Below are 115,343 nucleotides of genomic sequence, written 5' to 3'. Positions count from 1 at the left end.
GGCTTTTTGCAAAGACAAAGCCGACATATTCGGGCTTCAGCTCATTCACCGCATCGATGTCTTCCAGCCGTGTGAGCCCGCAGATTTTGATTCTGGTCTGTTCTTCCATAACGTTTGACTCCCCGTGCGCTCTGTTTTGTTTTGCGCACTTACGTTACCACTTTAACACATTGAAGAGAGTTTTTCAAGCTCTGCTTTTTTGTTGCTGCTCCGCATCAGCGTTTCGCCGATCAGAACGGCATCGGTTTTATTCTGATACAGTCTTCCGACATCCTCCGGCGTTTTGATGCCGCTCTCGGATACGAAAACAATGTTTTCCGGGACAAGCTCCCGCAGCCGCTCACTGTTGTGGATATCGACCGTGAAATCTTTTAAGTTGCGGTTGTTGACGCCGATGATCCTTGCTCCGGCGCGCATGGCCTGTGCAACCTCCGCCTCATCGTGGGCTTCCACAAGAGCGGAAAGGCCGAGGGAATGCGCTGTTTCCAGATATTCTTTTAAGGTTTCCTCCGGCAGCAGCGCACAGATCAGAAGGACAGCGGTGGCTCCGAGCACCTTTGCCTCGTAGATCATATAGGGATCCACGGTAAAATCTTTCCGCAGAACCGGGATGGATACGGTTTCTGCAATTTTTTTTAAGTAACGCTTGTCGCCTTTGAAGTATTCCGGCTCGGTCAGGCAGGAAATGGCGGAGGCACCGGCCGCTTCATATTCCTTTGCGATCTCCAGATAGGGGAAATCTTCTGCGATGATGCCCTTCGATGGGGAGGCTTTTTTTACCTCGCAGATAAAGGACATGCCCGGCTTTTTCAGCGCCTGTTCAAACGGGAATCCGGTGTCCGGGTTCATCGCCGTTGCCTTTTCTTTCATTTCTGCAAGAGAACACTTCTCTTTTTCTGCAGCGACACGTTTTCTTGTGGCTTCTGCAATCGTTTCCAGTATCATATGTTTATTCCTTTTCTGCCAATTTGTTGGTGAGTGACACAAACTCTTCGAGTTTTTTCTGTGCTTTTCCGCTGTCGATCAGCTCCTCTGCCAGTTTTACAGCATCCTGCATCGGGATTTCTTTTACTGCATGAAGGGCTGCGGCGGCATTCAGGACAACAGCGTCTCTTGCCGGGCCTTTCTTTCCTGCAAGAATTTCTTTCGTAATTTCAGCATTCTCCTGCGGAGTTCCGCCGACCAGTTCTTCTTTGGTGCAGCGGGTCATGCCGAACTCTTCCGGTGTGATGACGTATTCCTCAAACGTTCCGTCCTTGATCTCGCAGACGCTTGTCGGTGCGCTTAAGGAAATTTCATCGAGGCAGTCCTGGCCGTAGACAACCATGCCGCGTTTGACACCAAGATTGGAGAGAACTTCTGCCATCGGGCGGACAAGTGCTTCCTCGTAGACCCCCATCACCTGCATCGTGGCTGCTGCCGGGTTGGTCAGCGGTCCGAGGATGTTGAAAATGGTCCGGATGCCGAGCAGCTTGCGGACCGGTGCCACGTATTTCATGGACATGTGGTATTTCTGTGCGAACAGGAAACAGATTCCAAGTTTTTCCAGAACTTCTTTGTTTTTCTCCGGCTCCAGGTCGATTTTGACGCCGAGCGCTTCGAGACAGTCGGCTGCGCCGGATTTGCTCGATGCGGCGCGGTTTCCGTGTTTTGCAACTGCGACGCCGCCTGCAGAGATCACAAGGGATGCTGTTGTGGAGATGTTGAAGGAATTGGATTTATCTCCGCCGGTTCCGACGATTTCCAGAACATCCTTGTCATGTTCCATGTGAACACCGTGCTTTCTCATGCCGTTGGCACATGCGGTGATCTCTTCGATTGTCTCGCCTTTCATCGTCATGGCAGTTAAAAATGCGCTGATCTGGATCGGATCGGCTTTTCCTCCCATGATTTCATCCATGGCGCCCTCTGCCATCTCGTAGGTTAAGTTCTCTTTATTTACCAGTTTTACAATCGCTTCCCGAATCATATTCTGTTCCTCTCTTTCTTGGCTGTCCTGTGATCTATCTTGTAATTTTTAAGAAGTTTTCTACCATCTGTCTGCCCTGCGGGGTCAGAATGGATTCCGGATGGAACTGGACTCCGTAGATCTTTTTCTCACTGTCCTCGACTGCCATGACCTCGCCGTCTGCAGTTCTTGCCGTTACCTTTAAGGTTTCCGGCAGTGTCGCTTCATCAGCTGCGAGGGAATGATATCTTGCAACCGGAACAGTTTCCGGCAGCCCCTGGAATAATTCCGAGGTAAGATCCAGCGTTGTCTCGGACTGTTTGCCATGCATCAGCTGTTTCGCATAGGTGACGGTCGCGCCGTACGCGGCACAGATTGCCTGATGGCCGAGGCAGACACCGAGGATCGGGATCTCGCCGCCTAATTTTTCTACAATCTCCATGCATCGGCCTGCCTGCTCCGGACGGCCCGGTCCGGGAGATAAAATGATGGATGCCGGTGCCAGTGCGCAGATTTCGTCGATCGTCATCTCGTCGTTCCGGATGACCTTCATGTCCGGATTGATCGAACCGGCGAGCTGATACAGGTTATAGGAAAAACTGTCATAATTATCTACCAGCAGTATCATAAGTTGCTTCCTCCTTCTGCCTCCGCAAGTGCGACCATCACGGCCTTTGCTTTGTTGATGCATTCCTGATGCTCTTTTTCTGGTACGCTGTCGGCTACAATGCCGGCACCGGAGCGGACGAACACTTTTCCGTTTTTCTTAAACGCAAGCCGGATTGCAATGCAGGTGTCCATATTTCCGGTGAAATCCAGATAGCCGATCGCACCGCCGTAAATGCCGCGCTTGTTGTTTTCCAGCTCGTTGATGATCTGACAGGCACGGAGCTTTGGTGCACCGGAGAGGGTTCCGGCCGGGAGAACGGAATCGATGGCATCGACTGCGGTCTTGTCTTTCCGAAGCTGTCCTTTTACAGTGGAACCGATGTGCATGACGTGGGAGTAACGCTCGATTGACATGTATTTTTCTACTTCCACGGTTCCGAAATCACAGATCTTTCCGAGATCGTTTCTTCCCAGATCAACCAGCATGTTGTGCTCGGCACGCTCTTTTTCATCGGCGAGGAGTTCTTTTTCCAGCCGCTGGTCTTCTTCATAGCTCTTTCCTCTCGGCCGCGTTCCGGCAAGCGGGAAGGTCCGGACCTCTCCGTCCTCGACTTTTACGAGAGTTTCCGGGGATGCACCGGCGATCTCGACATCATCACTCGAGAAGTAGAACATGTACGGCGACGGATTCGTCGTGCGGAGAACGCGATACGTATCGAGGAGGCTTCCCTCAAAATCAGCTTCGAGCCGGTTGGAGAGAACGAGCTGGAAGAGGTCTCCCTCGTGGATATAATGTTTGACCTGCTCGACTTTCTCACAGTACGCTTTCTCATCGAAGAGCGGGCGGAACTCGGATTTCAGGTGGCCGGCTTTCGTCTCGGCCGGTTTTCCGAAGCGGATCAGCTCTTCCATTTTTTCGAGTTCCTGTACGGCTTTTTCGTAATTTTCTTCGAGATTTTCGGTTTCGATATTAATCATCAGTACGATTTTCTGACGGTAATTATCATAGGCGATGACCTTATCGAACAGCATCAGGTCGACATCTTTGAAATGTTCCTGATCTTCTGCGTCCAGCTTTAAGATCGGCTCGCTGTACTTGATGTAATCGTAAGAGAAGTATCCGACGAGGCCGCCAGTGAAGGTCGGCAGTGTCGCGATCTTCGGACTTTTATTTTTCTCAATCAGGGTTTTGATGACGGCTCCCGGATGGGCTGTCTTTGCGGTCAGCCGGATCTGTCCGGTCGGAAGCTGTTCTTTGCGGCTTTCTGGAATATCTTCTACTTTTTCCATCTCTGCCGCATCGGCGGTGATTGTCAGGTTTCCGTTGACACAGGTGAGTTCCAGCAACGGATCGTAGCCGAGGAAGGTGTATCTTCCCCACTGTTTTTTATCCTCCACGCTTTCGAGCATGTAGCAGTGGCTGCTGACGCCCTGCAGGACTTTCAGTGTTTCTACTGGTGTACGGATATCCGAATAAATTTCTCTGCTTACCGGGATTTTCCGAAAAGCTCCCGATGCGGCTGCTTTTGAAATTTCTTCTAACGTCATCTGTTTCATCTTGTTATCTCCTCTCCTTGTGTCTGCAAAGGCTGTCATCAACACTGGTCCTCAGAACCAATTTCTGATATACAAAAAACCGCCCCCGGCAAAGAATCACTTTGTTCTTTGCCAAGGGCGGGTATATTTTTATACTCGTGGTGCCACCTTGTTTTGCGATTGCTCACACGCTCTGCAGAATACGATCATATTCCTGGCAACTAACGTATGCCTGCACGTTACAGAATACTCAGACGGTTTCCCGCTTTTCCCTGTACCCTCCGTGGTCCATTTGCTGATCCGCTTTCTGTCCGGCTTCCACCTGCCCGGGCTCTCTGTGAGTGCGCTTCCAACGTTATCTCCACTTCATCGGTTTCAAAGTATTTATTTTTTCTTATGGGCTGTATTATAGTCCCATTCTTTTTTGCTGTCAAGTAATTTTTTCGCTCTTTTTGTTCAAAGTCCGGTATTTTTATGATATTCCCGTGTCCACGCCGCAAGAGCTTCGTCCAGATCGCGCGGGAGCTCGACCTGCATTGCCTCGGTGATCTGGCGGTCCATCTCCCGTTTCGTCTCGGCATCCACTTTCCGCTCGGTGCACATCTGCTCATAGGCGTCCTGTCCTTTGCTCATGTAGACCGCAAACAGCCAGCTCTTTAACGATGCTTTCGTGTGCAGCTCTTCATTTGCTTTCTGAAAGCACGTAAGTGCTTCATTCATCTGGAACAGACTTGCGTAGGCACAGCCCATGTTGTTGTAAATACTTCCGGTGAACTGGCTTCCCATGTTGGTTTCGTTTTCCTCGGTATCTTTCAGCGTTTCCTGGTAAACCTGGATCGCATTGATATATTTTTCGTGGTCGACAAGGTAATCTCCCTTGATTTTTTTCCGCACAATCTCCGGCTGCTCCTCGAACCGTTTCAGGCGCTCATTCATCTCACGGAACTGATCGTGGGAAAGATAATTGATCTCCTTGAAGATCGGCAGGATAAACTCACCGATGTTCTTTTTCTCCTCCAGAAGGACGTAGAGACGCTGGTACAGTCTTCTTAAGTGGAGTTCTTCTTTCATCCACACCAGCAGCTGCTCGTTAATGATGGTCTCGTCCAGCAGATAGATGTTGTGGTACAGATAATAGCACAGTTCCTCGATGGAATAAATATTTGTGCTGATGTTGGAAATATAATACGGATTTTTCGCCCGTTTGACCTGACATAAAATATAACCGCTCATCGTTTACACCTCCCCCATCGTCTCGTGCCAGGTTTTGTGGCTTGCCGGGAACATATCGCCAAAACCCAAATCCTCTGCGGTGATCTGACACGTAACCGGAGAATCATACTCCAGACGCAGCCGGATCCGTGTTGTCTTCGGCGGCCGTTTGGGCAGCCCGTCCAGCTTCATGGTATAGCGGTTTCGTTTTCCGCTTTCCATGGAGCTCACAACAAATTCCAGCTCCTCTGTTCCGTCGAGGATCAGCTCACATTCTTTTTCTGCTTCATACCAGTTCACACCGGCTGCAATCAGCGCATAGTATGCCGGAGAACCATTGATCATCATCTCCATGCCGATGTTGTAGCGCACGAGGTCATTTCCGAGGAAGAGATAGCCCTTTAAGCGGCGCTCCTCCACTTTTTCGCGCGCGGAAAAGCAGGCGCCCTGTGCAAACAGGTTCGTTCCGCCGAAGATTCTTCTCTGGTTTTTCTTTAACTGACGCAGAGAGTTGTCGGCCCAGGCAAGGTCGAACTCCTCGCTCACCAGAAATACGCTGGAATAAATTTCATTCCCCATCGCTTCTCCCATCAGATGGCAGAAATCGCGGTCGCGCTCCATCGGCTCGATCGAAAGTGCGGCTTTTGGCCCCCGTTTTACGGTCACAGTTGCCGGCTTCGTTTTACGGCTGATGGAAAGTTCAGAAAACGATGCTTCCTCATCTTTCAGGAAAAACAGACCGACTTTACGGCTCCAGAGCTCCGGCTTCTGGTTCAGCACATGGCAGTAAAAGCTCTCGTCATGCTCCTGCAGGTAGGCTCTGCCGCGCGGAAGTCCGATTATCTTGTATGCTTCACGCACATTTTCCACAAATGGACGGGTCAGATGGCCCGTGGTGATCATCATCGCCTGGATCTGCTGGTCCGGGCGCTCGATGCCGATCATCTTCAGTGCTTCGCGAAGGAACGTGCCAAGGACTTCTCCCGGCGTGTAATCCCGGTTTTCGATCTGGCAGATGCGGGATCCCATGCAGATCTCGTACAGATTGTCCAGCCAGATGCCGTTTTCCGCGTGAGCAGATTTTTCTGCATCCGGTCCTGTTTTCCACGTTTCCTCATTCCGTTTTTTGGCAATGGCGGTCGGAAATTCCACCGCCTCTTCTCCTTCTTTTACCGGGATGGAGACGGCCGTATGGGTTCCCCTGTCATAGCAGCAGAACTGGGAATATTTCTCTCCAAAATCAAATCCTAAAATTAAATTTTTCTGTTCCATGTCGTATCCTCCTGCTGCTTCTTTTCATCCACAAGTGCAAAACAGTTCCGAACCAGAGCCTCCTGCTGCAGATACTTTTGGAATGCTTCTTCTGCTTTTTCCGAATCTCCTGCCGCGCGCGCTGCTTTCATCTGATTCAGAAGCTGGTACCGCGTCTTTCCTGCTTTTGGTTCGCCGGTCATGGAGACGGTTTTCACCTCTGTTTTTCCCTCGCCCTGACGGTTCGTAAAGGTCAGGTAATACTCCATTTTCTCGCCGTAGAACAGCAGAAACTCTTTCACAAAAATGCCCTGATACATATTGCGCATCGGTTCGCTCTTCCATGTTTCTTCGGCGTTTGTCCGGTAATGAATCGTCACCTTTGCCTCCGCTCTCTGGCGCTCCTCGATGAACATGCGGTCGCCGATCTGGAAGCCTTCGGTCAGGTGCTCCGGCAGATCCTTGTAGAAGGCAAAGCGGAGTCCCTGTTTCGTAAACGCCAGAAGCAGGGTATGCGCCTCTTTTTCTTCCTCCTCAGAAAGCTGCGGCTTCGTGGAAAGATGTTTCAGCATCGCAAAACGGCAGATCTCGTCCAGCTCCCAGCCCTGTTTCCAGGCGCGGTCCAAGTAGTCAAACATCTGATCCGAAAGCGGTTTTCCGTCCATAAAATAGCCGATCGCAAGATACGTCAGGTATGCCAGAATGACATGCTCTTTTCCGCTCTGGCGGATGTAGCTCTCCAGCATTTCCTGCTCCCACTTCGGGTGGCTGCGCACAAAGACGGACCAGGTCAGAATGCGCTCCTCCAGCTTGTCGCTCTCCATCTGAAAGCCGCGGATTTTATCCCATAAACTGCACATATCCTCAATAGAACCGGTGAAATAATCTCTCAGATAGCACAATACAATTTCATCGTAAATGCCCTGTTTTACCACGTAGGATGCCAGATAGAGAAGCTCCTCGTCCTCTGTAAACTCTTTTTCCAGAATCATCGCATGCGCCAGACGGAAGAGACACGACACCGGGATCTTTTCGTAGCCGTACCGATCCGTCAGGGCAAAGGCGCGGCTGTAACAGCCGTAGCGTACCAGAAGCTCGATCGTAGAAATACGGTCCACCTTTGCGTAAGCGCTGTCCTCCAGCTCTGCAACAGCTGCCTCGGTCTCACGCTCATCCGGATGGGCAAGATAGTATTCCAGCAGTTTCTGACGCACTGTTTTCCGGTAAGCACTGGAAAATGCGCTCGTGCGCGCTGCCTGCTGATACCAGGCAAGATTTTCTGCGGTAAGCTGCATCTCCTCTTCCTGCTCCCCGCACAGGTGCAGCAGCAGACCCGGATTTTCAATGGCAAAACCGCCGCAGGCACGGGCAAGCTCTTCATCCGTAAACAATGGCTCTATGCGGCAGGTTTCTGTCACCGCATATCTTCTGCGCTGCTCATCTTCGAGAAGAATCCGCGCTTTTTTGCCGTACAGACGGATATAAGCACCCCGTTCCGTCATCGGATAGGACGTTTCGCCCGCCATCGCCGGATGGCAGACGATCACACGCGTGATTTTCGGATTTTCACACGTTACATGATGGGTAAACAGCACATTTGCGATCGCTTTTGCGCTGTCGGGATCTTCCGGTTTTTTCAGAAAAGTCCGGTACAGTGCGGCGTATTCGCGGTTCATGCGGCCTTTCTGGATCTGTCTTGCCGTGAAAACCTCCATCGCCGGGCGGTAGCTCTGGAATGTATGGCGGTCTTTTTCGCGGTTTTTGATCACGTTGGCGTAGATCAGCGCTTTCTTCTGGCCTGCCAGTGTGTTGCTGTAGGAGAAATACATCCGGATGACCTGCGGAAGGACCTCGTCGAACGACGCATCCATCGTTTCGATATAGTACTCGTACAGGCGCGTGATGCGGATGTTCCGCTCCACGGCTTTTGCATACCACGGGAAATATTCCTTCCGCACCGGGCGGCCCTTCATCACCAGTTTGCAGATGGCTTCGAGCACTTCATCGGATGGAAAACGCTCATAGCCCGCAGTCAGAATCTGATAGACATTCTCATCGAACGTTTTCATCGTCTCTGTAAGATAAGCGGCCCGTTTTAACAGTTCCCCGCTTAAAATGCCTTCTTTCTGCGCAAATTTCAGCACCTGAACGGTGAACGGCGAAATCCGGCGGAGCTGTCCCTCCTGGCGGAGATAGAGCTGTGCCGCATCCAGATACAGAAGCGGGCTCTTGCACCCGCACTCATAGCAAAGTTCCATCGCGTAGAGCTGACGGGTCAGCGACTGCTGCCAGGAATCGTCGGCATCAATGGCAAGCTTTAACAGAAAATAGCTTGCACTCTCCTGCCGCATCAGTGTTCCAAGGCGTGATACCAGCCCGGTATGGCCCACTTCCATTTTCAGCTTCCATGCCAGATACAGGTACGCTCCTTTTTTCTCCGCGGTGTCCAGCAGTTCCTGATGCTCTTTTACGTAAGAAAGCGTTTCTCTTGCTTTTCCGGTTTCCTCATGGCTCTCGTACAGCCATGCTTTTCCCAGCGTCACCCACGCCATGTCTCCGCCGGCTTTTTCGAACTGCTCGATGGCCTCCCAGGTGTCCTGATACCAGGTACGGTAGTCGCGTTTATGGACTGCCAGATCGAGATAGCCGCGCGCGATGGCAGTTATCTGACGGTCGCGCTCCGTATTTTTCCTGCTGGTCACATGTTTTTCGCTGTTTGTCACTTCCAGTTCAAAGCGAAGCTCCTGTTTTCCCTGACGCACCGTAATTCTGCCGTAATGGCGGCCGTTTCCGATTTTCTCCTGATGGATAATGTATTCCACACCGTAGACGCTTCCGATGAAATCTTCTGAAGTGACGACTTTCTTTTCCACTTCCAGAAAGTCTCCCTGCACCTCGATTTCCATGCGGACGTAGCCCCAGGTATTTTTATACAGATACAGTGTTTCCTTGCGCGGCTGGTCCACGGTAAGCACAGTTTTCTCCGGCTGTTCCGCCGAAAGCATCACCGGCTCTTTCTGACCGAGGGCAACCAGAAATTCCTCCAGGTGCTGAAATGTCACCGGCTTGTGGGACAGTCCCTGATAAAGTGCCATCTGCTCCGGTGCCTCTTTCTGAAGAAGACGTGCAAACTCTTTTTTTACAAAGAAGCGGTACGCTGCGCCGAAATCATGGCTTGCCAGATGCACAAAATCTGCCAGGGAATGAATCTCCTGCCCGGAAATGTTCATTGTCTTTCCCGCAATCGAGACGTGTACCCGCACGCAGCGTTCCTCCAGATTGCTGCTGACGGTGATGTTTCCACAGATTTCATCGCCTGCTTTTAATCCGCTGGTATCCACGCCGTACTCAATCGTACTCGCCGTTCCCTGGAACTGATTTTTCGCCAGAACGATTCTCTGATGATCTGTGGTCACAATTCCTTTTACTCTTCTCCCGTCTTCCGCTCCGATATTCAGCTCTCCGCGGAAATTCTGCCCCTCGTCCAGCGTCAGGGCCACCTCCGTCTCGGACAGCAGCAGATGGGGAACCTCATATTCAAATCTGCCGTTCAGCAGTTGTTCCAATCTTCTTCTCAATGTTTTTCACCTTATTTTATCTAAATCGTTTTCGTTCTTTTCCACAACGTCTGATTATACCCCAAGACGCACGGGATTGCAACGGAAAGGGGACGCTCCTTTTAATAGTCGAACAGCGAAAACTGGTTGCTTTCGGGCAGATCTCCGAAGACACCGAGGTCCGCCATAAAGTCGATAATCGTCTTGCTGACCTTGGTGCGGTCGCGGAAATCATCTTTCGAGAGGAATTTTCCGTTTCGTGCCGCAAGGACAACGGCGTCGGCCGCCTTGTCGCCCAGACCCTCGATCGAGTCGAGCGCCGGCATCAGATGTTTGTCATCGTAGACCTGGAAGCGGTGCGCCTGTGCCTTATAGAGGTCCACCGGCACGAAATCGAAGCCGCGGGCGTACATTTCCTGGACAATCTTCATATCCTTGACGGTTGCCTGCTCCTTCTGAGTCAGCGTGTCTTTCCGTTTTTCGTAATCTTTCATATAATATTCCAGCCGGTCGCGTCCCATGCACATGAGCTCGTAGGAAAATGCGGACGCACGAATGGAGAAGTACGCCGCATAGTACGCCAGCGGATAGAAAATTTTATAGTAAGCGATGCGGTACGCCATCATGACGTACGCCGCCGCGTGGGCTTTCGGGAACATGTACTTGATCTTTTTACATGACCAGATGTACCAGTCCGGCACGTCATGTGCCTTCATCTCCTCTTCCCACTCCGGTTTTAAGCCCTTTCCTTTTCGCACACTCTCCATGATCGTAAAGGAAAGCTCACTTTCGAGTCCCTTGTCGATCAGGTAGATCATGATATCGTCCCGGGTACAGATGGCGGTGGAAATCGTCGCCTTGCCCTCCTCGATCAATGTCTGCGCATTGCCGAGCCATACGTCGGTTCCGTGCGACAGACCAGAGATACGGATCAGGTCAGAGAACGACTGCGGCTTCGTGTCCAGAAGCATCTGGATAACGAAATCGGTACCGAACTCCGGCACGCCAAGACATCCAAGCGGGCAGCCGCCGATGTCCTCCGGCTTGATGCCGAGCGCCTCGGTGCTCTTGAACAGCGACATGACCTCCGGGTTATCGAGCGGAATCGTCTGCGCATCAAGGTGCGTGATATCCTCGAGCATACGGATCATGGTCGGATCATCGTGTCCGAGAATGTCGAGCTTTAAGAGGTTGGCATCAATGGAGTGGTAATCGAAATGGGTCGTAATGATGTCGGTTGTCATATCGTTCGCCGGATGCTGCACCGGGGTGAAGGAGTTGATATCCTCACCGAACGGCAGAACGATGATACCGCCCGGGTGCTGGCCGGTGGTACGGCGGATGCCGGTGCATCCTTCCACGATACGGTCGATCTCGCAGTTCCGTTTGTGCTGGCCGCGCTCTTCGTAATAGTTCTTCACGTAACCGAACGCTGTTTTATCCGCCAGCGTACCGATGGTTCCCGCACGGAACGTCTGACCGGCGCCGAAAATAACCTCTGTGTATTTGTGCGCCTTACTCTGGTAATCACCGGAGAAGTTCAGGTCGATATCCGGCTCTTTATTTCCCTTGAATCCAAGGAACGTCTCGAACGGGATATCAAATCCCGCTTTTTTCAGCGGCTTGCCGCAGTTCGGGCAGACGGCGTCCGGCATATCGCATCCGGCGCGGCCGACGTACTCTTTGACGCGCAGCGAATCGAACTCGCTGTAATGGCACGATTCACAGTAGTAATGCGGGCTCAACGGGTTTACCTCCGTGATTCCCGCCATCGTCGCAACGAACGAGGAACCGACGGAACCACGCGATCCTACGAGGTAGCCGTCCTCGTTCGACTTCCACACCAGTTTCTGTGCGATGATGTACATAACGGCGTATCCGTTGGAAATAATGGAGTTCAGCTCTCGCTCGAGGCGCGCGGAAACGATCTCCGGCAGCTCCTCGCCGTAGATTTCATGCGCGCGGTCGTAGCAGATTCTACGCAGTGTCTTGTCGGAATCTTCGATGACCGGCGGGAATTTTCCGGCACGGATCGGGGAGATTTTCTCGACAAGGTCGGAGATTTTGCGCGGATTGGTGATGACGACCTCCTCCGCTTTCTCACTTCCGAGATATGAAAACTCTTCAAGCATCTCCTCGGTGGTGCGCAGGAACAGCGGTGCCTGCTCATCCGCGTCATCAAAACCTTTTCCGGTCATGATGATGCGGCGGTAGATCTCGTCCTGCGGATCCATGAAGTGGACGTCGCACGTTGCCACAACAGGCTTATGGAACTGCTCGCCGAGTTTAACAATGCGCCTGTTGATCTCCTTTAAATCCTCCTCGCTCTCTACGGCAGAAACGTCCTCTTTTTTGATCATGAACGCGTTGTTGCCGATCGGCTGGATTTCCAGATAATCGTAGAAGTCCACGAGACGCGCAATCGCCGCATCCGGTTCACCGCGCAGGATTGCCTGGTAAAGTTCGCCCGCCTCGCAGGCAGATCCGATCATCAGACCGTCCTGGTATTTCAGGTAGACGCTCTTTGGCAGCTTCGGCCGGCGGTTGTAGTATTTCAGGTGGGATTCCGACACGAGGCGGTACAGATTGACACGTCCCGTCTCGTTCTTTGCCAGAATGATCGCATGGTACGATGGAAGCTTGCGCACAGCCTCCTCCGATACTTTTCCCTGCGCATTCAGGTCATCCAGAGTCAGAATATTGCGCTCCTCCAGCATTTTTACGAATTTCACGAAAATTTCCGCCGTACAGCCGGCATCGTCCACCGCACGGTGATGGTTTTCCAACGATACGCCGACCGCCTTCGCAACGGTATCCAGCTTGAAACGGTTCAGGCCCGGCAGCAGGAAACGCGCCATGGCGACGGTGTCCGCCGTTGTAAATTCCCGCTCGATCCCCTGCAGGACGCAGTTGTGCTCGATAAAGCTCATATCAAACGAAGCATTGTGGGCAACCATAACGGCTCCCTCACTGAACTCCAGGAATTTCGGCAGCACCGTTTCGATGTCCGGCGCGTCAAGAACCATGTTGTCGTTGATGCCGGTCAGGTTCTCAATCCGGAACGGGATCGGGACTTTCGGGTTAACGAAAGTGGAAAACTTATCGACAATTGCTCCGTTTTCCACACGGACGGCGCCGATCTCGATGATTTTGTTGACAACCGGGGAAAATCCCGTCGTCTCGATATCAAACACAACGTAGCTTCCGTGGATGTCCTGTCCTTTGCTGTTGACAACGATATCTTTCAAGTCGTCGACGAGATAAGCCTCCATGCCGTAGATGACCTTGAACGGAGCCGAAACTTTTTTCAGCTCATCTTTTGTCGCATCCGGGTGCTCTGCCTGGTATTTTTTCCGGTAAGCGCCGTCGATCGCCTCGATTGCATGGTTTGCCTCCGGGAAGGACTGCACCACGCCGTGGTCAGTGATCGCGATCGCCGGATGGCCCCACTCGTAGGCACGCTGTACCAGACGGGCAGCATCGGTGACACCGTCCATATCGCTCATCTTTGTATGACAGTGCAGCTCCACACGCTTCACCGGACTCGTATCCTGACGGCCGGTACGGAAATCGGTGATCTTCTTGATGCCCCAGACAGACATAACCGTCAGATCGTGGTCAAATGCATCAACCGTCGTTTTTCCTTTTACTTTAATGAACGCGCCTTTTTTGATCGCATCCTTTAATTCCGGCACTTCCGCGTTCTGGACGAAAATCTTGACGCCGATGGTATCCGTAAAGTCGGTGATCGTGAACATGAAAATCGTACGCTCATTCCGGATCTCGCGCATATCCACACTCTGGACTCTTCCTCGGATGACAACATCACCGATCTCATCGCCGATTTTCAGAATCTCCACGCTCTCATCCTCGAAATCTCTTCCGTACAGCACATCCGGATTGGAGGATTTGCGCGGCTGATTGTCCGCATTCCGGCTGAAACTGCCCTTGCCTTTCTTGAAGGAACCGCGTCCGCCGCCGGAAAAACCTTTTCCCCTTCCGCCGTCTGCTGCTTTTTCTTTTTTCGCCTCGCCGCCCTTGGCTGCTGCGGCTGCTTTTGGCTGTTCGCCTGCTGCTTCCGCCTGCTCTTCCATCCGGTTCTGCTCTTTTTCGCCGAGCATCTCACCGTAATGGGTATGCGCCAGAACGTGGCGCACTTCCTCCCGGATGCGGAGCTCGGAATTTCTCATGGCGCGGCTCTCGCCCTCCGGCTTTCTCATCTCGGTTTCCACGATCAGGTCGAAGCCGCACCGCTCACAGAAGATTTTCTCGAGAATGTGGACCAGCTCCTCCTCGCGCTCCTTTGCCACAACGGAATCCACGAGCACCAGGTGCATTTTGTTCGTCTCCGGGAAGGTAATCTCGGCAGTCGAAAACAGATGATTCAGAAAGACACTGTGGTTTTTCAGCTCGAGCAGGATACTCGGACGGTACACCTCCAGAAAGTTTTCCGGCGTATACTGGCGCGACAGATAGAACCGCTCAATAATCTTCACGCGCAGCGGCACGTTGGAAAAGAGCTGCTCCTCGATCTGGCGCTCCAGCTGATAAATATATTTTTTGTGAATCCACTGATGGCTGACCACATAGATCCGCAGCAGATCTTTTTTCTTATTGATCGATACCCGCGAAACCTCCACGGTATCGAGAAGCTCTGCCATGCCCCCTTCGATTCTCAAATCCGGAAATACTTCCTGAAACTGTTTTTCCATTCCTATTCCTGCTTTCTTTTTTACTTGCCCCAGTGATCCAGCTCGTCCTTTAAGACGGACAGCAGCTCGCTCTCCGGTACTTTTTTCACGATTTCACCTTTTTTAATTAAAATGCCGACGCCTTTTCCGCCTGCAACACCAAGATCCGCCTCTTTTGCCTCGCCCGGTCCGTTGACCACGCAGCCCATGACGGCAACCTTGATATCAAGATCGTAGCCCTGCACCAGTGTTTCCACCTGGTTTGCCAGTCCGATCAGGTCAATCTGGGTCCGTCCGCAGGTCGGACACGATACGACCTCAATGCCGCCTTTTCGAAGTCCCAGGGTCTTTAAGATCCGTTTTGCGGATTTGATTTCCTCGAGCGGATCGCCGGTCAGGGAAACACGGATCGTATCTCCGATGCCCTGATATAAAATAATACCGAGCCCCACTGCCGATTTGATGTTGCCGGAATACAGCGTTCCTGCCTCCGTAATGCCGACATGAAGCGGATGATCCGTCTGGTTCGTGATCAGCTCATGCGCTTTTGCACACATCATCACATCAGACGATTTGATACTGATGACGAGATTGTCATAGCCCATCTCCTCAATGATCCGCACTTTGTCGAGCGCGCTCTCCACCAGGCCCTCTGCCGTTACGCCGTTGTATTTTTCCACCAGCTCTTTTTCGAGTGAACCGCTGTTGACGCCGACGCGGATCGGAATCTGGCGTTCTTTTGCTGCATCTACAACCGCCTGGATCCGGTCGCGGCTGCCGATGTTGCCCGGGTTGATGCGGATTTTATCGGCTCCGTTTTCGATCGCGGCGATCGCCAATCGATAGTCAAAATGAATATCTGCTACAAGCGGAATCGAGATCTGCTTTTTGATCTCGGACAGCGCCCTGGCTGCCTCCATGGTCGGGACGGCGCATCGGATAATGTCACATCCGGCTTCCGTGAGCGCCTGGATCTGCTTTACGGTTGCCTCCACATCTTCTGTTTTGGTATTCGTCATGGACTGGATCAGAATCGGATTTCCGCCTCCGATGACCCGGTCGCCGATTTTCACAACTCGTGTATTTGCTCTGCTCATTGTCTTTCCTCCATTTATTTTCTCCGTGATGGCATAAAAATCTTATTTTATTATAAGACAATTTTTTCTCTGGCACAACCGTCTTTTCTCTTGCAATTTTTTCCCAAATTTTCTATAATGCTAGGAGTGATTTTTTTTGATTCAACTGGAAAGGAAGACATACAAACGATGAAAAAGATGATCCTCGTAACCTCGCCGCCGGCGTGCGGAAAGACATACATTTCAAAACAGCTCGCCAAGGAGCTGAAACACGTTGTTTATCTCGACAAGGACACGGTCATTCCGCTGTCGAACCGCGTTTTCAAAGCGGGCGGACAGGAAATCAACCGCAGTTCTGATTTCTTCGAGGAGAATATCCGCGATTATGAATATGAAGTAACGGTCAATTTCGGACTGGAAGCACTCGAGTATGACGATATTGTGCTGATCAACGCACCATTCACACGCGAAGTGCATGATGAGAAGTTCCTGAAAAACTTCTCCAAAAAGCTCGCTGACCATGGGGCAAAGCTTGTTGTGATCTGGGTTGTCACAAAACCGGAGATCTGCCACCAGCGCATGATCGACCGCAACTCCGTGCGCGATACGTGGAAGCTGGAGCACTGGGATGAATATGTGAAAACGATCGACTACTCCATCCCGGAAGCACTGAAGAAAATGAGCAGCTGCCTCGATCTGATGCTGTTCTACAATTCTTCGGATGAAGAATATCAGAAATCCATGGAGATGGTTATCTCCCGTCTCGAAGACGAATAACGACTAAACGAAAAAAGAGAATTTTGCCGGACCTCATTTTTACAGTCTGCAAAATTCTCTTTTTATTTATAGAAACTATTTTCACATCCGATACAAAAGATAATCCGCCGCTGCCGCCCACAGCACCCAGGAAACGCAGAAAACTGCGAACACACTCTTATATCCGAGTACGGCAAAGTGGACGCGCCATTTTTCCTTCTGCGTGAATTTCTCCGGGTTTTTGCCTTTTACCATCAGCATTCCGGCGATCACGAACATGCCGAGGGCCGCGATCAGCAGCAAGCCGTCTTTCGCCGCCTCAAGGGCAGCGCGGAACGTGAATCCCCCAAAGAGGAATCCTCCCAGCAGCAGCACAGCTGCCGCAGCGCCGCCGGAGAGCAGGCCGATTGTAAATGCTCTGCCGAGATCACAGCAGATGTTCTTTATCTTTTCCATGTTTTACAATTCCTTATTTTCTTCTAACGCATCACAGAAATGACATGCCACAAAGTGATTGTTGCCCACGTCTTTTAATTCCGGCATCTGCTGTCGGCAGATGTCTTTTGCGTACTTGCATCTTCCCTGGAATTTGCAGCCCGGCTTCGTGTTGATCGGGCTCGGCACCTCGCCTTCGAGGCGGATTTTTTTGCGGTCGCGCTCTGCCTCTACTTTCGGGTCCGGAATCGGAATCGCGGAGAGCAGTGCCTGTGTGTACGGGTGGCGCGGGTTGGCGTACAGCTCCTCGGATGTCGTCAGCTCGACGAGCGTTCCCAGATACAGAACCGCCACACGGTCGGAAATATGTTTGACCATCGACAGATCATGGGCAACGAAAAGATAGGTCAGTCCCATCTTTTTCTGCAGATCCACAAGAAGATTGACGATCTGTGCCTGGATCGAAACATCGAGTGCGGAGATCGGCTCATCGAGAACGATGAACTCCGGCTGCACGGCAAGCGCACGCGCAATACCGATTCGCTGGCGCTGTCCGCCGGAAAACTCGTGCACAAAACGGTTCGCATGCTCGCGGTTCAGTCCGACCAGTTCCAGATATTTGTAGATCATCTCCTGGCACTCTTTTTTATTCTTCGCCAGATGATGGATATCGATTCCCTCGCCGATGATATCGGCAACTGTCATACGCGGGTCAAGCGATCCATACGGATCCTGAAAGACCATCTGTACCTGTTTTTTGAAGGCAAACCGCTCTTTTCCGTTTAACGCATGGACATCGGTTCCCTTGTAGAGCACCTGTCCGTCGGTCTTGTCATACAGGCCGATGCAGGTACGGCCGCACGTTGTCTTTCCACATCCGGACTCGCCAACCATTCCAAGTGTCTCACCCTTGTAAATTTCGAAGGAGACATCATCCACGGCCTTTAAGGTCGCATGGTTTCCGACCTGAAAATATTTTTTCAGATGGGAAACGGAAAAAAGCACTTCTTTTTCGTTATTTTCCATTACAATTCTCCTCCTTCCAGATTTGGCATTTCTACTTTTGGTGCCATCGGGTGATGGAGCCAGCAGGCAGCTTTATGCTCGCCGCCGAATTCCGTTGCCTCCGGCATCTCTTCCTTACAGATCGGCATACAATAGCTGCACCGCGTGCAGAACGGACATCCGACCGGCGGGTTTAAAAGATCCGGCGGAGTTCCCGGAATTGTCGCGAGTTCCTGCTTGTTTTTCAAATCCAGACGCGGTACGGAACGGATCAACGCCCAGGTATACGGGTGACGCGGACGATAGAAAATATCCTCACACGTTCCGCTTTCCACGATAATACCGGAATACATGACAGCAATCTTCTGTGCGATATTCGCCACAACACCAAGATCATGTGTGATCATGATAACGGACGTCTGGTCTTTCTTCTGCAGATTCTTGATAATATCGAGAATCTGTCCCTGAATTGTCACATCGAGTGCGGTCGTCGGCTCGTCACAGATCAGAATTTTCGGATCACAGGCAAATGCAATCGCGATCATAACACGCTGACGCATACCGCCGGAAAATTCGTGCGGATACTGTCTGACACGTTTTTCCGGCTCCGGGATGCCGACCATGCGCAGCATCTCGACAGCCTCCTTTGCCGCTTCCTGTTTTGTCATGTTTTTATGGCCCATCAGATTTTCCATAATCTGTTTTCCGACACGCATCGTCGGATTTAAGGAAGCCAGCGCATCCTGGAAAATGATTGCACACTCGCCGCCTTTGTAATGCTGCCACTGTTTTTTGTTGTATTTCAGAATATTCTCTCCATGATAGAGAATTTCACTGTTCTCTTTAATCTCACCCTGCGGGGCCTTGATGAGGCCCATGATGGATTTCGCCGTTACAGATTTTCCGCAGCCGGATTCGCCCACAATTGCGAGCGCCTGACCTTTCTCGAGAGAAAACTGTACACCGCGGACTGCCTTTACTTCACCGGCATAGGTGTGATAAGAGACTCTTAAGTTTTTTACTTCCAGAATCGGATTGTTTTGTTCGTTCATATCGTTATCTCCCACTTATTACTGGCGAAGTCTCGGATCCAGGGCATCGCGCAGGCCGTCTCCCAGAAGGTTGAATGCCATAACGATGATACAGAGCACGAGACATGGGAACAGAAGCTGTGACGGATAGAAATCCATGTTCTGCTGTCCCATCGAAATCAGGACACCAAGGCTGATCGATGGTGCCTTGAGGCCGATGCCGAGGAAGCTAAGACCTGCCTCCGTAAAAATAAACATCGGGATTGCCGTCGCCGTATCCAGAATCAGGATACCCAGCATATTCGGTACATAGTGTTTTAAGATGATGCGGAGCGGTTTTGCACCGAGCACCTCCGCCGCGTAAACGTATTCCGTCTCACGGAGCTGTTTGATCATACCGCGCACCTGACGTGCCGTGTTACACCATGCGGTGACACTAAGCGCGACCAGAAGTGCAAACAGGTTATTTCCAAGAATCATCATGATCAGAATCGTAAGAAGCAGAGACGGAATCGAGTTGATAACCTCGATGATCCGCATCAGAACCTCATCGACCCAGCCGCCGAAATGTGCCATCAGCGCGCCATATACCGTTCCGATGATGAGTTTGATTGCCGTTGCAACGATCGCGATGATCAGTGATGCCCGCGCGCCGACCCAGACTCTTGAGAAGAGGTCACGTCCCAGGTTGTCGGTTCCAAACCAGTATTTTGACGATACGCCCTGGTTTTTCTCGGCGATATTCATGGATACATAATCATATCCTTTGATATGCGGTCCGATGATGACCATGACAAGCAGAATGCCGAGCACAACAAGAGATCCCATTGCGATCGGATTTTTGCGGAGCCGTCTCCAGGCGTCCTGCCAGTAGGAAATGGTCGGGCGGTCAATCCGGTTCGCATCTTCCTCGGTGTATCCTATTACTTTAAATTTTTCCGGTGTTAATGCTGCCATAATATCCTCCTTATCTGCTCTTTCCTGTCAGACTGATTCTCGGGTCAACGACCACGTACAGCAGGTCCGTGATAAAGAGAACACCGATGTAAAGTGCTGCGATAATAACCGTCTCTCCCATGATAATGGAAAGATCCTGGTTATTGACCGCCGTCACATAATACTGTCCGATTCCCGGGATGGAAAAGATGCTCTCGATGAAGAAGGAGCCTGTGATACACATGGCAACCGACATCGGAAGCTGTGTGATAACCGGGATAAACGAGTTCCGAAGGATATGGCGGCGGATAATCTGTCCGCGGCTTAAGCCCTTCGATTCAGCAGTCAGCACGTAATCCTGATTGATCACATCGAGCATCGAGGTTTTCAGCAGACGCGCATACGTTGCAATATAAGAAAAGCATCCTGTCAGGGTCGGAAGAATCGTGTATTCCCATCCTCCGAACCACAGATCCTTTCCCGCAGGCCAGCCGATCGTCGGCAGAACCTTCAGGTTACCTGCGAAAATTTTCTGAAGCATCAGACCAAAGATCAGGTTCGGAATGGAAATCAAGAGGACCGACAGGGCGATCACCATATAGTCCCAGAAGCTTCCCCTCCTCATTGCCGCAAGAATTCCAAGCAGCAGACCGATCGTGATACCGACCAGCACCTGCTGGATACCAAGGCGGGCGGATACCGGAAGACGGTCATGAATCAGCTTCTGTACCGTCTGTCCCGCATAGACAACAGATTCCCCGAACTCTCCCTTGCAGATTCCCTTCATTGTGATCACATAGCGCTCCATCATCGGCTTGTCGAGGCCGTAGCGCTTATAGAGGTTTTCCTTTACGGTCGGCGAGAGCTTGCTCGCACGCTCCGTCAGCGGATCTCCCGGAACCGCTTCCAGAAGGAAAAACGTGGCCGTTGCAATCAGAAACAGTGTGATCAGCATTTCTGCAAAACGGCGCAGTAAATATTTTGGCATAAAAATCCTCTCCCTGTCCGGTCTTTTCCGACCGGAATTTTTATTATGATAGCGAAAGAAGAGCCTATTGTTTCATAAGCCCTTCTTCCCTCATTTCTTCTGTTTTGCTGCTTTTTTATTTCTGTACAGATGCTCTGTAAAGCTCCTGGCTTGCGCCGAAGGAGGATGTGTAGAAATCTTTTACCCAGTTCTGATAATAGTAATGTTTATCAGAGTAGTACAGCGGTGCAACACCACAATCCTGTGCAACCAGCAGATCTTCCAGCTTCTGGTAAATCTCAAGGCGTTTTGCGTTGTCGTTCTCTCCGGTCAGAGAATCGATCAGGCTGTCGTACTCGCTGTTGCTATAGAGGCCGTAGGAATCATAAACGCCTGTCTTCATGACGTTCAGGAAATCCAGCGGATCGTTGTAATCGCTGAACCATCCGCCTACAAAGATATCGTAGTTCTTGTTATCGCGCTCGTTTGCAAACATCTGGTAATCGCCAACGGTGTTCAGCTCTACCTTTACGCCCAGATTCTGGGAAATGGACTGCTGCAGGTACTCTCTCTCGAGCTGATTCTCGGTAGCAGAACCCTGGGACAGCAGTGTAATGGTGATGTCTTCCGGTTTGTCGGTGATACCAAGCTCATCAAGGCCTTTCTGGAACAGTGCTTTTAACTTGTCTGCATCTCCTGCATACTGCTCATATTCCTCTTTCATGGTCTCCGACGCCTGCTTGCGGTAGGAAGTTCCGTCGAGCGTGATCGCCGGGGAAACGAAGCCGTAAGCTGCGGTGTATCTTCCGTAAACAGCTGATACCATCTCCTCACGGTTGATGGAGTAGGAAATTGCCTTGCGGATGTTTACGTTTTTCATCAGACCGGATTTTCCGCCCTCAGACTGCTCGTAGCACAGAACCATAGTTCCCGGGTACTCGGTGGTCATGGTCTGCATATTGCCTGCTTCTACTTCTTTGTCATATTTTGCAATGTAATCGCCTGCTGCATCGAAAACGTCCAGCTGTCCGTTATCGAACATGGTTGCTGCTGTTGCGTTCTCTGCTACACAGTACCAGTTTACCTGATTCAGTTTTACGTTGTCCTTATCCCAGTACTGGTCATTCTTCACCCATGTCATGGAGTTATCTTCTACCAGGTTTGTCATGGCAAACGGTCCGTTGTAGACACATTTTGTCCAGTCTTTTCCCCACTGGTCTCCGGCTGCCTCTGCGACATCCTGACGGGTCGGGTAAAGCGGAGTTGCTACCAGCTTGGACTGGAAGGTCGGATCCGCTACCTTTAAGGTAACCTCGAAGGTGTAATCGTCAACTGCTTTGATTCCGATCTCATCGGCAGAACCCTGTCCGTTATAATACTCCTCTGCTCCTACTACGTTGAACAGGAAGAAAGAATAGGAATATCCGTATTCCGGATTTAACAGACGTTTCCAGCCGTACTCATAATCTGCTGCGGTAACCGGCTGTCCGTCGGACCATTTTGCATCCTTTCTCAGATGGAAGGTATAAACCAGTCCGTCATCGGATACGTCCATGGATTCTGCACCGGCATACTCGAAACGGTCTCCGTTTTCATCTGCCACGTCACGCATCAGTCCTTCGTAGCACTCCGCCATCATCCAGCGCCATCCCATATCCTGCACATCGAAATTGTTTCCAAAGGATACCGCGCGAAGATTGATCTGTCCGTCCACTTCACCTGCAGTCTCCGGTGCTGCTGAATCCGCTGCTCCAGTACTGGTTGATGCCGCTGTAGCATTGTCAGCAGTTGCTACCTGTGCCTCTCCGCTGCTTCCGCATCCGGCCAGAAGACCGGCTGCCATGCATCCTGCCAAAAGCAGAGAAACGACTTTGTTTCTTTTTCTCATTGGTGTTCCTCCTTTGTTTTCCGCAGACCTTCCCCGGCAGATCCGGCTGTGTCTGCACACGGGCCATTGTATTTCATATAATTATCCTGAATTTTTTCTCTTGTTCGGACAATAACACAAAATAATACCTTGTTTTTTCACTTTTTCCATGCGATTTTAGCCCAACTTTTATCAGAATATCGGGAAATATCTGTTTTGTCAATCCTTTTCCCGTAAATTTTGCGTTTTCTGTTTTTTGTGTCACGGTTACGCAAAAAAGAAAGAGACCTCCGTTACACACAGCAGTCTCTTTTCCTTTTTCCCTTGCTTTTCTCTTTTATTCCGCTTTTGCATCCATCTGCCGCAGGCTGTGGATCAGCTCCTCACAGATCTCCAGCTCGCTCTTTCCGTCCGTCTCGATGATAATGTCGGCTGCGGCCTCATATTTCTCACGGCGCTTGCTCATCAGATCTGCAATAAACGGAACGGTTTTGTTGTTCTCAATCAGTGGTCTGTCGTGGCTGTCTTTGACACGGTCTAAAATCGTCTCCGGCTTTGCAGTCAGAAGAACAACGCGGCCGTTCTTTTTCATCTCTACAACGTTGCACTCACGCATCGGAGTTCCGCCGCCGCACGAAATGACAACGTTTGTTCTCGACTGCATTTCAATCAGAAGATTCGTCTCGCAGTCACGGAAATACTGTTCGCCGTAAGTCTCAAAAATATCGGAGATGCTCATACCGGCACGCTCTGCGATGATCTGATCCATCTCGATGATATCCATCGCAAACACGGTTTTGAGATAATCGGAAATGGTGCTCTTTCCGGCTCCCATGAAGCCAATCAGTACAATATTATAATTGAACAGCTTTCTTGCCTGAATCTTTTTACTGTTTCTTGTGATGCTCTCGAAAACATCCGCCACTTCGTTTTTATGGCGTTTTTCCTGCATCCGGCGTTCCAGCCATTCCTTCTGTTTTGCTTCCTGCTCCGGCTGGAGAATCGGCACGTTATTTGCTTCTTTATATACCATAATGTCCTCGACAATACGGTTTCTCATCAGCAGCGCATCCAGAATAATCTCATCGCACTGTCCGAGGCTCTCTCGTAATACTTCCAACTGATTCATGTTTTTATCCTTTCCAGACTTGTGTGTACTTGTTCGCACAGCCCTCTTCCGGTATTTTTGTCGTATTTTTTGACATTTTCTGTTATTATAGCAGTTGTCCTCCGGAATCACAACAAAAATTTGCACAAAGGTGCGAAAAGCCCATGGAATCTTTTCAGAAATCCATGGGTTTTGGTATATTTTTATTTAAGATCGTCTTTCGAATCCGCATGATACCTGTTCTCCCAGGCATCTTCTGTGGATAACTTCTCATCAGAGTTCAGAAAACTCAGCTCTGCCCCCCCCCCGATTTCAGATTCTTTTTCAGCTTTTCAATCTGAATCGAAGTCTGTTTTTCTTCGGATATGGTGTTCAGCTCCTCGCAGATGGCATCTTTGATATCGAGCAGACACTCGAGCATCAGCGGGCTGAAGGTACCGCACTCGCCGTTCAGGATCATCTCGATGGCTTTCTCGTGCGTGTATGCCGATTTGTAGACACGCTCGCTTGTCAGCGCATCGTAAACATCGGCAATCGATACAACCTGGGCTGCAATCGGGATCTCCTCACCTTTTAAGCCGTCCGGGTAACCCTTTCCGTCGTACCGCTCATGATGCCAGCGACAGATCTGGTACGCAATCTGTACCAGCTTCTCGTCCTGATACAGTTCCAGGCTCTTCAGCATGGACGCTCCGATCAGGGTATGTTTCTTCATCTCCTCGAACTCTTCTTTCGTCAGCCTTCCCGGCTTATTTAAAATGTTCTCGTCAATGCCCATCTTTCCGATATCGTGCAGCGCGGATGCCGTTGTGATCATCAGCTGATCGGACCAGCTTAAGTGGTAGCGGTCTGTCTTCTGTACCAGACGCTCGAGGAGCATACTGGTCAGAACGTTGATGTGGTGGACATGAAGTCCGCTCTCGCCATTCCGGAATTCCATGATATGACTCAGGATACTGATCATCATCTGATTGTTTTTCTCTTTTTCGTAAATCTGCTCGGTGACGAGCGTCACGAGACGGCGCTGTTTTGCATATAATTTGATCGTATTGAAGACACGCTGGTAAACAACTTTTGCATCAAACGGACGACTGATATAATCGGATACGCCCTGCTCATACGCACGGCGCACAAATGTGGTGGAATCCTCGCTCGATATCATGATGACCGGAACCTCTTCGATCCAGTGGTTGCGGTTCATGTAGTCAAGCACTCCGAAACCGTCCATGCCCGGCATGACGATATCCAGAAGGATCAGCGCAAGGCCTGTTCCGTATTCTTCCAGCAGACGCAGGCACTCTTCGCCGGTGGAAGCCTCGATGATATCGTATTCATCCTGCAGAATCTCCGAGAGGATGATACGGTTCATCTCGGAATCATCCACGATCAGGATGCGCTGTTTTTCTCTGCGGTTTTCCTGACGGACAACATCGTCCTGACAACCCAGGATCTGGTCTTTCTCGGTGACAACCATGTTTTTCCGTTGTTTTGCAAGATACATCAGCTGGTCGGCACGCATCGCAGCTTCGCCGATCGTCTCATCTCTTGTCAGAACACCTCCTACGCTGACGGAAAGACGCATCTTCGAGTAGCCCGGCACCTGTGCCTCATGGATCTGTGACTGAATCTGTTTTAATTTCTGTACAAAGTTTTCCTCATCCATCTCCGGCAGAACCAGCAGAAATTCGTCTCCTCCTAAGCGGATCAGACGGTCGGTACGTCGGGTGCAGCGCTTGACGGTCTTTACAATGGTGTCAAGCGCCATATCTCCGGCATTGTGGCCGTATGTATCGTTGTATAATTTGAAATCATCGAGATCGATCATGGCTACGCCGCAGCAAAAGCTGGCGTCCCGGATCTGGTCTTCGAAGTAGCGGCGGTTGAATACTCCGGTCAGCGCGTCACGATACAGCTCTTCGCTGTAGCTGTTCAGCTTGCTTACCAGATTCTGGCGTCCTTCGGAGTCCATCAGTGTTTCATCGTCGAGACGGTTGATCATCTCGATCACGCATGGTTCTCCTTCGATCTCCACGTATCTTGCAATGACCTGATACACATTCGACGCAATGCATTCCATTTTTGATTTCTGCGATTTCTCCCGCAGGGCTTTTTCGGAAATACAGTTAAGGCACGGCATCGCTTTGTTCCATACTGCGTAGCATTCACACAGCTTGCCATTCTCTTCATCGATAATAAAATCTCCGATCTCATCCGGACGGAGAACCCGCACATACATGAAAATATTCTTCAGATGTTCCACCAGACGTTCTGCCTGTTTCTGTGTCATCTGAACATCCTTAGAAGGCTCTTTCTTATTTATTTTTTCACATTCCGGCAATTCGGTCTGATTCATCTGTTTCCCTCTCTTCTCCCCGGTACACACAAAACTTCATTACCCCTTTGTGTGCTTCCGCGTTTTGCTACATTTTCCCATTTTAATTACAGTTATACATAATAGTGTAACGATTGTTTCCCGTTTCGTCAAGAAAAAAGTGTACAAAAACCGTCCTGTAATGGAAATTTATTCAAAAAAACCGACCGGTTTTACGCGGTCGGTTTTTTCTTCTTATCATAGAAGACACGGCTGTATAACTGCGGATAGATGTTGCTGCAGGAGAGCGCCGGTCCTTCAATATAGCGGTAATGATCGAAATCGTAAACACCGTAATCCGGCTCGGAGTTATCCAGCCAGAAAGCATTGATGCCGTAATCGTAGTAGTTCTTCTTGCATACGTCCCAGACATATTTTCTTGTCTCCGGATTGAACACGTCGATCTCAACGCAGTCACCCTGGAAATCGTATGTCTACTTTTTCGCGCAGACTATCCCTGTATGTTTTTCATTTTATTAGATTTTTTTGTCTGTTTCTTGAAGTTTTTATCCGATTTCTAACACTATTTTGATCTTTTTACCAAATTTGCGGAATGGGCTTTATTTTTAACTGCACAAATTCCATTTCTTATGATAGAATATTTACGAAAAAATAAAGTATCTGATTCACTATACTTTGATTCACAATAAAATGAGGGAGTAATCCATGATTCAAACGAAAGATTCGAACTTAACCTTCCGCCCGCTGACCATCGACGACGCAGAGCAGTACAATGCACTTCTGCGCTACGCCTTTCAGGTTACAGAGCAGGAGCTTTCCGAAAGCGGATGGAAAGACGATGAAATCAAGCAGTCCAAATTCCCGGTTCTCGTCCGTGCCGATGTGCTCGGCTGTTTCTGCGAGGAGGATCTGGTATCACAGTTCGCGGTTTATCCGCTGGACATGAATATCTACGGTGTCCGCTATCCCGTCGGTTTTGTCACCAGCGTCTGCACCTACCCGGAATACACCGGCCAGGGCATCATGAAAAAGCTGATGATCCGGAGTCTCACGCGCATGCGGGAAAACCACCGTTCCTTTGCGCTTCTCTATCCCTACTCTATTCCGCTCTACCGGAATCTTGGATGGGAAATCATTTCCAATAAGATGACGTACACCATCAAGGACACGCAGGTGCCGCGGAAACTCAAAGCCCCTGGCTATGTGCGCCGCGTGGCATGGGATGACAAGGATTTCAAGGAACTACATACCAAATTTGCTTCGAAGACGCACGGCTGCCTCTACCGCAACAATCTGGCGTGGGAAGAATATTTCCGCTGGGATGAGGATGATACCGTCGTTGCGATCTACTATTCCGCTGATGATGTGCCGTACGGCTACATGGTCTATCTGATCAGCTCCGATATCATGCATATCAAAGAGATGATCTATCTGAACCGCGAAGCGCAGCTGGGACTCTGGGAGTATATTCATGCGCACGATTCCATGATCGATGAGGTCAAAGGAAATAACTACTACAGTGAACCCATCGCGTTCGAGCTTGAGGACAGCGATATCAAAGAAACGATTCGCCCATACTCGATGGGGCGTATCATCGATGTCGTGCAGTTTATGGAACATTACGCCTGCGACCCGGACGAGCCGGATGTGTGTATCCGTTTTGAGATCGAGGATGAGCTGCTTCCGTGGAACAATGACAGCTTCACATTCTTCTTTGAAAAAGGACACTGTGTGCCGACCGACCGCGAGCCGGACCATGTGATGAAAATGACGATCGCATCGCTCACGACACTGCTGCTCGGCTACAAGACGGCTTCCAAGCTGTATGAGATGGCGCGCATCGAAACGACGCCTCAGACTGTGGAATGCCTGGATGACCTGCTCTTCCACCATATTCCATATGTTTCGGACTATATTTAATTTATTTTACGCATTGCAAAAGAGGGACTCCCGTGAAAGGAATCCCTCTTTTTCTATGTAACATTTTTTAGTTTTCTTCCAGTTTGATTTTCTCCTGCAGCACAACGCAGCCTGCCATATCGCCGATGACGTTGACGCATGTGGCACCCATGTCACACAGTGTATTGATACTGATGTAAACGCCCATGACGCCGGCCGGAAGACCTGCCATCGTGGCGAGTGCTGCGAATGATGCGATCGCGCCGCCCGGGATACCCGGTGTTCCGACAGAAAGCAGGACGTTGGCAAGCAGAATGATCACCATCATCGAAATGCTGACGCTGATGCCGCAGGCATTTGCGAAGAACATGATCATAAACGACATCAGGATCGATACCGCATCCATGTTGACGGTGGCACCGAGCGGGATTGCAATACTGCTGATCTGGTTCGAAACGCCGAGTTCTTTCTCGACACAGCGCTTGCTGATTGGGATCGTCGCGGAACTGGAACATGTTCCGAATGCATTCAGGGCTGCCGGCATGATCGCCTTAAAGAACTTGACCGGACTCGTCTTTCCGATGAGTTTTACAGCGCCGCCGTAGACGACGATCGCAAATCCATAGAATGCCACATACAGAATGATGAGCTGGGTTGCCAGGGAAACGATGGTTTTGGTTCCGTTTGCCTCGACAACCGGCACGATCGTACAGAAGACACCGATCGGGGTGAAGTACATAACGGTGCTGATGACTTTTAAGCAGACCTCATTCAGGGAGTCGATCACGTTTAAGAGCGGCTGTCCCTTCTCTCCGACCGCAATCAGCGTAAAGCCGACAACGACAGCGAACACGAGTACCTGGAGCATGTTGCCCTCCGCAAATGCTTTCACCGGGTTGGACGGGATCAGGTTTTTGATCGTGTCGAGGATGCTGGTCATCTCGGTCGCCTGGATATCGGAAGTTGCCATCTCAAAATGGACTCCCTTTCCGAGGCGGATCAGTCTTGGAATGATAATGCCGACTGCACTTGCAATCGCGGTGGTGCACAGGAAGAAAATCATCGAGTAGCCGGTGATCTTACCTGTCGTTTTTGCATTTCCGATGCTGCAGATGCCCATGACAATTGAGCAGAATACCATCGGGAAAATCATCATATTCAAGGCGTTCATGTAGATGCCGCCGATGACGCCGGTTACGGTCAGAATCGGCGTAAAGCGGTCCGCCAGAAGAAGTCCGGTTAAAATACCGAGAAGCAGTCCGGTAAAGATCGCACCTGTAATATGCTTCTGATACCATGCATAAAACTTTTTCATATGTTCTCTCTTCTCTCCTTTTTCACAGAGTAAGAGGCAGGTGTCCCTGTATCTTCTACCTGCCTCTTCGCATACAGCCATCTTATCACACAACCGCGGATAATTCCACCTAAAAATGGATTTATCCGCGGTTTTTCTGGCTTTTTGTCTTTTTTCTCTTTTTTATACGGCTGCTGCCCGGCTGTGGACTTTCTTCCGCATAATCAGATAGCAGATCACCTGCAGGATAATCGTGATGATCCACGATCCCGGATACGAAATGAACAGCACATACAGCGAGCGGTGCTGCGGGAAAATGCCGAAGATCCACACGATTCGCGTTCCGACCGTTCCGATGACGGACAGAATCATCGGCACCGCCGAGCATCCCATACCGCGCAGGGCTCCCGGGAAGAGGTCCATGATGCCGCAGAGGAAATACGGAACCGTCGTGATCGACAGAATTTCCATACCGCAGCGGATAACCTCCGGGTCCCCGGTGTAAATCTGCAGGATTTCCGTACCGAACAGATACGCGCCGCCACCCATCACCAGTGCGATGCCGCTGGAGAGAATCAGGCAGTCGATCAGCACCTTATCCATTCGTTTGTATTTTCCGACACCGTAGTTCTGGCTTGTGAAGCTCATGCACGCCTGGGTGACGGAGTTGACTGAGGTGTATAAAAATCCCAGCACATTGTTGGCCGCCGTGTAGCCTGCCATTGCAATCGAACCGAAGGAATTGACGGATGACTGCAGCAGCACGTTCGAGAAGTTGATAACGGTACTCTGAATACCCGCCGGGATGCCGACCTGGAAAATCGGGATGATGTAATCCTTTTTCAGGCACAGCTTCGAGAACCGGAGCTGATAACTTCCCTCGCTCTTATAGAGGCACCGCAGAACCAGCAAGCAGGAGATCGCCTGCGAAACCACCGTTGCAATCGCCACACCTGCCACGCCGAGACTGAACACAATCACGAGGAACATATTCAGACCAGCGTTGATCACACCCGATACAATCAGGAAATACAGCGGCCGCTTCGTGTCGCCGACGGCACGCAGAATCGCCGCACCGTAGTTGTACAGCATGAAAAACGGCATTCCCATAAAGTAAATTCTCATATACAATGCCGACTGATCAATGACATCCGCCGGTGTATCCATCAGCTCCAGCGCGCCTTTTGCAAAAAATACGCCCACAAACGCCATCACAACGCCGCTGATCAGCGCCAGCATGATCGATGTATGTACCGTTTCCGACATCTCCCGGTCGCGCCCCGCCGCATAATACCGCGCCGCCAGTACATTCGCACCGAGTGAAATTCCCATAAACAGGTTGATGAACACGTTGATGAGTGCCGTTGTCGATCCGACAGCCGCAAGCGCCTGGCTTCCGCTGAACCGTCCGACGACGATGATATCCACCGCGTTGAACATCAGCTGCAGAATGCCGGACACCATCAGCGGCAGCGAAAAGGAAATCAGCTTGTCCATAATCGTGCCGTTGCACATGTCGATTTCATATTTGTTCTTTTTCAAAAATACTCCTCCTTCTTTTGTAGCAGATATGCAGTCTTACACCGCAGACATATACAGAAATGATACCACTTTTTTCCGGTTCTGCACAGAGACTTTCCATAATTTATTGACTTCTGTAAAGTCCACAGGTAAAATAAATACAATTACAGTTTTTCTGTATATAAATCAAGGACAGGAGAAAACCTATGAAAAAAATATGGATTACAGGTGCCGAAGGCCACATCGGTACTGCCCTTCTGGAACTGCTGGAGGGTGTGGAATATCAGCTTCTTCCGACGGATATTCACGAGGTTGATATTACCAAAATCGATGAAGTCACACAGTTTGTTTATGTCAACCGTCCCGACGTTATCATCAACTGCGCCGGTATGACCGACGTTGCCGAGTGTGAAAAAAACCTCGACGAAGCCTATCGTGTCAATGCCATCGGTGTGCGCAACGTAGCGCTTGCCGCCAATGATATCGACGCAAAGGTTATTCAGATCTCAACGGATGATGTTTTCGACAAGGAATCCCGCATCCCGTACAACGAGTTTGATACCGTGCATCCGCGTACGATCTACGGAAAATCAAAAGAGGCCGGAGAGAAAATCCTGACACAGCTTTTGAACCGCTTTGTCATCATCCGAAGCTCCTGGATTTACGGGATCGGCCGCGATTTTGTGGATGAAGTACTCCGCAATGCGGCAAAAGGCGGCACGATGGAGGTTCCAAACAACCAGTATGCGGCTCCAACCAGTGCTTTTGAGCTTGCGCGCGTGATCTGCCACTTTATCGACAGCGAGGAGTATGGTCTGTACCACGTTGTCTGCCCCGGAAGCTGCAGCCGCTATGAGTTTGCAAGAACCATCCTCGAGTATACCGGAAAAACCGGTGACCTTGATCTCTACCCGGTTGTCGCACGCGATGATGTCCGCCCGACCTATTCTGTTCTGGACAACATGATGCTCCGCCTGACCGGTATTCCTGAGCCGCTCGACTGGAAAACGGCACTGAAAGAATATCTCGAAGAAACCGGAGGAATCGAATAATGGTCCGAAACAGAAAAGAAACAACGGAAAAGTCAAAAAAGAAGCCCGGGCTTTCCACCCAGATTTTTATTGCCCTGCTGGCCGGTGCGCTGCTCGGCGTGGTGATTCACTATTGGATCCCGTCCAGCTATATCAAGGACACCGTCATCGTAGAAGGTGTGCTGTATGTCATCGGACAGGGCTTTATCCGCCTGATGCAGATGCTTGTCGTACCGCTTGTCTTCTGCTCCCTCGTCTGCGGAAGTATGTCCATCGGAGACAGCAAAACCCTCGGAAAGGTCGGCGTAAAAACGATCGGCTTTTACCTTGTTACCACAGCACTTGCCGTCTGCATCGCACTTGGAACCGCCCTGCTCATTCACCCGGGTCTCGGACTTAACATGAGTGCGGTTCAGAAAGCCGACCTGTCCTCGACAGCAGCAGATTCCAGCGTCAGCCTGGTGGATACACTGCTCAACATCATCCCGAAGAACCCGATTGGTTCCATGGCAAACGGCGATATGCTTCCCATCATCGTATTCGCCCTGTTTGTCGGTGTAATGCTGGCAAAGCTCGGAAACCGTGCTTCGGTCGTTTCCAACTTTATCAGCCAGTTTAACGATGTCATGATGGAAATGACCATGACGGTCATGAAGGTGGCCCCGGTCGGCGTTTTCTGTCTGATTGCACGTACCTTTGCAACGGTCGGCTTTTCTGCGTTCGCACCGATGCTGAAATACATGGGAAATGTAACACTGGCGCTGGCACTGCAGTGCTTCATCATTTATCAGGTTCTTCTGTTCGTATTCACACGGCTGAATCCGATTAAATTCGTGAAGAAATTCCTTCCGGTTATGGGATTTGCATTTTCCACCGCAACCTCCAACGCGACAATCCCGATGTCGATTGATACCCTGAACAAAAAGATGGGTGTCTCGAAGCAGATTTCTTCGTTCACCATTCCGCTCGGCGCAACCATCAACATGGATGGTACCTCCATTATGCAGGGTGTCGCTGTCATCTTCATCGCAGAGGCATACGGTATTCATCTGACTCCGGCAAACCTCGCAACGGTTGTTGTTACCGCAACACTGGCTTCCATCGGTACCGCCGGTATCCCAAGCGTCGGACTTGTTACCCTGGCTATGGTACTGAATTCCGTCGGACTGCCAACGGAGGGTATCGCTCTTATCATGGGTATCGACCGTATTCTCGATATGCTGCGTACCGCCGTCAACATCACAGGCGATGCTGTCTGCACAACGATTGTCAGCCATCAGGAAAAGGCGCTCAACCGCGAAGTATTCAATCGCGATTAACCGCAAGGAACCGCTTGCGCGCTTACGGTCAAACGCTTACGAAAAGCCTTTTTCAGGCATGCCTACGGCAAGAAAGAATCCTGTAAATGATAAAAACGCGTTCCCGTTTTCGGAAACCTCTGTGGTTTCCGGCGGGAACGCGTTTTTCTTATCTCATTTCTCTGTTACAGTTCAAATGCCTGGCGGATGCTGTCGTAATGCAGGAATTTGCCTTCTGCGGCGTATCCTTTGATTTCGTCCAGCGTAGCAAAACGGTAGCCGTCCGTTTCTTCCTCCTGAAGGTGAAGATCCTCGTCTTTGACATCCATCACGAAGCGATAGACATCGACAAAGTAGTTGTCTCCCTCATCCGGGTTGATACGCCGGTAAGTGAAGAGGTAGCCGCCGTCTGCCTTGCTCACATCGAGTCCGGTTTCCTCTCTGACCTCACGGCGCACGGCCTCCCAGGAGCTCTCTCCTGCCTGTGCCGCGCCGCCGGAAACCTCCCACCAGCCCGGTGCCCAGGCTTTCGTCATGACACGTTTTGTGATAAGGAAGGTTCCGTCCGGTCTTGCGATTACGCCGAGCACCGTCAGGTGAAACTCGTCCGGCTTCATATGCCAGTCATTCCGCTTCATCGTGCGGCCGGTCGGCTGTTTGTTTTCATCATAGATATCCCAGAGTTCCATATCGTGTTTTCTCCTGTCGAACTTCTTCCGAACCCCATCGCGATTTTTCTTCCCTTTCGCATGGTTCTGAATCATTACAGATACTGTTTAATCTCTTCCATCACATTTTCCAGCGGAATCTGTGTTTTCAGAGTCTTATCGCGGGATGCAACCTCGACAACGCCCTGTTTCATATTTTTCGGGCTTACGATGATGCGAAGCGGAATACCGAGCAGGTCGGCATCGGCAAACATTACGCCGGCTCTGACGCTTCTGTCGTCGTAGATCACTTCGATGCCTGCGTTCTGCAGATCCTCGTACAGCTTGTCCGCGTATGCTCTTACTTCCTCGTCATCGACGCGGACCGCACAGAGGTGTACCTGCCACGGAGCGATAGCTTTCGGCCAGATCGGGCCGTACTCATCGTGATGTGCCTCGCAGACCGATGCTGCCAGACGGCCGACACCGATACCGTAGCATCCCATGATCGGGGTCTTGCTCTCGCCGTTTGCATCGACATAGGTCATATTCATGGATTTTGTATATTTGGTTCCAAGCTGGAAAATGTTTCCGACCTCGATACCTCTGGAGATCTTTACGGTCTTTTTGCCGCATTTCGGGCAGATGCCGCCCTCCTGGATTTTTGCAAAATCGTGATACTCGGCATTCGGAACGTCGCGCTCCATGTCGAGTCCTTTGTAATGATGCTCTGCCTCGTTGGCTCCGCAGGAAAGGTTGTTTCTTCCCTCGAGGGATTTATCATAGAGAACAACGGCATCTCCGTTCACCTTCAGGTCCACAGGTCCGATATAGCCTGCGTTCAGTCCGCATTCTTCGGTGATCACGGCTGCGTGAACCTGCTCGCCGAGGAAGTTGACCAGCTTCGTCTCGTTGACTTCGAGATCACCGCGGATGAAAAGGACAACGTATTTATCATCAACATTCTGCTGATAAACAACGGCTTTGCAGGAGTTCTTTGTCTCGTCTCCGAAGAAATTGCAGACGTCTTCAATGGTGTGGACGTTCGGTGTATAAACCTTTTCGAGTGCAGCGGATTCTGCGTCTCTTGCGATATCGGAAATGTTCTCAGCTGCCTCCATGTTGGCTCTGTAATCGCAGGAATCACACAGAACGATGGAATCCTCTCCGACCGGAGTCAGAAGCATGAACTCGTGGGAGATGTTTCCGCCCATCATACCGGAATCGGATTTGACAGATACCACCTCCGGCACGCCGACACGCTCGAAGATGCGCTCGTATGCTGCGTGGCATTTCTCGTAATACTGCTCCAGATCTTCCTGGCTGGTATGGAAGGAGTAAGCATCCTTCATCGTAAACTCACGCACACGGATCAGTCCGGCTCTCGGACGGGCCTCATCACGGAATTTTGTCTGGATCTGATAGATCATAAACGGATATTTGGTGTAGCTCTGTGCATACTCGCGAACGAGATGTACGGCTGCCTCCTCGTGGGTCATGCCGAGTACCATTTTGGCATTGTTGCGGTCGGTGAAACGCAGCAGTTCATCGCCGATGCTATCGTAACGGCCGGACTCATCCCACAGAGAAGCCGGCATGACAACCGGGAACTGCACTTCCTGGCCGTCGATTTTGTCCATCTCCTCTCGCAGGATCTGCTCGATTTTGCGCACAATGCGGCGCAGCGGCAGATAGGAAGAATAGATTCCGTTTGCCATATATTTGATGTATCCGCCTTTTACCATAATAGCATGGCTGTCGATGACACAGTCAGCAGGTCTTTCTTTGAAGCGCTCTCCTACTAATTTTTCAAGTTTCATTTTCTGATTTCCTCCTTATTCTTTGGGTTTTCAACATCTGAAATCTTCCAGACGCGAGAACATTCCAGCCTGTCCGATTTTAAGCTTTTATACAACATTTTACGCATCTAACTCATCACTGAAGTAACGAGTTAGATGCTTCGTTTTCAAACAGAAAAAAGCCCTAAACCGCAAGCTGCAGTTTAGGGCGAATTTTTTTATCCGCGGTACCACCTAAATTCAGGAAAACTCCTGCACTCTGACACAAAGCATTTGTACCCCACGATTTTTGTATTTTGTAATACGTGTGATCTCTGCTCTCTGTACCTTCTCTGTAACGGGAGATCCCGGTGCAGCCTACGAAATAAAGTTTCCCTGATGGATTTTCTTCTCTTCGGTGCACAGCTCCAAGACCGGTTCACGATAGATTCTGCAAAAAGCTTTCACCTGCCGCTTTCTCTCTGAATGCGCTCTGTCGCTACTGTTTCTTTTCGTCGCTTTTTCACTGCACTGATTGTAGCAGAAACCGGAAAAGAATGCAAGCCCGTTCCTTCCGCTTTTTCTGCATAAACGCCCGCACAGGTTACAGGCCTTCCCGATACATTCTGCTGATTGCCGCCTGGGCTTCCTCGGACTGTTTTTTCTCAATCCATGCTTTGCGGTCACTCAAAATAGCCAGCATCTCATCGACAACGTCCTCGGCGCGCGGGCTTGTGACGCGGTAGAGATAGCCGAGCATCCGCGTGGCGGTAAAATCGGTGTTCATCTGGCGGTATGCAATTTCCCGGCAGAAGTCGTCCGGGTAACCGTTGTGTTTTAACGCACGGTACAATTCGTCATTTCTCGTCTCTGGCATTGCCTGTCTCCCTTTTTCCTTTAAACATTTACGTTTCCGCTGTTCAGACCTTCCGTCTTTTCCTCAAGTGGCAGCCAGTCCAGTGCCTTTTTGATCCACTCATCCCAGAAATCCCATTCATGGCCACCCTTGCTCTCATAGTAGACAATGTCCATGCCGCTCTCTTCCATCCGTTTATGGTAGAGACGGTTTACTTCCAGAAGTCCGTCCTCTGTTCCGCACGCCTGGAATACGGTCGGCACATTGACAGACGGATCTTTTTTCCGTGCTTCCTTTAACTGCTCGATAAGAACAGCCGGGTTTTTGTCACTCTTTGCTGCTTCGACCAGATTTCCGAAATAACCTTCTTCATGTGCAAAGCTGTCCGCTCTGCTCTCTTCCGGATTTTCCAGCACATGAAGTGCACCGGACAGGCAGATCACAGCCCCGAAGGTATCGTGATATTTCAGGCCATTTCTGAGTGCGCCAAAACCACCCATGGAAAGGCCTCCGATAAAGGTGTCTTCTCTTTTTCTGGACAGCGGAAACATTTTTCTTGTAATCTCAACCAGTTCTTCTCCGATAAACTGTCCGTGCATGGCACCGATGGACGGCTGATCCACATAAAACGCATTCTCGCCGGCCGGCATGACAACGGCAAGGTTTTTCTCCTCTGCCCATCTTTGGATTCTGGTTCCATGAACCCAGTCTGTCTCATTCCCAAAAATGCCATGCAGCAAATACAGCGTTTTAAACGGTTTTTCCTCGCGCTCCGGCTGCCCAAAGGTAAATTTGTCGACCGGCAGAATAACCTGCAGCGGTACGGTGCGCATTAAAGTTTTTGACATGAAGCTTACCTGAATAAATGCCATAATAAAAATCCCCCTGTGGATATATATTTTTCTTTATTTTACGCCTTATTTCCGCATTTCGTCAACGTGGAGTTTTGCGTTCCTCCGGTTCCGGCTTGCACCCCGAAGCAATTCACGCTATAATCATGTTTATAGCAATCCCAGAAAATAATGCAAAAAATTCAGCACTGCAGAACGTGAATTACTGCGTCACGGATTTTCGTCGTACCCCGGTACGCCTTCAAATCCGTTCCTTGTAATTCGCGCCCTGCAGCACTGTCTTTTTTGCGTTATTTTCTGGTCTTGCTATAGTTTGAATTTTTTCTGTGACAAGATAAGGAGATTTTCTATTATGATAAAGTTGATTGCAACCGATGTCGATGGAACGCTCGTCAAAGACGGCACACTTCTGATCGACCCGGAATATATGACTGTTGTTTCCAGGCTTGTCGACCAGGGCATCCATTTTGTTGTCTGTTCCGGCCGCCAGTTTTCCAGTGAACAGAAGCTTTTCGCTCCGATCAAGGACCGCCTGCTCTACATCTCCGATGGCGGAACTGTCGTGCGCACACCGGAAAAGATTCTGAAAACATATCCGATGGAAACGGCACTCTGGAAATCCATGTGCCGCATGGTACACGACGAACTTCCGTCCTGCGACTGCTTTGCCGCCACCCCGGACTACTGCCTCGCCGAAGATGCCGGAAGCCGCATGTTTCACTGGCTCCGCGACTCCTACGGCTTCGATGTCCGCGAAGTACCGGATCTATCGAAGGTAGAAAACGAGGACATTATCAAATTCACAATCTACCATCCAACCTCCTGTGAAGAGCTTTGCTCCCCAAATTTCATCCCGGCGTGGAATCATCAGGCAAAACTCGCTGTCGCCGGTAAGGAATGGTTGGACTGCAACGCCCGCGGCGTCAGCAAATGGACCGGTCTCTCATTTCTGATGAACTACTTTGGCCTTACCCCAGACGAAGTCTGCTGCTTCGGCGACAACCTGAACGACATCGAGATGCTTCAGAACGCTGGCGAAAGCTACGCCGTCTCCAACGCCCGAGCGGAAGTCATCGCCTCAGCAAAACACACCTGCCCGCCGTACTGGGAGAACGGGGTGCTACAGGTTTTGAAAACGTTTTTGAAGGAAACGACAAACCCGTTTTGATTTAAAAAATCCAGGCATCCTATACGGATGCCTGGATTTTTAATTCTCTGTTTCTTTACAGTACCCCATGCGGCGCAATGCCGATCGCAAATTCGACTGCAATCGCTACCAGGACTACCAGCAGCGAAATGATGAATCCGTGCAGCATCGGCTTTGCGCCGGAGCGGCAGAGGGATTTGAAATCGGTGTTCAGGCCGATGGCCGCAAGGGCGGCCACCATCAGAAATTTGCTGATGGTTTTTAATGCGGCTGCTGTGCCTGCCGGGATAAGACCTAAGGAGGTCAGTGCTGACATGGCGAGAAAACCTAAGATAAACCATGGAAAAATGGATTTGATGCTTACCTTTACGGCGGTTCCTTCTGCTGCCTGCGCCTTCCGTTTCAGATGTACGTTGATGGCGGCGAATGCCAGAACAGCCGGAATGATGGCGAGGGTCCGTGTCAGTTTTACCATGGTTGCGAAATCACCGGCAGCCTCGCTGAATGCGTAACCGGTGGCAACGACGCTTGAGGTATCGTTGACCGCAGTTCCGGCCCAGAGGCCAAACGCGGCATCTGAAAGGCCCATCCAGTGACCGAGGATCGGGAATACGACAATCATGACCGTATCAAATAAAAACGTTGCGGAGAGGCCATAGGCAATGTCCATATCGGTTGCCTCGATGACCGGCGCGATTGCCGCGATCGCGGAACCGCCGCAGATACCCGTGCCGGCGTTGATGAGGCTGCTCGTCTTCCAGTTCAGTCCAAGTGCTTTTCCGATCAGCGCGCCAAGGCCGAAGCACGTTGCCAGGGTAAATACCATAACCGTCAGGGAAAATCTTCCGACCGTCAGCACCGTGCGGATATTCAGGCTCGCACCGAGCAGAATAATCGCAAATTTCAGGATCTTCTTCGATGTAAATTTAATTCCCGGCGCTGTCACGCTGTTCGGCTTGTAAAAGGCATTCACAATCATACCGATAAACATGGCGATGACCGATGCCCCGATAAAGTGCAGTCCGGCGCTCTCCTCCAGGCTTTCCAGGAATTTCGCCGCAGCGGCAATCACCAGCGCAATCGCCGCTCCGGGAATCAGTTTCTTTGCGTTTTTCATAATAATAACTTCCTCCAGATGTATCGTTTTTTCTTTCTCTCTCCCCAAAACATTCCGTATTTTTCATCACGTCTGATGCTGCCACTTCCCGCTTCGATAGCGAAGGACAAAGAAAATGGCACGAACAACCCAGTCCATCGTCATGGCGACCCAGACACCGAAGACGCCGAATCCCATACGCACACCGAGCACATAGCTCATGCCGATTCTGCAGATCCACATGGAAAGAATCGAGAGAATCATGCAAAATGCCACATCATTGGACGCGCGGAGTACATTCGGCAGATTGAAGGCAATTGGCCAGATTATCATACAGCAGATGCCGTGGTAAACGATGATATCTTCCGTCATGGCTGTTGCCTCCGCAGACAGACTGTAAACGTGAAGCACCGCCGGAAGTGCCGCGATGACACCGAGACAGCAGACGATCATCAGGCCATAAATGATGATGTGCAGCTTTTTCGCATAGTATTTTACCTGCTCATAGTCTCCCGCTCCCGCGCACTGTGCGCTTACGGTCAGCACTGCATTTCCGATCGCCATACCGGGCAGTGTCTGGAAGACAGCAATCGTGTTGGACACCGCATTTGCCGCGATCGACGCTGTTCCGAACTGTGTGATCATACTTAAGACCATAATTTTGCCGAGCTGGAACATACTGTTCTCGAGGCCGTTCGGAATGCCGATGCCAAGGATTTTTTTCAGCATATGGAAATCCGGTTTTAATTTCACCGGATAAGAGCACCGCACTGGATACCGCTTATTATGTACGAGAACAAATGCTGCCGCAGCCGCGTACATACGTGAAAGCAGCGTCGGAATCGCAACGCCGTCCACGCCGAATTTCAGCGCATAGACCAGAAGCGCATTTCCCGAAATATTGATCAGGTTCATGACGATGGATATTTTCATCGGCGTTTTCGAATCACCCTGCGCACGGAAAATGGCCGCACAGCCGTTGTAAACCGCCAGAAACGGAATGGAGGCCGCTACGATCATCAGATAAATATTGCAGTTTCTTTCTACCTCTGCCGTAATGTTTCCAAACACAACATGCAGAATAAACGGCTTTAAAAGATAGACCGCCGCCATGATCACAACTGACAGCGCCGTTGTCACCAGCAGAAGCTGGTCAGCTGCCTCACATGCTTTGTGTGGCCGCTTCTTTCCGATATACTGGCCGCACACGACGGCTCCGCCGGTTGCAATCGCGGTGAACATGTTGATCAGCAGAATAAAGATTGTATCAATCAGCGACACACTCGACACCGCCGCCTCGCCGACACTGGATACCATAATTGAATCCGCCATGCCGACTGCGATGGCAAGAAGCTGTTCAATCAGAAGCGGCACAATCAGCCGTTTCAGATCCGCATTGGAGAACAGGTCACCATCCCGTTCCTTCAGATAATTCATCTTTTGTTTCCTCCATTTTCATACCTTCTCTGTTGATGATTTTTCACGCATGTGTATTACACTCATGCTGTTTTTATCTTACCTGCATTTTTACGTAAAAGCAAGAAGAACCGGCATCATTTCTTTACCGGTTCTCCATTGATTGCCTGTACCAGGACTTTGTCAAATCTTGCGTATTTTTTTACTTCTTTCATCAGCGTATCGAGGTCTTTCACAATCTGCTCGCGCTTTCCTGTCGGTCCTATGAAATATTCTCTGCTGCCCATTTCCAGCAGATTTCCTGTCGTTCTTGTCCGTACGCCGAAGGTAAGTCTTCTGCTTCCCCGCTGGTAATAAATCGTATAGGTACGCGGCACGTAGTTGAACAGGGAGCTTTCGATTTGGGAAATCGTGTAAAATTCACCGCTCTCTTTCGCCGCCGCATACCGCCGGTCTTTCAGGCAGTCCATTTCGGCTACGGAAATAAAGCAGATCAGATAGTCCAGAAACGAAAACACAACCAGAATCATTGCTTCCACAATTCGTCCCAGATTTGTTCCATCCAGAATATGAACATAGATGTCACCGTAAAATACCGCAAAGAAAAGAACAATACTTAAAATAATCTTGATCCACGGCCAGAGACGGGATTTAATTTTCCGGTTCACTTTAAAGACATTAATCCATTCAAGCAACTGTTTATCCTCCACCAATGTAATGATGTCTGTATTTATTTTACACTCTTTTCTCCGTAAAAACAACAGGAAAGCAGAACACTTTCTGTTATAGTTCACTGGTATCAACGAACTGTAATTCTAAAACATTTCCTTCTTTCTTTTTCCAAATTTGCGTATAAAAAGGGAAGTGGCTGGTAATTCATAGGATCTTACTGCCATTTCCACTCTTCTCATACTTTATTTACTTTCCGTATACTTGACACCGTATGAAGTGAGGAGATCACAAAATTCGTCGGCACTGAGCGGAATGATTCTGCTGCCCGGTCCGCGAAACTTATCAAATAGCATGATACTGGTAAATGGATGATACGTACACCAGAATAAACTCCCATCTTTCTGTTTCGATATATTGAAGAAAAAATGATCACCGTATCTTTGTATCACAGTGAAATCTTCCCATTCTATCTTTTTTTCATATTCCAAAAAAGATAGCTTTATTCCCCATTCATAAATGTAAATTTGTTTTAGTAAAAATGTCACGGTTCCATAAGCTACTATGCTTAATAGCAACATTATCTCTATTAGTAATATAATATTTGTTTTTAATGAGTTTGATTGAATTTCATCTTTTCCATTTACCCACAAACTCGCCACGTAATAATCACTAATAGCACACACTATCAGATCTACGCCGGTAGCAAATTTTCCCCCTACTACTTTCATACAATTTTCTCCTCGCTATTTCTTTCGACTGTGCAATATTCGCACCACTGGTATCCATGGTATTCATCATATATCATAAGAATAATTTACTCCCTGCTTTCCATCGCTGTCAAACAGTCCGATGACATGTGAAAAATACAGAACTTACTCCGAGATCCAACACCTTGGATTTGGGATCGTAAAAACATAAATTTAACCAAATCAAGCAAGTAGCGAAGCGGATTGCGAATATCCGCTTTGACAATACGGATTTCTGTGTGAAAACTTAAAATTGATTATTTGAGAATCGAAAAAAGCATGTTATACATAGATGGATCAGATTAGAACGTGATAGGGATAGTCTAGTCTGGTGGTTGTTCCTTTTTTGTTCTATCTTTGCAAATCATATTGTTCCACGTTTCCGCCCATGCTAAAATAAAGAAAAATATTCTTTACTGCAACAAACCCTGATTTAGTGCTGCTACTCATACAGCACATTGTCTACTATAATCGAACGAAAAAAGAACGATTTTTAGTGAGTATGTTCATCCTTTTCTTGTCCTTTCCTGTTATCTTAACACGCTCTGTAAAACAAACAAAGTGCGTAAGTCTTGAATTTTTTCTTAACTTACACACTTTATTTTACACCTCCTCGAAAAAAGTTGGAAAATGATTGACACTATCCATGGGGGCTGCCAGAACCCTGCTTTTGCCAGCCATTTTCTTTTCATAGGGATTTCTCCTATTTTTTATTTCGAACATAGAATATGCATCTTTTTTGAGGTGTGATTTTTCTATATCTGAATATTGCTCTGCTCTAATGTGTTATTTCCGCCATCTGTTACCCAGTCTTCCAAAATCACATCACGAATCGCTACGTGTTCTTCACCATTGCAATGTTTATTTTTTCTGAAAACAAAGTTTTTCTTTATTTTATTTTCCGTTACCAATCCATGTCCTCTTGCCATAACCGCTGCAGCGCAGAGCAGGTAACTGAATCCGTCGCAGGAATTTTCCTCACATATTAAATTTTCTATATAATTTCCTTTAGCAACCACCGTTTTATTTTGATGGTTTTCAACAGGTGGAAGCCATGTCTGCGTTGTGTGATGCACTCCCCAATTCCAGTCAAATCTTCTTCCTTCTATCCAAGCCGCATAAAACATAAAGCAATTTTGCACATCTTTTAAATAGTTGCTTTTTATAATAATATTCCTCACATAATTTTCCCGTAATTCCGATGGTGCATCTGCATCAATCATCGAATATCCGGCAGACACTGTAATTCCCCTTTCACATTCTATGATCGTGTTTCCTTTTATTTCCACATTTTCAATACCACTTTTATTGCAGCTTGTTGGTTTATAATTGATGCCTCCGGCTCCTATTCCTATTGCAGTTCTGGTTTCTCCTACATTTTTTCTTCCATGCATCTTGTTATTTATAAACTTTATCTCTCTGAAAAATATCTTTTCTACCTTTCCTGTCATGGGCGACCCTGCAGATGCAGATACTCCTGTCAGTCCAAATTCAATTTCATTATTACACACTATAAAATTCTGACAATAGCAGGACTCATTATTTATATAGTTTGCCTGCGCTGCAATCACCGTGTCATCTGATCCAATCAACTTTGAATTTGTAACGCTTATATCTTCTATTCTGCAATTCTTAAAAACCGGAGTACTGTCAGGATTCGCAGAAAGTCCCGGAACAGACATAATATTGCAGATGGAATGTCCTTTAATGCTGCAATGATCAATCACAACATCCTTCAACAATGTATTTTCAAGATTCTTCTTATCCGAAAATCCTGCTGTAAGTAATACATCCAATGCCACGACACAGTCTGTTCCATCTTCCTTTTTCAAAGGTTCTGTCCAAATTACACAGTCTTTTACAAGAATATTCTGGGTCATGCCGTTTCCTTCACTTGCTCCAATCACAAGTCCGCTAAAAGCATAATCTTTCATTTCGCAATTTTGAACCACAATATTTTTTATCGTCTTTCCTCTGTTATCAATTCGGATAGATATACCTCCCCCGCATATTTTCAAATTACTAATTTTAACATCTGACGATGCAATCAGCAATCCCAAATCCGTCTCATTTTGTATAACAGCACCATTTCCTTCAATTTGCATATTCCTACAAATATAAATAGTTTTCTTTATGAAATAATGTTCATTTTTTTGAAGGGTTACGATACATTTCTTATCATCTGACTGTTTCTCTGCTATTTTTATTACTTGTCCTAAATCTATCATTTTATATTCCTCCTGTCATTCAGTTCTAATCGAATCTGCGGCAAGTTCTCTTCCAGCTTATAAAATTTAAGCATAATAAATTCCACAATGCAAAAAGCTGCAGGAATCCACGATGACAATGCTATAATCATAGCATTAGTTCCCGCTGTCTGAACATCAAGATTACCATTGTATCCAGCCATCCCCATTAGAAAACCACAAAGTCCCACACCAATCGCTGCACCTACTTTACTGCATACACTCTGTGTCGCTGCAACGGCGCCTTCGCTTCTTTTTCCTGTTTTCCATTCTCCATAGTCCATACAGTCTATAACCATTGCCGAAGAGAATGAGAAAAACGTATAAAATCCCACCATACTGATAAAGCTGCTTGCAACTAATAACGGCACGCTATTCAAATCAAACAGTCGTAATATATATCCGAATGCGCCAAATAAACTGCATACTCTCATGACATTCACGGTTCCGAATTTTTTTGACAAAAACGGCATTAAGATTACAATTAATATTACAGATACCATGGATAAAGAAAGAATAGATTGCAGACCAATATTTTTCATAATATAAACGCAATAGTATGTTGATGTATTAATATTTAAATTGCATCCAATGCTACACCAGCAATTAATCAAGGCTACTAATAAAATATATTTGTTTTTTGCCAACACCTGTAACATTTCTTTAAATCCAATTCGTTCATTTTTAACATCACTATTTCTTTTTTCCTTTACCATAAAAAAACGAAGCATTCCCAGAATCATCATAGGAATTCCAAAGGAAAGTGCAATTGTTTTCCATGCTGCTGATGTATTTCCGAGTTTATCCAGCATTTGTGGCAAAATAATTGATGCCACCATTGTACACAATGTTCCAAGCGTACTGGTTATCGAGATCAGTGATACACTCTGTCGTGGATCATCCAGAGCATTTGCCATATAGACGGCTCCACCGCAGTTCATTAAAGTGGCAAATACCGAATTAATTAACGTATACATAATAAACAAATACGCTGCCGAAAGAACCACGCTCATTCTTGGTGCACAATATAACGCTATAATGCTCAACCAATAGCCAATTAGAGAAAAATCATAAGGTCTTCCTTTTCCATACTTCGTATGCGTCCGGTCAATCAAATATCCTGCCATAACATCTGTAAATCCATCAAAAATTTTAGATATCATAATCAGCGTTCCTACTAAAGCCACACTAATTCCCATGTAATCTGATGCATAATAGCTGATATACCCAGTTACAACCCCCGCTACACTAGTGGAAATTCCAAATAAAGGCCAAAATAATTTTAGTTTCCACGAAAGTTTTTCTACCCTCTTCTGTTCCATTTCAATCCTCCATTTTTTCATGCCAGGCCTTGACATATTGTGTTTTTTACGCTTTTATTATATTGTACCTGTTGTAATACACAATGGTTAATATTCTCCAAGTTGTAGAATATCGAACAGATTGTTTCATTGTGTTTAAAAGAAGGATGGGATGCTTTATGGAATCGTATCATGACAGACGAATCGTCAAAACGAAGAAACTTTTATACGAAACTTTGCTTGATCTTTTAGTCACTACGCCGCTGAACCATATTACTGTAAAAAAATTATGTGACAAAGCAGACATTAATCGAAATACCTTTTATTATCATTTTAACTGCATTGATGATCTGTTACTCGAAATCATTAACAACTTCAAGAAACAGGAAGAAGCACTTATGTCACCTGTTTCCGATATGTATCAATATGCCTTAGAACTATGTCTGCTATACAAACAAAATACTCACCTTGTTACTGTTCTTTTAAGTGGAAATGTTAATGTATCTTTTATCTATCATTTTTTAGATTTTAACTATCTTTCTACTTACAGCGTACCATCTGAAGCACGCAAAAATCCAAGTTTGACAGCGTTAATGACCTCGTATATTCAAGTCAGTACCTTTACTATTATTGCCAAATGGTTAGAGCAGCATTGTTCTCCATCTGAAAGTCAGATTGCTCATATTTTATGTCAACTGTGGAACACCCCTGTTTCCTGCTAAATTTCCATCTTCTCATATTTACCTAAGTATTTTGGTGATATGTCCAGAGATTTTTGAAAAAAATATTGCTTTGTTTACCAAAAAAGGCGGAGTGTTTATCGTAACACTCCGCTGAAAACCTAACATGAATTTACATAATTTTATTATTTTTCATTCTGATATGCTATATTTGCAAGTCCGACTCTCCAAGATTCTTATGAATCTTTGCCATGACTTCCGGATCTTCTCATTTATACCGACATTTTCATATTTTTAATCATTTTCAGCACTCTCGATGCACATATCAGCAGATTTTCTCTGGTAATCGGGTATGCATGATCTTTATTTTCCAATGCGCACAGAATATCTTCCACATCTGCACGAAGTTCTGGCATAATCAGATCATTTCCAGCTTTTATGCATCCTGCCGCTGAAGCTGTTCCGTATTTTCCATCTGGTCTTTTCATTGCATCAATTGTGACAAACCAATCCGTCATAACGATTCCTGATGTTGTATCATAAAAGTTGACACCACATTCTCAAGGATTTTGATATAATCATAATCAATACGAGAACAGGAGAAAACATTATGGCACGAAATCAAGGCAATCAGTACCTGACCCCAATCAATTTTTCCTGGACGCATCAGTTTCTGGAAAAATGACAGAAAAAAAGCGGAGAACCGATATCATCTCTTTACCGGTTCTCCGTTCACTGTTTACCCTCTTCCTTATTTTCTCTCTGTAAATTTAATTCCATAATCTTCCAGAACAGAAACAATATCTTCACTTTTCATAAACAATCCGTCAGCTCGATAGAAATCGTTTTCCAGCGATATCATAACAAGCGTAAACGGATGAAAATAATTCGTAATCTGCTCGTTTATCCCCGGATATAAAGAGAAACAAATTTCATGCCATGTACCATTTTCAAACTGAATGATTCGCTTTACTTCAAACTCATCCCACCGAATTGTTTTTGAATATTTTCCAAAATGAAGAACACACTTTTCACGATAAAAATATACTCTCCGAAGATTATAGAATACCACGGTTAATCCGAGACATATCACCCCATAGAGAAAACATACGTAAATGAGTGCTTCATATTTTTCAGGTTTTAACTCAACAAACAAATATACTCCTGTCACATAAAACATAAAGCACATCATACATGCCATTATTTTGGACGGCAGAAAACTCTTTATTTTCATTGCCTGTGATTCCCCTTCTCTTACTTTATTTTTTTCAACTCGATCTGGTATTTTTTGATTACTTCAAAAAGTTCATCTCTTCTGGCGGCAAGCTCTCCCCAATAATCTCCGCCATTATAGTGCTTAACCTCAAAATCACTTACGGCAATAAACCAAAAGGTAAATTGATGAAGTCTTGTCATTATGTCTCCATATTCATTTGCGTAGATTCCAAGCAACAGCGAATCTATCTCTGCATTTTCACTTACGCCAACACTTTTCTGTTCCATTTCTTCCCATTCTACAAATTTTTTATAACATGGGCTGAAAAAAGTACAGCCTTTTTCCTCAACTTGAACCTTTCGAAAAATTGCCATTAATGCTGTTAAAAAAATTTGAATCCCGCAATAAATCAAGATTATATTAATCAAAGATTTCACAGCTTCTTGTTTTTGTGATACATACAAATATATCAAAAACCAAAAACTTATTGCTGATGAAATGCTATAAAATATCCTTATTGCCCTGGATACTTTTATCTCCATTATGTTCTCCCTGTCAATTCATGCGAAAAAGTAAACGGAGAACCAACATCAGCACTTTACCGGTTCTCCGTTTACTGCCTGTACCAGGACTTTGTCAAATCTTGCATATTTTTTTACTTCTTTCATCAGCGCATCAAGGTCTTTCACCATCTGCTCCCGCTTTCCTGTCGGTCCTATGAAATATTCCCTGCCGCCCATTTCCAGCGGATTTCCTGTCGTTCTTGTGCGCACGCCGAAAGTAAGTCTTCTGCTTCCTCTCCGGTAATAAATTGTATAGGTACGCGGCACATAGTTGAACAGGGAACTTTCTATTTCAGAAACCGTATAAAATTCACCGCTCTCTTTCGCCGCCGCATACCGCCTGTCCTTCAGGCAGTCCATTTCGGCTACAGAAATAAAGCAGATCAGATAGTCCAGAAACGAAAACACAACCAGAATCAGTGCTTCCACGATTCGCCCCGTCTTTGTTTTATCCAAAATGTGAACATAGATATCTCCGTAAAATACCTCAAAGAAAAGAACAATACTCAAAATAATCTTAATCCACGGCCAGAGACGGGATTTAATTTTCCGGTTTACTTTAAAAACATTGATCCAGTCAAGCAACTGTTTTTCCTCCAAAGCTGTAATTATACATGTATTATACTACTCTCTTTTCCCCGTAAAAACAACAGAAATCCGATCACTTCCACTCTTCTCATGCTTTATTTTCCTTATACTTGACACCGTATGAAGTGAGGAGGTCACAAAATTCGTCGGCACTGATTGGCATAGTACGGACACAACTAAATTGTAACTTATCAAATATCACAAAGCTAGTAAATGGATGATATGTTGAAAAAAACAGACCACTATCTTTTTGTTTTGATACGTTAAAGAAAAAATGATTTTTATATCTTTGTATAACGGAAAAATCCTCCCATACAATTTTTTTCTTATATCCCAAAAAGGCAAGTTCCATTCCCCACTTATGGATGTAAATACATGTTAAAGCATCTACACTTCCCCATGACACTATCCCACAAATAAACATCATTCCAAATATTACCCAAAGCTTTTGAGGCAAATTATATAATTCACATTGATTTTTTGCATCTTCCCAAAATCTTGTCATAAGATACCCGATGCCTATTAATGTAGCAACTTGTGCAAACATAAAAAACTTACGATATCCTGCTCTCATATTTTCTCTTTAATTCCTTCGATCTTTATTTTCTTTCCGTGTACTGAACACCATATGAAGTGAGCAGTTCACAAAATTCGTCGGCGTTAAGCGGCATGGTATGAACAGAACGATTTCGCGAATTATCGAATATTACAAAACTGGTAAAGGGATGAAACATTGCCCAATACGGACCTGCATCTTTTTGTTTTGACATATTGAAGAAAAAATGATTATGATATCTTCGTATAACAGAAAATTCTTCCCATTCGATTTTTTTCTTATATTTCAAAAATGAGATCTGCATTCCCCATTCATAAATGTAAATACTGGTTAAAGTATTTATAATTCCAGCAGCCGTACCAAAAGTATAAATCATAAACCACAATATCATAAGTGCTTTATCTTGCATGTTATAAGAACTAATTTGACCTTTTCCCTCTTCCCAAAAATTCAGCATAAGGTATCCGCAGCCCATAAATACCAATATACTAAAATATTTATAAAATTTACGATATCCTGCCTTCATATTTGCCACCTACTAATTTAACTTTTTGAACATTTCCGCTTTTACAACATCAAAGTTGTCTGCGCAAAGGAATCTGCACAATTCCAGATCGTAATAGCGGCTGGCGGTGACATAGAGCTTGGTGTCGTCATCGTAGCAGTAAGCACGATAGCGGAATGGATTGAGCTTTCCGATATTTTCTCCGCTGGTATCGGTCAGACCGGTCTGTTTTCCCCATATTTAAAACGAGCATTACCTCTATTAGAAATATAATACTTGTTTTTAATGAATATGCATGGAACTCATCTTTTCCATTTACCCATATACTCACCACATAGTAATTAATAATAACACACAGAATCAAATCTACACCTGTACCAAATTTTCCCCATATTACTTTCATACAATTTTCTCCTCGTTATTTCTTTCGACTGTGCAATATTCGCACCACTTGTATCCATGGTATTTACCAGTTCTCCCCCTGCATCGTAAGAATAGTTTACTCCCTGCTTTCCATCGCTGTCAATCCGTCCGATGACATCGTTTTGCAAAGATGGGATTTTATACTCTTCCCCCGTAAAAACAATATGCTTTATGGCAGTTGATCCATCCCGCTCCCGACAGCAGTCTGCCCCAGCTTTTGTTTCTGATTTCTGTGATCGTATAGCTTCCCTGGTCTTTGATGACTCCCACCACCGGGTATTCTACTCCGGGACCTGTGCGGATGTTGAGCGCCGGGTCTGTTACACGGTAGATGCCGGGATTGTATTCACTTTTCTCACTGCCGTCTTCTGTTTCCCGAATCAGACGCTGGAACCGCTCCCAGTCTCCCCGCTTCTGAATCTGGGACGGGCAGTTTTTGCTGCAGATGTCGTAATGCCGGTAAACTGCATCTGATGGAATCCCCGTCTCGTTCATCAGGTTTTTCACCAGCTCCACCGTATGTAAAAATGCGGTTTCGTAATCATATCCTTTCTGCACGCACATCTCAACCGCGATGCTGTTCCGGTTTCCATATCTGCCGAATAGATTTTTACTTCCATAATTTCTCCCGACATGCCAGCATCCTCTGCTGTGCGGCGCAGCCTGATAAGCGATCTCCCCGTCATCTACATAATAATGCGCCGACATAATCTGAAAATTTCCCTGGTACTGCGCTCTTGCATGCGCGCGGGCATCGGCTCCGGCGGCAAAATTGTCTGTATTGTGTACCACAATACACTGCGGATGATTTTCCGACCATGTATTCTGGTTGCTACAATAGCTTCTGTCAACCCTCATTTACTCTGCTCCTCCTTTCTCAGCACATCAATCCTTGACCGCAGAACCTCAGGGATTTTCACACCCATCAGCCCTGCATTTTCCAGGATGGAAACCGCTTCATTTAAAATAAATCCAATGCAGACGGCATCCCGCAGGTAATTCGTCTGTGTGAGCTGATCCATTTTTTCCGCGACCAGCACAAAGAACAGCATCATCCCTTTTCTGCAAAGCCCTTTCCATCCCGCACGGCTCTCCAACGTTCCGTTTTCAGATTTCGGACTCTTTTTAAAAACAACAGGAAGCAGAACACCTCCTGTGATCCAGTCAATTGCCATGAAGCAGACCAGCGTTTCCAGCGCCGCATCCCAGCCTCCAAACTGCGCCGCAAGGAAGCTGCCTGCTGCGGCAATGATCGTGCGATAAATTGATTTCATTGGCATTTCCTTCTTTCTTTTTCTAAATTTGCATATAAAAAGGGAAGTGGCTGGTAATTCGTGGATCTTACGGCCACTTCCACTCTTTTTGTATGTTATTTACTTTCCGTATACTTGACACCGTATGAAGTGAGGAGTTCACAAAATTCGTCGGCGCTGAGCGGTATGATTCCCCAGCCCGGTCCGCGGAACTTGTCGAATATCATGATACTGGTAAATGGGTGATAGGTACACCAGAACAAACTGTCATCTTTCTGTTTCGATATGTTGAAGAAAAAATGATCATTGTATCTTTGTATCACAGTAAAATCTTCCCATTCTATCTTTTTTTCATAGCCCCAAAAAGATAACATTATTCCCCATTCATAAATATAAATTCGTTTTAGTAGAAATGTCACAGTTCCATAAGCTGCTATGCTTAAAAAGAACATTATTCCTAGAAACACTATGATACTTGTTTTTAATGAATAGGCGTGGAACGCATCTTTTTCATTTACCCACAGGCTCACCCACCAATAACTACTAATAGCACACACAATCAGGTCTACGCCGGTACCAAATTTTCCCCATACTACTTTCATACAATCTTCTCCTCGTTATTTCTTACGCTTTGCCTTTGTACAAAACTATTTTTCTTCGCGCAAAGGCATCTTAAAACTTTTCTATCTAAGCGCTGGAAGTCCTATATTTTGCATTTTTCTGGAAATTGCAGGCTTATTACTCTGCCAGTTCTTCTTTTTCCCCCCAACTTTTTTTGTACTAAAGTTGATGTTGCTGTTTTTCTTAAGTGTTGATCCATTTTTATTTGCCTGTTTCTTGGTTTTCCAAACATTCCATCCAAAACATCGCTTTTTGGATAGCTCAATAATGGAGACTGAAAAAGATCTGTAAAAGCACTCAATGCATCCTCAATAGCGTCATTTTTCACACACACATTATATGTTTTAAGTTCGAACACTGTCATTATAGCATCGTAAACGCCTGCACCCATCGCTCTTGTTATATTTCCCGATTCCTGATACTCTGAATAAAACCCTTTCGCACCATTCGTCACAATTGAAAAAATAATTGCTCCGCCTCCTCCCAAAACACAACCAACTGCACTTTCTATGGCCGCTTCTACAAGTCCTTCTAAAGTTACTTTCTCATTTTCCAGTCCGCACTGTACTGCATATACAAGCATCCCTATGGCTACTTCCCGCACTAACTTCCATGGAGTGGTTGGTTCAAACTTCAGAATCCAAATCCCAAAGCTGCCGTCCTCATCCACCGCATTCACCGGATTGTTGCAACAATACACATACAGATTCTTGCCGTTTATGCTGAACATTTCCGCTTTTACAACATCAAAGTTGTCTGCACAAAGGAATCTGCACAGTTCCGGATCGTAATAGCGGCTGGCGGTGACATAGAGCTTGGTATCGTCATCATAGTAGTAAGCACGATAGCGGAACGGGTTGAGCTTTCCGATATTTTCTCCGCTGATATCGGTCAGACCAGTCTGTTTTCCCCATGCATCGTAAGAATAGTTTACTACCTGTTTTCCATCGCTGTCAATCAGTCCTATGACATCATTCTGGCTGTTGTACAAGTAATAATACTCTTTTTCTCCCTTTTTCAGCATCAGCGGGGATTTATCCGCACCGTAAACAAACTGAACCAGTACATCTCCATACTTCGTTCCCATCAGTTTGTTTCCGCACCAGTAGTTCTTATGGCTGATTCCGTTCAGGTCTTTCCACTGGACTCTGTGTCCTTCGCTGTCGTAATGGTAAACTGCTTTCTTTCCGTTTAAGGTCAGACTCTGCAGCAGGCTTCCTCTGTACCAGGTCAGTGTTCTTCCCTGATAAGCTGTAATGTTGCCGACCGCATCATAGGAAATGCTGCTGCCATTATAGGAAATAAGCTGATCTTTCCATCCTGAAGCACGGTAGGTAAACAGATCTGTCTTTACCGCATTGCCCAGTGTTCCCGTTGTATAGGAATACTCTTTTCTGGACGTCATATTCATTCCGGCATCGTAGGTATACGTAATACTCTTATTTTCCCATGCAGAATCCACACGGGTCAGTTCACTCAAAGCATTATACGTATATTTTACTTTCTGAACACCATTCTCGGAAATCGTAACAATATTTCCCACAGCATCATAAACAAAGGACAGTTTCTTTCCGTTATTGTTGATTTCTTTGAGAAGCAAGGTTGTAATTCCTGCTTTTCTTCCCGTCACAAAAGTGTACCTGTTCTTTCTGCAATGCAGATCGGCATGGAACTCGCAAAAAGACAGCCTGCTGCCTGATGGATTAACTCCATTCTTAAGGCAGTAGGCTGTCTTTTCCGCTATACCCGCTCCACTAATAACTGCTGCATCGGTGTGAGTGTTTCGGTTTTCAGTTCATTTAATTCCCTGATCTTATCTGTCGTCGTATAGAATTTCTTCGCGATATCCCACAGGGTATCCCCCGGCTTGACAAAGTAGCAGGTGATGCCTGGTAGCTTCTGGAGTTCTTCCGGATCTCGGTCTTTTTCTTCGACGTACTGCATTACCATCTCTTTTCTACGGCGGAAGACGAGGGCGTTCAGGTTCAGTACGACTTTGGCTTCGATGTCGCTGCTGTCCGGCATGGTTGTGGAGAGCTGGTCAATGGAGGACTGGAGTTCGTAGCGGCAGTCCGGTCCGATTCCCGGGACTTCGATGGTGTGGCGGAAGGGTATGGCGGTTTCGGCGGCGTAGAATGGCATTTCATCGTCGCTCACGACATAGAGCGCCCTGAGTTCCACCACGCCGGTTACTTCGATGCCGTTTTCTACGATTCTTTCCTCGTCGATCTTGATTTTGCCGTCGCTGTGGCAGATCTGCAGAATTTTATTTTTCGGCACGCGCATCTGCAGTTTGTCGGTCAGGCGGCATTTGGAGGAATTGCGGATCAGAAGGCTCTCCAAAGTCTCCTCCTGCACTTTTGGAATGCATTCTCGGTGCGGATGGTAAACGTCCTGCAGAAGTGATACGGTTTCTTCCTGATACAGACAGATGTCAAGTTCGAGTACGGCCTCCGCCTGCAGGACCCGCTCCTCGCCGTCGGAATCGGGCTGGATTTCGAGTGTGGTCTGGCCGAGTGTGCTTTCGATCCGCGGGATCATCTCGGAGATGCAGCCCTGGCATTCCACTTCTGCCTGGAACGGGAGCGCCTGCTCCACCCACTGCAGCGGGTGATCCTCCTCGCCGTCGCTGTACAGACAGAAGACAAAGAGTTCTCCCTGCGCACTGACCCGCCCCTCCTCAGAGCGGAGATCGAGACCGCGCACTTCCAGATCCTGCCAGAGAATCTCGTGCAATTCCGGCTTGCCGGACGGAATCGTAAGCTCCTTTTTGACACGCAGCACATCTTTTTTCTGCACTGCAAGCTCAACCACGCGGTATTCCTGCCTTTTTACCGCGACGTCGCTCTCCCCGCGGATTTCCATCGGCACGGCAAGGTCGCACAGTTCCTCGATCCACGCGTGCAGCGTGACGATCGCGCGCACGCCCAGCTTCCGCGAGTTGATGAGATGCAGGTTCAGATCTTCCACTTCCCAGGTGATGCAGACCTTGTCGCCCCCTGTCAGACCATCGAGATGGATCGTCTCGTCGATCGGAAGCTCGCCGGAGAGCTGGCAGATCCGGCGCCGTTCGCCGTCGGAGACGTACAGCAGATGAAAGGTGAGGCCGCCGAATACACGCGCTTTTCCTTCCGAAATCTGCACATCCCCGATCGTCACCTCGCCTTTTTTCTGAATCATCCGCCCCACATCGGGCCTTGCGTCCGGCACATTGTAGTCCTCGTCAAACGTAATCTGTGACACCGCTTCGCTTTTTCTGCTGATCTGATGCAGAATCTTTTTTACAAAATCCATAAGGCTCCTCCCACTCTAATCCTCAAATACGACTGAGATTCCCGCCGCCGCTTTCGTTTTCAGCACGACGTAAGGGCAGGAGGCGGCGCCTTTCTGCTCCTCCTTTGCGGCAGGTCCGACGAGTTTTGTCCGCACGAAAACGGCGTTTTCCGATTTCGATACTTCTTCGATCTGTATGGAAAAGCCTCCGCTTTTCTGCTTTCCGTAGCCGCGCAGTATGTAGAGATCGTCCCCGCTCTCGTACGCCATCTGGAACGCGGATTCTTTTTTCTTACGCAAAATCTGATCGATTTCCGGCGGAAAATCGCCCGGCTTTACAATCGCATACGACAGTTCTTTCCGCTCGCCCTCGCTCACATCTGTGATCCGGCACGATGCTAGGAGCATCAGGATCACCGCCGCCAGAAGAACTCTTCCCCGTCTCTTTTTCTTCATCATTCCAAACGCCGCTTCCCGCTCTTTCTATCCATTGTATGACGGGCCACAGTCTTCTATGACGCAAAATCTTTTTCCGAAAAAGACGAAAGTTATTGCAACCCGCCCCATATATGACGTATACTGAAAAGTACGCAATAATTGAATATCACTATTTTTACCAAGAGGAGAAAAAGATTCATGATTCGTTTTATTCTGGTCATTCTGACCGCTTTTCTGTATCTGATTCTGTCGATCCCGGTGCTTCTTGTTCTGCTTCTGATCCGGAAGAAAAAGCCGGAGGTCTGTGACAAGGTAAGCCGCTCCCTGATCCGCTGGATTTTTCGCGTAATTCTGTTTTTTTCCGGCACGAAGATCACCGTAAAAGGTCAGGAAAATATTCCGAAGGACCGGGCTGTTCTATACATCGGCAATCACCGCAGCTATTTCGATATCCTTGTAACCTATACAACGGTTCCGGGTTCCTGCGGATTTGTCGCCAAAAAAGAACTTTCACGCATTCCGCTGTTAAAGAACTGGATGGAACTCATCCACTGCCTGTTTCTCGACCGTTCCGACATCAAGCAGGGTCTGCAGATGATTCTCTCCGGATGTGAGGAGATCAAGAGCGGCACTTCCATCTGTATCTTCCCGGAGGGTACCCGCGGCAAGACGGAGAGCGAGCTGGAGCTCGGCGAGTTCCACAACGGTTCATTCAAGATGGCAACGAAAACCGGCTGCCCGATCATTCCGCTTTCGATTTCCGGATCCAGAGAAATTCTGGAAGCACATTTCCCGAAGATCCGCGGTACCCACGTTACCGTAACGTACGGCAAGCCGATCATTCCGGGCGAGCTTACGAAGGAAGAGAAAAAAGAGATTGGAAATTATACGAAAAACATTCTATTAGAACAATTGAAAGAAAATGCTTGAAAATGCCAGACCCCTGCGATATAATAAATATATAAAAAGAAAGCACCCACTCCAAAGTGGATGCTCTCGAGAAAAGGGTTAAATGTTCTTACGAACACCGCCTATCCCGTTTGCCGACGGGGTAGGCATTTTTATTTTCGCTTATTTCTCTTATCGAGAAAGGTAAGCAACGCAATGATGAAGCCTCCGAAGGAAATCAGTAAAGCTAAGATTCCCAGAAAAACCATAATAATTTCGTATGCTGTCATTTACGCCACCTCCCTTCCTATGTATTCATTAGCTCGGGAGGCTACCACCCTGTCATGGGTACTTTCCAGTTTAAAATTTTATCATAATTTCTGTGCTGTTTCAAGCATCTCCACAATCTTTCCATATTCCATAAAATGCGATGCCTTTACCAGAATCTGATCGCCGTCCTGTAAGAGCTTCGGCAGTTCTGCCATCAGGCTCTCGCGGTCTGCAAAGTGGCGTACCTCAAGCTTCGAATCAGCCTCTTTTGCCGCTTTTGCAAGATGCTCGCAGAGCGGTCCCGCACAGTAGAGGGCGTCAATGCCGCAGGTTCCGGCGTGTGTGCCGACTTCGGCGTGAAGTGCTGCCTCATCGGTTCCAAGCTCGCCCATATCGCCGAGTACAGCCACTTTTCTTCCCTTCGCCTCTTTCAGAACATCGAGAGATGCCTTCATCGAAACCGGGTTTGCGTTGTAGCAGTCATCGACAACGGTGTATTTTCCTGTCTCGATGATGTGGAATCTTCCGCTCACCGACTGCAGTGTCTCGATTCCCTGTTTGATCTGCTCCAGCGTCAGCCCGTACATGCATCCGACTGCGGTTCCGGCCAGCGCATTGTAAACCATATGGCGTCCCGGAATCGGAATCAGTGCAGAAAAGCTCCCATGCGGGGTATGAATCCGGCAGGAAATGCCGCGGAAGCCCTGGCTCTCGATCTCATCGGCATAATATTCGTTTTTTTCATCCAATCCGAAATGAACCGGCTTGATGCCGTGAACCGTTCCAACAGTAGACAGCTTATCATCGTCCCCATTGATGATAATGTGCCCGTTCTCACGCAGATGATCAAAGATCTCGGTTTTTGCCTGTAAAATACCGTCTCGCGTCTTCAGATTTTCCAGATGGCACCAGCCGATATTCGTAATGACTGCGGTCTCCGGGCGTGCGATCTTCGCCAGACGGTGCATCTGGCCGAAATCGTCGATTCCCATCTCGAGAACCGCCATCTCATCTTCCTCACGCAGACGGAAAACAGTGAGCGACAAGCCCAGCTCATTGTTGAAGTTCGCATCCGTTTTCAGCACACGGTATTTCTGCGCCAGCACCGACGCGATCGTCTCTTTCGTACTGGTCTTTCCAACGCTTCCCGTAATGCCGACAACCGGAATATTGAGCTGCTGCATATAGTATTCTGCCATTGCTTTAATGGCCTCCATGGAATCCTTCACGAGGATATACGGGCATGGCGGTGTTTCAAGTTTCTGCTCGGAAATGACAGCAAGTGCGCCCTGGGAAGCCACGTTCGGGATAAATTTATGGCCGTCCACACGCTCACCCGGAATTGCAACGAAGAGGCTTCCCTCTCCCGCTTTCCGGCTGTCCGTCACGATATCCGTGACTTCCGCTGTTTTCTTTTCTTCCGATCCGAAGTAGATTCCGCCGCACACCTCTGTGATGTGCGCAAGTGTCATATTTTTCATGCGTTGTTACCTCTTTTTCTGAGAGAAAGCTGGATCAGCAGCTCGCAGAGTTCCGGATAGGAAATGCCGAGTACCTGTGCCTCCTGCGGCAGAAGGCTGGTCGGGGTCATGCCCGGAAGGGTGTTTGCCTCGAGGCAGTACATTCTTCCGTCCTTGCGCATCATAAAGTCGAGACGGCAGTAGTTTTCGATACCGAGAGCGGCAGCGCCGTCCTCTGCGTGCTTCTGCATTTCTTTCGTCTGCTCCTCCGTCAGTACGGCCGGGCAGGTATCAACAGTAGCTCCGGCTTTGTATTTGTTCGTGTAATCATAGAAGCCTTCGATCGGTGCAATCTCGATGATCGGGTAAGCCTTTCCGTCTACCACGCCAACGGAGAACTCTCTTCCCTCGATATACTCCTCAACGACAACCTCCGGTTCGTAGGAGAAAGCATCCTTCATAGCCTGCCAGTATTCTTCGTTCGTGTGTGCAATATAGACACCGACACTGGAACCGCCGCAGCACGGTTTTACGACAACCGGAAGCTCCAGGCCAAAGCCGGACAAAGGCTCGCTCTCCTGGCCTTTTTTCAGGGTCACGCCGTTCGGGGTCGGCACATGGTGTGCACGGAAGAACTGTTTTGTGATGGATTTGTCCATTGCGAGGGCGCTGCTTAAATAGCCCGTTCCGGTATACGGAATGCCGAGCAGATCGAACGTAGCCTGTACCTTTCCGTCCTCTCCGTTTGCGCCATGCAGGGCAAGGAAAACAACATCCGCTGCCTCGCAGAGTTCCAGTACGTTCGGTCCGAAAAATCTGCGGCGGGATTCGATCATTTCGTTTAATCCTGCATCAAAGCTGTGCATATATTCTGCTGCTTTGTCTATATCGTACGCCTCCTCTGCAAATACATCTTCCAGGTTCCCCTTCACATCGATACCGCAGAAAACGTCTACCAGAACTGCCTGATGGTTTTTCTCGCGGAGTGCCTTGCAGACCATAGTTCCCGATGTAATGGATACCGAACGTTCCGTGCTGGTTCCTCCAGCTAATACTACTATTTTCATCTATCAAAATCTCCTTTATTTGATGTGCTTCTGCTGTGATGCTTAAGCGTTTTTCCTACAGGCTGTTTTTCTGTGTAGGCTGCGGCCCGGTTACATCATCCAGGCTATAGTATACGATAACCGGGTCACCAATTTCAATAGCATTGAACACTTTTTCTGCTTCTGTGTATGGGGTATTCACACATCCGTGGGATCCGTTCGTCAGATAGATGTCCCCGCCGTACTCGGTACGCCAGCTCGCATCGTGGATTCCGACGTCGCCGTTAAACGGAAGCCAGAACATGACATGGCTCGGATAGAGCTTGAAATCACAGTCACTTTTTTTCGCATCCACCGCCCAGACACTGCCTGCCGGAGTGTCATAGCCCGTCGCATGATTGCCCGTTGTGACCGGTGTTTCCGTCACCAGAACGCCATCCTTGTAGCACCACATTTTCTGCTGGGAAATGCACACCTCGACGTATGTATTTCCGATATCATTGGCCGAGCGGTCATTGGCCGTATAGAGGTAAACCGGGTCGAGATTTCCCTGTGTTTCGTCCTCGATCGCCTGCAGAAGTGCCTGCGTCGTCTCCTCCTTGTCGATGCACCAGCCGTAATCGCCGCCCGCATTCAGGTTAATGGTCGCGCCAAGACTCGTTTTGAAGGTATGCGCCAGCCCGAAGGTGTCCGTCTCATACGCCATATGGCGCACAAAAGCTGCCGCTTCGTCCTGCGAAATCGTGTAGGTTCCATCCTCCCCCTGTACGAGCCAGCTCTGTAAGGTCGCCCGGTCTATGGCATAGCTGTTTTCACCGATTGCATACGTGATCCGCGCCGCTGTCAGGTGGTTCAGTTCCGCCATTTTCCCATTCAGTGCTTCATCATCCTGCGTAATGTCCGGTTTCCGGTAAACATCTTTTTCTTCCAGATCCACGCTCGCCGCTCCGGCATCCAGCGCCTCGATGACAGCCTGCTCCGCCTTCTCATAGTCCACCTGCTCGCCCTCTGTTTCCGGCACAATGACGTACGAGGTTCCGTCATCCGTCAGATACGCATCCGTCGGCGCTTCCTGCTGTTCTTCCTGAAACCCTTCCATCGTCTGCAGTTTTTCCTGCACCATTTCTTTGTCATAGACAGAGTCCGCCGCCACCTGGTTTTCTTTCTCTTTCCAATAGAATGCAGGCCATGCAAGAGTATTCTGGGACTCCAGCAGTTTTTCCACCGCGTGGTCGTCCACATACGTGAGGCCGATCTCCGTGCCGCTTAATGTCTCTGTTTTTCCACCGCGCTCGGTAATGCTGAGTGTATAATCCACAATGTGCTTCTGAATTTCCTCTTTGACCTGCTCTGCGGTCAGCCCTGCGCAGTTCAGTCCGTTGATCGCGGTTTTCGGGAAAAAGTGGGATGCATAGTAATGCCCCACGCCCGCGTAACCGCCTGCGGCCGCAAGGAGTATGATTCCTGCGGCAATTCCTATTACTTTCTTTTTCATGTTTTTCCTTTCTGTCCCATAGAAAATTTCTTTTTAACTTTCTGATAGAAAAAAGCCGGAACTCCCACACCAGAGTTCACAAAAACTGTGTCCCCCGGGAGAATCCGGCTTTTGTATTTTTACTTATCTGTTATTTGCTTTCCAGAATCTTATCCACGCTGACCAGTTTGACACTCAGCACGAATACCTGACCTGCGATTTCCAGCTCTTCCGGTGTCGGGAAGGACGGTGCAATACGGATGTTGGAATCCTGCGGATCGTTGTGATATGGATACGTTGCGCCCGCGCCTGTCATGGTAAGACCGGCCTCTTTTGCCTTTGCAACGATCTTCTTTGCGCATCCCTCCATCGCATCGAAGGAGATGAAGTATCCACCGTTCGGTTTTGTCCAGGAAGCGATGCCAAGGCCGCTCAGCTCCTGATCCATTACCTGCAGAATTGCCTCGAATTTCGGTCTTAAGATCTCAGCATGCTTTTTCATCTGATTCATCACGCCGTCCAGGTTCTGGAAGAATTTTACATGGCGCAGCTGATTCAGTTTATCATGACCGATGATCTGGAAGTTCATGTACTCCTGTGCCTCTTTGAGGTTTGCCTCAGAAGAAATGAGAGCTGCAATTCCGGCTCCCGGATAGCTTACTTTCGAAGTGGATACGAACTCATAGACCATATCCGGATTTCCGGCTTTCTCGCACTCCTCGATGATGTTCAGCAGGTGATCCTGTCTGTCATCATACAGGTGATGGATAATGTATGCATTATCCCAGAAAATACGGAAGTCTTTGGCTGCCGGTTTCAGGTTTGCAAATCTTCTGACGGTCTCATCGGAGTAGGTGTAGCCCTGCGGGTTGGAGTATTTCGGTACACACCAGATTCCCTTGATGGCGTCATCTTCTGCAACGAGTTTTTCTACCATGTCCATGTCCGGTCCTTCCGGCGTCATCGGAACATTGATCATCTCAACGCCGAAGTACTCGGTTACACCGAAGTGACGGTCATAGCCCGGTACCGGACAGAGGAATTTTACTTTGTCCAGCTTGTTCCACGGAGTGCAGCCTGCAACGCCCTTCAGGAACGAACGTGCTACGGTATCAAACATAATGGTAAGGCTGGCGTTTCCGTAAACGATGACGTTTTCCGCCGGAACCTCACAGATATCTCCGATCAGTTTTCTTGCTTCCGGAATACCGGTCAGTACACCGTAGTTCCGGCAGTCGGTTCCATCTTCTGCGAAGGTGTCTTCATTTTTCGAGAGAACGGTAAGCATTCCTTCCGTGAGATCTAACTGGGCTGCTGCAGGTTTTCCTCTGGAAATATTCAGATTGAGGCCTTTTGCTTTTACCTCTGCAAATTCCTGCTCCAGTCTGGCTTTCTCGGCAACTAATTCTTCTTTGGTCCATTCGATATACGGTTTCATGAAACGTCCTCCCTTGTACTTTCCTTACCCGTTTTTTCAGGTTTCTTGCTCAACTAAAGACCATTTTACCAGATCATGAGTTTCTGTCAAGGAGAACTTGCATGTTTTATGCACTTTTCGGCATTTTATCCCACTTTTTGCAGTTTTATACTTCATTTCCTGCAATTCAGCCAAATGTTTTTCGTATGACGGACATACGTCCGCTGCCAAAAGATGTTTTAAACGTTGTCAGACTGCCATCTTCCCGATGCACCGCACGGCAGAACAAGGCCGGTCGACTTGACCGGAAGGCCGATTTCCTGTGCTTCTACGTGGCCTTTGTACTGCTTTAATTCCAGGGAAATCATGTACGTCAGGACAGCCGGTGCAAGTCCTGTCGTGTAAGAATTCACAAGGAAGAACAGCGGGTCATCGCTTAAGAGCTGCGTGCAGAGCTTGATGAACGGATGAATCGACTCCTCGATTTTCCAGATCTCGCCCTTTGGTCCTCTTCCGTAGGACGGCGGGTCCATGATGATCGCGTCGTAGTGGTTGCCTCTGCGGATCTCGCGCTCGACAAATTTGGTGCAGTCATCCACAAGCCAGCGGATCGGCTTGTCCGAAAGGCCGGACACGGCAGCGTTCTCTTTTGCCCAGTTGACCATGCCTTTGGATGCATCGACATGTGTGACGCTTGCGCCTGCTGCGGCCGCTGCGAGCGTTGCGCCTCCCGTGTAGGCGAACAGGTTCAGCACTTTAATCGGGCGGTTGGCACGGCGGATCAGATCGCCGAACCAGTCCCAGTTCGTTGCCTGCTCCGGGAAAAGGCCGGTGTGTTTGAAGCTGAACGGTTTCAGGCGGAAGGTCAGGTCTTTATAGTTGATCTCCCACTGCTCCGGCAGATGGAAAAACTCCCATTCTCCGCCGCCCTTGCTGCTTCTGTGATAATGACCGTTTTTCTTTTTCCAGCCCGGATTTTCTTTTTTCGTGTTCCAGATGACCTGCGGGTCTGGTCTTACCAGAAGGTAATCTCCCCACCGCTCCAGTTTTTCTCCGCCGGACGTATCCAGCACTTCATAATCTTTCCATCCATCTGCTATCCACATTTTATTGGTTTCCTTTCTCTTTTATCTCAAAATTTATCGTGTTCTGAATTGTACGTTCCTATGATACCATAAAAGTATTGTTTTTCCAAAACATTTCTTATATCATAGTTCTGGGCATCCGCGCATTTGATCCGGAAATCTGCCCGTGGAAAGGATTTTTCTCATGGAAACCGTACTCTTATATCAGATCAAAGGAACGAAAACAGCTGTGCTTTTAAAGCCGGTTCTCTTAAAGCTCGGTATCCGCGTGCGCATTGTGGAACCGGAACAGTATCTCCAGTCGATCGGATTTCTTGCCGGAAATAAAGCATTTGCAGAATCCCCCGAAGCCTATGACGGCGCCGGATTTGATGAACCAATGATGGTCATGGCCGGCTTTTCCGAGCGGAAACTCGATCTTTTTCTCACCGAAATGCGCCGGAAAAAAGTGCCGCCGATCGCCCTCAAAGCCATCGTCACAACGCAGAACCAGGCGTGGAATTCGCTGCAGCTCTACAGAGAATTAAAAGAAGAACACGAAAAAATGAAATCGTACCGGAAATAACTGGTCTGGTCAAAAAATCCGGAATTGGAACTTTTTCTTCATGCCACCACTCCCTATAATAGGGTGCAATCAAGGAACGAAAGTTCCAGATACCAAAGGAGTGAGTTGTTATGAAAAATGAAAAAGTCTGGAAAATCGCAATGACAGGTGTCTTTGCAGCCCTTTCCTACGTTGTCTTCACCTTCCTGCAGTTCAAAATCTGGCTGCCAGGCGGAGATGCCACCTCGATCCATTTCGGAAACGCTGTCTGTGTGCTCGGTGCGCTAATTCTCGGCGGTGTTTACGGCGGAATCGGCGGTGCGATCGGCATGACCATCGGAGATCTTCTCGATCCGGTCTATGTGGTATACGCACCAAAGACCTTCATCTTAAAATTCTGCATCGGCCTCATCGCAGGACTGATCGCACACAAAATCGGTAAAATCAACGAGCAGACCGATCAGAAACAGATCTTCAAATGGGCACTGCTTGCAGCCATCGGCGGACTTCTGTTCAATGTGATCTTCGATCCGCTCATCGGTTACTTCTACAAACTGGTTCTTCTTGGAAAACCGGCAGCAGAGGTTACCTTAAGCTGGAACGTAGCGGCAACTTCCATCAACGCCGTACTTTCCACCATCGCTTCCGTTGTCATCTACATGGCACTGCGTCCGGCTCTTCAGAAATCCGGACTGTTTAGCCAGGTAAAGGCAGCAGCGAAATAAAAAAACAAATTTCATTTACGCGATATCCAAAAAAGTCACCATGTTCTATTTCGAACCGGTGACTTTTTTCATGCATTTCTTTTTATTTTTCAGCGGTGGCTGCTGCCTCTTCTTCCTCGTGCTTCGGGGTCAGCTTCTCGCTGATGAATCCATTTTCTTTCATCTTCTTTTACTCCTCATCTTTTGTTTTTTCTCCGGCGAACCACGCTTTTTCAATCATTTCCAGTTCCCGTATATCAATACAGTTGGGAATGCTTCCTTCTCTTACTGCCTTCTGGCACTCTTTGAGATCCATCCAGCGGACTGCTTCTACTTCCGACTCCTGTAGATGCAGTTTTTCCGCCTCGACCGGCTTCGTGTAAAGATACACGGCGCTGACCTCATGATCGTGGAACGGTTTTCCGTAAAAAACACCGTGTGATACTTTTTCCAGCAGGCCAAGATCCCTCAGCTCCTCTGCCTCTGCGTGGATGCCGAGCTCCTCGCCGATTTCCCGCAGAGCCCCTTCCAAATACGTATCGCCCGCCGAAAGATGGCCGGCGCTTGAAATATCGTAGCAGCCCGGATTCGAATCTTTCCAGGCACTCCTTTTCTGCAGCAGTACCTCACAGCCGCTCTTCTCATTCGCCCGTGCAATCCAGATATGTGCCGTTCCGTGACACCGTCCCTCACTGTGCGCCACGCCGCGCTCTACGATGGTTCCGGTCGGCGTGCCGTCGCCTGAGCGCTCCTCAAAAAGTTCCATCTGTTTTCCGTTCAGCACCGCTTCTGCGAGCGTGTCGCCCACATACCGCAGCTTCAGGGAGAAAAACGGCTCGTCTTCATTCAGAAGGCGGAAAAAGATTTTGTCTCCCTCCCACAGATTCAGGTGCAGGACGTCCTCTTTTTTCACCCAGGCGAGTTCGCCCTCATCACATGCAGTCGGTTCTCCCGTGAATCCGTCTGCCGTGTAGAGACACATATACTCCATGTACTCCACCGTTTTGCTGTTTTCTGCCTCTGTCACAAAGGTAACGAGACCGCGGAAACGCCAGCTCGTCAGCGTGTAGCCGGTTTCCTCTTTTACTTCACGCAGCAGGCATTCCTCCGGGCTTTCGCCAAGTTCCGCATGGCCGCCGACGCCGATCCACTTGTCCTTGTTGACATCGTTCTTTTTCACCGTGCGGTGCATCATCAGATAGCTGTCATCCTTTTCGATGTAGCACAGCGTTGTCATGCAGCCTCTGCCTCTTTCTTCTGTTTTTTCCTCCATCTTTGACTCCCTCCGTCGTGTGCCGGACTTCTTTCCGCTTCTTTTGTTTTTCAGGAAAAATGTATTTCTGCACACACCTTTTTCTCGTTTTCTATTCTACCATACTTTTTCAGAATTCCAGCAACAAATTTCTATCTTTTTGCAGATCTTTCACGAAAAATGTAACGACCATTCCGCATCTTCTTGACTCTCACACAGTACTGTGTTAAAGTGTCTGTAATTGATGTTTTGTCACCCGTAAACAACGTTTCTTATCATTTCTTACATTTGAGGTTTTCATGATGGAAAAACAGACGATAGTTGTGAAAGTCGGCACCAGCTCCCTGACACTCTCAGACGGAACGATGGATGCTGAAAAAATACGGAACATTACGACCCAGCTTGCCGCGCTGCAGACGGCAGGCCACCATGTGATTCTCGTTTCCTCCGGTGCGATCGCCGCAGGCTTTTCCCGTCTCGGCTTTAAAAAACGGCCGACGAAAATTGCCGATAAACAGGCTGCCGCTGCTGTCGGCCAGGGCCTTCTGATGGAGGAATACACGAAAAATCTGATGGCGTACCAGATTCCGTGCGCGCAGATTCTTTTGAACCGCAGTGACTTTGAGGACCGCCGCCGCTATAAAAACATCTTCGGCTCCCTCTCCGTCCTGCTCGGGCGCGGTGCGATTCCGATCATCAATGAGAACGATACAATCGCGATTGAGGAGCTGAAGGTCGGCGACAACGACACGCTCTCCGCCCAGGTGGCTGCGATGCTGCATGCATCGCTTCTGATTCTGCTGACCGATATCGACGGGCTCTACACTGCCAATCCAAAGAGTGACCCGAATGCGCGCCATATCGACGTGGTAAATGAGATCACGCCGGAGCTCACTGCTGCGGCAGGCGGCGCGGGATCGGGCAACGGAACGGGAGGCATGACAACGAAGCTCTCCGCCGCTTCGCTTGCCACAAGAGCCGGTGTGCCGGTTCTGATCTGCTCCTCGGCGGAGGAAAACAACATTGTGCGTGCGGTGAAAGGAACCGCAAAAGGAACGTACTTTACCGCCAGCGGCCACAACATGAAAACGCGTCTGCAGTGGATGGCGTTCTATGCGCCGAGTGCAGGCAATCTCTACGTCGATGAGGGTGCCGCAGAAGCACTTGCTGTTCAGGCAAAGAGCCTGCTTCCCAAAGGCATCGTGGCGGTCGAAGGCGATTTTAAGAAAGGCGATGTCGTCAGCGTCTTCCGGCGCGGCAGCCATGAATATCTCGGAAAGGGCATTGTCAACTATGACCGGCCGGATCTGCAGAAAATCATGAACGAAAGCACCAGCCACACGGAAGCAATCAACCGCGATAACTGGATCGGCGCGGAATAAATGGTGCCGAATAAAGCATTCTTTTGTTTACGAAAATTCCCCTCCGTGTTATAATATTTGTATTCAGCCGGCTGCAGGTTTTTCTTTCAGCGAGGAAAGGAAGCTGCATCCGGTTTTCCATGTGCTTTTGGTTTTACTTCGAGAGCACAGCAAACACAAAGGAGGGTTTTTACCAATGAAATACGATTTTACATCTCTGATGAACCGCAGCGGCCACGATTCGATCGCTGTCGATCAGATCCCGATTCCGGGTGCGGAAGTCAAAGAGGGCTTCTCCCGCATCCCGATGTGGGTGGCCGACATGAACTTCCCGTCTCTTCCGACCATTCAGGAAGCAATTCACGCGAGAGTCAACGAACCGCATTTTGGCTACTTTAATCTGCCGGATGCATATTTTGACAGCATCATCCGCTGGCAGAAAGAGCGCAACGGTGTGGAAGATCTGCCGCGTGAGGCGATCGGCTATGAGAACGGCGTGCTCGGCTGTGTTGCTTCGGCTGCTGCCGCTTTTACATCCCCGGGCGAATCCATTCTTCTGCATTCCCCGACATACATCGGTTTTACCGGTGTTCTTGAGAACTGCGGACGCAATATCGTTCTCTCCGATCTTGTTCAGGATGAGAACGGCGTATGGCGTATGGACTACGCCGATATGGACCGCAAGTTAAAAGAACATAACATTCATTTCGCGATTTTCTGCTCTCCGCACAACCCGACAGGCCGTGTCTGGGAGCGCGAGGAAATTGAAAAGGCGATGGAAATTTACAAAGCAAATGAATGCGTTGTCATCTCCGATGAGATCTGGTCTGACCTGACACTGCCGGGCTTCAAACATATCCCAACGCAGTCCGTTTCGAAGGATGCACGCGAGCGCACCATCGCACTTTATGCACCGTCCAAGACCTTTAACCTGGCTGGCCTTGTAGGCTCCTACCACATCATCTACAACCGCATGCTGCGCGACCGTGTGGAGAAGGCTTCGTCCCTTTCTCACTACAATTCTCCGAACGTACTCTCTGTTCATGCGCTGATCGGCGCTTACCGTCCGGAGGGATACCAGTGGGTGGATGAACTGCGCGAAGTGCTGAAATCGAATGCGGATTATGCGTACAACTACATTCTCGAGCATTTCAAGGGCGTGAAGCTTTCCAAACCAGAAGGAACGTACATGCTGTACCTCGACTGCGAAGAGTGGTGCAAGGAGCATGATACCGATATGGATACACTGCTGAAAGCCGGTGTTGCTGTCGGCGTGATCTGGCAGGACGGACGGCCGTTCCACAGACCGTATGCGATCCGCCTGAATCTGGCACTGCCGCATGTGCTTGTGAAAGAGGCATTTGACCGTATGGATAAGTATGTATTCAATGCGAAATAATTGTATTTTCTAATTTTATAAGCCAAACATAATGAAAGACCGAAACGGACATTTTCCTCTGCCGTTCCGGTCTTTCGCTGTTTTGTGCATCCTATTTTTTCAGTTTTGCTCCAGCTCCCGCTGTGCCAGCATCTCTTCCACGTTGATGCCGTACTTCTTTAAATTGACGCGGCCGTTTTCCAGCACAATGCCGTCTGCCTCCAGCATATCCGCCTGTTTCCCGGCGCCGCCGAAGACAAATTCCGCGGCCAGTTCGCCTTTGGAGTTTACCACACGGTAGCATGGAATGTGCTCCGGATCTGTGTTTTTATGTAAGGCGTTTCCCACGGCACGCGCCATCTTCGGCTCGCCTGCAAGCGCTGCTATCTGGCCGTATGTCGCCACTTTTCCGCGCGGAATCTGCTTTACCGCCTCATAGATTCTTTTGGTCGGGCTGTCCGTGATGATGTCGTAGCTCTCGGCGATCATGGTACGCACAGCGTCATCGGGTACGGTTCCGTCGAGGAGAATCGTGTTCCAATGTTCTTTGTTCTGATGATATCCCGGGATAACTGACGCGAATGCATCGCGCCAGTAGTCCCGCCATTCCGGGTTTGCTTTTACATTCAGCTGAATGATTCCGTCCTTTTCATAGACCCACAGAAATGCCTTTTTGCTTCCTTTCACGCGGATGAGCTGCCAGTTGTCATCGTGGAACGGTGCTTCCTGATATGTGTCCGGGAAGGAAAGGCCATAGGATAGCGCTTCTTCTCTTGTCTTCATTGCAGACTTCCTTTCTTCCTGTCGCGGGTGTTTTGATGTTTTTTCCGCAAAACACCCGCTTTTTTCTGTATTCGTCCTGCCGCTGCGATTCTGCTTTTTTCTGCGGCATTTTTTTATTATATCATTCCGCCTGCTTCTGCGCAATTTTTCACCTGCTATTTTTTCATCTTCGGCTGGAAAATCCAGCTTGCAAGATACGCGAAAATCAACGCCGCTGATGTTCCGACAGCCCCCGCCTTTAATCCGCCCTGGAACAATCCTAAAAATCCGCTTTCTTTTACGGCATCTTTTACTCCCTGAAACAAAAGATGCCCGAACCCGAGCAGCGGCACCGACGCGCCTGCCCCGGCGTATTCTGCAAATGGATCGTAGAGTCCCAGAAAGCTCAACACCGCGCCCGTGCACACAAGCGTTACCATAATTCTTCCCGGCAGCATTTTCGTGCGGTCGAGCAGAATCTGGCACAGGGCACAAATGAGGCCGCCGACCCAGAAGGCATTGAAATATTCCATGAACGTTCCCATTTTACACATCCTCCTCCCTCTCGATTACAACCGCCTGTGCAATACCAGGCACGCTGCTGCCCTCCTGAAAGCTGACCTTCGACATCAGCGCACCAGTCGGTACAAACAGAATCCTCTTCCACTCTCCGTTTTCCAGCTTCGGCAGCAGATACTCCGCCAGCACCGATGCCGCACAGCCGCAGCCGCTTCCGCCCGCACCGGTGTCCTGTTTTGCCGGATCGAAGATCAGCATGCCGCAGTCACTGTGCTGTTCCGAGATATCGTATCCTTTTTTCTTCAGCAGCTCCAGCAGAATTTCCCGCCCCACAACGCCGAGATCTCCCGTCACAATGCGGTCGTAATCGACCGGTTCCCGGTTGAAATCGACGAGGTTCTGTGCAATCGTATCGCACGCAGCGGGGGCCATGCAGGCGCCCATGTTCTGGTTGTCTTTCAGCCCGTAATCAATGATTTTTCCCGTCGTAGCGCCCGTGATTTTCACTCTGCTCTTCGTTTTTCCAAGCACACACGCGCCGCTTCCCGTCACCGTCCAGCTCGCGGACGGCGGGCGCTGGTTTCCGTAGGCGAGCGGAAAACGGAACTCCTTCTCCGCCGTTCCAAAATGGCTCGATGTCACCGCCAGCACCCGGTCACCGTATCCTCCTGCGACTGCCATCGCGCCAAGCGAAAGCGCCTCTCCCATCGTCGAGCAGGCACCGAACAGGCCGTAGAGCGGGCAGTTCAGATCCACCAGGCCGAACGATGATGCGATTGACTGTGCCAGAAGATCGCCCGCAAAAATCATGCGGATCTGCTCTGGCCTCACATTGGCTTTCTGCATTGCCAGCTTCGCGGTGGCAAGCTGCAGTTCACTCTCGCCCTCCTCCCAGCTCTCCTGCCCGCACATCGGGTCCGAAAGCGTGTGCGAAAAGTATTCGCCCAGCGGTCCATCCTTTTCCTTTTCTCCTACAATCGCCGCGCTGCCCTCGATATAGACGGCTTTAGCAAACGAGATGCTCTGCTTTCCTGTCATCTGTCTCATCGGCAAATTCCTCCGTTTTCTTATTTTGCGTCTTACCATTTCTGACCTTCAGTATTTCCGTTTTTTCCATTCTTACGCATGATTTTCCTGTTTTAGGGAACTCTGTACGCTGTAGCACAAAAATCCTGTTTCAGAAACTTTTAGAGGAATGTTTTTCATGAGTGAAATGCTGTATCTTCAGACGGAGCGTAATATCAAAATCACCAGTCCCGTCGTGACGCTCGGCGATGTGGCGCAGCTTTCCTGTTCAGACGGCGCTGTCCTTGCCCGCAATCAGGTCCGCCGCGTGGCGCATCTTCCCGATGACGGATACGGGCGCTACGTCTGCTCCGCCTCCACCCTCGTCCGCCTCGTCACGGAGGCCGAGGAGCACGTCGATGTCACCCACATCGGCGAGCCGAATTTTATTTTAACGTACGAGGATCCGCGTCAGAAAAACACCTGGATCAGCTGGTGCAAAACGATTCTGGTCGGCATCCTTACGTTTATCGGAACTGCGTTTTCCATTATGACCTTCCACACCGACATCGGCGTCCGCGAGCTGTTTTTGGATGTTTACACCCGTTTTCTCCCGCAGATGACGCCCGGATTTTCGGTGCTGGAAATTTCATATTCCATCGGCATCGGCCTTGGCGTCGTGCTCTATTTCAACCATTTCGGACGGCGGAAATTCACGCAGGACCCGACGCCGCTCGAGGTGGAAATGCGGGTCTACGAGGATGATATCGATACGACCATTATCGAACAGAACGACCGCTCCGGTAAAGGAAAGGAGGCTTTTCATGCGAATCCTGCCAGAGATCCTGCTGATCACAGCCGGTCTTAGCCTTGGCTTTTTCATCGCGAGCGGCCTTGTCGCGCTTGTGATCGGCCTTGGCATCGTGACACGGTACGCCGGCATCACAAAGACAGCAGAGAGCCTGCGTTTTTACGAATGCTGCTGTATGGCCGGGGCGCTGTTCGGCGATCTTTTCTCGCTTGGCACCTTCTCGTTTTCCCTGCCCTCCTGGACGGCCGGTGTGTTCTGGCTTTTTGCGGGCATTTATCTGGGAAGCTGGATCATCGCGCTCGGCGAAGTCGTCAACCTGTTTTCGATCCTCTGCCGCCGGATCGGACTGACGCGCGGACTGCCGTTTGTAATTCTCTGCATGGCGGCAGGGAAAATCGCGGGCTCTCTCTATTATTTTGCAAGTGGATTTCAATAAGAACTGGAGGTAAGATGTGATGCAGAGTTTAAAAAATGAACGGGCAAAAAAAGAATACGAACAGTTTGTCAAAGAGGTGACGCCAAAGCAGAATCTCTTCTGCAATATGGCAAAAGCCTTTATCGTCGGCGGTCTGATCTGTGTCGTGGGGCAGATTCTGCTCCATATCGGCAAAACGCAGTTCTCGCTCAGCAAAGATGACGCCGGCTCCTGGTGCTCGCTGATTCTGATCCTTAGCAGTGTGATTTTAACCGGCCTCAACATCTATCAGAAAATCGTCACCTTTGCCGGCTGCGGTGCGCTCGTCCCGATCACCGGCTTTGCCAACTCGGTTGCAGCTCCTGCGATTGAATATAAAAAAGAAGGACAGGTCTTCGGCATCGGTGCGAAAATTTTCACCATCGCCGGACCTGTCATTCTGTACGGTGTCTTTGCAAGCTGGCTGCTCGGCTTTCTCTATTGGCTGTGGACCGCTGCCGGGAACTGGTTTTAAATCAGTTCCGCAGCGCTTCCGCCTCTTCTTTTGTGCAGCCCTCGCGGCTGTAACGGGCTTTTTCATAGCCGTCGTGCAGCCGTCTCATGCCGTCGCCGGAAAGCTCGTTTCTCTCTTCCAGCTCCGCCGGGGTTTCGGCTCCGGTCGGCTGGTATTTTCCGGCTTTTTTGATCGTTTTTTTATACTTCCGGCGGATACGCATATTCGGGGAGAGATAGCCCTCTTTCTTTTCCCGCCGCCACGGCAGATTTTCCCGTTCGTCGTTTCCCTGATGCAGGAAGAGAACTTCGTCCTCCTCATCCTCTGAGAAGGCTTTTCCCGCATTTTTTACGCTCTGGTAAATCGCCCGCAGAACCGCGGTTCCGACGGCAACCATCACAAGATACATGACCGCCGTAAAAAGATTCTGGATCCACTGCGGCATCGGTTTGTACTCTTTGTCCCCCAGCATATCGGACAGATCGGCCTGCTCCATGCCCTGCGGCGCCTCGGCCTCCGGTGTTTCGATCGTAAGATCGCTTTCCAGCTCTTTCGGCTCATATCCTGCGATCGCCTCCGCAATCGGATCCTTTCCGTAGAGCGCCGATGGGAGCACGAACAGTACCAGAAGGAGTACTGCAATTTTCAGGATCAGTTTTCCCGTCCGCTGCATCGTCTCCACCGGGAGATTGGCGATTTTCTGATGGTCACGGATGAACCCGTGCATGCCGTCGAGGTACTGGCAGAAGAAGCACAGGAATACATCTGCAAAGAAAAACCAGTAGATCAGATGCCAGTAGAACGGCATTTTCATCAGCACACCGATCACATACTGTATCATAAACCAGAGAAAATGAAGGGGCTTTGGCTCATCGAGGAGCGTCGGGATCTCCCACGCTTCCATATCTGCCAGCGGCATTGAGCCGGCCGGCAGTTCCTGCGCTGCTTTCTTTAACTGGCCTTTGCGGATTCTGACATAGCCGCGGATCAGGAAAATCACAGCGGCCATAAGACCCGTCATCACGCCGGAAAGGCTCTCCAGAAATGCAGGAGAAATACCGTTCTCAAACTTGTTTTTTCCATCGTTTGCCGCCGCAGCCGCTTCAATTACCGCTGCCGCCTGCACACTGAACAGGGAACAGAAAAATTTCGCTGCCAGATACGTCACCGCGCAGACCGCAATTCCGCCAAGCAGAAACTGCCAGAGTGCTTTCGTTTTCCGGATCAGAATCCAGCTTGCGGCGGCCGGAATCAGCATCAATAAGGATATGGCGCAGAAATACATCGCCTCCCTTCCCGTCAGCTCCAGAAAACCGGCGGCAAAGCCATAGATGCCGGCGAATAAAAGCCAGACATGAAGCCAGGTCAGCGGGATCTGTACCAGTGTCTTTTTTATTTCCATGGTTTCACCTCCCAGCCGATTGCGGTGTACGCACGGTTCTGCTCCGACGGAACTTCTTCGCCCGGCAGATACGGAATCACCCACAACACCTGGTTCTGCGCACCGGAGAGCAGATGAAGCGCCTCACGGACCTCATCGGTTCTGTTTTTGGATACGACAACGTAGGTGTGGCCGGTGAGCTCTTTTTCCGCCTCTTTGTGCAGAAACTCCGCGCTGCCTGTGAGATTGCCCCCAAGCTGCACGCACGCCAGTTTCCGGTTCAGCTCCGCTGTTTTTCCGGCGCCCGCTGCCAGATGGACACGCAGCTCCTCGCCGGTCTCCTCATCTTTCGCATTGCTCTTCACCCACAGATTCATCTTGTTTTTCACCATCCGCGCCGCAAGCGAAGACGTGATGCGGATGCTCTCCTCGACCTGCGCTTCCTCGCGCAGAATGTTGGCGTCCTCGATATCGAGAAGCACCGTAACTTCCACGCTCGTCGTCGCGTCAAACTGATTGACCATCAGATCTCCCATCCGTGCCGACGATTTCCAGTTGATGCGGTTCATCGGGTCTTCTTTCCGGTAATCGCGGATACCGGAAAATTCAAACGGGTCCTCGTACAGGCGATTCCGTGACAGAACCATGCCCGACACGGCACGGCAGATCATCTGAATCCGTGCAGTATCGACCTGGCGCGGGTAAACGTACATCTGTGTCTGCTGCGGGTAATCGCTGTAAAGACCCTCCCGGAAAAAAAGATCGTACGCTACGGCATGCGCACCGGTGATCTCGTAGAATCCTCGTTTTTTCGCCTGAAACGGCAGTGTTCTCGTGATCTGCTGATGAAACAGGAACGAAAAGACATCGCGTTTGTAGCTCTGGTCGGTGATGCTCGCGTTTGCTTTTGCCTCGCGGTCGAATTCCAGATTGCGGCTCATCGAAATGCCAAGCTCGAGTGCCGGAATCGGCAGCAGTTTGTCGTTTACGATGACCTCTTTTAACGTACTCTCCTCGCCCTCATAGATCGCGGAATCCTGGAAGCTGACCTGGATTTTCAGATTTTTCTGCCAGTTTTTCTGGTACAGCTTTTTCTGCAGAAACCAGGCGAGCGCCATTCCAAATAGTAATAAAAGAAGCATAGTCCGTTACCTTCCTGACCAGTTTTCGGTCGGCAGATCGATGCGGTTTAAAATTTCCTCGATCACCGATTCTGCGGCTCTTCCGTCGTCTGCGCCGATCTGCATGGTGAGACGGTGTGCGAGTACCGGAACAGCCACGGTCTTGAAGTCCTCCGGCACAACGTAGTTTCGTCCCTGCACCAGCGCGTGGCCCTGTACGGCACGTAAAAATGCGAGTGTTCCACGCGGGCTCACACCGCTTGCAATCTTGCTGTTGACTCTCGTCTCCTGTACGATGCGGACGAGATACTGTACCAGTTCCGGATGCAGGTAGACTTCTTTACACGCCTCCTGCAGGGTACGGATTTCTTCTTTTGGGCAGACAGACGACAGCTCGGCGAGCGGCTCCTCGGTCAGGAAACGGGCGATCATCTGCGTCTCTTCCGCCGGGCTTAATGCTTCCATCGAAAGTTTCATTAAAAAACGGTCCATCTGCGCCTCCGGCAGCGGGAAGGTTCCGAGCGTCTCGAGCGGGTTCTGCGTGGCGATGACGAGGAACGGCTCCTCGAGCGGCCGTGTCACACCGTCCACGGTGATCTGGCGCTCAGCCATGCACTCGAGAAGGCTGCTCTGCGTCTTCGGCGTTGCACGGTTGATCTCATCGGCAAGCAGAATGTTGCAGAAGGCAGGGCCTTTCGAAAAGACGAACTCTCCGCTTTTGGCATCAAAATAATTGAGACCGGTAACATCGGACGGCAGTAAGTCCGGTGTGAACTGGATGCGGCCGAACTCTGCCTCGACGGATTTCGCAAGGGATTTCGCCATGACCGTTTTTCCTGTCCCTGGGACATCCTCGAGCAGGATATGACCTTTGGCAACAAGGCAGGTCAGGACAAGCTCGATCGTGCGCTCGTTTCCGATCATGACCTTTGCGATATTTTCTTTTAATTGCTGCAATACATTATTTTCCATGTTTTGCTTCCTCCAATAGTAAGATTTAATAAAAAAATCCACCCCTCGCTGCTTTGTTTTGTAAGAACAGCACGATAAATTTATTTTACAGCACATATTTTCGGAAGACAAGCAGAAAAAGGACGATTCTGTACATACTTTTCACAGCATCGCCCTTTACGGTTTCTTCTATAAATTAGCTTGTCTCTTACAGTGCTTTCCGGTACAGCGCCTCGATGTCCTGCTGACAGGACGCTCTCGGGTTGACGGCGATGTTTCCGCTCTTCATCGCATCTACCGCCATCGGCACGATTTTGCTCTCGATCTCCTCTGCTGTCACTTCTTTTCCCTTTGCCGCCTGGCGGATCGCATCGGTCAGGCTGGCCGGGATTCCGATGGCTGCGGTCAGCTCGCGGATCGCGCCGACCAGCATCATCGGCTCAAATTCATCGGCGTATGCCGGGATTTCGCTGATGTAGTTGTAGATCTTCAAATATCTTCCATGGTCTGCCAGTGCATTGTACTCTGCGATGACCGGAAGCAGAACGGCATTTGCCACGCCGTGCGGCACATCGAAGAAGGCGCTCACAGGATGACTCATTGCATGGACATTTCCAAGTCTTGCGTAGGAAAATGCAATACCCGCGAACAGCGAACCGGTCAGCATCGCCTCTGCGGCTTCGAGATCGGTTCTGCGCGCCACGAAACGGCGGATATTTTTACCGATCAATTCCATCGCTTTTTCTGCCATGGCATCGGAAAACGGAGATGCAGCTGTAGAAATATAAGCCTCCTCCGCATGGATAAAAGCATCAATACCGCACGCTGCCGCAACGGATGCCGGAGCGGAAGTTAAAAGTTCCGGATCGAGAATCGCGTACTCTGGAAGAAGTTCATAGCTAAATACGGTCAGCTTGTAATCTCTGCTGTGGTCGGTGATCACGGAAAATGCGGTCACCTCGGAGCCGGTTCCCGCAGTCGTCGGAATGGCAATCAGCGGGACAATTTTTCCCGGCACTTTGTGTGCGCCTTCGTATTCCGTGATGCTTCCGCCGTATTTTGCCGTCACACCGACGGCCTTTGCTACATCCATCGGAGAACCGCCGCCGAGTGCTACGAGAAAGTCTGCGCCGGAAGCAAGATAGCTCTCGGTTGCTTTTTCTACTGTCGTCACAGACGGATTCGCCTCAATATCTGTGAAAATATCGGCTGCGATGCCTGCCGCTTTCAGGCTGTCCGCTGCTTTATCCACAACGCCCATTTTTTTCAGGGTAGGACCGGAAAGAATCATCGCATGGGTTCCGCCCATCTTCTTGGCACACTCCGGCAGTTTGGCAAGCGTTCCTGCTCCGACAATAATATTCTGTGGAATCGAAAATTCGAATGGATTCATCTTATTTTTCCCCTTTCTTTCAGAAAGCGTGCCGAAAATTTTTCTTTCCGACACGCTTTGTTTTATCCTATCTCAGCTTCAGCCAGCCATTTTGGCAAGAACACGGTCGATTGCTGCATCGATAACAACGTCGAGTTCCGCATCGTCTGCCTCCGGCATCAGGGACGCTGCGTCCTCGTCGGAGATCAGCTCGATCAGGCTGCCGAACTTCTCTTTATATTTGAACTTGCAGACTGCAAAGAATACAACACCGAGGAGGCTCCAGCCGCCTACCATCAGCCACTCCTGCCATACCAGCGTTCCGCCGGAACCAGGAATGCAGTAAACAAGTACCATACATCCGGACATCAGAACTGCCATCGTTCCAACAAATTTGTATGCCGGAACACGGTACGGACGCGGCATATCCGGCTCTTTCTTCCGCAGGATCAGGAAGGAAAGAGATACCATACAGTAGGCAAGACAGCATCCAAAGTTACCTGCATCACAGATCCACACCATCATGCCTCGTCCTGCAAACGGAGCCAGCATAGTCAGCGCGCCGATCAGGAACAGGGCGTTGATCGGAGTTTTGTGCTGCGGATGAAGCTTTGCGAACATCGGCGGAATCATGTAGGATTCAGCCATAGAGTACAGGGCACGGGAACCGCCGATCATAAAGGAGTTCCAGGATGTGATGATACCGCACATACCGCCGACGATGATGACTTTTGCCATAACCGCTGTACCGAACGCTTTCGCCATCGCATCTGCTGTGACAAGTCCGGTTCCTGCTTCCGAGCTCAGGATTTCGGACGGGTTCAGCACATAGCCGACAGCCAGGATAACACAGGAATAGAAAACAACAGCGAGTACAACGGAGAGAATCATCATTTTACCGATTTTCTTTAACGGAACGTTGATTTCCTCTGCTGCCTGCGGGATAACGTCAAAGCCGATGAAGAAGAACGGGGTAACAACAGCAACTTTGATGATGTTCTGGAACATCGTTCCGGTGCTCTCGCCGACGAACATCTGTCCCTGCAGATTGCTGGAATCTCCGTTGATCACGGATGCCACAATCAGAAGGATACCAGCGCCGCCGATGATACAGGTAAGGACCGTCTGCAGAACGGCTGCTGTTTTTGCGCCCAGCACATTGATCAGTGTGATGAGGAACGCTACAATAACGGCTACGGCTACCCAGGAAGCATAGATATCAAATCCTGCCACGCTGTACATATAGCCTTTCAGGAATCCCGGCCACAGATATGTGATGATGGTTGGGAAGGCGCACGCCTCGAAACACGTAACACTGACGTATCCTAAAATAATCGCCCAGGTACAGATGAACGAACCGTTCGGGCCCATCGCCTTGTAGCTGAAGACGTGCTCGCCGCCGCACTGCGGCATCGCTGCAGTCAGTTCTGCGTAAGTCAGTCCGATGAAAAAGATCATGACACCGCCGATCGCAAACGCAATTGAAGCTCCGACAACGCCGCCTTTCTGAATCCAGCTTCCTGAGGATACGACCCAGCCCCAGCCGATCATGGCTCCAAAAGCGATGACGAGAATATCCCATGCACCTAATACTTTGTCAAATTCTGATTTTTTCTGTTCCATGGCTTATTCCTCCCCGCTTCCGTATTTCTTCTGAATCAGTTCCTCGAGATACTCCGCTGTGCCCTCCACACCAAGGAATGCACTGTTGATCAGAATGTCTCGGTTGTGCCGGTCTCCGCGGTTGCTGCCGGTCAGCGCCAGATGACGCTTGTGATACCGTTTGTCCTTCTCGAGCAGCAGAATTTTTGCATCGCTCTCGGAAAGGCTGTGGCTCTTCATGATATTCTGAATGCGGATCTCATCCGGTGCATAGATAAAAGCCCGGAGGAGCTTGATATCTTTGCTGTCCTTTAAGATGTAATCCGCGGATCGTCCGATGATGACGCAGGCCTCTTTTTCTGCCAGTTTCCGGATGATCTGCTTCTGTACATGAATCGCACGCTCGGTCAGGTCCGCATATTTTGAGAAGGATCCACGGACATCGCCCTCGGCTCCTTTTCCGGCAATCGTACCGCCCTCTTCTACACGGTTCATGATGTCTTTCGGAATTCCGACTTCTTCAATAATCTGATCCACCAGCTCGCGGTCGTAGAACTTAATTCCGAGATCCTCCGCAATTTTCCTGCCGATGGCATTTCCTTTGGCTCCGTACTCGCAGCCGATTGTGATAACCAGATGTCCCATACCGTTTTCCTCTCACATTTAATTTCTCTGTTTTACCTGTTGTTTCCGATTCACAGAATGAAAAGAAAAACAGGACAGGGGCGAAGCATGGTTCTTTGCTTTTTGACGTCCTTGTCCTGTTCTTTTCACGCTATGAGATTTTCTTTGTTTCTATAAGAATTCTTTATTTTTCCAGAGCTTTTACGGTTTCTTCGATGATAGCAACTGCCTTGTCGCAGTCCTCCTCGGTTACGATAAGCGGAGGGATCAGACGAATGATGTGCGCTCCGATGGCGGTGATCAGCAGATGGCGGTCAAGGCAGCCATGTTTGACTTCTACGCCGCTGATGGTATCATCAAACTCTACGCCGACCAGCAGTCCCTGATGTCTGACTTCTTTGACATGCGGCAGTTTTGCTAATTTTTCTGCGAAGTAATCACCGACTTTCTTTGCATTTCCGGCAAGGTCGCGGTCGATCAGTTCGTTGACTTCTGCCAGTGCTGCTGCACAGCTGACTGGATGGCCGCCGAAGGTAGTTCCGTGAGATCCCGGGGTAAAGGCTTTTGCTACTTCAGCTGTTGCGCAGATTGCGCCAATCGGCATTCCGCCGCCAAGACCTTTTGCCATGGATACGATATCCGGTTTGATGCCGTAGTTCATGTAAGACATTACCGCACCGGTTCTGCACCAGCCGGTCTGTACTTCATCAATCAGAAGCAGCATGTCGTTCTCATCACAGAACTTCCGGAGTCCCTGCATGAACTCTTTCGTTGCCGGATGAACACCGCCTTCGCCCTGTACCGGCTCAACCATGATGGCGATGGTGTTTTCGGTACATGCATCTTTGAAGGCCTGCAGATCATTGTACGGTGCGTAGGAGAATCCGTAGGTCATCGGTCCGAATCCAACCTGGCATCCGTTGCCCGGCTGACCGGTTGCAGACATGGCACCGAAGGTTCTTCCATGGAAGCCCATCTTTGCGGTTACGATGTGGTAACGGTTCGGGCCGTATTTCTCGATGCCGTACTTTCTTGCCATTTTGATCATGGCCTCGTTCGCCTCGGTACCGGAGTTCTGATAGAAGATCTTGTCCATGCCGATGGTCTCGCAGACTTTCTCAGCAAGCAGTGCCTGCGGGATGGTGTATGGATAGTTGAAGGTATGCATGATATCGTCGAGCTGCTCTTTTGCTGCAGCAACAACTTTCGGGTTTCTGTTTCCGGCGTTGTTTACGGCGATGCCTGCGTAAAAGTCAAGATACGGCGTTCCGTTTTCGTCGTACATGTACATCCCCTCTGCGGTTTCTGCAAGGAAATCGAAACGCTCGTAGGTCTCGATCATGTACTTGTTTACTTTGTCTTTGATGTCCTGAACCGTTAATCCTGTGTCTTTTAATCTCATAGTGTTATCCTCCCATAGCGTTGAAAAGATTTTTTAAATAAAAAACAACAAAGCAAAGACTACTCGTTGGTAAGCGTCTTTGCTTTGTTTTTCGTTTATTATTTTGTACAACCATACAATAGCACCACTCCCTATATTTGTCAATTACTTTTTTTAAAAAAGTTTTTTATTTTTGCTTTTTCTTTAACACCCGCTTTTTCTATTCTTTTTTGATGTTTTTTCGTCTTCCGCCGTATTTTTTTTCATATCCGTTGTTTTTTATTCTGATGTTCCAGTGGACTTCTGTCCATTATATTGAACAGTTCATTCAAAAAAAGAAAGCCTGTTATTCTGCGGCTTTTAGTGATAGTCGAGAAAGAAACACATGCAGCTCGTCTTCTCCGTCCCTCTGTTGCGGTAGATGTGGGTCTGGTCTGTCTCGAAACGGAATGCCTGCTTCAAGTGGATCTCATGCTCTTTTCCATTGCACTCCACGGTCATCACGCCGTCTGTCACCACCAGGTACTCTCTTGTTTTCTCTCCGTGGCCGCCGCTCACATACGTTCCGCCCGGTTCGATGTCGATGCGGTAGATTTCCACAAGCCGCGTGTCCTCATACGGAAAGCACGTCCACACAGTGTACTGCCCCTCCAGCTCTTTCGTCGGAACCAGATCCTCCGGTGTCACAAGATAACTATCCACCAGCGGCGTTGCAATCAGCTCCTGAAATTCAATCCGCAGGCCGCTCGTAATCTTCCCGAGCACGCCAAGCGACGGGTTCGCCGTTCCCTTTTCGATCTGCGAGAGCATACTCTTGCTGACCCCGGTCTGCTCTGAGGCCTGGTCGAGACTCATCCCTTTCGACTGCCGGATCCGTTTCAGATTGACCGCCACATTTTCTGTCAGATAATCCATGTTCTTCCACCTGCCTTTCTTCGTATTTCGCTCATTGTAGCACACCTTCCTCCGATATTCCAGTGAATATTTTCAAACTTTCTGCCGCCTTTCCCCGCTTCGCCTTTCTTTTCTTCCTTTATCCGCCCGGGTTTCAGGCGCTTTTCTCTGCCTTTCCCAGGAAAAGCGCCCTTCCGCCGGATTTGTATTTTTGTCAGACCTTTTCCATCCGCATCTGCCGCAGAATCTTCTTTTCCATCCGCGACACCTGCACCTGCGAAATCCCCAGTTTTCCGGCGATCTGCGCCTGCGTCATGTCCTGAAAATAGCGCATGTAGATGAGCTGCCGCTCCTTCGCAGGCAGTCGTCCCAACAGCTCTTCCAAGAAAATCCGGTTCAGCAGCTTTTCCTGCCCGTTCTCTTTTTCCGGAATGCGGTCCATCAGAGAAATATCGTGGTTTTCCCCCTGATAGATGGTCTTCTGCAGCGATTCCACCTCCGCGCCGGACTCCATCGCCTCCACGATTTCCTCCACGGTAACATCAAGCTCCCCCGCTATCTCCGCCAGCGTCGGATCGCGCCCGTTCTCCCGCTCCAGCCGCTCCCGCACCGCATACGCTTTCCACGCCAGTTCCCGGATCGGGCGGCTCACCTTCACCATCCCCTCCGACCGCAGAAACCGCCGGATCTCCCCCGCAATCATCGGAACCGCATACGTCGAAAAACAGACTTCAAACGAAGGATCAAATTTATCAATCGCCTTCAACAGCCCAATGCTCCCGATCTGGCACAGATCCTCCATCTCCACCCCGCGGTTTGCAAACCGCCTCACCATGCTCCAGACCAGTCCCATATTTTCCTCTGCCAGTGTATCCCTTGCCGCTTTATCCCCTTCGTGTGCCTTTTCGATCAGGGCAAGCGTATGTTCCATGCATTCTGACTCCTATGACTTCCGATCCGGCCCTTACATTTCCGGATGCACACCGATTTTCCGTTTCATCACCACTTCCGTCCCCCATCCCGGATGCGACCTTACTTCCAGCTCATCCATAAACGCCTCCATAAACGAAAACCCCATCCCCGACCGCTCCAGCTCCGGGCAGGTCGTAAACATCGGCTCCATCGCCTTCTCCACATTTTCAATCCCGACGCCGGTATCTTTTACCGTCACCTGAAACACCTTCTCCTCCAGATCCAGCACACACTTCATCTGAATTTTACCTTTTTCCTGCCGGTATCCGTGAATCATCGCATTCGTAACCGCCTCCGAAATCGCCGTCTTGACATCCGCCACTTCCTCCACCGTCGGATTCAGCTGCGCCAGAAACGCCGCCGCAGACACCCGCGCAAAACTCTCATTGCAGGGACGGCTCTCAAATTCCAGCGTCATCGTATTCCACCGCATCTTCTCTTCTGTTTTCATCCTTTCTCGCATCATCCCATTCCCCTTTCTGCCCACTCCCCGTCCAAAACCTACTTCCACGTCTTCTCCTCTTCCACCTCAATCACCCGCGTCACCCCCGACATCACCAGAATCCTCCGCATCCGCTCTCCCACATGCACCGCTCTCACCTTCCCGCCAATCAGCTCCATCTCCCGAAACCTTCCCATCACCAGTCCAATCCCCGAACTGTCCATAAACACCGTCTTCCGAAAATCAAACACCACCTCCCTCACATTCCTCTCCACCAAAATCTCCCCCGCCTCCTCCCGAAGCCGGTCAGCCACAAAATGATCCACCTCTTCCGGAAGCCGAATCGTCATCACCGCATTCTTCACCCAAACACGATTATCCATTTCCCATCCTCCCTCTTTCCTGTCATAAAATAAAAAACACAAAAGATTTTTCGCCGTAAAGCGAATTTCATCTTTTGTGTTTTATCTTCTCACTTTTATACTTTTTTGCCCTTCGTCCCACGCACCCTCCGCGTAGTCAGTGGTATCAGCCCGACGAAACAGCGCCGCATCTCCTGCGGCATTCTGCCCCGTGGGCGTCCGTCCTCACTATTCCTCCGTCTTCACAGTCCCCCCCAGCGCCTCAATCTGCTGCTCGGCCTTAGTAGCCTTCTGGGTTCCCGGGAACTTATCGATGATCTCCTGGAACACCGAAATCGCATTATCGGTATCCCCACTCAGCCGATACGCATGCGCCAGATAGTTAAGCACCGTATAGTCACTGTCGTTGATATTCTTAGCCTTCGAAAGCTTATCAATCGCCTCAGTGTAATTCGCATCGTCAAATGCATTCACACCCGACTGCGAAAGCTCCTGGAACATAGACGACTGCATGCTCTTGTAAATAGTGTCATACACAGCCTTTGCGTCCACAGAAAGCACCTCCGGGTTGACCTCGGTCAGTGCGTTTGTTGCGTTGCTCGTGTTGCCCTGCTGCTGCGCTTCCACAGCCTTTAAAAGGTTCTCATAGGAAGCCGCCGTATCCTGTGCCGTCTGGATCTGCTGCTGCGCAGAAGCCGTCGTTTCGTTCAGAGAATCCACCTGGCTCTGGAGCTGGTTCAGCTGGGCCTCCTGGCTCGCCATCTTGCCGCTGTATTCCACAACCTTCTCGTCTGCCTGCCGGTTAATTCGCTGCGTATTCGCAGGCCCGATCAGAAACCACACAACCAGTGCGCCAAGCACCAGCCCAATACCGATATTCAGCATCGTTGCCGCTGTAGACGTCTCGCGGAACGTCGGCGGAATAATCACCGTATCCCCGCTTACCACACGCTCACGCTCGTCCTCGCGCTGCTCCTCCGTGCGCTCCCTGCGGCCGAACCGCCGCGGCTCCAGCGACGTCTGCGTACCCGTCTGGAAATCAACCTCCTTCAGGAAACGAAGCGTCGTCGAGTTCGTCTTGTCAATTTTCGCCGCCTTTTTCAGAATCTTCCGCGCTTTCTCATACTCACCTTTGTGAATATAAATCAGCGCCAGCAGATGATATCCCTTGATCAGCTTCGGATTCTGGTTCAGAATCTTGCGCAGCTGGATCGCAGCCACATCCTCATTGTTCTCGCGGCAGCATTTCAGCGCACTGTTGTATTTCTTGATCGTCTGATTGATCATATCCAGCTTCGCCTGCTCCGCCTGCAGCGTCGCAATATACTCCGTCGCCACATTATTCTCCGGCATAATATTCTTGCTGATGATCCACTCACTTAACGCCGCAACCGCTTCACCCGTCTCAAAATAGACAAGGCCTAACAAGTTCCGCGCATGGATATTGTATTTGTTAAACTTCAGGCTCCGCCGCAGCATATCGATCGCTCCGGAAAGATCCCGGATCTCTGCCTTGTCGAGGCCCAGATTGTAGTACATATTCGAAAGAGAAAAACATTTTCTCTGTACTCTCAGGTTAAAACCACAGTTGGGACAGATCTCCATTCCGACGTCCACAACCGATTTACAATTCATACAGTTCATTCCGGCACCTTACTCTTCCTTTTCCGCTTCTGTCTCGTTTTCCTGTTCCGGCTTGTCGTTTTTCATCATTTCTTTCAAAATGTCGATCACATCCGTCAGATCACGGCTGTAAATCGCATCCTCCACCTCATCCACATCGAGACACGGTTTAAACTTCTTCAGTTCTTCTTCGTAATTTAACATAAACAAAAAATTCCTTCCTGTATTCACTAACCATTCCGCTTTGCAAGATATGCTTTCAGTTCGCCCGCCAGATACAGAGAACCCACGCAGAACAGCATGCCGCTGCCCTTTTTGCCCAGTGCCTTCTCATACGCTGCCCCGATCTCCGGTTCCGCGCAGACATCCGTGCATCCTGCTTTTCTGAAGTCCTCTGCAAGCACTTCCGCCGGTACGACGCGGCTTCCGTCGATCTGCGTTGCAACAACATGGGACGGATGAATTCCCTCGCAGATTTCACCGATCATCTCATGATAGTGCTTGTCTGCAACTGCCGTGAACAGAATCGTGATCTCGTTTTCTTTCGCAAAATAGCCTGCCGTGCTGACAAACTGTGCAATGCCGTCCTCGTTGTGCGCGCCGTCGATGATGACGCCCGGCGCAGCCATTTCCATACGGCACGGCCATTTGATCTTCGAAAGGCCTTCCGCAAGCACGTTCTTAGGAATGTCGTGCACGTCCTGCAGAATATGCATCATGTAGAACGCAAGGCTTGCATTCATCATCTGGTATTTTGCCACGTACGGAATCGCAAGCTCTGCTTTTTCGCCGCCCGGATATGCAAAGGTAAAGGTGATACCCTCGCGGCTCTGTGTTTTCATCTCATAGAACGACGGCTCCATCGGCCATGCCGGGCTTCCCATCTCTTTCGCCTTTGCGGCAATGACAGAAGCCGGACCTGGCTGGCTGGCGTCGTAGATTACCGGGACACCGGCTTTGATGATGCCGGCTTTCTCTCCCGCAATCGCCTCGAGGGTGTCGCCGAGATACTCGGTGTGGTCGCGGCTGATGGACGTGATGATGCATGCCAGCGGCTTTTCGACCACATTTGTCGCATCCAGCCGTCCGCCAAGGCCGGTCTCCATGACCAGGTATTCCACGCCGGCTTCTTTGAAAATCAGCATTCCCATCAGGAACAGCGTCTCAAAATAGCTCGGATGGCCTTCGCCCTCCGCCTCGTATTCTTTGGCTGCTTTTTCCACTTTGAGAAATGCGTCGAGAAACTGTTCATCCGACACATCTTCCCCGTTGATCTGGAACCGCTCGTTGATGCGTACAAGGTGCGGGGAGGTAAAAAGTCCTGTCTTTTTGCCGCCTGCAAGCAGCATCGCATTCAAGTACGCGCAGACGCTTCCCTTTCCGTTCGTGCCCGCCACATGGATAATTTTGATCCCTTCCTGCGGATTCCCAAGGCGCGAAAGAAGCTCCCTCGTATGTTCCGGCGGATGCTTCACCGTAAATTTCGGTATTGTTTCGATATAATCAACTGCTTCTGTATAATTCACTTTATTTCACCATTCTTCAGTATTTTAGGGCTGCTTTCAAACCCTAGTATCATTATAATCGAGTGACCGGATATGTCCATAGCAATTTTCAAAATTTTGTCCCGACTTTTCGACTTTCCCCGTAAAAAGATACAGTGGGACGTCAAAATCCGCCCCACTGTATGATCTTTCGGACACTCTTTTTAATTCTGCAGACCGCCGTCTTCGGCCGGTTTATCGCTGTTTTCTGTTTTTGACGGCTCAATCTTGTCGCCTTCGCCCTCCGGCGCACCGGACGGCGCTGCCGTCAGTTCATCCTGCGGCGCAGTGCTCGTATTGGCATTTTCCTGCGTCACATCTGTTTTCGTGCTGTCCGGGTTCGGCGTCGGCGTCGGTGTAGATACCGTTTTGGGCTCTTCATACATCATCGGCTCTGTCCTTGTCAGCACCTTCTTCGTCGAGCTGTTGCTCTGCTGCGCGATTGTAATCTGATCACCGTCTTCCAGGGTCAGACTATGCACCATCAGAATCGACGGGCTGACATAAACGGTATCCTGTATCTCCTCGTTGACTTCCACACGGCTCGATGCCGTAAAGTTTTCTCCGTAAAAATACCAGGTATCTTCTCCGGATTTTTCGATTCGTTCCAGTGTTACCGGCAGAGCACCCATCTGCAGCTTCACACGCTCATACGGTGTCTCTCCGTCTTCTCCGTAAACGTACCGTTTTCCATACAGCATATCATACTGCAGCACCTCGAGATCCACCTGATAATTCTTCGTATTCCGTCTCGTCTGATGATACCGGAAAATGGTTCCGTCATGAATTCCCACACGGTTCATAACCTCTGCTGCAATCTGGTAGGAAGCAATGTTTTCCTGTTTTCTTTTCAGTCCCATATTATCCCAGATTACGTATTCGGTCTGATACAGATAGCGGTTCTCCAGATCTTCTACTTTCAGTCCCATCGTTGGCAGATGGTCCCCGTACATCACAAGTACCACCGGCTCCGGATAATCCGCAAGCTTTGTCGTCAGCTCTTTGACAAATATGTCCATCTCATGAATCTGATTTACATAATATTCCCAGGAATAATTATTTTTTTCCCGGTCTTCCGCGCCTGTCACTGTAATCTCCGGATCGTCAAGCACCGGCTCTGTCGGATAATCACCGTGGCCCTGTACCGAAATCGTATAGATATAATCCGGTTCGTCTGTCGCATCGAGCGTTTTTATGATCTCTTTTGTCAGAATATGGTCTTTTACCCATCCGGTTGCCGTCACATCCGAGATATCCGGCATATATTCCTCCGAGGTAAAGGTATCAAAACCAAGACGTGAGAACACACTTCTTCTGGAATAGAAGTTTGCTTCATTGTTGTGGATCGCATGGGTCGCATAGCCAAGATTCTTTAAAACATACGGCGCACTCTCACACGTCTCCTCTGAAAGCACCGATTTGTACGGATACTCACCCGCTCCGAAATACCGGAGGCTCATGCCGGAAATAGTTTCAAACTCTGTGTTTGCTGTTCCGGCTCCCACCACCGGCACGCGGAGATAACCAGAAGAATAATCCTTCATCAGCTGCCGGTAATACGGGATCGGATCCTCGGAAATGTTGAGGAAATTAACCAGCTCCGGATCGAAAAAGGACTCCAGCTGCAAAAAGATAATATTCGGTTTTACCGTATCATCCTCTTTTTGTTCGCCTTCACTCGTCTCAATCTGTTTCACGAGCTGTTCGGAATAGCCGTTCGGCTCTGAAATTCCCGTATCAAACAGGGTGACTGCCAGACAGTACGGATAGCCGTAATCCTGGTAGGCAAATGCGATGTTGACGAAATAGCTGGAAAGCACACGCTTTGCAAGCGCCAGATTCGTTGCTCCCGTAAAGAGTACAATTACCAGAGCAATCAACGGCACATTCAGATACCAGCGGATTTTCCCCTGAAATTTCGGTCCTTTGATCCAGACCCATACAAAAAATGCCAATAATGCCACAAGGGCTGCTACGACGAGGATCATGGTACCTTTCGACAGATACTTCGTCACGACCTTTGCGCCGTCGCTTAAATTCCGCAAGTCCGGCCCGGTAAACGGCGTGACGCGATTTGCCAGAATCACACCGTTAATGATGCCGAGCAGCAGCCAGAAACAGCTCATCACCAGCCGTACCAGCACACGTCTGCGGAACAGATAAACTACCATAAAAGTAGTGAAGATCAAAAATGCATTGTACAAAAAGACCCATGGGCTTTCCACCATGTAGCTCCATGCAGATGCCAGCGAATGGCGGGAAAATGCTTCAATCACCAGATACAGAATACAGCATCCCAGGGCCTGCAGCGGCAAAGAGAGCCAGTTGCAGACTTTCACTACGGTTTCCTTGTTTCCATGCAGTTTTTTTCCTTTTTTCATTTATTTTTTCAGCTGCTCCAATCTTGTCTGAACCTGCTCCATCATCTGCTGATAGTTCGCCAGTTTTTCTTTCTCTGCCTGAACTTTTGCTTCCGGAGCTTTGTTGATAAAGTTCGGGTTGCCAAGCATGCCGTTGGAACGTGCGATCTCTTTTGTCAGACGCTCTTCCTCTTTCGTAAGGCGGGCGATCTCTTTTTCCAGGTCAACCAGCTCGGCAAACGGAATGTAGATCGTTGCCTGCGGGATCACTGCGGATACCGCATCGTCTGCGATGCCGGCTTTGTCTGCCTGTACGTGAACTTCGCTTGCTCCTGCCAGAGTTCCGAAGAATACAGCACCGTTTTTGAAGGTTTCCTGTACAGCAGCATCTTCCGTTACAACGAATACGCTTGCTTTCTTTGACGGCGGTACGTTCATACTGGTGCGGACACCACGGATGCTTCTTACCGCCTCTTTCATCATCTCAACGGCTGCCTCATCCTCTGCGTATGCAAAGTCTTCGGTCTCTTTCGGCCATGCGGCGATCATGATGGAATCCTCGTCCGGATTCAGTGTGCAGTAGATTTCCTCTGTGATGAACGGCATAAACGGATGCAACAGCTTTAATGCATTGCCAAGAACGGTTTTTAAGGTCCACAGTGCAGCGCCCTTCGTCTCGTCGGTCTCGCTGTACAGACGCGGTTTTACCATCTCGATGTACCAGTCGCAGAACTCCTCCCAGATAAAGTCGTAAACCTTCTGTACGGCGATACCGAGCTCGTAGCGGTCCATGTTGTCCGTTACTTCCGTTGCCAGCGTGTTTACCTTAGAAAGAATCCATTTATCTGCCAGTGTCAGTTTGTCTTTTGGCATTTCAGACGGAACTTCTGCTTTTTCCAGGTTCATCATGATGAAACGGGAAGCGTTCCATACTTTGTTTGCGAAGTTACGGCTGGCTTCTACACGCTCCCAGTAGAAACGCATATCGTTTCCAGGTGCATTACCGGTCATCAAAGTCAGACGGAGAGCATCTGCACCGTATTTGTCAATGACTTCGAGCGGATCGATACCGTTTCCGAGGGATTTACTCATCTTGCGTCCCTGGGAATCACGAACGAGTCCGTGGATCAGTACGTGGTGGAACGGAACCTGTTTAGTCTGCTCCAGTGCGGAGAATACCATACGGATAACCCAGAAGAAGATGATGTCGTATCCGGTTACGAGTACGTCGGTCGGATAGAAGTAATCAAATTCCGGTGTTTTCTCCGGCCATCCTAACGTGGAGAACGGCCACAGAGCAGAACTGAACCAGGTGTCCAGGGTATCCGGGTCCTGGGTGAGATGGGTACTGCCGCATTTCGGGCATTTTTCCGGCATTCCGCCTCTTACAACGGTGATCTCGCCGCAGTCATCACAGGTGTAAGCCGGGATGCGGTGGCCCCACCAGAGCTGACGGGAAATACACCAGTCATGGATGTTATTCAGCCAGTTCTGATAAATTTTGCTGAAGCGGTCCGGGATGAAGTTTACTTCGCCGTTCTTCTCTGCTTCGCTGGCAGCTTTTGCCATATCTGCCATTTTTACAAACCACTGCGGTTTGATCATCGGCTCTACGGTTGTCTTACATCTGTCGTGAGTTCCTACGTTATGAACGTGATCCTGAACCTTTACCAGAAGACCAAGCTTTTCGAGATCCTCTACCATGGCTTTTCTTGCCTCGTAGCGGTCCATGCCGGCGTATTTGCCGCACTTGTTGTTCATGGTTCCGTCATCGTTTAAGATGTTGATCTCTTCGAGGTTGTGGCGTTTTCCTACCTCAAAATCGTTCGGGTCGTGTGCCGGTGTAATTTTAACGCATCCGGTTCCGAACTCTTTGTCTACGTAAGCATCTGCGATAACCGGGATTTCACGGTCGGTCAGCGGCAGTTTCAGCATTTTTCCTACAATATCGGTGTATCTTTCATCCTCCGGATTGACAGCTACGGCAGTATCGCCGAGCAGAGTCTCCGGACGGGTCGTTGCGATTTCTACGAAGCGGCCTTCTTCTCCAACTACCGGGTAGTTGATGTGCCAGAAGTGGCCTGCCTGCTCCTGATATTCAACCTCTGCATCGGAGATGGAAGTCTGGCATACCGGGCACCAGTTGATGATGCGGCTTCCTTTGTAGATCCATCCTTTTTCATACAGACGGCAGAATACTTCTTCTACGGCTTTGGAGCATCCCTCGTCCATGGTGAAGCGTTCTCTCTCCCAGTCTGCGGAGGAGCCGATCTTTCTTAACTGGCTGTTGATGCGTCCGCCGTACTCTTTCTTCCACTCCCAGCAGTGCTCCAGGAATTTTTCGCGTCCGATTTCATCTTTGTCGATGCCCTGCTCTTTGAGCATATTGGTAACTTTTACCTCGGTTGCAATCGCCGCATGGTCGGTTCCCGGCTGCCAGAGGACTTCATATCCCTCCATCCGTTTGAAACGGCAGAGAATATCCTGCATGGTGTTGTCGAGTGCATGGCCCATGTGAAGCTGTCCGGTTACGTTCGGAGGCGGCATCATAATGGTAAACGGTTTTTTGTTCGGGTTTACAGTGGCGTGGAAATATCCTTTATCCAGCCATTTCTGATACAGTCTGTCCTCGAGTCCTTTCGGATCGTAGGTCTTTGCGAGTTCTTTGCTCATGAGATCCTCCTTTTATGTTTGGTGTATTGTGGTATTTATTCCCGCAGAGGCTTGTCTTAAATCAAAAACGCCCTTCACATACACATAACATGCATGCAAAGGGCGAAAATTCCGCGGTACCACCTTAATTTGTATCTCGTTTCGGAGTCTGTAACGTGACTCATGCGTGAGAACCTAATCATCACATCTTCTGTGCTTTTCAGCTCTCCGGTTCAGAAGCTACCTTCCATGACCACCTTCCCGGACAGCCTTTCAGCCGGTGAACCGTCCTCTCTTTTGGGGCCTGCCATGTACTCCTCTTCCTCATAACCTTTTCTTTTTCTGTTGGAATAGAAACTGCATTTATCATAATCGCGTTTTTTTATTTTGTCAAGCCGCCGCGGGCAAAAACCTTTCTTCTTATGGAAGTTTTAAGATTTCACGCGCTTATTTTCGGTGAATCCGCGATGCACAGTACTGCATTTCTGCGCGGCCGTACGACGCGTAGCGGACCTGTTCTTTCGAAAACGGCTTCGCATTGCTTGGCCGTCCCAGGTTTTCGCCGTGGATCACCTGATCCACAAGGTCGATGAGATCTGCGAGAACGCCGAGGCTGAGCGGATTGTAAACCGGATGCGCCGTCGATTCAAACACCTGCGTGTGATGACCGCCGAAGAATTTCATGCGGCCGCCCTTTTTCACCAGCCACGCCATCAGACCAACCAGACCATCGTAATACTCTTCCAGGCTCGTTCCGCCCGGCACCTGCATCCAGACACCGCAGCCGCTTCCGATCGCATCTCCGGTGAACAGGTAATTCTGTTTCGTCTCCAGCACAACAACGCTGCCCGGCGTATGGCCCGGTGTCTGACAGACGGCCAGCTCTGTGCCGCCGAGCGGAATCACGGAATCGGTACGGATGTCATGAATCTCCTCCCACGGTTTTAATTTTCCCGCTGTCAGCATCACAAGCGTCTCTGGATCCATCTTCTTTTCATCGTGGCACATGTACACCTCATCAAACTCATCCATGTGATACATGTGATCCGGATGCGCATGCGTGATGACCAGCAGAAGCGGCTTGTCCGTCAGCTCACGGATCACCGGCAGAATCTTTGTGCCTGCCGTAATGCCGGTATCAATGACAGCCGCTTTTTCTTCACCTTCTACTACATAGAACGATGAATTTCCTGCGTCCAAAATACAGTAAATTTTTTCCCCGATTTCTGTTACCTGAAAACCCTCCATGATGTAAAACCTCCTTAAAATAATAATGTACCCTCGGAGTCTTTCTGTGCTTGCTTTTTTCCTTTCGGCAATTCAGTGCCCCGCATTCTCTTCCCCGATGATAATCGAAAGCAGCGTATGATCCAGCATGATCGTGCGGTTCCACGGATTGAAAATCACACCGCTGATCTCCTTTGTTTCGGATGCCATGTGGATTAGCTGTTCCAGGCTCACGAGAAACGTGGATTTCACGCTGCCGGCGCCCTTTAATTCCTCATCAAAGCTCGTAAACGCGGCCCACCAGACTTTTCCGTCTGCGCTCTTTACCGTTCCGATCCGGATCTGATCGTCGCCGGATGGCGGTTCCACGGAAAGAATCGCCTGTCCGCCCTCTTTCATTCTGCGGCGGATTACCGTCAGCACATGTGCCAGCAGTTCCGGCGTCGGCTCCTTTTGCAGTCCCAGAATTGCTTCCTCTATCGTTTCATTCCCCTGCAGCCCTTCGTCCTTTAGAGTTTCCATTTCTTTTGCCATTGCTCTTGTCCTTTCTTTTTCGCTTTTCCCACACAGAATCTGTGTACCATCATCCCCGACAGCTTCGGCACTTCCGATGACCTTTACTCTGCGCCTACCCAGATGCCATCTTCCCCGCAGAATCTGCACTCTTTTGATAAATCCAAAACGTTTTCCATCCGCTTTAAGATCTGATCGTACTTCCCTTCCCGCATCAATGCAATCGTCACCGGATCCGTTCCGATCTGCAGATGGCGGAAGCCGCGTTTTCCTTCCTCCGTCCACGGCAGAGTCAGCTCCAGTTCAAAGCCGCCGCTGCTTCCGTACAGCTCACCCGGCTGTTCGTCCGCAAACAGCTCGAAAAACGGCTGATAATATGCCTTGAAATAATTCTCCTCTGGAAACCAAAGTGTACCGTCCCCGGTCCGCTCCGGCTCTTTTACAACGGCATTCAGATAGCCTCTCTCGTAATACGTCATGCACGCCGCACTCTTCGCCAGCGGATTTTCATTGATCTTCTCGATCTCCGACGCCGCCCGGCATCCGTTTCCAAAGGCCGCCTGGCTGTTCTCGCTCCTGCCGACCGGCTCCCAGACGCTCCATGCGTTCTGCTTTCCGTATCCGATCAGATCCTGGCGGTATGCACCGTTGTATTTTACAAATTTTTTCTCCCCCGGCTGCTCGATCAGGTTCAGCGGTACCATACAGTCAATTCCGTACAGCTTCTGCGCAATCAGCCGCGTGTAGATGATGCCGAGATAATGACAGATTGCACTGCGCTCCGCCGTGTCGAGATACATAATCTGCTCCGCTTTTGCCAGCTGGTCGCCGCGTGTTTCGAGCACACTCTCCACCATCGCAATCCGTGACTGCAGCTCCGCCTTCCGTTTTCCGCGGTAGCGCGCCGACAGACGGCCATACGGCATCGTGCTTGCAAGAACCGCGTGCAGCAGCTCCAGATTCGTGTATTTGATCATAATATCTTTCTTATTTAAACCGAGCTCTGCGTCGGTATCGACTTCCGTCACATTGATGATATATGTTTTTTCTTCGGTCAGTATCATTTGTTTTGCCTCTCTTTTTCAGTACTCTCTTCCATGCTCCTTCAGCCAGCTCTGCCACACTTTGTAATCGGGCATCTGCTGTGCCACCACCGCGTAAAACCGCGCGGAATGGTTCATCTCTTTCCGGTGCGCCAGCTCGTGGATAACGACGTAATCCATCACGCGCTCCGGCATCAGCACCAGTTTCCAGTTGTAGTTCAGGTTTCCGGCGCTGCTGCAGCTGCCCCAGCGGGTTTTCTGCTCACGAATTGTGATTCTGCCATACGTTACGCCCATCTCTTTTGCAAAATGTGCCGTCTTTTCCGCCAGCATCTGCGCCGCACGTTTAACCGCCGCTTTTCGTTCTGCTTCCGTCAGACGGTTCGCTGCTTTCTGCTCTGCGGCCGCCAACGCTTTTTCCCGGTGTGTGTGAATCCAATCCTGTTTTTCTTTTAAGAATGCTTCGATTTTGTATTTTGCCATCCGTTTCGGTGCGCGCACCACCACGCTTCCATCCGCTTTGACCTGAACGGCGAGCGTTTTGCGGGCGGAATACACGATCTCATAGGGAATCTGTTTTAAAATCCGTTCTGCGCTGTCTTTCTGTTCCATTTATTTTTCCTCAAAAGCTGTCTGTTTTACCATTTTTTTGCCTGTTTTTCATTATACCTTTTTCCCGGCGGAAACGCAATCGGATTGCTCACAGAAAAAAAACGCGAGCAGAATCACCGTTTTTCTTCCGGCAATTCTGCTCACATTTTTCCTTCTCTTATTTCAGCTCAATTTTTTTCTGCTTTCTTCGGATGCACAGCCTCACAAATAAAATCGCCGCCTGCACACAGAGAATCATCACCAAAATTCCAATCATGGACAGCGCTGTTGCCCCCAGTCTGATCAGTTTTCCCATTCTTTTTTCCTCACTTTTCTTTCTATCGTGCCAGAACCGGATCGGCTGCCGCATCCCACAGCAGGCTGTCCGTCTCACTTTGTTCCAGGTATCCATATTTTACCATTGCCGCCAGCACCTGCTTTTCCCGCTGCAGCGCCAGATCCGCGTGGCGCGACGGCGCGTAGGCGGACGGTGCATTCGGGATTCCAGCGAGGAGAACGGCTTCGCTGTCGGTCAGCTCCTGCGGTTCTTTCCCGAAGTAGCCAAGCGATGCTTCTTTCAGTCCGTAATAGCCATCCCCGAAATAGATGGTATTGATGTACAATTCCAGAATTTCTTCTTTCGAGAGCTGCCGTTCCACATAGAGTGCCGTCCACGCCTCTGCCGCTTTCCTGGCAAATGTCTTATTCTGATCGTAATACATGTTTTTTACCAGCTGCTGTGTGATGGTACTGCCTCCCTGCTCCGGTTTCATCACGCGGATATCATGTACAACGGCCCGCGCCATGCTGATCCAGTCTATCCCGTGATGTGTGTAATACCGATGATCCTCAACAGCAAGCACCGCTTTTTTGTACAGATCCGGCACCTGTTCAAGAGAAGCCCACTGTGCTTCGCTTCTGATTTCCTCTACCGCCTGCGCGAGCGGCTTTTCCTTCACTGCCTTCTGATAGGAAACATATCCCTGGATTGCCCAGAACATTCCGGCCGTCAGCAGGATCAGGCAGAAAAATGCCAGAAAACCTCCAACCATTTTTCCCGCTGTTCCCCGGTGTTTTCGTGTTCTTTTTCTCATGGTTTCAAACCCCTTTGTTGTTCTTTCCTGCTTTCTATCCTACCATATCTCCCTTAACGCCTTCTTGCCTCTTTCTTAGGAATTCATTAAAATTTTGAAACTGTATGAAATGCATTTTGCACGTTTTCAAATAACCGCTGCTGCTGCGGAATACTTTAACCGAATCAGGCAAGTAGCGAAGCGGATTGCGAATATCCGCTTGACAAAACAGAAAAAGACAGACACCTGGCAGATTGTCAGGATGCCTGTCTCTTGTTTTTATCTTTTGGTTTTTCAGAAACGCTCTGTGATTATGCTGCGGTTCCGTAGTTCATTACATGAGCTGCTGACAGTGCTTTTCGAACGGCTACACCGAGAATTTCAGCTACTACAACGGAAATCACATCTTTTACGATGTACGGAACGGAAACTGCAAGGAACGAAGCCGGGATCGTGTTTCCTGTTACAATGGAAAACTGTACCACACCGAATGCGTGACATACCGCAAGACCTGCGATTCCAAGAACGAATGGTTTGCCCGGGAAGCCTTTTTTAATTCCGGCACCGCAGAGCATTGCCATCGGAATAAATCCGAAAATAAAGCCGCCGGCCGGTCCGAGAAGAGCGCCGAAGCCACCGCTCATGCCGGCATAAACCGGAACGCCGATCGCGCCGAGGATCAGATAAAGAGCGGACGATGCACCTCCCAATTTCCAGCCAAGCACGTAGCCGCAAAATGCCATTGCAAAGGTCTGCAGCGTCACCGGAACGCCGGTCGGAAGCGGAATCGTCACAATGGACAGTACCGCAAGCACTGCCGTCATCATGCCGGTCAGTACAATCTGTTTTGTTGTAAGTTTTGATTTTTTCATGAATGTAAGTCCTCCTCGCAGGTTCTTGTATGCAATTCTTTCTGTCTTTGAATTGTTAACCTTGTTACAATATAGGTTAATATTTCATTTTTGTCAATCTCTTTTTTAAAAATGCAGAGAGTTCTGCTACGATTCTGTTACACTTCCTGAAAATAGCGGTCACCCTCTTGTTTTCTGTTTTCTTTCTATGGTATACTATATAGTCTCGGAGTTTTTCCGGGAATTTTCACCCGATACAAACGATGAACTTTTACCTCATTTGAAAGGAGATACCCTCTATGAAACCTTCCGAAAATCCTCTCGGCTCGGAACCGGTCAGCTCTCTTTTGCGGCGTTTTGCGATTCCGAGCGTCATCGCGATGCTCGTCAGCGCCCTCTATAACATGGTAGACCAGCTCTTTATCGGTCACAGCATCGGCGTGCTCGGAAACGCAGCGACCAACGTAGCGTTCCCACTCAGCATGGTCTGCACATCCATCGGTCTGCTCTGCGGCATCGGCGGTGCTGCAAACTTCAATCTCTGCATGGGCAGACGAGAGCCGGAGCACGCGAAATCTTATGTTGGAAGTGCCATCTCCATGCTGGCAATCCTCGGTGTGATTCTCTGCGTTGCCGTTCAGCTTTTTCTGCGCCCGATGATGCTTCTCTTTGGTGCAACACCGGACGTCATTGATTACGCCTGTACTTACACCAGAATCACCTCCATCGGCTTCCCGTTTCTGATCGTCACAATCGGCGGCTCCAACCTGATCCGCGCGGATGGCAGCCCGAAATTTTCCATGCTGTGCAACCTGGTCGGCGCGATCGTCAACACGATTCTCGACCCGCTGTTCATCTTCGTTTTCCACATGGGCATGGCAGGTGCAGCGCTCGCCACGATCACCGGACAGATTTTATCATTCGCGCTCGTTGTCTTCTATCTGCGCGGTTTTAAAACGCTGCCGCTTTCTCTTTCCGATCTGAAGCCGAACATGGCCTGCTGGGCACGGATCGCTGCGCTTGGTGCAACTCCGGCATTCAATCAGGTGGCAATGATGGTTGTTCAGATCGTTATGAACAACACACTGACCTACTACGGCTCCAATTCCGTCTATGGAAGCGACATTCCGCTTGCATGCGCCGGCATTATTTCAAAGGTGAATATGCTGTTCTTCTCCTTTGTCATCGGCATTTCCCAGGGACTTCAGCCGATTGTCAGCTTCAACTTCGGTGCGCAGAAATATGACCGCGTGAAGGACGCCTATAAAAAAGCAGTTTTTGCGGCGACTGCCATTTCCATTGTCGCCTTCCTCTGCTTCCAGTTCTTTCCGCGCCAGATTATCGGCATTTTTGGTTCCGGTTCAGAAGAGTACCTGCATTTTGCAGAGCGGTACTTCCGCATTTTCCTGTTTTTCACATTCCTGAACGGTATCCAGCCGGTCAGCTCAAACTTCTTTACCTCAATCGGAGCACCGAAGAAGGGTATTTTTCTTTCGCTGACGAGACAGATTATTTTCCTGCTTCCGCTGCTGCTGATTTTTCCGTATCTCTTCGGCATTGACGGCGTGATGTACACTGCACCGATTGCAGACCTTGCAGCCGCATCAGTCAGCATCGTTATGGTCGTGCGGGAATTTAAGATCATGGCAGAGCTACAGAAGGCTACTGCCTGAAAACAGGTTTCTTTCCCGGAGCGTTTCTGCAAAAGACTTTTCGTGAGCTGCGGTCGCCAGAGTCTTGCTACAGATCATTGCCGTGTAAACAGGAAAGAATCCTGTCCGGAAAGTAAAAAATCGTATGCTGTTGCTTTTTCCACAACAGCATACGATTTTTTTATGTGTTATCCACACTTTTCTTTATTTATTCACATGCATCCACATCAGTCCATGCGAAGAATCATGGTCAGGATTCGTTTTGCACAAAGAGCGATTTCGTCGCGGGTGATGTATCCCTTCTCAAATGCCTCCTGTACGCGCTCCTCGTATCCGTTTGCCATTTTGATATCATTTCCGGCTTTTGTCTCGCGGTAATGCTCGCCGTGTGTCCACCAGTCGGTCGTTACCATTCCCTTAAAGTCCCACTCACCGCGCAGAATACCGGTCAAAAGATCCTTGTTCTCAGATGCCTGAACGCCGTTGATCAGATTGTAGGACGACATGATTGTGTATGGATCTGCCTCTTTTACGATGATCTCGAAGGCTTTCAGGTAAATCTCACGCAGCGCACGCTCGGAAACGCGGGAATCGCTGTCTTTTCGGTTTGTTTCTTTGTTGTTGCAGCAGAAGTGTTTCACACTTGCCCCGATGTGCTCGGACTGCATACCGCGTACCATTGCCGCACCGGATTTTCCGGCCACAAGCGGATCCTCGGAATAATACTCGAAGTTTCTTCCGCAGAGCGGGCTTCTGTGAATGTTGACAGCCGGGGTCAGCCAGATGCCGATGTTGTTTTCTTTGACTTCCTCTCCGCCGGCTTTACCGATCTCTTCGATCAGCTCCGGATCCCAGGTGCAGGCAAGCAATGTTGCACACGGCCATGCGGTCGTGTTGACGCCACACTGCGGCTGAATGCGAAGGCCTGCCGGTCCGTCTGCGGTCATGATATTCGGGATGCCGTACTCAGGCAGATTTCCCATGCCAAACGTGTTGGCAACTCCTGTGTTCGGCTGACCGCCGAGCAGATGAATGAGTGCTTCTGTCGGAAGCTTATCTACAAACTCGTCGAGCGTTTCTTTTCCTTCGACCACATTCATCAGGTTCGGATTCGTCTTTGCTGCTTCCATAAGCTCGCCAAAGCTCTTTCTCTCCTGTGCTTTGACTGCCGGGAGGAAGCCTTCCAGAGTCAGCTTATCCTGACGCTCCAGTCCTTCTTCCTCGACAGGGCCGTTATCGGTCGGAAGCGCTTCGTAGGTTCCATCCGCAAGGAGACGTTTTTCCAGCTTATGCGGAGCGGCAAGGCTGGTGTACTGTGCAGTCACTTCTGCCTCTGCCAGATCGTAGGTGAAGTCCAGTTTCTTCGCATCTCTTACATTGTTTCCAACGTAGAAGACGTAGCTTCCTGCCTCAAGAACATAGGCAGATTTTGCAACCTTTCCAAGGTCATCAAAAGATGCCATATCTTCCACTGTAAAGGAAAGAACGACTCTCTGTGTCTCGCCTGGCTGCAGCAGTCTTGTTTTCCGGTAAGCGCCGAGCTCTTTGGCCGGTTTGCCAAGCTTGCCCTGCGGTGCGCCATAGTAGAGCTGTACAACTTCTTTTCCGGCACGTTTTCCAGTGTTGGTAACAGCTGCTTTTACAACAATCTTTCCATCCTTCTCTTCTGCACCCAGAACTTCTGTCTCAAAGCTGGTGTAGGAAAGGCCGAAGCCGAACGGATAATTGACCTTCTCCGCTGCGCCAGGAATCGTCTCGAAATAACGGTAGCCAACGTAGATATCCTCGTTGTAATCCACGTAATAAACGGATTTATGGAAGTTCTCGGTGGATGGATAATCCTCGAGGGTTGCTGCGTAGGTATCAACCAGTTTACCGGATGGGTTGACGTCGCCTGTTACAACGTCCGCTGCCGCGAGGCCGCCTTCCATGCCGCCCTGCCATGCCATCAGCACCGCCGGAATCTCTTTGCAGTCTTTGAACCAGCTGGTATCAACCATACCGCCGACGTTCATGACAACGATGACATTTTTAAAGTTTGCTTTTACTTTTTCTACCATGGCTGCTTCGCCATTTGTCAGGCAGAAGTCGCCGTTTTCGAAGATGCTGGCGCTCAGCTCGATCTGTTTTTTCTCATCCTCAAACAGCTCATAGCCTTCCTCGGTGATCTGGCATTTGCGGTCCCAGCCCTCGCCGGAGAAGCGGCAGATGGTGATGATTGCGGTATCGGTATATGCTTTTGCTTTCTGTACCAGCTCGTCCGGTACTTCCGGCTCTCTTGTCATGCCCGGTACAGCGCCTGCAGCATACTGTTCTTTTACATTTTTCTCATAGAATTCCGGAAGTTCATGGAACAGAGAAACCTCCCCCTCGGCCTCTTTGATCTTCATGCCTTCGTAGAAGTTGCGGATATACGCAACGGTAACGTCACCGCTTCCGCCGCCGCCTTTTACGTAATCAATCGTTCCTTTTCCAAATAAAGCTACTTTTGTGCCTTTTGCGAGCGGCAATGTCTCGTTCTCGTTTTTCACCAGAACCATACCCTCGCCTGCTGCTTTTCTGGAAAGTGCGATATGTTCCGCGCTTCCTGTTACCCTTTTTCCGTCTTTTCCCAGCGGCAGAACCGGCTGGTAAAGACTTCTCTGCCATTTACCCATTTTAAGCTTACCTCCTGTATTTTCTGGTTCGCAGATCGCTTTCCGAACGCGCCCCATTCTGTCTCTATGATACGAAGTTTTGGATGGGATGTCAATTGATTTTTCAGCATTTTATCCTGTTTTTTGTTTCTTTTTCTTTCAGTTTTATTCTATTTTACCAATTTTTTCAGGCACCAGTCGTTTTCCTTTCTCTCAAAATCTTGATCCGCAGGTGAATGCTCCGTCTGCGTCTCCCCGATATTTCTGCTGCCTGTCGCCTTCCTGTTATATCAGACACTTTTCTCCTTTTGTGGATTGCCCGAAATATAACAGCGTTCTATACTAGAGCGTGTCTGAAAAATCTCGTGATCCTGTTTCTTTCGGAGATACAACAAAAGAATGGAGTTTTCTTATGAAGGTACTGATTTTATCCTGCAATACTGGCGGCGGCCACAATGCTGCGGCCTCTGCATTAAAAGAAAGTCTGAATTTTTATCACCACGAAGCCGAGGTTCTGGATCTGATGAGCCTCGGGCGAAAGCATACCTCCGCACTGGTCGGCGGAGCTTATGTGAAGCTTGTCTCCGTTTTTCCGGCCGGCTTCGGCGCACTCTATCAGCTTGGTGAGCTGGTACGGAAATTTCCCTGGAAATCCCCCGTTTACTATGCAAATGCGCGGCTTGGAAATGCGCTTGCAGATTATATTGATCAAAACCATTTTAATGCCGTTGTCACCACACATCTTTATCCGGCGGAAACACTGACCTGGATGAAACAGAAAGGACGGCTGACGATTCCCTGCGTTGCCGTTGCCACCGATTACGCGTGCATTCCGTTCTGGGAAGAGACGAACTGCGATTACTATGTGGTTCCGCACAAGGATCTGATCCCGGAGTTTGCATCCTGCGGTATCCCGGAAGAAAAACTGCTTCCTCTCGGTATTCCGGTGCGGCCCGCATTTGCGCGCCCTGCATCCAAAGAGGATGTGCGCCGCCATCTCGGTCTTCCCGAGAATGCTCCGCTGTTTCTCGTCATGAGCGGCAGTATGGGATTCGGCAAAGTGCATCTGCTCGCACATGAACTCGTTTCCCGGCTGGAAAACGGCGAACAGGCTGTGATCATCTGCGGAAATAATAAAAAACGGATGCGTTCGCTCCGGCTGCAGTTCCATAAGAACCCAAATGTACATATCATCGGTTTTACACGCCACGTTGCGGAATATATGGCCGCTGCCGATGTGCTGTTTACAAAGCCCGGGGGCTTAAGCAGTACCGAGGCCGCTGTGCGGCGCGTTCCGCTCGTACACACTGATCCGATTCCGGGTTGCGAAACAAAAAACCGTGCTTTTTTTGTCTCACGCGGAATGTCCGTGACCGGCGCACATCAGAAAGAGCTGGCAGAGGCCGGTATTTCGCTTGCCCACGATGATGCACGTCAGATTGCGATGCGCGATACCCAGCATCAAAACAGCCATCCGCAGGCGGGAACGTCAATTACACACCTTTTGGAAAAATTAGTTTCGGAGTAACTGCTTATGATGCTTACTGCTTATCTGTTTTATAGTTTCTTCGGGTACCTCTCGGGCAGCGTACTGTATTCGTACCTGATTCCAAAATACTTCTGCCACGTGGATGTCCGAACTGTGAATGAAGATCAGAATCCAGGCGCCTTCAACGCCTTTTCAGTGGCTGGACTGCGGATTGGACTGCTCTGCGTCCTGTGCGATATCGGGAAGGGATTTCTGCCGGTGTTTCTGGCGGCGCACAGTTCCGCTGTTTCGATGGGTTCCTGGATTTTCGCCCTGATTCTGCTCGCCCCGGTGGCCGGACACGCATGGCCATTTCTGCAGCCTGCGAAAGGCGGAAAGGCGATCTCTGTCTCGTTTGGCGTGCTGCTCGGCCTCCTGCCGGATCTGCGGCCGGCGCTTCTTCTGGCGGCGTTTTATCTGACGTTTTCGCTGATTCTCATTATCCAGCCACACAGTCTGCGCTCGATCGTTTCATTCTCCGGGTTTGCCGTCGCCGCACAAATTTCCCGATTTCTTCCGTCCGTGCGGCTCGGCAGTCTGCTGGTATCGCTCGTGGTCTGCCTCCGCCATCTTTTCAGCCTGCGGGCGCATGAAGCCGAAAATGCTGCATTTACAATTCAGTCTTTGTCTGCTAAAATAAGGAAAAAGCAGAAAAAAGAATAATATTTACAGTTCATTTAAAACAGCGGCAAACAATTTACTTCAGGAGGATTGACACATGATTTCAGAAAAAATGGTAACTCTCGGCACAAAAAAATCGGTAATCCGCGAGATTTTCGAATACAGTAAAAAACGCGCTGCCGAGATCGGCTCCGAAAATGTCTTTGATTTCAGTATCGGAAATCCAAACGTCCCGGCTCCGGCCTCCGTTCATGAGACCATCAAGGAGCTGCTCGATTCCAAAGACGATTACTATCTCTTCGGCTACACCTCCGCGCAGGGCGATGCCGATACCCGCGCCGCCGTTGCAGCCGACCTGAACAAACGCTTTGGTACCACGTTCCACGCTGACAACTTCTATATGACCTGCGGTGCAGCCGCTTCGCTCCGCATCGTCCTTGGCGCTTTAACCGTTCCGGGCGACGAGTATATCGTATTTACCCCGTACTTTCCGGAATACCGTGTTTTCATCGAATCTGCAGGCGCAGCCATGATCGAAACGCCGGCTGATTCTTCCACGTTCCAGATCGACTTTGACCGCCTCTCGGCCACTGTCACAGCGCACACCAAAGGTGTTTTCGTCAATTCCCCGAACAATCCGTCCGGCGTTGTCTACACAGAAGAAAGCATTCAGAAGCTCGCTGCTTTTCTGGAAGCAAAATCTGCCGAATACGGCCATCCGATTTATCTGATCGTTGATGAACCGTACCGCGAGCTTGTCTACGGAGACGTGGAAGTTCCGTATCTGACAAAATATTACAAAAACACGCTGGTCTGCTACTCCTACAGCAAATCCCTCTCCCTGCCGGGCGAGCGTATCGGCTACGTTCTCGTTCCGGATGAGGTCGATGATGCAAGAACCATCTACGCAGCCGTCTGCGGTGCCGGACGCGCCCTCGGCTTCGTCTGCGCACCAAGCCTGATCCAACACGTCATCGCCAAATGCGCAGGACAGGTTTCTGATCTTTCGGTCTACAAGAAAAACCGCGATCTGCTGTATGATTCATTAACCGCCTACGGCTTCATCTGCGTTCACCCGGACGGCGCTTTCTATCTCTTCATGAAAACTCCGGAACCGGACGCGTATGCATTCTGTGAGAAAGCGAAAAAACACGAACTTCTTCTTGTACCCGGCGATGACTTCGGTGCACCGGGATTCGTGCGGATTGCTTACTGCGTTACTACTGCGCAGATTAAGCGGGCACTGCCGGCGTTTAAGAGGCTGGCTGGAGAGTATTTTGCATAATTTTTCAACTGTCAACTTTTCTTAAATAGATGTTGGGGGCAAAGGGCTTTTTGACCTTTTGACCCCGGTATCTTACATATAGTAAAAAACGGACACTGCTTCATCTTTGAAACGCAGCGTCCGTTTTTCTTTTATTCTCCTACATCCTGTTTTCCAATCACAACTTTACATCTTTTCTTCCACATCCCCTGTTCTGACACACGCATACCGCTCGCTTTCGATGATCTGTTCCATCGCTGCCGCTCCTTTCTTTTGAGCTATCTCAATTGCATAAGGCGGGCAGGACTTGAACCTGCATTCTGTGCCTTATCCTCTACGAAAAATTTGCTGTACGTTCCACAAACATGAAACATTTTTCTGCACAAGTTTTGCCCGGTCAAGCGGATATTCGCAATCCGCTTCGCTACTTGCTCATAACCGAATAACTGCTCCGCAGTTTATCAGAAGGAGCTTGCACTCCTCCTGATACAAGCAAGTCCCCACCCACTGCTTATTGCTTTTCGCACTGGAAACAGGGGACTTACTTGATTCGGTTAAACTACCGCCTTATTTTCAGCCACATTTTTTTGTGGATACTGATGTGTATCAAATATTGTTCCACCCTGACTTGCTTTATATCATCGGTGGAGATTCTATTTTTCTGTCTCTGCCGTCTCTTTAAAACTCAGGATTTCCTTCAGGGATCTTGGTTCATAATTCATCCATGGCTTCATGCATCCCACATTGTATGCCTGCGGTCTGCACTCATAAATGTGTCTGCTGCATTCCTCCTCCGCCATTTTTCTCAGGCACTCCTGATAATACGTATCCTCCATGCTGTCGTGTGTATGGCCATATAAAAGGATGGTTCCATGTCCCATATTTTTCCAGCTGAAAATCGGATAATGAAAGAGAACCAGATGATACTGTTTTCCGTCGATTCCGTCCTGAATTTTCTTGTAATCGCAGATCTCTTCGTATAGCTGCTGATACCGGTAATCATCGATATGATCATGATTTCCTCTTACCAGAACCTTTTTCCCCCTCATTCTTGCAACCAGTGCAATAGCATCCTCTTTCTTTCCATATAAGGTGGCATCCCCGAGGATGTAAACGGTGTCGCTGTTCGTTACTTTCCGATTCCAGTTTGCAAGAATTGTCTCATGCATCTCCTCCAGATCCGCGAAGGGACGCTCGTCGAAGCCGATGCAGTTTTTATGCAGTAAGTGCAGATCGCTGATGTAGTAATTCATTTCTCCGATTCTCCTTTCTGCACGTCTCTGTTCTTTTTGTGAATGTCCGTGCTTTGTTCTGTATATACTATATTACATATTTTCGATTTTTGCATTTAACTTCTGGTTTAATTTTCCATGTGATATGTTTTCTGGTTTTTCCCAGCTCCACACAGTACTGTCCAGACCTGATTTTCCTTTGGACAGTGCTTTTAGCTCTTCCACGCAGAATTCCGTCGCGCATACGATGTACTCGTCGGCCATTTGTCTGGTAAGGATGGACAATTTCTCTTCTTTTCTCTGGACGAATTCCCCGCGGACTTCTTTTATAAGACCTTTCACATCAAATTCAGCAAGCTGTGCCAATGGCTCTTCTGTAAGATCCAGCTCCTGGATCATTTCCTGGGAAAGGCCATATTTTTTCGAAACATATTCATTTAATATCTCGTAGTCCCGATGCAGTTTTTCTACATTTCCAGGAGCGCTCGAATTCCAGCCATGCTCCCCATACATAAATCTCCGATATAGCATATCCTGGATCAGATGAAGATAATAGCCGAGATATAAATCATCCTTCTTCATGTATTTCCCGTATCTGTCGCGGAAACATTCGAGATCGTATGTGTATCTGGTATTTTCGCAGATTTTCTTCTTTAAATGGCTATTTCCCGCCACCGCCCCATCCGGCAGAATCACCCCAAGGAACAGGCGGTTGATATCTCGAAACGAGACTTCCTTTCTCATCTCCTGTACAATTGCCAAGTGAATCATGCTTGATGCCATAGTGTCCTCTTTTCTAAACAAAATATCCGCATGTTTCCTCTTACATTACCCAGCACCGTTTCTGTATAAAATCAAAGACACTCACAACGAAAGCCGGAAGCCTTTGCAACTTCAGTGTAGCAGGGTTCGTACGGATCACGCACCGCGTAAATCATTTACTTTTTTCCATCTCTCTTACAAGATCACAAAGTTCTTCTTCCCAGTCACTGATTTCCGAATACCAGATGCATCCATACACACCTGGAAGTTTCATATTTCTTGAGGAACATACGATAATCTTGGTTTGATTTCCCTGCTCCTGCAGAATCTGAACTAACTTTTCTCCCGCTTCTGTATCGCTGATAGCTCCTGACCTCATTGGAAAATGCATATCTGTTATGATCAAATTGAACGGCTCTCCTGCGTTTTCTGCATCTTTCAACATCTTCAGACCATCTTCTACATTAGACACCTGCTCAACCGATGCCACACCACAGCGGTTACCTAATATTTTTCGAATTGCATTTGCCTTATAAACACTATCCTCAAAGTTCAGAACCTTCATATTCCGCAGTCTCCTCTCTCATTTCTGTTGTTTGTATCTTTCATGCAACCCTATCTTCCGTTCGCTTTTGTGTTCTTTTCAATCACTGTTTAGATTCTATTTTTTCCCAAGTACCTGTCGGGAGTTTTGATTTTCTCATCTTGAAGCCATCCTTTCCAACATTTGCGGCTTTTGGCACCAGCGGCTGTGCTTATAATCTGCTCTCTATTTTAACGGGTTTTATTTGCTTTGGCAATGGTTCTTAATGGTTCTCTCTAAGAGATTCCTCATCATCAGGCGCAAAAGACCTCCCGCCGTCCATCCTATTCAAAAAAAGAGGAACAGCCCAAATCCGTTCCTCTTTTTCTACGCAAGATGTTATTTGTTTTTTATCGAATCACGGTATCCTTCTTCCAGATCCGGTCATCGTTATACACAATATTCCCTTTATCCGGCGCCGGTACATGCGCTATTTTTCCCGTCGATCCCGAAAATTCAAATGGCAGACCTTCCGCCTTTCCCGTCTTAATTTCTTCGCAGACGTTACATACATCCTCCAGAATTCCGACATATCCATTACCGTCCCCATGTGACAGAAGAACCTTCGTATATTTCCCTCTCAGCTGTTCCGCCACCTTCTGCAGCGTCTCCTCATACTCCTCAATACTCGTCGAATACTCCTGGAACAAAAACGTAAACGTGTTGCATGCATCCCCCGTCAGAAGATACGTTTCCCCGTCATCCTCACGGATCAGAAAAATCATGCTTCCGAGTGTATGGCCCGGGCAGGCGTATGTCTGGATTGTAATTCCGCCAAGCTCGAACGTGTCTCCTTCGGTCAGATTCCGCAGCTCCTCGAATTTCGCAGACGGAATATAATCCTCCGCCTCCACATACGTGCCGTGCCCCTCAAACTCTTCTATGCCAAGACCGCCTTTTCGGAATGCATCGTCCGAATGCTGAAGGTAAATATATCGATCCTTCTCACTCAAATAAACAGGAATCCCCGCATTCACAAATTCGCTGGAACCGTTCGCATGATCCACATGTCCATGCGTCAGAAGCACTGCCAGCGGATTTGTATTTCCATGTGCCGCCAGAACCTCATCGACAGCACTCTTCAGACTTCCAAACCCACTTCCCGTGTCGATCAGAACATTCTTCTCATTTCCCTCAACGAGATACATCAGTTCCGTTCCAAATGCATAAATTCTTGTAATATGACTGTCTACCGTTTCCCTTGGAAATTTCAGCATTTGCCATTCCTCCTTTTTATGCCTCGTGTTTCTTCGTCAGATCTTCCTGCATTTTAGCAGTATATTTATCAATGTTAAATGCCAGGCAGACCAGCAGCATAACCACGCCGATAATGGCTGCCAGATAGGTATACGCAAAATTAATGGATGCAATAGCACTTGCTGTCTGTGTCTTTGCCATTCCATCATATCCTCCGATTGCCAGAATCCATCCTGCAATCGCCGGTCCGAATCCAAGGCCGATCTTCTGTCCAATGCTGACACCAGACATAACAAGTCCCTCAGAACGAACACCAAACTTCCACTCACCGTAGTCAACAACATCACCGGTCAGTGCGAATGCACAGGAGAACATCGCTCCCATCATAAATCCCTTGATTGCATACAGAACAGCAACCATCGGCAGAACGGATGTAAACAGTCCCATCAGTGCAGATGTCACAATGACCGTAATGGATCCTGCGATCATCATCTTTCTTTTTCCGAATTTTTTTACCAGGTTCGGCAGAACCAGGTTCATTGCCATGGCCGGAACCATACCGCAGGCAGACAGAATTGCCACATAACCCGCATCACCGAGCACGACATTACAGAAATAATAGGTAACCATACCGCCGGACAGATTGTGCAGCAGCAGTAATGCAAAGAATGCCATTTCCAGCCAGAAGAATTTGTTCTTTGCCAGACATCCAACAGCTTCTTTAAACGGAACCCCCTGCTCCGTCTGTGCTTTGGTTTCCTCAACATCAACAATATTTTCCTTCGTTCCAAAAAATCCAACGAGAATCAGGACACCGGCAGCCACACCATATACAATGGCCGTTCCCTGATATCCAATTTTATTGATAAGCGGTACCCAAAAGGTCGTTACTGCCAGTCCGCAGACCTGGTTTAAAATCTGCTCCAGAGACGCAATTTTCTGACGCTCCATACCATTCAAAGTCAGTCGTGACAGCAGTGCCGTGTGGGAAATAAAGAATACCGTAAATGCAACTGCGTTGATAAACAGATACATAATGTAAACATAAACAATTTTACCCGTCTTGCCCATGCCGTCCGGCACGCTGAACAGCAGAATCAGAAACAGCGCGATCAGCGGCGCGCTAAGTGCCAGCCACGGTCTTGCTTTTCCATATTTCGTGTGTGTTTTGTCAACCAGCGATCCCATCAGGAAATCCGAAAACAGGTCAAAAACACGGTTGACCAGCATCATCGTCGATACCGTTGCCACACCGATACCAACTGAGTCTGTCAAATATGCCGAAATAAAACTTCCGACAATCGTAGTGATAATATTTCCGCCGCCTGACGCGATGGAATAGCTCCATTTCTGCGCAGCCGGCACATAACCAGTCTGCTTTTCCTTTTGTGCTCCCATAGTATCCTCCTTCATTTTCGTGCACTTGAAACTTTCCGCGGTCATTCACTTTGTCTCTTTGAACAGCAGCACGTTTCGTTTCGGAATGACTCTATTATAGAGGATGCAATATTTTCTTTCTCATATTTTCATGTTTTTTCCATCTTAAATTAATTCCTTCTAATTTTTTCTTGCACTTTTTGTCTCTTTTCAATATCATGTAATCAAGATTTTTATATCATTAAAACAAGATTTTAAATTTAATTCTTTCTCATACGGAGGATTTTTATGAATTTAGCCAACCAGATACGTTTTGAAACCGATTGTCCAGGAGATACCATACATCTGCACAATGAAATGGAACTTTTCTACACCCTGCAGGGACGGTGCGCTGTTTTTGCCGATCAGCAAAATTATGTTCTGAAACCGGAGGATTTTGCTGTGTTTAACCCCTTCTCCTCCCACCAGCTCTATCGCGAGGAGGGCGCCCACACGCTCTCCCTCTACATCCCGATTCACCTTCTGAATCAGGCTGGCGTCGGCACGGTGCACTGCATCTCACCACTCCAGCCGGAAAAGCAGGTCAACCTCGGTCTGATCCGCGGCCGTCTTGCAGAAATGTTCCGCGATTATACGGAGGTTCCTGCTTCGCGCCGTCTGAATCTTTTTGCGGAGCTGCTCGAACTTCTGAGCATTTTGCAGCAGGATTTTTCTGCAGCGCCAGCAGATATGGCAGATGCTGAATCGTCCTCCCATGTGCTTCGAAAATTAGAACGGCGCCAACAGATTTTAAGCTATATCTGGGAACATTATCAGGAGCCGATTACTTTAAAGAGCACCGCCGCACAATTTTTTCTCTCCGAGGGTCATTTTTCCCGCCTTTTTCAGGAATTTTCCGGAAAACCATTCTCCGAATACCTGCGCAGTGTCCGCCTCACAAACGCCCGCCAGACACTCCTCGCTTCGGACGCTACCGTTACTGATGCGGCGCTTTCCTCCGGTTTCGGAAATATCAACACCTTCATTGATGCCTTCCGCCGGGAATACGGCATGACACCGGGACATTTTCTGAAAAACGCACAAAAAGAGCTGCAACCTTTCACTCCCGATGAGCTTCCTGTCACAGCAAATACAGAAACAATTTCCTATATGAGTCTTTTACGCCACCGGACTTCCGAAACGAAAAACAACCTGCTTCGCCTCTCCGGCTCCGATTCAATTCATGCCGATCTTTCCGCCCCCGGCACACCTCTGGATCCCATCTGGAAAAAAATGGTCGGCGGCAGCTACGCACGCGATCTTCTGTTCGCCGTTGTCCAGAATTCGCTTCGCCGCGGCGCACGGGAAATCGGATTCGACGGCTATCTGCTCCACGGTATTTTTCAGGATGAACTCGGTGTCTGCAAGCGGAACCCGGATGGGACACTTCGTTTTAATTTTGTATATCTCGATCTGATCTTCAAATTTTTAGTAGAGGATCTTCATACAACCCCATGGTTCATGCTCGACTATACCCCGCGCTGCCTCGTCACCGACGGCGAGCTGTGCCCGTTCGGAGATCACATTATGAACCTGCCTTCGGATCTTTCGGAGTGGACGCAATTAATTACAGCAACGCTTGGTCATCTGATCTCACTTTATGGAAGGAAGGAGGTCTCTTCCTGGAAATTTTCGATGGAACAGGCGATGCAGGTTTCAGTTGGAAACTGTGATCTGGACGAGTATAAACAGTTTTATCTTGCAACATTTCGGGCAATCCGGCATATGCTTCCCAACGCGGAAATCTTCGGTTTCGGGTTCGACACGGGATATGTAGCACTGCCCGGAAATACCGAGCTTGAGGAACTGCTCGAATTTTCTGTAGAACATAACTGTCTGCCTGATCTCTTAAGTTTTCAGTGCTTCTTCTGTGATTATTCCGCGTTTGTCGGCGCCTCTGTTGATATTAACAATACGTCTGAGGAAGTTTACCCGATCTCTGAAAACCCGGACATTCTTTCAAAGGAGCTCTCTCAGATCCAGGCACTTCTGGATCGGATGCACCTTTCGATTCCACTTGCTATTACCGTATCCAGCCCCGGCATGTGGGGACGTGCGCCTGGAAACGATACATGTTTTGTCGCAGCTTCCATTGTCAAAAATGCTCTGGAGAATCGGCACCGGCTCAGTGTTTTCTCCGGTGGAGGTCTGACCGATTACCCGGAAACGCTTCTCCCGACCAATACCATGTACCGCGGTGGCTCCGGCCTGATCACTTACAACGGCGTTCCAAAGGCTGCTTATTTCTCACTGATGCTCCTTTCCCGCCTGAAAGGCCTCGTCATCGCCGAGGGTTCTGGCTACTTTCTCACCCGCTCCGAAAGCGGCAGTGAATTTTACCTGCTTCTCTACCACTACTGCCCTTACAACCTCGCCCGCCACCGCACCACCGCCCTGACTCCCGAGGAGGAGCAAAACTACGACCGCTACTACGAATTTGATGACAAAGGCGCCAAGTCCGTCCACGTCTACCTCCGCGGCCTCCCGCAAGCCCCGATCCACCTCGAAACCCACTCCGTCACCCGCGAGCACGGTAGCAGCTACGACGTCTGGCAGAAAATGGGCGCCCCGATTCACCCCGACCAGAACCTGCTCAATTATCTTGAATACCGTTCTGTTCCGGACATCACCACAGAAACTGCAACTCCATCCCCAGACGGCGACCTCACCCTCTCCTTTCTGTTGGAGCCGCATGAAGTACGTGTAATTCATGGAACCGTAGAATCAGAGTAAGTCCCCGGGCAGACACATTTGCAGGAGGGCTAAGGATCTTAGAAAGTTGGATTTTGCGTTGTCACAGAAAAAGGCACTGTTTGAACGACAGCGAGTTTGCCTTTTTCTGCGACGCTTTTAGCAAAATTCAAGTTTCTTAGAGCCTCTTGCCTTCCGAAACAGTGCCTGTCCGGGGATTTGTGCTCTGTGGGGCGGGAGGCCTTTTACACCGTCCGTCCCCTATTTACTTAATACCCCGTCGACCGCCGCTTTCCATCCGGCATATTTTTTCTCCCGGATTTCATCGTCCATCTTCGGTTCATACACACTTCGTTTCATATTTCCCGCGAGTTTTTCCAGATCGTAGACCCCGGCTGAAATACCGGCCATATAAGCCGCCCCGATGCCGGAAAGCTCCTCCGCGTCCGGAATATTTACGCGTTTATTCGTAATATCACTCTGGAACTGCATCAGATATCCGTTTCGTGTCGGGCCGCCGTCTACACGGAGTTCCTCGATCCGCATGCCGGTATCCTGCTCCATCGCACGGACAAGGTCGGTGATCTGGTAGGCAATGCAATCGAGTGCCGCTTTTACCACCTCGGCTTTTCCTGTGGTGCGGGTAATTCCGCTGATCGATGCCGTTGCTTTCTCATCCCAGTACGGCGCACCAAGCCCGGTAAATGCCGGAACCAGATACGTGCGGTCTGCCGAATTTGCCTCCCTCGCCAGTCCTTCCGTCTCTTTTGCCGAAGAAATCAGCTTCAGGTCATCCTTCAGCCAGGTAATCACAGCTCCGGTGTAGTTCAGGTTGCCTTCCAGCACATAGTCCACCTTGCCGCCTCTTCCCCACGCAAGCGAAGTCACAACGCCGTGGCTGCTCTGAATCGGCTTGTCTCCAATGTTCATCATCAGCGAAGAACCCGTTCCGTACGTCGCCTTGATCATGCCCGGTTTTAAACAGCCCTGTCCGAACAGAGCCGCATGAGAGTCGCCTAATACACCACAGATCGGAACCGGCTCGGAAAACAATCCTTCCATCGTCGTGGTTCCATACACCGCATCGGAATCACACACCCTGGCCAGCGCACAAGCCGGAATCTCGAACATCTCGCAGATCTTCTCATCCCACGCCAGTGTTTTCAAATTAAACAACTGCGTTCTCGACGCATTTGAAAAATCCGTCTTAAATGCATGATCCCCCGTCAGCTTGTAAACCAGCCAGCTGTCGATGGTGCCAAGGCAGAGCTCCCCGTCTGCAGCACGTTTCTGTCTTTCTTCTCCGCCGTTTCGAAGCAGCCACGCCATCTTTGCAGCAGGAAAATAAGCCGAAAGCTGCAGACCCGTCGCCTCGCGGATCTCCTCTGCGTGCCCCTGCTCCGCAATCTCCTGCGCAATCCCGCTTGCGCGTCCGCATTGCCATACAATGGCCTCTTCCAGCGGTTTCCCGGTCGCCTTGTCCCAGATCGCCGTCGTCTCACGCTGATTGCTGATGCCGATTCCGGCGATTGTTTCCGGTGCAACACCGGACTCTGCCACCAGCATTTTTACCGTCTGTACGGTATTCCGGTAAATCTCATTCAGATCATGGGACACCCATCCCTTTTCATTGACAATCTGCCGGTGCGGCAGGTCGGTACGGCGGAGTAAATGTCCCACCCCGTCAAAGAGCAGCGCTTTCGTTCCCTGCGTGCTCTGATCAATTCCGATGATATACCTTTTCTCCATTTTTCCAGCTCCGTTCCTAAAATTTTATAAATATCCAGATCCCCATCTCGAATAACGCTGAATACACCCTGTTTTTCAACACACCATGCGTCATTTTCTATTGTCGCGGCATTCACCCTGCCCCTATAGGCAAGATCTTTGGCGATTACCACACATTCCAACATCTTCCGCAGAACGATTTGTTCCTGATTATATAGAAAAAGTTCCTGCGTTCCCGGATTTTCTTCCGCCCGGGCACGCAGGAACATGGCATACGCAGACCTGCGGCAGTTTACAGTTCCCTGCGGGCTATCACATTCACCGCTGATTCCATTTCT

102 protein-coding genes, 1 pseudogene and 2 other annotated features (1 of these 105 only partly in view) are annotated in these 115,343 nt (G+C 49.2%); of the genes and pseudogenes, 19 read left to right on the top strand and 84 right to left on the bottom strand.

Features of this window, described 5'->3' with window-relative positions; translation table 11 throughout:
• From DWY63_RS13105 to ispG, 10 genes are all read right to left on the bottom strand, one after another.
• On the bottom strand, positions 1-109 hold the 5' portion of the coding sequence (locus DWY63_RS13105; protein WP_055228636.1) for a phosphoribosylanthranilate isomerase. 500 nt of this gene lie to the left of the window's left edge; only the first 109 of its 609 coding nucleotides appear in the window; it begins with the start codon at positions 107-109; the stop codon falls past the left edge of the window.
• 53 nt (positions 110-162) lie between these two features.
• Complete coding sequence (gene trpC / locus DWY63_RS13100) at positions 163-945, bottom strand: indole-3-glycerol phosphate synthase TrpC (protein WP_055267930.1); 783 nt, start codon at positions 943-945, stop codon at positions 163-165.
• 4 nt (positions 946-949) lie between these two features.
• Positions 950-1,969 (bottom strand): anthranilate phosphoribosyltransferase, encoded by a 1,020-nt coding sequence (gene trpD, locus DWY63_RS13095; protein ID WP_117802388.1) that lies wholly within the window; start codon positions 1,967-1,969, stop codon positions 950-952.
• 34 nt (positions 1,970-2,003) lie between these two features.
• Entirely contained in the window at positions 2,004-2,576 is a 573-nt protein-coding gene (locus tag DWY63_RS13090) for an anthranilate synthase component II (RefSeq protein ID WP_022462657.1), read from the bottom strand.
• Complete coding sequence (gene trpE / locus DWY63_RS13085) at positions 2,573-4,114, bottom strand: anthranilate synthase component I (RefSeq protein ID WP_117802387.1); 1,542 nt, start codon at positions 4,112-4,114, stop codon at positions 2,573-2,575. Before trpE ends, DWY63_RS13090 begins: the two co-directional genes overlap by 4 nt.
• A 435-nt stretch (positions 4,115-4,549) precedes the next feature.
• Positions 4,550-5,326 carry a hypothetical protein gene (locus DWY63_RS13080; RefSeq protein ID WP_022462659.1) on the bottom strand — a complete coding sequence of 259 codons (777 nt, stop codon included), beginning with the start codon at positions 5,324-5,326 and terminating at the stop codon, positions 4,550-4,552.
• Positions 5,327-5,329: 3 nt separating this feature from the next.
• Positions 5,330-6,577: a DUF5716 family protein gene (locus DWY63_RS13075; RefSeq protein ID WP_117802386.1), complete on the bottom strand. Its 1,248-nt coding sequence runs from the start codon at positions 6,575-6,577 to the stop codon at positions 5,330-5,332.
• Positions 6,559-10,134 carry a DUF5717 family protein gene (locus tag DWY63_RS13070; protein ID WP_147343073.1) on the bottom strand — a complete coding sequence of 1,192 codons (3,576 nt, stop codon included), beginning with the start codon at positions 10,132-10,134 and terminating at the stop codon, positions 6,559-6,561. The genes DWY63_RS13075 and DWY63_RS13070 overlap by 19 nt, the downstream gene beginning before the upstream one ends.
• Before the next feature lie 101 nt (positions 10,135-10,235).
• Positions 10,236-14,825: a PolC-type DNA polymerase III gene (locus DWY63_RS13065; protein ID WP_117802384.1), complete on the bottom strand. Its 4,590-nt coding sequence runs from the start codon at positions 14,823-14,825 to the stop codon at positions 10,236-10,238.
• Positions 14,826-14,845: 20 nt separating this feature from the next.
• Positions 14,846-15,901 carry a flavodoxin-dependent (E)-4-hydroxy-3-methylbut-2-enyl-diphosphate synthase gene (gene ispG, locus DWY63_RS13060; RefSeq protein ID WP_117509872.1) on the bottom strand — a complete coding sequence of 352 codons (1,056 nt, stop codon included), beginning with the start codon at positions 15,899-15,901 and terminating at the stop codon, positions 14,846-14,848.
• A 168-nt stretch (positions 15,902-16,069) separates the two neighbouring features.
• Between ispG and DWY63_RS13055 the strand changes: the two genes are divergently transcribed.
• Positions 16,070-16,657 carry an AAA family ATPase gene (locus tag DWY63_RS13055; RefSeq protein ID WP_117802383.1) on the top strand — a complete coding sequence of 196 codons (588 nt, stop codon included), beginning with the start codon at positions 16,070-16,072 and terminating at the stop codon, positions 16,655-16,657.
• 81 nt (positions 16,658-16,738) lie between these two features.
• Here DWY63_RS13055 and DWY63_RS13050 read toward each other — a convergent pair whose 3' ends face one another.
• The 9 genes and pseudogenes from DWY63_RS13050 to DWY63_RS13005 form a co-directional block, all read right to left on the bottom strand.
• On the bottom strand, positions 16,739-17,092 hold the full coding sequence (locus tag DWY63_RS13050; protein ID WP_117802382.1) for a hypothetical protein: 354 nt from the start codon (positions 17,090-17,092) through the stop codon (positions 16,739-16,741).
• 3 nt (positions 17,093-17,095) lie between these two features.
• Positions 17,096-18,097 carry an ABC transporter ATP-binding protein gene (locus tag DWY63_RS13045; RefSeq protein WP_117802381.1) on the bottom strand — a complete coding sequence of 334 codons (1,002 nt, stop codon included), beginning with the start codon at positions 18,095-18,097 and terminating at the stop codon, positions 17,096-17,098.
• Positions 18,097-19,128 carry an ABC transporter ATP-binding protein gene (locus DWY63_RS13040; RefSeq protein WP_117802380.1) on the bottom strand — a complete coding sequence of 344 codons (1,032 nt, stop codon included), beginning with the start codon at positions 19,126-19,128 and terminating at the stop codon, positions 18,097-18,099. The genes DWY63_RS13045 and DWY63_RS13040 overlap by 1 nt, the downstream gene beginning before the upstream one ends.
• Before the next feature lie 18 nt (positions 19,129-19,146).
• Positions 19,147-20,064 carry an ABC transporter permease gene (locus DWY63_RS13035; protein WP_022462668.1) on the bottom strand — a complete coding sequence of 306 codons (918 nt, stop codon included), beginning with the start codon at positions 20,062-20,064 and terminating at the stop codon, positions 19,147-19,149.
• A 10-nt stretch (positions 20,065-20,074) separates the two neighbouring features.
• Complete coding sequence (locus tag DWY63_RS13030; protein WP_022462669.1) at positions 20,075-21,031, bottom strand: ABC transporter permease; 957 nt, start codon at positions 21,029-21,031, stop codon at positions 20,075-20,077.
• A 115-nt stretch (positions 21,032-21,146) separates the two neighbouring features.
• A complete protein-coding gene (locus DWY63_RS13025; protein WP_117802379.1) occupies positions 21,147-22,898 on the bottom strand; it encodes a peptide ABC transporter substrate-binding protein in 1,752 nt (583 codons plus the stop codon).
• A 316-nt stretch (positions 22,899-23,214) separates the two neighbouring features.
• The gene (locus tag DWY63_RS13015) at positions 23,215-24,006 is read right to left on the bottom strand and encodes a shikimate kinase (protein WP_022462671.1); all 792 of its coding nucleotides are present in this window, start codon (positions 24,004-24,006) and stop codon (positions 23,215-23,217) included.
• A gap of 268 nt (positions 24,007-24,274) precedes the next feature.
• Positions 24,275-26,338 carry a diguanylate cyclase gene (locus DWY63_RS13010; protein ID WP_330415486.1) on the bottom strand — a complete coding sequence of 688 codons (2,064 nt, stop codon included), beginning with the start codon at positions 26,336-26,338 and terminating at the stop codon, positions 24,275-24,277.
• Positions 26,339-26,529: 191 nt separating this feature from the next.
• Positions 26,530-26,766: pseudogene (locus tag DWY63_RS13005) on the bottom strand (TIM-barrel domain-containing protein); the annotation flags it as partial.
• Positions 26,767-27,022: 256 nt separating this feature from the next.
• Here DWY63_RS13005 and DWY63_RS13000 point away from each other — a divergent pair.
• The gene (locus DWY63_RS13000) at positions 27,023-28,237 is read left to right on the top strand and encodes a GNAT family N-acetyltransferase (protein WP_022462381.1); all 1,215 of its coding nucleotides are present in this window, start codon (positions 27,023-27,025) and stop codon (positions 28,235-28,237) included.
• Positions 28,238-28,304: 67 nt separating this feature from the next.
• On the opposite strand, the gene DWY63_RS12995 is transcribed toward DWY63_RS13000, so the two are convergent.
• Together DWY63_RS12995 and DWY63_RS12990 are read right to left on the bottom strand one after the other, a co-directional pair.
• Positions 28,305-29,531, bottom strand: coding sequence for a dicarboxylate/amino acid:cation symporter (locus DWY63_RS12995; RefSeq protein ID WP_117802377.1), 1,227 nt, complete (start codon positions 29,529-29,531; stop codon positions 28,305-28,307).
• A 162-nt stretch (positions 29,532-29,693) separates the two neighbouring features.
• Positions 29,694-31,025: an MATE family efflux transporter gene (locus DWY63_RS12990; protein WP_117802396.1), complete on the bottom strand. Its 1,332-nt coding sequence runs from the start codon at positions 31,023-31,025 to the stop codon at positions 29,694-29,696.
• A gap of 212 nt (positions 31,026-31,237) precedes the next feature.
• Here DWY63_RS12990 and rfbD point away from each other — a divergent pair, with 212 nt between their 5' ends.
• Positions 31,238-32,083 (top strand): dTDP-4-dehydrorhamnose reductase, encoded by an 846-nt coding sequence (gene rfbD, locus DWY63_RS12985; RefSeq protein ID WP_117802376.1) that lies wholly within the window; start codon positions 31,238-31,240, stop codon positions 32,081-32,083.
• Positions 32,083-33,381 carry a dicarboxylate/amino acid:cation symporter gene (locus DWY63_RS12980; protein WP_117802375.1) on the top strand — a complete coding sequence of 433 codons (1,299 nt, stop codon included), beginning with the start codon at positions 32,083-32,085 and terminating at the stop codon, positions 33,379-33,381. The genes rfbD and DWY63_RS12980 overlap by 1 nt, the downstream gene beginning before the upstream one ends.
• Positions 33,382-33,545: 164 nt before the next feature.
• Here DWY63_RS12980 and DWY63_RS12975 read toward each other — a convergent pair whose 3' ends face one another.
• The 4 genes from DWY63_RS12975 to DWY63_RS12960 form a co-directional block, all read right to left on the bottom strand.
• Complete coding sequence (locus tag DWY63_RS12975; RefSeq protein WP_117802374.1) at positions 33,546-34,049, bottom strand: NUDIX hydrolase; 504 nt, start codon at positions 34,047-34,049, stop codon at positions 33,546-33,548.
• A 74-nt stretch (positions 34,050-34,123) separates the two neighbouring features.
• Positions 34,124-35,827 carry a proline--tRNA ligase gene (locus DWY63_RS12970; protein WP_117802373.1) on the bottom strand — a complete coding sequence of 568 codons (1,704 nt, stop codon included), beginning with the start codon at positions 35,825-35,827 and terminating at the stop codon, positions 34,124-34,126.
• 180 nt (positions 35,828-36,007) lie between these two features.
• Positions 36,008-36,310 (bottom strand) — a binding site (T-box leader).
• Positions 36,311-36,389: 79 nt separating this feature from the next.
• The gene (locus DWY63_RS12965) at positions 36,390-36,662 is read right to left on the bottom strand and encodes a hypothetical protein (protein WP_022461797.1); all 273 of its coding nucleotides are present in this window, start codon (positions 36,660-36,662) and stop codon (positions 36,390-36,392) included.
• A 20-nt stretch (positions 36,663-36,682) separates the two neighbouring features.
• Positions 36,683-37,513, bottom strand: coding sequence for an alpha/beta hydrolase (locus DWY63_RS12960; RefSeq protein WP_055219937.1), 831 nt, complete (start codon positions 37,511-37,513; stop codon positions 36,683-36,685).
• Between the two features lie 331 nt (positions 37,514-37,844).
• Here DWY63_RS12960 and DWY63_RS12955 point away from each other — a divergent pair, with 331 nt between their 5' ends.
• A complete protein-coding gene (locus DWY63_RS12955; RefSeq protein WP_117509860.1) occupies positions 37,845-38,660 on the top strand; it encodes a Cof-type HAD-IIB family hydrolase in 816 nt (271 codons plus the stop codon).
• Positions 38,661-38,715: 55 nt separating this feature from the next.
• Here DWY63_RS12955 and DWY63_RS12950 read toward each other — a convergent pair whose 3' ends face one another.
• The 6 genes from DWY63_RS12950 to DWY63_RS12925 all read right to left on the bottom strand — a co-directional run bounded on the left by DWY63_RS12950 (position 38,716) and on the right by DWY63_RS12925 (position 46,137).
• Complete coding sequence (locus DWY63_RS12950) at positions 38,716-39,756, bottom strand: YeiH family protein (RefSeq protein ID WP_117802372.1); 1,041 nt, start codon at positions 39,754-39,756, stop codon at positions 38,716-38,718.
• Between the two features lie 66 nt (positions 39,757-39,822).
• Positions 39,823-41,172, bottom strand: coding sequence for an MATE family efflux transporter (locus DWY63_RS12945; RefSeq protein ID WP_117802371.1), 1,350 nt, complete (start codon positions 41,170-41,172; stop codon positions 39,823-39,825).
• 116 nt (positions 41,173-41,288) lie between these two features.
• Positions 41,289-41,846: a hypothetical protein gene (locus tag DWY63_RS12940; protein ID WP_117802370.1), complete on the bottom strand. Its 558-nt coding sequence runs from the start codon at positions 41,844-41,846 to the stop codon at positions 41,289-41,291.
• A 219-nt stretch (positions 41,847-42,065) separates the two neighbouring features.
• Positions 42,066-42,551 (bottom strand): hypothetical protein, encoded by a 486-nt coding sequence (locus DWY63_RS12935; RefSeq protein ID WP_117802369.1) that lies wholly within the window; start codon positions 42,549-42,551, stop codon positions 42,066-42,068.
• A gap of 773 nt (positions 42,552-43,324) precedes the next feature.
• Positions 43,325-44,797: a hypothetical protein gene (locus DWY63_RS12930; protein WP_117802368.1), complete on the bottom strand. Its 1,473-nt coding sequence runs from the start codon at positions 44,795-44,797 to the stop codon at positions 43,325-43,327.
• Positions 44,794-46,137, bottom strand: a complete 1,344-nt coding sequence (locus DWY63_RS12925) for an MFS transporter (RefSeq protein WP_158568375.1) — start codon at positions 46,135-46,137, stop codon at positions 44,794-44,796. Before DWY63_RS12925 ends, DWY63_RS12930 begins: the two co-directional genes overlap by 4 nt.
• Before the next feature lie 158 nt (positions 46,138-46,295).
• Between DWY63_RS12925 and DWY63_RS12920 the strand changes: the two genes are divergently transcribed.
• Complete coding sequence (locus DWY63_RS12920; RefSeq protein WP_117509853.1) at positions 46,296-46,838, top strand: TetR/AcrR family transcriptional regulator; 543 nt, start codon at positions 46,296-46,298, stop codon at positions 46,836-46,838.
• A 230-nt stretch (positions 46,839-47,068) separates the two neighbouring features.
• Here DWY63_RS12920 and DWY63_RS12915 read toward each other — a convergent pair whose 3' ends face one another.
• From DWY63_RS12915 to DWY63_RS12855, 13 genes are all read right to left on the bottom strand, one after another.
• Positions 47,069-47,314, bottom strand: a complete 246-nt coding sequence (locus DWY63_RS12915; RefSeq protein ID WP_117802366.1) for a hypothetical protein — start codon at positions 47,312-47,314, stop codon at positions 47,069-47,071.
• Positions 47,315-47,547: 233 nt separating this feature from the next.
• Positions 47,548-48,030, bottom strand: a complete 483-nt coding sequence (locus DWY63_RS12910; RefSeq protein WP_117509851.1) for a hypothetical protein — start codon at positions 48,028-48,030, stop codon at positions 47,548-47,550.
• 20 nt (positions 48,031-48,050) lie between these two features.
• Entirely contained in the window at positions 48,051-48,554 is a 504-nt protein-coding gene (locus DWY63_RS12905; RefSeq protein ID WP_117802365.1) for a hypothetical protein, read from the bottom strand.
• 48 nt (positions 48,555-48,602) lie between these two features.
• Positions 48,603-49,160: a hypothetical protein gene (locus DWY63_RS12900; protein ID WP_117802364.1), complete on the bottom strand. Its 558-nt coding sequence runs from the start codon at positions 49,158-49,160 to the stop codon at positions 48,603-48,605.
• 91 nt (positions 49,161-49,251) lie between these two features.
• Entirely contained in the window at positions 49,252-49,737 is a 486-nt protein-coding gene (locus tag DWY63_RS12895) for a hypothetical protein (protein WP_117802363.1), read from the bottom strand.
• Positions 49,738-49,762: 25 nt separating this feature from the next.
• A complete protein-coding gene (locus DWY63_RS12890) occupies positions 49,763-50,245 on the bottom strand; it encodes a hypothetical protein (protein ID WP_117761627.1) in 483 nt (160 codons plus the stop codon).
• Positions 50,246-50,372: 127 nt separating this feature from the next.
• Positions 50,373-50,627, bottom strand: a complete 255-nt coding sequence (locus tag DWY63_RS12885) for a hypothetical protein (RefSeq protein ID WP_055219949.1) — start codon at positions 50,625-50,627, stop codon at positions 50,373-50,375.
• A gap of 158 nt (positions 50,628-50,785) precedes the next feature.
• Positions 50,786-51,505, bottom strand: a complete 720-nt coding sequence (locus DWY63_RS12880) for an N-acetylmuramoyl-L-alanine amidase (RefSeq protein WP_055219951.1) — start codon at positions 51,503-51,505, stop codon at positions 50,786-50,788.
• Positions 51,502-51,921: a phage holin family protein gene (locus DWY63_RS12875; protein ID WP_117802362.1), complete on the bottom strand. Its 420-nt coding sequence runs from the start codon at positions 51,919-51,921 to the stop codon at positions 51,502-51,504. The genes DWY63_RS12880 and DWY63_RS12875 overlap by 4 nt, the downstream gene beginning before the upstream one ends.
• A 95-nt stretch (positions 51,922-52,016) precedes the next feature.
• Positions 52,017-52,502 carry a hypothetical protein gene (locus DWY63_RS12870; protein ID WP_055219954.1) on the bottom strand — a complete coding sequence of 162 codons (486 nt, stop codon included), beginning with the start codon at positions 52,500-52,502 and terminating at the stop codon, positions 52,017-52,019.
• 101 nt (positions 52,503-52,603) lie between these two features.
• Positions 52,604-54,151, bottom strand: coding sequence for an RHS repeat domain-containing protein (locus DWY63_RS12865; RefSeq protein ID WP_117802361.1), 1,548 nt, complete (start codon positions 54,149-54,151; stop codon positions 52,604-52,606).
• 110 nt (positions 54,152-54,261) lie between these two features.
• Positions 54,262-55,815, bottom strand: a complete 1,554-nt coding sequence (locus tag DWY63_RS12860) for a DUF3794 and LysM peptidoglycan-binding domain-containing protein (RefSeq protein WP_117802360.1) — start codon at positions 55,813-55,815, stop codon at positions 54,262-54,264.
• A gap of 15 nt (positions 55,816-55,830) precedes the next feature.
• Positions 55,831-56,253: a protease complex subunit PrcB family protein gene (locus tag DWY63_RS12855; protein ID WP_117509843.1), complete on the bottom strand. Its 423-nt coding sequence runs from the start codon at positions 56,251-56,253 to the stop codon at positions 55,831-55,833.
• Positions 56,254-56,430: 177 nt separating this feature from the next.
• Here DWY63_RS12855 and DWY63_RS12850 point away from each other — a divergent pair, with 177 nt between their 5' ends.
• Positions 56,431-57,162: a lysophospholipid acyltransferase family protein gene (locus DWY63_RS12850; protein ID WP_055228029.1), complete on the top strand. Its 732-nt coding sequence runs from the start codon at positions 56,431-56,433 to the stop codon at positions 57,160-57,162.
• Positions 57,163-57,293: 131 nt separating this feature from the next.
• Here the strand turns inward: DWY63_RS12850 and DWY63_RS18480 are convergent, their stop codons facing one another.
• The 6 genes from DWY63_RS18480 to DWY63_RS12825 all read right to left on the bottom strand — a co-directional run bounded on the left by DWY63_RS18480 (position 57,294) and on the right by DWY63_RS12825 (position 63,893).
• Complete coding sequence (locus tag DWY63_RS18480; RefSeq protein WP_226906323.1) at positions 57,294-57,410, bottom strand: putative holin-like toxin; 117 nt, start codon at positions 57,408-57,410, stop codon at positions 57,294-57,296.
• A gap of 81 nt (positions 57,411-57,491) precedes the next feature.
• A complete protein-coding gene (locus tag DWY63_RS12845) occupies positions 57,492-58,871 on the bottom strand; it encodes a UDP-N-acetylmuramoyl-tripeptide--D-alanyl-D-alanine ligase (RefSeq protein ID WP_117761624.1) in 1,380 nt (459 codons plus the stop codon).
• Positions 58,868-59,917, bottom strand: a complete 1,050-nt coding sequence (locus DWY63_RS12840) for a D-alanine--D-alanine ligase family protein (RefSeq protein WP_055228033.1) — start codon at positions 59,915-59,917, stop codon at positions 58,868-58,870. Before DWY63_RS12840 ends, DWY63_RS12845 begins: the two co-directional genes overlap by 4 nt.
• Positions 59,918-59,972: 55 nt before the next feature.
• The gene (locus DWY63_RS12835) at positions 59,973-61,391 is read right to left on the bottom strand and encodes a L,D-transpeptidase family protein (protein ID WP_117802359.1); all 1,419 of its coding nucleotides are present in this window, start codon (positions 61,389-61,391) and stop codon (positions 59,973-59,975) included.
• A 130-nt stretch (positions 61,392-61,521) separates the two neighbouring features.
• The gene (locus DWY63_RS12830) at positions 61,522-62,808 is read right to left on the bottom strand and encodes a hypothetical protein (protein WP_022461783.1); all 1,287 of its coding nucleotides are present in this window, start codon (positions 62,806-62,808) and stop codon (positions 61,522-61,524) included.
• A 218-nt stretch (positions 62,809-63,026) separates the two neighbouring features.
• Positions 63,027-63,893 (bottom strand): class I SAM-dependent methyltransferase, encoded by an 867-nt coding sequence (locus tag DWY63_RS12825; RefSeq protein WP_022461781.1) that lies wholly within the window; start codon positions 63,891-63,893, stop codon positions 63,027-63,029.
• A gap of 163 nt (positions 63,894-64,056) precedes the next feature.
• Between DWY63_RS12825 and DWY63_RS12820 the strand changes: the two genes are divergently transcribed.
• Together DWY63_RS12820 and DWY63_RS12815 are read left to right on the top strand one after the other, a co-directional pair.
• Positions 64,057-64,437, top strand: coding sequence for a DUF3783 domain-containing protein (locus tag DWY63_RS12820; RefSeq protein WP_055219975.1), 381 nt, complete (start codon positions 64,057-64,059; stop codon positions 64,435-64,437).
• A 110-nt stretch (positions 64,438-64,547) separates the two neighbouring features.
• Entirely contained in the window at positions 64,548-65,141 is a 594-nt protein-coding gene (locus tag DWY63_RS12815) for an ECF transporter S component (RefSeq protein WP_022461779.1), read from the top strand.
• Between the two features lie 169 nt (positions 65,142-65,310).
• Here the strand turns inward: DWY63_RS12815 and DWY63_RS12810 are convergent, their stop codons facing one another.
• Positions 65,311-66,393 carry an NUDIX domain-containing protein gene (locus tag DWY63_RS12810; protein ID WP_117802358.1) on the bottom strand — a complete coding sequence of 361 codons (1,083 nt, stop codon included), beginning with the start codon at positions 66,391-66,393 and terminating at the stop codon, positions 65,311-65,313.
• Positions 66,394-66,671: 278 nt separating this feature from the next.
• On the opposite strand from DWY63_RS12810, the gene proB reads away from it, so the two are divergent.
• Together proB and DWY63_RS12800 are read left to right on the top strand one after the other, a co-directional pair.
• Entirely contained in the window at positions 66,672-67,754 is a 1,083-nt protein-coding gene (gene proB, locus DWY63_RS12805) for a glutamate 5-kinase (RefSeq protein WP_226906324.1), read from the top strand.
• A gap of 175 nt (positions 67,755-67,929) precedes the next feature.
• Positions 67,930-69,132, top strand: a complete 1,203-nt coding sequence (locus DWY63_RS12800) for a MalY/PatB family protein (RefSeq protein WP_055219980.1) — start codon at positions 67,930-67,932, stop codon at positions 69,130-69,132.
• A 99-nt stretch (positions 69,133-69,231) separates the two neighbouring features.
• Here the strand turns inward: DWY63_RS12800 and DWY63_RS12795 are convergent, their stop codons facing one another.
• The 3 genes from DWY63_RS12795 to spoVAD form a co-directional block, all read right to left on the bottom strand.
• Positions 69,232-69,894, bottom strand: coding sequence for a methylated-DNA--[protein]-cysteine S-methyltransferase (locus DWY63_RS12795; RefSeq protein WP_055220159.1), 663 nt, complete (start codon positions 69,892-69,894; stop codon positions 69,232-69,234).
• Between the two features lie 155 nt (positions 69,895-70,049).
• Positions 70,050-70,406: a SpoVA/SpoVAEb family sporulation membrane protein gene (locus tag DWY63_RS12790; protein ID WP_055220161.1), complete on the bottom strand. Its 357-nt coding sequence runs from the start codon at positions 70,404-70,406 to the stop codon at positions 70,050-70,052.
• Positions 70,407-70,419: 13 nt separating this feature from the next.
• A complete protein-coding gene (gene spoVAD, locus DWY63_RS12785; protein ID WP_117802357.1) occupies positions 70,420-71,439 on the bottom strand; it encodes a stage V sporulation protein AD in 1,020 nt (339 codons plus the stop codon).
• Between the two features lie 157 nt (positions 71,440-71,596).
• On the opposite strand from spoVAD, the gene DWY63_RS12780 reads away from it, so the two are divergent.
• The 3 genes from DWY63_RS12780 to spoVAC are packed head-to-tail and all read left to right on the top strand — an operon-like array spanning position 71,597 to position 73,137.
• On the top strand, positions 71,597-72,265 hold the full coding sequence (locus tag DWY63_RS12780) for a stage V sporulation protein AA (RefSeq protein ID WP_055219984.1): 669 nt from the start codon (positions 71,597-71,599) through the stop codon (positions 72,263-72,265).
• Complete coding sequence (locus DWY63_RS12775) at positions 72,222-72,644, top strand: stage V sporulation protein AB (protein ID WP_055219986.1); 423 nt, start codon at positions 72,222-72,224, stop codon at positions 72,642-72,644. The genes DWY63_RS12780 and DWY63_RS12775 overlap by 44 nt, the downstream gene beginning before the upstream one ends.
• Before the next feature lie 19 nt (positions 72,645-72,663).
• The gene (gene spoVAC / locus DWY63_RS12770; protein WP_055219988.1) at positions 72,664-73,137 is read left to right on the top strand and encodes a stage V sporulation protein AC; all 474 of its coding nucleotides are present in this window, start codon (positions 72,664-72,666) and stop codon (positions 73,135-73,137) included.
• Position 73,138: 1 nt separating this feature from the next.
• Here the strand turns inward: spoVAC and DWY63_RS12765 are convergent, their stop codons facing one another.
• The 23 genes from DWY63_RS12765 to DWY63_RS12665 all read right to left on the bottom strand — a co-directional run bounded on the left by DWY63_RS12765 (position 73,139) and on the right by DWY63_RS12665 (position 97,716).
• Positions 73,139-74,518: a DUF4129 domain-containing protein gene (locus DWY63_RS12765; protein ID WP_117802356.1), complete on the bottom strand. Its 1,380-nt coding sequence runs from the start codon at positions 74,516-74,518 to the stop codon at positions 73,139-73,141.
• A complete protein-coding gene (locus DWY63_RS12760) occupies positions 74,509-75,639 on the bottom strand; it encodes a DUF58 domain-containing protein (RefSeq protein WP_117802355.1) in 1,131 nt (376 codons plus the stop codon). The genes DWY63_RS12765 and DWY63_RS12760 overlap by 10 nt, the downstream gene beginning before the upstream one ends.
• Positions 75,640-75,645: 6 nt before the next feature.
• A complete protein-coding gene (locus DWY63_RS12755; protein WP_117509836.1) occupies positions 75,646-76,590 on the bottom strand; it encodes an AAA family ATPase in 945 nt (314 codons plus the stop codon).
• A 187-nt stretch (positions 76,591-76,777) separates the two neighbouring features.
• Positions 76,778-77,962 carry an iron-containing alcohol dehydrogenase family protein gene (locus DWY63_RS12750; protein WP_117802395.1) on the bottom strand — a complete coding sequence of 395 codons (1,185 nt, stop codon included), beginning with the start codon at positions 77,960-77,962 and terminating at the stop codon, positions 76,778-76,780.
• A gap of 78 nt (positions 77,963-78,040) precedes the next feature.
• Positions 78,041-79,564: an APC family permease gene (locus DWY63_RS12745; RefSeq protein WP_055219995.1), complete on the bottom strand. Its 1,524-nt coding sequence runs from the start codon at positions 79,562-79,564 to the stop codon at positions 78,041-78,043.
• A 3-nt stretch (positions 79,565-79,567) separates the two neighbouring features.
• A complete protein-coding gene (locus DWY63_RS12740) occupies positions 79,568-80,188 on the bottom strand; it encodes a cytidylate kinase-like family protein (RefSeq protein WP_055219997.1) in 621 nt (206 codons plus the stop codon).
• Positions 80,189-80,351: 163 nt separating this feature from the next.
• A complete protein-coding gene (locus DWY63_RS12735) occupies positions 80,352-81,569 on the bottom strand; it encodes an aspartate aminotransferase family protein (RefSeq protein WP_117509834.1) in 1,218 nt (405 codons plus the stop codon).
• A gap of 339 nt (positions 81,570-81,908) precedes the next feature.
• Positions 81,909-82,463 carry a helix-turn-helix domain-containing protein gene (locus DWY63_RS12730; RefSeq protein ID WP_055228043.1) on the bottom strand — a complete coding sequence of 185 codons (555 nt, stop codon included), beginning with the start codon at positions 82,461-82,463 and terminating at the stop codon, positions 81,909-81,911.
• A 193-nt stretch (positions 82,464-82,656) separates the two neighbouring features.
• Positions 82,657-83,373: a SigB/SigF/SigG family RNA polymerase sigma factor gene (locus tag DWY63_RS12725; protein WP_055220004.1), complete on the bottom strand. Its 717-nt coding sequence runs from the start codon at positions 83,371-83,373 to the stop codon at positions 82,657-82,659.
• Between the two features lie 33 nt (positions 83,374-83,406).
• Complete coding sequence (spoIIAB, locus tag DWY63_RS12720) at positions 83,407-83,877, bottom strand: anti-sigma F factor (RefSeq protein ID WP_270423031.1); 471 nt, start codon at positions 83,875-83,877, stop codon at positions 83,407-83,409.
• Positions 83,878-83,915: 38 nt separating this feature from the next.
• A complete protein-coding gene (locus tag DWY63_RS12715) occupies positions 83,916-84,239 on the bottom strand; it encodes an anti-sigma factor antagonist (RefSeq protein ID WP_117802354.1) in 324 nt (107 codons plus the stop codon).
• Positions 84,240-84,446: 207 nt separating this feature from the next.
• Positions 84,447-85,862: a tetratricopeptide repeat protein gene (locus DWY63_RS12710; protein ID WP_022461762.1), complete on the bottom strand. Its 1,416-nt coding sequence runs from the start codon at positions 85,860-85,862 to the stop codon at positions 84,447-84,449.
• Positions 85,863-85,871: 9 nt separating this feature from the next.
• Positions 85,872-86,045, bottom strand: a complete 174-nt coding sequence (locus DWY63_RS18195) for a hypothetical protein (protein WP_022461761.1) — start codon at positions 86,043-86,045, stop codon at positions 85,872-85,874.
• A gap of 26 nt (positions 86,046-86,071) precedes the next feature.
• Positions 86,072-87,367, bottom strand: a complete 1,296-nt coding sequence (locus DWY63_RS12705; protein ID WP_055220006.1) for a bifunctional folylpolyglutamate synthase/dihydrofolate synthase — start codon at positions 87,365-87,367, stop codon at positions 86,072-86,074.
• Between the two features lie 182 nt (positions 87,368-87,549).
• A complete protein-coding gene (locus DWY63_RS12700; protein ID WP_117802353.1) occupies positions 87,550-89,766 on the bottom strand; it encodes an LTA synthase family protein in 2,217 nt (738 codons plus the stop codon).
• Entirely contained in the window at positions 89,767-92,418 is a 2,652-nt protein-coding gene (locus tag DWY63_RS12695) for a valine--tRNA ligase (protein ID WP_055266296.1), read from the bottom strand.
• A 95-nt stretch (positions 92,419-92,513) separates the two neighbouring features.
• Positions 92,514-92,734, bottom strand: a binding site (T-box leader).
• Positions 92,735-92,844: 110 nt separating this feature from the next.
• Positions 92,845-93,645, bottom strand: coding sequence for an MBL fold metallo-hydrolase (locus tag DWY63_RS12690; RefSeq protein ID WP_055266294.1), 801 nt, complete (start codon positions 93,643-93,645; stop codon positions 92,845-92,847).
• Between the two features lie 72 nt (positions 93,646-93,717).
• Positions 93,718-94,158 (bottom strand): SseB family protein, encoded by a 441-nt coding sequence (locus tag DWY63_RS12685; RefSeq protein ID WP_242857195.1) that lies wholly within the window; start codon positions 94,156-94,158, stop codon positions 93,718-93,720.
• Between the two features lie 83 nt (positions 94,159-94,241).
• Entirely contained in the window at positions 94,242-95,201 is a 960-nt protein-coding gene (locus DWY63_RS12680) for a hypothetical protein (RefSeq protein ID WP_055228050.1), read from the bottom strand.
• A gap of 18 nt (positions 95,202-95,219) precedes the next feature.
• Entirely contained in the window at positions 95,220-95,792 is a 573-nt protein-coding gene (locus DWY63_RS12675) for a M48 family metallopeptidase (protein ID WP_117802352.1), read from the bottom strand.
• Between the two features lie 157 nt (positions 95,793-95,949).
• Complete coding sequence (locus DWY63_RS18045; protein WP_156327580.1) at positions 95,950-96,087, bottom strand: hypothetical protein; 138 nt, start codon at positions 96,085-96,087, stop codon at positions 95,950-95,952.
• Between the two features lie 22 nt (positions 96,088-96,109).
• Positions 96,110-96,865: a transglycosylase domain-containing protein gene (locus DWY63_RS12670; RefSeq protein ID WP_070103691.1), complete on the bottom strand. Its 756-nt coding sequence runs from the start codon at positions 96,863-96,865 to the stop codon at positions 96,110-96,112.
• A gap of 290 nt (positions 96,866-97,155) precedes the next feature.
• The gene (locus DWY63_RS12665; protein ID WP_022461328.1) at positions 97,156-97,716 is read right to left on the bottom strand and encodes a biotin transporter BioY; all 561 of its coding nucleotides are present in this window, start codon (positions 97,714-97,716) and stop codon (positions 97,156-97,158) included.
• A gap of 278 nt (positions 97,717-97,994) precedes the next feature.
• On the opposite strand from DWY63_RS12665, the gene DWY63_RS12660 reads away from it, so the two are divergent.
• The gene (locus DWY63_RS12660) at positions 97,995-99,368 is read left to right on the top strand and encodes an MATE family efflux transporter (protein ID WP_055228051.1); all 1,374 of its coding nucleotides are present in this window, start codon (positions 97,995-97,997) and stop codon (positions 99,366-99,368) included.
• A 206-nt stretch (positions 99,369-99,574) separates the two neighbouring features.
• On the opposite strand, the gene DWY63_RS12655 is transcribed toward DWY63_RS12660, so the two are convergent.
• Positions 99,575-102,004: a glycoside hydrolase family 3 protein gene (locus DWY63_RS12655; protein WP_117802351.1), complete on the bottom strand. Its 2,430-nt coding sequence runs from the start codon at positions 102,002-102,004 to the stop codon at positions 99,575-99,577.
• 391 nt (positions 102,005-102,395) lie between these two features.
• Here DWY63_RS12655 and DWY63_RS12650 point away from each other — a divergent pair, with 391 nt between their 5' ends.
• From DWY63_RS12650 to DWY63_RS12640, 3 genes are read left to right on the top strand one after another with little or no spacing between them, the layout of a single operon-like run.
• Positions 102,396-103,511 carry an MGDG synthase family glycosyltransferase gene (locus tag DWY63_RS12650; protein WP_117802350.1) on the top strand — a complete coding sequence of 372 codons (1,116 nt, stop codon included), beginning with the start codon at positions 102,396-102,398 and terminating at the stop codon, positions 103,509-103,511.
• Positions 103,512-103,517: 6 nt separating this feature from the next.
• Complete coding sequence (locus DWY63_RS12645) at positions 103,518-104,174, top strand: glycerol-3-phosphate acyltransferase (protein WP_243001888.1); 657 nt, start codon at positions 103,518-103,520, stop codon at positions 104,172-104,174.
• Positions 104,175-104,229: 55 nt separating this feature from the next.
• Entirely contained in the window at positions 104,230-105,417 is a 1,188-nt protein-coding gene (locus tag DWY63_RS12640; protein WP_117802349.1) for a pyridoxal phosphate-dependent aminotransferase, read from the top strand.
• A gap of 632 nt (positions 105,418-106,049) precedes the next feature.
• On the opposite strand, the gene DWY63_RS12635 is transcribed toward DWY63_RS12640, so the two are convergent.
• From DWY63_RS12635 to DWY63_RS12615, 5 genes are all read right to left on the bottom strand, one after another.
• Positions 106,050-106,649, bottom strand: coding sequence for a metallophosphoesterase (locus tag DWY63_RS12635; protein WP_117802348.1), 600 nt, complete (start codon positions 106,647-106,649; stop codon positions 106,050-106,052).
• 72 nt (positions 106,650-106,721) lie between these two features.
• Positions 106,722-107,411: a hypothetical protein gene (locus DWY63_RS12630; RefSeq protein ID WP_117802347.1), complete on the bottom strand. Its 690-nt coding sequence runs from the start codon at positions 107,409-107,411 to the stop codon at positions 106,722-106,724.
• A gap of 151 nt (positions 107,412-107,562) precedes the next feature.
• Positions 107,563-107,955, bottom strand: a complete 393-nt coding sequence (locus DWY63_RS12625; RefSeq protein ID WP_117802346.1) for a response regulator — start codon at positions 107,953-107,955, stop codon at positions 107,563-107,565.
• 368 nt (positions 107,956-108,323) lie between these two features.
• On the bottom strand, positions 108,324-109,190 hold the full coding sequence (locus DWY63_RS12620; RefSeq protein ID WP_117802345.1) for an MBL fold metallo-hydrolase: 867 nt from the start codon (positions 109,188-109,190) through the stop codon (positions 108,324-108,326).
• Between the two features lie 16 nt (positions 109,191-109,206).
• Positions 109,207-110,568, bottom strand: coding sequence for an MFS transporter (locus tag DWY63_RS12615; protein ID WP_158568374.1), 1,362 nt, complete (start codon positions 110,566-110,568; stop codon positions 109,207-109,209).
• Between the two features lie 267 nt (positions 110,569-110,835).
• Here DWY63_RS12615 and DWY63_RS12610 point away from each other — a divergent pair, with 267 nt between their 5' ends.
• Positions 110,836-113,319 (top strand): GH39 family glycosyl hydrolase, encoded by a 2,484-nt coding sequence (locus DWY63_RS12610; RefSeq protein WP_117802343.1) that lies wholly within the window; start codon positions 110,836-110,838, stop codon positions 113,317-113,319.
• Between the two features lie 219 nt (positions 113,320-113,538).
• Here DWY63_RS12610 and DWY63_RS12605 read toward each other — a convergent pair whose 3' ends face one another.
• Complete coding sequence (locus DWY63_RS12605; protein WP_117802342.1) at positions 113,539-115,026, bottom strand: FGGY-family carbohydrate kinase; 1,488 nt, start codon at positions 115,024-115,026, stop codon at positions 113,539-113,541.
• Positions 115,027-115,343: the final 317 nt, after the last annotated feature.

The organism is Blautia sp. AF26-2, from assembly GCF_003460955.1.
Classification (GTDB): Bacteria; Bacillota; Clostridia; order Lachnospirales; family Lachnospiraceae; genus Fusicatenibacter; species Fusicatenibacter saccharivorans.
This window is presented reverse-complemented; position numbering and strand designations above follow the sequence as displayed.

Bases quoted from the DNA above. Each gene is read 5' to 3' on its own strand.
- trpC (WP_055267930.1), bottom strand. From the start codon at position 945: ATGATACTGGAAACGATTGCAGAAGCCACAAGAAAACGTGTCGCTGCA.
- trpD (WP_117802388.1), bottom strand. From the start codon at position 1,969: ATGATTCGGGAAGCGATTGTAAAACTGGTAAATAAAGAGAACTTAACC.
- DWY63_RS13090 (WP_022462657.1), bottom strand. From the start codon at position 2,576: ATGATACTGCTGGTAGATAATTATGACAGTTTTTCCTATAACCTGTAT.
- trpE (WP_117802387.1), bottom strand. From the start codon at position 4,114: ATGAAACAGATGACGTTAGAAGAAATTTCAAAAGCAGCCGCATCGGGA.
- DWY63_RS13080 (WP_022462659.1), bottom strand. From the start codon at position 5,326: ATGAGCGGTTATATTTTATGTCAGGTCAAACGGGCGAAAAATCCGTAT.
- DWY63_RS13075 (WP_117802386.1), bottom strand. From the start codon at position 6,577: ATGGAACAGAAAAATTTAATTTTAGGATTTGATTTTGGAGAGAAATAT.
- DWY63_RS13065 (WP_117802384.1), bottom strand. From the start codon at position 14,825: ATGGAAAAACAGTTTCAGGAAGTATTTCCGGATTTGAGAATCGAAGGG.
- ispG (WP_117509872.1), bottom strand. From the start codon at position 15,901: ATGAGCAGAGCAAATACACGAGTTGTGAAAATCGGCGACCGGGTCATC.
- DWY63_RS13055 (WP_117802383.1), top strand. From the start codon at position 16,070: ATGAAAAAGATGATCCTCGTAACCTCGCCGCCGGCGTGCGGAAAGACA.
- DWY63_RS13050 (WP_117802382.1), bottom strand. From the start codon at position 17,092: ATGGAAAAGATAAAGAACATCTGCTGTGATCTCGGCAGAGCATTTACA.
- DWY63_RS13045 (WP_117802381.1), bottom strand. From the start codon at position 18,097: ATGGAAAATAACGAAAAAGAAGTGCTTTTTTCCGTTTCCCATCTGAAA.
- DWY63_RS13040 (WP_117802380.1), bottom strand. From the start codon at position 19,128: ATGAACGAACAAAACAATCCGATTCTGGAAGTAAAAAACTTAAGAGTC.
- DWY63_RS13035 (WP_022462668.1), bottom strand. From the start codon at position 20,064: ATGGCAGCATTAACACCGGAAAAATTTAAAGTAATAGGATACACCGAG.
- DWY63_RS13030 (WP_022462669.1), bottom strand. From the start codon at position 21,031: ATGCCAAAATATTTACTGCGCCGTTTTGCAGAAATGCTGATCACACTG.
- DWY63_RS13025 (WP_117802379.1), bottom strand. From the start codon at position 22,898: ATGAGAAAAAGAAACAAAGTCGTTTCTCTGCTTTTGGCAGGATGCATG.
- DWY63_RS13015 (WP_022462671.1), bottom strand. From the start codon at position 24,006: ATGAATCAGTTGGAAGTATTACGAGAGAGCCTCGGACAGTGCGATGAG.
- DWY63_RS13010 (WP_330415486.1), bottom strand. From the start codon at position 26,338: ATGAATCAGACCGAATTGCCGGAATGTGAAAAAATAAATAAGAAAGAG.
- DWY63_RS13000 (WP_022462381.1), top strand. From the start codon at position 27,023: ATGATTCAAACGAAAGATTCGAACTTAACCTTCCGCCCGCTGACCATC.
- DWY63_RS12995 (WP_117802377.1), bottom strand. From the start codon at position 29,531: ATGAAAAAGTTTTATGCATGGTATCAGAAGCATATTACAGGTGCGATC.
- DWY63_RS12990 (WP_117802396.1), bottom strand. From the start codon at position 31,025: ATGTGCAACGGCACGATTATGGACAAGCTGATTTCCTTTTCGCTGCCG.
- rfbD (WP_117802376.1), top strand. From the start codon at position 31,238: ATGAAAAAAATATGGATTACAGGTGCCGAAGGCCACATCGGTACTGCC.
- DWY63_RS12980 (WP_117802375.1), top strand. From the start codon at position 32,083: ATGGTCCGAAACAGAAAAGAAACAACGGAAAAGTCAAAAAAGAAGCCC.
- DWY63_RS12975 (WP_117802374.1), bottom strand. From the start codon at position 34,049: ATGGAACTCTGGGATATCTATGATGAAAACAAACAGCCGACCGGCCGC.
- DWY63_RS12970 (WP_117802373.1), bottom strand. From the start codon at position 35,827: ATGAAACTTGAAAAATTAGTAGGAGAGCGCTTCAAAGAAAGACCTGCT.
- DWY63_RS12965 (WP_022461797.1), bottom strand. From the start codon at position 36,662: ATGCCAGAGACGAGAAATGACGAATTGTACCGTGCGTTAAAACACAAC.
- DWY63_RS12960 (WP_055219937.1), bottom strand. From the start codon at position 37,513: ATGGCATTTATTCAGGTAAGCTTCATGTCAAAAACTTTAATGCGCACC.
- DWY63_RS12955 (WP_117509860.1), top strand. From the start codon at position 37,845: ATGATAAAGTTGATTGCAACCGATGTCGATGGAACGCTCGTCAAAGAC.
- DWY63_RS12950 (WP_117802372.1), bottom strand. From the start codon at position 39,756: ATGAAAAACGCAAAGAAACTGATTCCCGGAGCGGCGATTGCGCTGGTG.
- DWY63_RS12945 (WP_117802371.1), bottom strand. From the start codon at position 41,172: ATGAATTATCTGAAGGAACGGGATGGTGACCTGTTCTCCAATGCGGAT.
- DWY63_RS12935 (WP_117802369.1), bottom strand. From the start codon at position 42,551: ATGAAAGTAGTAGGGGGAAAATTTGCTACCGGCGTAGATCTGATAGTG.
- DWY63_RS12930 (WP_117802368.1), bottom strand. From the start codon at position 44,797: ATGATAGATTTAGGACAAGTAATAAAAATAGCAGAGAAACAGTCAGAT.
- DWY63_RS12925 (WP_158568375.1), bottom strand. From the start codon at position 46,137: ATGGAACAGAAGAGGGTAGAAAAACTTTCGTGGAAACTAAAATTATTT.
- DWY63_RS12920 (WP_117509853.1), top strand. From the start codon at position 46,296: ATGGAATCGTATCATGACAGACGAATCGTCAAAACGAAGAAACTTTTA.
- DWY63_RS12915 (WP_117802366.1), bottom strand. From the start codon at position 47,314: ATGACGGATTGGTTTGTCACAATTGATGCAATGAAAAGACCAGATGGA.
- DWY63_RS12910 (WP_117509851.1), bottom strand. From the start codon at position 48,030: ATGAAAATAAAGAGTTTTCTGCCGTCCAAAATAATGGCATGTATGATG.
- DWY63_RS12905 (WP_117802365.1), bottom strand. From the start codon at position 48,554: ATGGAGATAAAAGTATCCAGGGCAATAAGGATATTTTATAGCATTTCA.
- DWY63_RS12895 (WP_117802363.1), bottom strand. From the start codon at position 49,737: ATGAGAGCAGGATATCGTAAGTTTTTTATGTTTGCACAAGTTGCTACA.
- DWY63_RS12890 (WP_117761627.1), bottom strand. From the start codon at position 50,245: ATGAAGGCAGGATATCGTAAATTTTATAAATATTTTAGTATATTGGTA.
- DWY63_RS12885 (WP_055219949.1), bottom strand. From the start codon at position 50,627: ATGAAAGTAATATGGGGAAAATTTGGTACAGGTGTAGATTTGATTCTG.
- DWY63_RS12880 (WP_055219951.1), bottom strand. From the start codon at position 51,505: ATGAGGGTTGACAGAAGCTATTGTAGCAACCAGAATACATGGTCGGAA.
- DWY63_RS12875 (WP_117802362.1), bottom strand. From the start codon at position 51,921: ATGAAATCAATTTATCGCACGATCATTGCCGCAGCAGGCAGCTTCCTT.
- DWY63_RS12870 (WP_055219954.1), bottom strand. From the start codon at position 52,502: ATGAAAGTAGTATGGGGAAAATTTGGTACCGGCGTAGACCTGATTGTG.
- DWY63_RS12860 (WP_117802360.1), bottom strand. From the start codon at position 55,815: ATGGATTTTGTAAAAAAGATTCTGCATCAGATCAGCAGAAAAAGCGAA.
- DWY63_RS12855 (WP_117509843.1), bottom strand. From the start codon at position 56,253: ATGATGAAGAAAAAGAGACGGGGAAGAGTTCTTCTGGCGGCGGTGATC.
- DWY63_RS12850 (WP_055228029.1), top strand. From the start codon at position 56,431: ATGATTCGTTTTATTCTGGTCATTCTGACCGCTTTTCTGTATCTGATT.
- DWY63_RS18480 (WP_226906323.1), bottom strand. From the start codon at position 57,410: ATGACAGCATACGAAATTATTATGGTTTTTCTGGGAATCTTAGCTTTA.
- DWY63_RS12845 (WP_117761624.1), bottom strand. From the start codon at position 58,871: ATGAAAAATATGACACTTGCGCACATCACAGAGGTGTGCGGCGGAATC.
- DWY63_RS12840 (WP_055228033.1), bottom strand. From the start codon at position 59,917: ATGAAAATAGTAGTATTAGCTGGAGGAACCAGCACGGAACGTTCGGTA.
- DWY63_RS12835 (WP_117802359.1), bottom strand. From the start codon at position 61,391: ATGAAAAAGAAAGTAATAGGAATTGCCGCAGGAATCATACTCCTTGCG.
- DWY63_RS12830 (WP_022461783.1), bottom strand. From the start codon at position 62,808: ATGAAACCGTATATCGAATGGACCAAAGAAGAATTAGTTGCCGAGAAA.
- DWY63_RS12825 (WP_022461781.1), bottom strand. From the start codon at position 63,893: ATGTGGATAGCAGATGGATGGAAAGATTATGAAGTGCTGGATACGTCC.
- DWY63_RS12820 (WP_055219975.1), top strand. From the start codon at position 64,057: ATGGAAACCGTACTCTTATATCAGATCAAAGGAACGAAAACAGCTGTG.
- DWY63_RS12815 (WP_022461779.1), top strand. From the start codon at position 64,548: ATGAAAAATGAAAAAGTCTGGAAAATCGCAATGACAGGTGTCTTTGCA.
- DWY63_RS12810 (WP_117802358.1), bottom strand. From the start codon at position 66,393: ATGGAGGAAAAAACAGAAGAAAGAGGCAGAGGCTGCATGACAACGCTG.
- proB (WP_226906324.1), top strand. From the start codon at position 66,672: ATGATGGAAAAACAGACGATAGTTGTGAAAGTCGGCACCAGCTCCCTG.
- DWY63_RS12800 (WP_055219980.1), top strand. From the start codon at position 67,930: ATGAAATACGATTTTACATCTCTGATGAACCGCAGCGGCCACGATTCG.
- DWY63_RS12795 (WP_055220159.1), bottom strand. From the start codon at position 69,894: ATGAAGACAAGAGAAGAAGCGCTATCCTATGGCCTTTCCTTCCCGGAC.
- DWY63_RS12790 (WP_055220161.1), bottom strand. From the start codon at position 70,406: ATGGAATATTTCAATGCCTTCTGGGTCGGCGGCCTCATTTGTGCCCTG.
- spoVAD (WP_117802357.1), bottom strand. From the start codon at position 71,439: ATGAGACAGATGACAGGAAAGCAGAGCATCTCGTTTGCTAAAGCCGTC.
- DWY63_RS12780 (WP_055219984.1), top strand. From the start codon at position 71,597: ATGAGTGAAATGCTGTATCTTCAGACGGAGCGTAATATCAAAATCACC.
- DWY63_RS12775 (WP_055219986.1), top strand. From the start codon at position 72,222: ATGCGAATCCTGCCAGAGATCCTGCTGATCACAGCCGGTCTTAGCCTT.
- spoVAC (WP_055219988.1), top strand. From the start codon at position 72,664: ATGCAGAGTTTAAAAAATGAACGGGCAAAAAAAGAATACGAACAGTTT.
- DWY63_RS12765 (WP_117802356.1), bottom strand. From the start codon at position 74,518: ATGGAAATAAAAAAGACACTGGTACAGATCCCGCTGACCTGGCTTCAT.
- DWY63_RS12760 (WP_117802355.1), bottom strand. From the start codon at position 75,639: ATGCTTCTTTTATTACTATTTGGAATGGCGCTCGCCTGGTTTCTGCAG.
- DWY63_RS12755 (WP_117509836.1), bottom strand. From the start codon at position 76,590: ATGGAAAATAATGTATTGCAGCAATTAAAAGAAAATATCGCAAAGGTC.
- DWY63_RS12750 (WP_117802395.1), bottom strand. From the start codon at position 77,962: ATGAATCCATTCGAATTTTCGATTCCACAGAATATTATTGTCGGAGCA.
- DWY63_RS12745 (WP_055219995.1), bottom strand. From the start codon at position 79,564: ATGGAACAGAAAAAATCAGAATTTGACAAAGTATTAGGTGCATGGGAT.
- DWY63_RS12740 (WP_055219997.1), bottom strand. From the start codon at position 80,188: ATGGGACATCTGGTTATCACAATCGGCTGCGAGTACGGAGCCAAAGGA.
- DWY63_RS12735 (WP_117509834.1), bottom strand. From the start codon at position 81,569: ATGAGATTAAAAGACACAGGATTAACGGTTCAGGACATCAAAGACAAA.
- DWY63_RS12730 (WP_055228043.1), bottom strand. From the start codon at position 82,463: ATGGATTATCTGACAGAAAATGTGGCGGTCAATCTGAAACGGATCCGG.
- DWY63_RS12725 (WP_055220004.1), bottom strand. From the start codon at position 83,373: ATGGAACATACGCTTGCCCTGATCGAAAAGGCACACGAAGGGGATAAA.
- spoIIAB (WP_270423031.1), bottom strand. From the start codon at position 83,877: ATGCGAGAAAGGATGAAAACAGAAGAGAAGATGCGGTGGAATACGATG.
- DWY63_RS12715 (WP_117802354.1), bottom strand. From the start codon at position 84,239: ATGGATAATCGTGTTTGGGTGAAGAATGCGGTGATGACGATTCGGCTT.
- DWY63_RS12710 (WP_022461762.1), bottom strand. From the start codon at position 85,862: ATGAACTGTATGAATTGTAAATCGGTTGTGGACGTCGGAATGGAGATC.
- DWY63_RS18195 (WP_022461761.1), bottom strand. From the start codon at position 86,045: ATGTTAAATTACGAAGAAGAACTGAAGAAGTTTAAACCGTGTCTCGAT.
- DWY63_RS12700 (WP_117802353.1), bottom strand. From the start codon at position 89,766: ATGAAAAAAGGAAAAAAACTGCATGGAAACAAGGAAACCGTAGTGAAA.
- DWY63_RS12695 (WP_055266296.1), bottom strand. From the start codon at position 92,418: ATGAGCAAAGAACTCGCAAAGACCTACGATCCGAAAGGACTCGAGGAC.
- DWY63_RS12690 (WP_055266294.1), bottom strand. From the start codon at position 93,645: ATGGAGGGTTTTCAGGTAACAGAAATCGGGGAAAAAATTTACTGTATT.
- DWY63_RS12685 (WP_242857195.1), bottom strand. From the start codon at position 94,158: ATGGCAAAAGAAATGGAAACTCTAAAGGACGAAGGGCTGCAGGGGAAT.
- DWY63_RS12680 (WP_055228050.1), bottom strand. From the start codon at position 95,201: ATGATACTGACCGAAGAAAAAACATATATCATCAATGTGACGGAAGTC.
- DWY63_RS12675 (WP_117802352.1), bottom strand. From the start codon at position 95,792: ATGGAACAGAAAGACAGCGCAGAACGGATTTTAAAACAGATTCCCTAT.
- DWY63_RS18045 (WP_156327580.1), bottom strand. From the start codon at position 96,087: ATGGGAAAACTGATCAGACTGGGGGCAACAGCGCTGTCCATGATTGGA.
- DWY63_RS12670 (WP_070103691.1), bottom strand. From the start codon at position 96,865: ATGAGAAAAAGAACACGAAAACACCGGGGAACAGCGGGAAAAATGGTT.
- DWY63_RS12665 (WP_022461328.1), bottom strand. From the start codon at position 97,716: ATGAAAAAATCAAAACTTACAACAAAACAGATTGTACTGACCGGCATG.
- DWY63_RS12660 (WP_055228051.1), top strand. From the start codon at position 97,995: ATGAAACCTTCCGAAAATCCTCTCGGCTCGGAACCGGTCAGCTCTCTT.
- DWY63_RS12655 (WP_117802351.1), bottom strand. From the start codon at position 102,004: ATGGGTAAATGGCAGAGAAGTCTTTACCAGCCGGTTCTGCCGCTGGGA.
- DWY63_RS12650 (WP_117802350.1), top strand. From the start codon at position 102,396: ATGAAGGTACTGATTTTATCCTGCAATACTGGCGGCGGCCACAATGCT.
- DWY63_RS12645 (WP_243001888.1), top strand. From the start codon at position 103,518: ATGATGCTTACTGCTTATCTGTTTTATAGTTTCTTCGGGTACCTCTCG.
- DWY63_RS12640 (WP_117802349.1), top strand. From the start codon at position 104,230: ATGATTTCAGAAAAAATGGTAACTCTCGGCACAAAAAAATCGGTAATC.
- DWY63_RS12635 (WP_117802348.1), bottom strand. From the start codon at position 106,649: ATGAATTACTACATCAGCGATCTGCACTTACTGCATAAAAACTGCATC.
- DWY63_RS12630 (WP_117802347.1), bottom strand. From the start codon at position 107,411: ATGGCATCAAGCATGATTCACTTGGCAATTGTACAGGAGATGAGAAAG.
- DWY63_RS12625 (WP_117802346.1), bottom strand. From the start codon at position 107,955: ATGAAGGTTCTGAACTTTGAGGATAGTGTTTATAAGGCAAATGCAATT.
- DWY63_RS12620 (WP_117802345.1), bottom strand. From the start codon at position 109,190: ATGCTGAAATTTCCAAGGGAAACGGTAGACAGTCATATTACAAGAATT.
- DWY63_RS12615 (WP_158568374.1), bottom strand. From the start codon at position 110,568: ATGGGAGCACAAAAGGAAAAGCAGACTGGTTATGTGCCGGCTGCGCAG.
- DWY63_RS12610 (WP_117802343.1), top strand. From the start codon at position 110,836: ATGAATTTAGCCAACCAGATACGTTTTGAAACCGATTGTCCAGGAGAT.
- DWY63_RS12605 (WP_117802342.1), bottom strand. From the start codon at position 115,026: ATGGAGAAAAGGTATATCATCGGAATTGATCAGAGCACGCAGGGAACG.